This is a genomic window from Rhizobium ruizarguesonis, assembly GCF_017357285.1.
Classification (GTDB): domain Bacteria; phylum Pseudomonadota; class Alphaproteobacteria; order Rhizobiales; family Rhizobiaceae; genus Rhizobium; species Rhizobium ruizarguesonis.
The window spans coordinates 346,029-461,371 of sequence record NZ_CP071682.1 but is presented as its reverse complement, the minus strand read 5'-3'; the positions used below and the strand labels follow the sequence as shown (position 1 = coordinate 461,371).

The following is a 115,343-nucleotide window of genomic DNA, read 5'->3' as shown; positions in this document are numbered from 1 at the left end:
CATTCTCGTGGAACGCCTGACAGAACCGTCTGGGGACGCGACGCGCAGCGTCATTCTCGAATGCGATATCATCCTGCGAGGCTCGACGCGGCGGATCAACTGACGCGTCTGTCCGCCAAAGGATTAAAGGGAGGAAGCTTTGGCCAGCGTAGAATTGCAGCATATAGACAAGTCCTACGGAAGCTTCCAGGCGATCGGCAACCTCAATCTGAGCATCGAGGACGGCTCCTTCACGGTCTTCGTCGGTCCCTCCGGCTGCGGGAAATCCACCTTGCTGCGGATGATCGCCGGTCTCGAAAAGATCACCGCTGGAGAACTGCAGATCGACGGCCGGCGCATGAACGACGCTGACCCGATCGAGCGCGGCGTTGCGATGGTCTTCCAGAACTACGCCCTCTATCCGCACATGACCGTCGAGCAGAATATCGGCTTCTCGCTGCGTATGGCTGGCATGGGCAAGGCCGAGATCGAGCGCAATGTCGCTGCCGCCGCGACGACGCTGCAGATTGAGCCGCTGATGAAGCGCAAGCCCGCGCAACTTTCGGGCGGCCAGCGCCAGCGTGTCGCCATTGGCCGCGCGATCGTGCGCAACCCGGCCGTCTTCCTGTTCGATGAGCCGTTGTCGAACCTCGACGCAGAGCTCAGGGTCTCTATGCGCGTGGAGATTGCCAAGCTGCATCGCCGCATCGGCGCAACGATGATCTATGTCACCCACGATCAGACGGAAGCGATGACGCTTGCCGACAAGATTGTCGTGATGCGAGCGGGCAAGATCGAGCAGATAGGCACTCCAGACACGCTTTATGCAGATCCGGACAATCTCTTCGTTGCCGGTTTCATCGGCTCGCCGCGGATGAATTTCCTGGATGGGACGCTCGGAGCTGATGGCCTGGTCAGGCTCGAATGCGGCGCGGTCCTCGGGCCAGGCACCTTGCACGCGGCGGGCGACATTCCGATCAAACTCGGTATTCGGCCGGAACATTTCGTCGGACGTGACGACGCCGGTGGCGCGATCGATCTTAAGGTTGATGTGGTTGAGAACCTCGGCGGAACTCGCTTCATTTACGGCACGGCGAATTCGGGGCAACCGGTGATCGTCGAGGATCGCTCCGAGACGGCCCGTCGCCCCGGAGACACCGTCACAGCCGGTTTTCCTGCAAGCAGAGCGCTGCTCTTCGGCGCAGACGGCCAGCGAATTCGCGAAGCCCGGCGGGCAAACGGCATTTCGGCGGCGTGACCATGGCAGACAATCTTCTCTGGTACGATGCTCCGGCCCGGCTGTGGACGGATGCATTGCCGCTCGGCAATGGTCGGCTCGGGGCGATGGTTTTCGGCGACCCGCTTTGCGAGCGGCTGCAGATCAACGAATCCACCTTCTGGGCCGGCGGCCCTTATCAGCCGGTCAATCCGGATGCTTTCAGACATCTGGAAACGGTCCGGCAGCTGGTCTTCGACGGCCGTTACGCGGAAGCCGAGGCGATGGCCGAAAGACACCTGATGGCCCAGCCGATCAAGCAGATGTCCTACCAGTCGGTCGGCGATCTCCACATTGAATTTGCCCAGGCCAAAGGCGTCTCGCACTATCGCCGCGCGCTCGATCTCGAAACCGCAACGGCGACCGTGTCCTATGTTGCGGACGGCGTCGCCTTTCTGCGCGAAGCCTTCATATCACCGGTCGACGGCGTGCTGGTTTTGCGGCTCTCGGCCAACCGGAAGGCTGCGATCAATTGCCGAATATGGCTGAACAGCCCTCAGCGCGGGGAGGTGAGTGGCAGCGAGGGTTCACTGATTTTTTCCGGGACCGGAAAACCGGAGTCCGGCATTGCCGCTGCGCTGCACTTCGCCTTCGGCATTAGGCTCATCAACATCGGCGGAGTGGTCGGCAGGTCGGCCGAAGCACTGTCGGTCGAAGCAGCCGACGAAGTGCTGCTCCTCCTCGATGCCGCAACAAGCTTCAAGCGGTATGACGACGTGTCGGGAACTCCCGATGCTGACATCGCCGCGAAGCTTGGGCAGGCCCATCACCGTGGTTTCGCGCCGATGCGTCGCGATCATATCAAAGAACATCAAAGACTATTCCGTGCCTTCGCCATCGATCTCGGCTCGACTGCGGCGGCATCCCTGCCGACCGATCGCCGCATCGCTGACTTCGCCAGCGGCAAGGATCCCGCATTGGCTGCGCTTTATGTGCAGTTCGCCCGCTATCTGATGATTGCCTCGTCGCGTCCCGGTACCCAGCCCGCCAATCTCCAGGGCATCTGGAATGCAGAAACCGATCCGCCCTGGGGCAGCAAATATACCGCCAACATCAATCTCCAAATGAACTACTGGTTGCCGGCGCCCGCCAATCTGCCCGAGTGTATTCAGCCGCTTGTCGCGATGGTGGAGGAGCTAGCCGAGACGGGCAGCGTGGTCGCCCACAGGCATTATCGCGCTCGTGGTTGGGTGATGCACCATAACACCGACCTTTGGCGAGCCGCGGGACCGATCGACGGCGCCAAATGGGGCCTCTGGCCGACAGGCGGCGTCTGGCTGACGGCGCAACTGCTTGATCTGTGCAACTACCTCGATGACCCGGAGGCGATGCGGCGTAGGCTGTTTCCTGTTGCGAAAGGGGCCGCGCAATTCCTCTTCGATGTCCTGGTTCCGCTTCCAGGTACGGACTATCTGGTGACGAACCCTTCTCTGTCTCCCGAAAACGTCCATCCGCACGACGCGTCGATCTGCGCCGGTCCGGCAATGGACCGCCAGCTCATCCGGGACTTTCTGGGGCTGCTTCGTCCCCTTGCAGCCTCCATGGCCGGCGAAGACGATCTCGTCGCGGACGTCGATCGCGTCCTGCTTCGAATTCCGCCAGACAGGATCGGCTCTGCTGGCCAGTTGCAAGAATGGCTGGAAGATTGGGATATGCAGGCGCCCGAAATCCATCACCGCCACGTCTCGCATCTCTACGGTCTCTATCCGAGCTGGCAGATCAATATGGAGGACACGCCGGAGCTTGCCGCCGCCGCTCGCCGCTCCCTCGAAATCCGCGGCGACGACGCGACGGGATGGGGGATCGGCTGGCGCATTAACCTGTGGGCACGGCTTCGAGACGGCAATCATGCTTTTGACGTGCTGAAGCTTCTTCTTACCCCTGAGCGGACCTATAACAACATGTTCGACGCCCATCCCCCGTTCCAGATCGATGGGAATTTCGGTGGTGCGGCCGGCATACTGGAGATGCTGGTTCAGTCGTCTCCGAGGGAAATTCATCTCCTGCCGGCGTTGCCCGACGCGTGGCAGGCGGGGTCTTTGCGCGGTCTGCGTGTTCGCGGTGGACTGCTGCTGGATATTGACTGGCGCAACGGCATGCCGACGATGGTCACGCTGTCGGCAGTTCGGGCTGCAATCGCGAAGCTTCGTTTCGGTCAAAGGACATGGAACGTCGATCTGGGAGCCGGTGAACGTCTTGTGCTCGACGCCATCGATGGGTTTTCCAAGCGAAAGACGGGTAGCAGATAGCCTCCAGCCGACTGCACGGCATAGGCGTCAGCCATCGTCATGTGCGGATATCTGAGGGACAGAAGCGCGTCCGTGACCGGTAAACGAGTGCGGGAAGCGGATGAACAGGGAGGAATTGGAAGGGGCTGCCTGCCCATCCTTGTATTCTTCGTTGCGGTCGGGGAAGTTCACGCCGACGCAGATGATCTTTTCCGGAGCGGGCACAGACATTTCGCAGCAGATCTCCGAGGCCGGGAAATCGGGCTGCAAGCCCGCCAGCCGTGTTGCTTAGGGAGAGAGAGCACGCCGCTACCAAGTGCTCGTTCGGGCTTTTCGCTGAACCAATCGCGCGCCCGGAAACTGGCTACGCAATCCGTTAGCCGTTGACGCTCCGAGCAGTCGCAGCGCTACCTCCGCCGGCAGCCCGGCGCGTAGCAAGCGCCTTGGCCGAGAAGAGCGCGTAAATGATCAGCGGAAGACAGACGAGATAGGATGTCCGGATGCCAGCATGTTCGGCAATGAAACCGAGCAGCGGCGGCGCCAGGAAGAAGATGACAAAGCTCATCTGGCCGAGGGCGGCGACGTTGAGATACGCCGCGCGATCTGTGCGTTGGGCCGCCGCCGAAACGGCGAGAGGATAGACCGCGCTGCAGCCGGCGCCCATCAAGGCAAAGCCCGCCAGCGCGACATAGGGATGCGGCGCTCCCGACACGGCGCAGATGCCGATCGCCGAAAGAACAAGCAACATCGTGGCGACCGCCCGCGCGCCAAACCGATCGACCAGCGGATCGACGAACAGGCGCGCCAGCGCCATGCAGAAGGTAAAGAGCGTCAATCCCAGTCCGCCAAGGAAGGGCTCGACCGAAAACACATCGCGCATATAGATCGCCGACCAGTCGATCCCGGCACCTTCGACCAGAAAGGCCGCGATGCCGATCACGCAGAGCGGCATTAGGCCCCAGGTGGGAAGCGCTACCAGCGGTGCCTTGCCTTCATGCAACGCGATCCGCGCCGGCGCATTCCGCATGCCGGAAATCGCCCAGATGCCGATGACAAGAACCGCGACAAAGGTCACGGCGAGATGGAGTTGCATCGAAATGCCGGCTTGGCGGACCACTGAGGAGACAAGTGCTGTGACGAAGAAGCCGAGGCTCCAGAAACCATGTGCCCTATTCATCACGCCGCGTCCTAGCTGCGCTTCGATGCGGTCAATCTCAACATTGAGATTGATCTCCAGCGCCCCGGCGAGCAGCCCCTCGACGAAGAGCACACAGAACACGACCGGCGCCGCACCGATCCACGGCACCAGCGACAGCAGCGCAGACGTGCCGAGAACAGTAATGAATGCCGTCGTACGCGCGCCGAGCCGGGCGATTAAGGGCGAAGATAAAGTCAATGAAATCAAGGCGCCGATCGCAGCCCCTATCAGTGTCAACCCAAGCTCGGACTTATTGACGCCAAGCGCAACCTGCAAATCCGGCATCCTCGACAGCAGCGCCCCGAGCGACACAGCGAAGAGGAAGAAGCAGACATAGATCCGCTGCTGCGGCGCGATTTTCATGATGCAACTCCGGGGATTGACGCGTCGAAGCACGCGCGTATGGACCTGTAATGTCTATCTCACGAGGCCAAAGATCGAAACTTGTTTCTGAGGTAATGCGTCGAAGAAGGTGATCGTGGGGGCCGGCGCGATTGGCCTAGCCGCGGTGACGTGCGCGTGCCGTTTGATCAAGCTTGCAAGCTCGCCACCGCGATTGGAACGCGAGCTTCCCTTCTCCGCCAGATACAGTTCCGTCTAGCTTGACGACGGATCGCTTCACGCTGACATCATGACATGGTGCGTGTCCGAGAGCTTTCGGTATCCTCGCACGGGGGAACATAAGATATGTGCCACACAATCATGTAGCCGGATGGGTTCGGGTTTGAAGTGGACTTGCGAAAGATGCCAATAGGTTATTGCTCGCGAGGAAAGCGCAACGAGACACACCTACTCTCATATCGACCGGATGACCGCTGCAAGATCGCTCGCTGGCGGCCGGCCGGCATCAGCGTCGAAATTATCGCCGAGAAACTCGGGCGGCATCGCTCGTCGATCTTTCGTGAGATCAAGCCCCGGGAATATTGAATTCGAAAGCGGATAGTAATACCTAATATCAAAGCGGTATTACGAGGTTTTAGCATGACCACGACAGTCACAGCGAAAGGGCAGGTCACCATCCCTAAAGCGGTTCGAGAATTGCTCGGGATCGTTCCCGGAAGCGAGGTCGATTTTCATCGGACTGCAGATGGTAGTGTGGTACTGACAAGAGCCGACAGGAAGCAGCCCACCAGCCGCTTTCAAAAGCTTCGGGGACACGCCGGACAGGGTCTCAACACCGACGCGATCATGGCGCTCACCCGTGGTGGCGTGTGACGCTCATCGAGACGAATGTCCTGCTCGATCTCGTGACCAATGACGGAACTTGGGCTGACTGGTCGATTGAGCAACTCGAAGCGGCCAATCTCGCCGGCCCGCTGCTGATTAACGATGTCGTTTATGCCGAACTTGCGGTCCGCTATGAGCGCATCGAGGAACTGGACGCGTTCATCGACGAGGCGGGACTGGTCGTCGCGCCGTTTCCGCGGGCGGCGCTGTTTCTTGCCGGAAAGGCCTTCACGCGGTATCGCCGGGCCGGTGGGTCTCGAACGGGTGTCTTGCCGGATTTCTTCATCGGCGCGCATGCTGCGGTTCAGCAACTTCCGCTGTTAACGCGAGACGTTGGTCGATACCGGTCATACTTCCCAACTGTCGTGCTGATCTCACCGGCTCTGTGATTTCACCGCAGGGGAGGGGCAAGATCACAGCCTTGGCATCTTGGCCGGCCCTGAACTTTCAAGAACGGATTGATGGTTCGAATATCATCAAAGGCGGGCAATAGTGGTCGAAAACGACTCCTCGTTTTGCGTTTGCAGCGACGGCGGCCGTTCCGAAACCAACTCCTCAACTTTATTGGGCCTCGTGATTACCTCTGCAACATCTTGTCAATCCCAGGCTCCGGCCGTATTACTATTTATAGTTGAGGGCGCCTTCCTGGAGGAATGATGTACACATTGATCGTTTTCTCCGCGATCACCATCAGTGCTCCGGCGGCGCGGAGCTGCCTCCGCATCGGGCATGGTTCCTCCCAGCGCAAGGAGGCGGTTTCCCGATTCGACGCGTAAAAGGTCTCCAACGCCTGGCGGACAAGCGCTGCGCGCTCCTTGGTGCCGGTCAAGAACCTTGCTTTGTCCAAGAGTGTGTCGTCGAGATTGATCGTTGATTGGAAGGCGTACGGGAGGCAAGCGTTCCCAAGCAGAAAAGCTCCAGTTCCCATGGCAATGGCCCCATTGCGGAACCCCTCGCGCTGGGGCAAATGTCACCTCACGCGACGTGAGGCGGGATTATGTTATTTCAGATTGAACGGCTTGTTTCAGAACATCTCAAAGGCGCGGCCGATGTATTGGTAAGCGCCTACGCTCGCCCTCCATGGAACGAGAATTGGTCGCTTGAAGCGGCGGTTGAAGATATAACCTATGTGCTCGACACACCCAGATCGATTGCGCTTGCGGCAATTGATAGAGGCAAGGTGCTCGGGATCGCATTGGGCATACGACAGCGGCGCCATGCCGGTTCAGAAAAGCTCGTCCAGCATCAGGTGGAATTGTAGCTTGCCTTGGTCAGAACATATCTCAGCAACGCCGTCAAAGGTTGTCGGTTGTCAAATGTTTGTACCTTTGCGCATCCCTCACTTTCGTGGCTCTAGATTTCGTGGGGTAATCCTGAGTCAGCCGGGCGTTGGCTGCCACCGGCCCTGCCACCGGAGACTATGTCTGCCATCCGCCTCGTTTTGTGACGGCCTTCTCGCAGCCGGATTCTGGCCGCGTGTTTGGAACTAATGACGGGCGAGACTGTTTCAGCAGTGACTTTGGCAAGACGCTTATGTTCCCTCCTGGCTGGGTAAGCCTCGATTTTGAGGAGACTCGCTTCATGAAGATTTCATCCGGATTTCGTTCAGTCGCGGTTGCGGTTGTCGCTGCAGCAGGAATCAGCTTCGCCGGCTCCGCGCATGCCGACAGCGGTACGATCAGCTTCTCAGTCTACAAGGCTGCTTTCTTTGTAGGTGGTTCTGGAGGCGAGGGCACGCTGACCTTCCATGGTCGCCACTATCCCATCTCTGTCGGCGGCATCTCGGGCGGCCTCGCTTTCGGGGCTTCTAAGACCTATTTCCGTGGTGCCGTTCGCCACATTCGCCGCGCCCGAGATGTGACGGGGGTCTACGGTGCGGCGGGCGGTGGCGGCGCGGTCGGCAAAGGGGCGCAGGTGATCGTCATGACCAATGATAAGGGCGCCCAACTCGAGCTCTCGGGCAAGCAGGTGGGCCTGCAAGTCAACGCCGATCTCAGCGGCATTGCCATCACGGTGAAGTAAGGGCCGTCGCTGCGTTCGTCGTCCCTTCAGTCGGCCCACTACGCTGAATACAAAGGTCAGCTTTCAGCACTACCATCTAGGAAGCGGTCGTTCCACTGTCGGCCCCTTGGTTTCCTTTAAAGGCGGTGCTTATCTGCGATAGCCGTATCGGGATTGGAAATGCTTAGGAACTCCCGGACTTTGCTGCCATGTCCACGTTCAGAAATTGTTCGAGCTCTGTGATGCTTGCCACCACCGCATCAAACGCCGGTGGCGTTCCGAAAATCATGCCGGACATTCGCGCGTAGTCGGCCGCGAGCTTCTTGCTCATTTCGCCGGTTGGCACCAATCGGAAAGTGCCGGCTACCGCTCGGTCGTAGCGATGGTCCGGCGCCCGAAACATCAGTTCCTTGTGCGCTCGGCAGGCTTCCGCAAGATCAAGCATTCCCGCAGTGGTCTTTCCGTAATCGGCGTGCGTCCATATCTGGTGAACATCGTAATAGTGCCTCGAATATCGATTGAGATCGGGAACCTTCCGTTCCGGATTTTCTTCAATGCTGCGCTTTTCGGTCATCTCCGTCATCGCATGCAGAATGAGAGCCTTTTCCCAGAACGTGCGCTCGGGCTTGACCGTAAGCACGTTAGGCACTGAAAGGTTGAGGCCAGCTTTCATTTCCGAAGCAAGGTAAGGCAGAATTTCCCGCGGTTCGGCGGGGACGGGGTCCGGTCGCGCTCCGCCTTCAATACGCACGGCTGCTTCGACATAACCGCCGCTCGTATCAAACACGCTTGTATATCGGAGAACCAGAATGTCGAGCGCGTCCTTCTTGCGATATGCGTCGTAGCCGAAGTCGAGTCTGAAATGCCTGGTGTGTCCGGTCTCTTTTTCGACGGCGGCGATTTCCTGGATCAGGAAGTCTCTGAGAGGACCGGCGATATATTGTCGTGCTGCCTCGTCGACCTGATCGGCAAGCGCCTTCTGTTGCTGATTGACAGAGGGCAGAGCTGCAATATCGGCCTCGAGCGGCACCTTCAGATCCGCCTTGTAGATGCCGATGTCGATATCCTCGGAAAAGCGTCGGATCAGACCGTACGCCTTGCTGAGGCTGGTGCCTCCCTTGAAGTAAAGACGTACGGGATCAGCCGGGCGCCGATTGAACAGAAAGTCGAGCACCCAGCAGACATAGAGGTCCTTTTCAATATTCTCAGCCCGTGTTTCCAGATCGGAAGCTACGGCGGAAAAGAGCGCCCTGCGCTCATCGACAGTCGAACGGAGGATTTCAATGAACGCCTGTTTCATGCTTTTCCAGTGTTTCGTGGGTTGAGGGGCGGGGAGCACGGATCATCGCGTCCACGGCCGAATACATCCAGGCGGGGATGGCGTGGATGTTTTCGCGCAGATCCTCGATGATCGCCTCCCGGTGCGGGTTTTGCGCTAGGTGGCGCGCGATGCCCTCGACGACGATGTCCAAGTTGGATCGTTCGTCCCGGAACCAATTGAGCGCCTGGACTACACGCATGGCCGGCCGTCCCGCCCAGAAGGCGGTCTTTGCCGAGATGCGCTTGAAATCCAGCGTGTAGATAACCGGTTTCGTCGCGTTCGGATCGCCGGCGTTGGCTTCGATCTCGATCGTCCTTGGATAGGTATCGGCGTAGATCGTCGAGCGTGCCGGGACGGCTGTCGTCAGACCGAGGTCGTTGGCGGCGGTCATGCCATCCACAAGGACTCGCAGCTTGTCGCGCCGGGCAATCGCATCGATGAATGAGGCCCGCGGCGGAAAGACCATCTTGCCGGTCAACTGGCTTGTGGCTGGCTTGTCGTATAGGCCTCGGTGAGGGCGACGAATGGCGCCTCGGTTGGCAAGCCGCTGCACTGCCTTTTCGACGGCGTTGGGGGTTCCGATATCCAGAAAATCGGCACGCGACCAGACGCCGGCAGGTGCGGCCTTGGCGATACGGTCGTGAATGCGCTCCAGTGTATCGGATGTGGGATCAGGCATTACAGCGCCACCTCTGACCGAAAAATATATACAAATTTTGGTCAGTAACAAGAGCTGCCTCGATTACTAACCAAAATTTGTATCAAATTATTGGTCAGCATGAGGTGTGGACGCGCACTGGGAACCCTTTCCTTTGAAATTTCCGTCGCGCTGGGGCAAATGTCACCTCACGCGACGTGAGGCCGGTTTATGTCATTTCAGATTGAACGGCTTGTTTCAGAACATCTCAAAGGCGCGGCCGATGTATTGGTAAGTGCCTACGCTCGGCCTCCATGGAACGAGAATTGGTCGCTTGAAGCGGCAGTTGAAGATATAACCTATGTGCTCGACACACCCAGATCGATTGCGCTTGCGGCAATTGATAGAGGCAAGGTGCTCGGGATCGCATTGGGCATACGACAGCGGCGCCATGCCGGCCCGGTCATTTACCTCGACGAGCTTTCGGTGCTGCCCGAAGCACAGCGTGCGGGAATAGGGACCGCACTCCTTTCGGCGGTTTTTGAAACCGCAAGCGGAGAAGGGTGTAACAGCGTTTGGTTGATCTCGAAGAGAGATGGTGAGTTGTCAAAATTTTATCGGCATTGCGGATTCGCGATGAGCAACAACCTTGGACTCTACTCCAAATCGAAATGATCTTGGGCAGTTTGTTCGCGGAACTGAAGGCTGTTCTGCCCAAAGTCGAGCGCTGCGAAATGTCGGATGCGCCCCGACGCGAATGGGGGCATCGCCTGCGCAACCGGGCTCATTACCCAGCCAATTCGAATTAGCCATAGCATCGGAGGCAAGATACAATCCTATCATGATCTGCGCCGGAGGCTCAGATTTTACCTGGCCAACACGGCGTAAGTCGGGGGCTGCAAAGCGGAGCCGGCCGTCGTCACGGCGTATGCGAATTGGGCCTGCTGATCGCTGCCAGCCGCCTCCTTGTTTGTCGTCGGTGAACGACAGTTGGAGAAGCAATACCCGCCTTGTCGGCCACGCGCAAAAGAGCATCCCGAAATTGCTCCGGAACAACCGTCCGCTCATCGCTACGCATCGAGCGGGCGTTGTGTGGCAATCGAGATCGGTTCCTTGAAGTGAACAACAATCCTACCTTCGCGACAAGCATCCTCCGCTTCCCAACCGAACTTCCACGCGTCGTGACGCGCAAGCCAGTCTCCGAGAGCACTGGTATCACCAGTCGGCACCCTATGGGCCGCGAGGTATGGATTCTCGTGGGCCTTTAGTCCGAGTACCCGCGCCCTTGAGCCTGCTTCCTGTAAATCGATCAGCTCTTCAATTGTCATGCGCGATCCCCCACGGTCAGCAACGGTAACATTGCCGTCCGTGCATGCAAGCGAATGCTAATTAATGGGTTAATTTGGCACAGTTGCGAGTGCAAAGCGCCCCTGCTCCGGTGGCGCCGCCCGCGCCATGAAGTTGAAGCTCCGCCTATGGGCCTGGAAAAAAGCGCCCTTGACTCTTCCTAGAAAAAGAACAAAAGAAGAACATCATTACAGCGACCCGATACCCCTCCCGAGAATGGAGAATGCTGCATGCCTACGATCTTATATAGAAATGATCCGGACATCGCGCCCCAGGACGTCATGAAGATCGCGGTCTACGCCGAGCATGTCGGCAGACAGTGCTATGACGTTTTCGAAACGGATGGTTCGAGGTCTCGGTCAGAAAGCCTGTCCCGTCGGGCGCAGGACGTGTCTGATTCACTTGATTTTGGAGACGACCCATACTTTTCACCCGAGACGACGAAAAAGGTTCTCGACCTTCGCAATACAGTCTGGGGCATGTGCTTCGACTATTTCGGCGAGCGCGGACATCTCGGCAAGTCCATGGACCTGCTCAGAATGGCCCAGGACGTGGAAGACGTTCTCGACAAGCTCGTAATCCGCTACCTTTCTCCTGAGGAACTGGAAGAGGCTGAGGCTGATTGGGCACATGAATCTCAGTTCTATCCGAAGATCGAAGGGGACAATCCAAATATCATTCCCCGCGATGACAAGGGCTTCGGGGCGAGCGCTTGAAATCCTGCCTCGTCATAGCCGGTCTATTTTGATCGAAACGAGTTCCTTCATATTTGGCAGCGCCGGTGGCCCGACAGCCGGTTCCGCAGTCTACTTCGCCGGCTTGAACGATGCTTCGGCTGGGTCCATCGGATTGATAGGTCTGCGGGGTCGGTTTCCCATAGTTTCTGCCATAAGGGACGGTCCGGGTCGGGCGCCATTCAAACGCTCTGGCCCAGCCGATGCTGGCGGCCTAAAGCGCAAGCCGCAACTGCGGTGCTGTATGAGAGGCCCGCCGTTCTTCCAGTGAGGACAGCGTGACGCCGAGCAGGCGTATCCCTTTTCGCGGCGGGAAGATTGGCGCAAGGAGAAGGTCGACCACCTCCTCGAGATCGGTGGTCGTCGGCAGGGGAGCCAGAACTGTCTTGCTGCGGGTGATCTGGCTGAAGTCGGCATATTTGACCTTGAGTGTCACCGTCTTGGCGCCAATTTCATTGGCCTCGCAGTAGGCCCAGACTTTCTCAATCAACGGCTGGAGCCCTTGGCGCGCGGGCTCAAAGGAATGGATGTCCTGCGAAAACGTGTCTTCTGCGCCGATGGATTTCCGCACCCGGTCCGGCTTGACCTGGCGATTGTCGATCCCGCGAGCGATCCCATAGAAGTACGGCCCTGACTTCCCGAAATGTTCGACGAGAAAGTCGAGCGTTCTCTCCTTGAGGTCAGCTCCGGTCTCGATCCCGAGCCGATGCATCTTCTCGGCCGTCGCCGGCCCGACGCCGTGAAACTTCTTGACGGGCAGGCGTTCGACGAAGGCCGGACCGTTCTTCGGCGTGATGACGAACTGGCCGTCCGGCTTGTTCTGGTCGGATGCCATCTTGGCGAGGAACTTGTTGTAGGAAATGCCGGCCGAGGCGGTGAGCCCGGTGGTCGCCTTGATCCTCGCGCGGATCTCTTCGGCGATCTCGGTCGCAATCTCCATGCCCTTCAGGTTTTCGGTGACGTCGAGATAGGCCTCGTCCAGCGATAACGGCTCGATCATCGGCGTGTACTCGGCAAAGACCGTCCTTATCTGCAGCGAGACGGCCTTATAGACATCGAAGCGCGGCTTGACGAAGATGAGGTCCGGGCATTTCCGCTGCGCAGTCACCGAAGGCATGGCGGAATGCACACCGAACTTTCTGGCCTCATAGCTGGCGGCCGCCACCACGCCGCGGGCAGCAGGACTGCCGACGGCAACCGGCAAGCCACGCAGCTCCGGATTGTCACGCTGCTCGACCGATGCGTAGAAGGCATCCATGTCGACATGCACGATCTTGCGCGGCCGCCTGCTGCTTTCTTCGCCTGTCATCCTCTAGTTTCCATCAGCGAGACCATTCCCCAAACATGGAAAGTGTGCTCCGCACTTGTCACCTTGGGGCGTCTGCATCCGTTCGCAGCCCATGGCCATGCGTCGGCGGATTTCCGCGAAGCTGACGCTTGCGCCAAACGCTTTCACCAAGAGATTGCGCTCGTGGGCTGAATGGCGATCGCAGACACGACAGATGAGTTCGATCACCTGGACCTTGTGATCCTTCAGTCTCGGAACCCTATCGTTCACAGGCCGCGTTCGGCGCATTCGAAAATATTCCTTCTTCGCCATCCGATTGAATCCGCTGGCGATTTTTCTGCCGTGCACTCGTGCTCAACTTCAGCGGGTCATATGCGCATTGACTCATTTAGGCCTTGAGAACAGATACAGAACATATTGCTGTTACTCAAGCTGAAAACGGGTTGCCGTCGAAGGGAAATCATGAACTCAGCCGTCGGCCCAAACGCTGTCCTCGACGGCCTGCGCGAGCAGATAGCGCATCTGGAAAGCGCCAGCCAGCGCAAGCGAGGCGTTTTGCCGTTCGGCGTGGCACAGATCGATGAGCGGCTTCCGGGCGGTGGATTGGCCTACGGGGCGCTGCACGAATGCGCCGGCGGCGGGGCCGGCACCGTCGATGGCGCGGCGGCCGCCCTGTTCGTGGCTGGCATTGCCGCGCGTACCAAAGGCAAGGTCGTCTGGTGCCTGACACGTCCCGACCTGTTCTTCCCGGCCCTGGCGCAAGCGGGCCTGCATCCGAACCGGGTCGTCTTCGTCGAGTCCGACAAGGAGGAGGACGTCCTTGCCAACATGGAGGAGGGCCTCTCGTATGGCGGTCTCGGTGCGGTGATCGGCGAGATCGTCCGCCTGCCGATGGCGGCGTCCCGGCGGCTGCAGCTTGCTGCCGAGAAGACCGGCACGATGGCGCTCGCAGTGCGGCGGTGGCGACGGCAGACCGAGGCCAGCGACTTCGGGCAGCCGACGGCGTCCACCACGCGCTGGAGGGTGAGCGTCATTTCAAGCGAGGAGCTGCCGGTTCCAGGCGTCGGGCGGGCGAGGTGGTTCCTGGAGCTGATGAGGGTGAAAGCGGGTGAGTGCGCCGAGTTCGAAGTAGGAGCCTGCGATGCCGAGGGTCGTATCGATATTTTTCCCCGACCTGCCAACCGACAGGATCAGGCGGGCCGATCCCGCTATTCCCGTTGAGCAGCCGATCGCCGTCATTTCGAAGAGTGGCTCCAAGCGCTGGGTCTCGGCCGCCGACGCCGCCGCCAGAAAGGCCGGAATCCACATCGGCATGCCGGCCGCCAAGGCGCAGGCGCTCTTCCAGGGCCTGCGGATGATCGACGCCGATCCGGCCGCCGATGCGGCGGCGCTTGAGCGCATCACCATGTGGGCGCTGAGCCAGTATTCGCCGATCGTCGCCGTCGACGCGCCGGACGGCATCGTCATGGACACGGAAGGTGCTGACCATCTTCAGGGCGGCGAGGAGCCCATGTTGACGAGCATCGCCAATCGGTTCCGCGCCAAGGGCCTGACAGCACGGGTCGCCATCGCGGACACATGGGGCGCGGCTTACGCATGTGCCCGTGCCATTGGCCGCGAAACCGTCATCGTCCCGAGTGGCGAGACCATCCGGGCCGTCGAACGCCTTCCGATCTCCCTGCTGCGGCTACCCGAGAAGATCGTGGTTGATCTGCGCATGCTCGGCTTCCGGACGATCGGCGAGCTGTCGGTGACGCCGCGCGCTCCCTTGGCGCTTCGCTTCGGCCCGGAGATCGGACGGCGTCTCGACCAGATGTTCGGTCGCGTTTCCGAACCGATAGATCCGATCCGTAGCCCAGAACTCGTCGAGGTCGTTCGATCGCTCGCTGAACCGATCGGTGCAGCGGAAACGATCGACAAGTATGTCGGCCGGCTGATTGTTCAGCTCGTCGCCGAACTTCAACGGAAGGGTCTTGGCGTTCGCCGGACCGATCTCATCGTCGAGAAGGTCGACGGGACCAGACAGGCGATCCGGGCGGGCACCGCCAAGCCGGCGCGAGACGTCGCCTGGCTGACGAAACTGTTCCGCGACCGGACGCAGACGATCGAGCCAGGTTTCGGGATCGAAAAGCTGACCCTCGTCGCCGTGTTGTCGGAACCGCTCGTAGAGCAGCAGAAGGCTTCCTCGCTTGTCGACGACGAGGACGCCGACATCACGCCTCTGATCGACGTCCTCGGCAATCGAGGCCAGCGCGTCTACCGGGTCGCGCCAGTCGCGTCCGATGTTCCGGAGCGTAGCGTCCAGCGTATCGCCGCGGTCGGCAAGGACGTGACGGAAGATTGGGTCCACCATTGGCGGCGGCCGGTGAGGCTGTTTGCCCGTCCCGATCCGATCGAGGCAATAGCCCTGCTGCCGGATCATCCGCCGGCCAGCATCACCTGGCGCGGCAAGCGTCATCGCGTGAAACACGCGGACGGACCGGAACGCGTCTTCGGCGAATGGTGGAAACGCGACAGCGAACTCGAGGCGGTGCGCGACTATTTCGTTATCGAAAACGAAAGCGGCGAGCGATACTGGATCTTTCGCTCCGGCGACGGCATCGATCCCGAAACAGGCCCCCATAGGTGGTTCATGCACGGGATATTCGGATGAGATATGCCGAGCTCCAGGTCACGACGCATTTCAGCTTCCTTCGCGGCGCATCCTCGGCCGACGAGCTCTTCGTTACCGCCAGGGAGCTCGGCATCGACGCTGTCGGCATTGTTGATCGCAACAGCCTGGCCGGAATTGTTCGGGCGCTGGAGGCGTCGCGCGCGACAGGCGTCAGCCTCGTCGTTGGTTGTCGGCTGGATCTGCAGGATGGCATGTCGATCCTCGTTTATCCCACAGATCGCGGCGCCTATTCGCGGCTCACCCGGCTCCTCACGCTTGGCAAGGGAAGGGGCGGCAAGGCGAACTGCGTCCTGAGCCTCAACGACGTCGCTCCCTATTCCGAGGGGCTGCTTGGAATCCTGGTGCCTGACCTTGCTGACGAGAACTGCGCCGCCCAACTTCGCAAGATGGCTGAGATATTCGGGGACCGAGCCTATGTCTCGCTTTGCCTCCGGCGTCGTCCGAACGACCAGTTGAGGCTGCACGAATTGTCGAACATGGCAATGAGGCACCGCGTCCGAACAGTCGTCACGAACGACGTCCTCTTTCACGAGCCGGGCCGACGGCAGCTCCAGGACGTCGTCACCTGCATTCGCAACAAAACCACCATCGACGACGTTGGCTTCGAGCGTGAGCGCCATGCCGACCGATACCTCAAGCCTCCGGAAGAAATGGAGAGGCTGTTTCCACGCTACCCCGAAGCGTTGGCGCGGACGACGGAGATCGTCGAGCGATGCAGGTTCTCGCTGGAGGAGCTGACCTACCAATATCCCGAGGAGGCAATCCTCCCTGACAAGAGCCCGCAGGAATCCCTCGAGCACTATGTCTGGGAGTGCGTGCCCAGCCGCTATCCGGAAGGACTGCCGCCGGAGGTTCTCAGAATCGTCCGTCACGAACTCGATCTCATCCGGACGATGAAATACGCCCCATACTTCCTGACCGTGTTCTCGATCGTCCGCTTCGCCCGGTCGCAAGACATCCTTTGCCAGGGGCGGGGCTCGGCGGCGAACTCGGCTGTCTGTTACATCCTCGGCATCACCAGCATCGACCCCTCGACCAATGATCTCCTGTTCGAGCGCTTCGTCTCCCAGGAGCGCGACGAGCCGCCGGACATCGACGTCGATTTCGAACATGAGAGGCGTGAGGAGGTCATTCAATGGATCTACAAGACCTACGGAAAGGACAAGGCCGCACTCTGCTCAACAGTCACACGCTACCGGGCGAAGGGTGCCATCCGCGACGTCGGCAAGACGCTCGGCTTGCCTGAGGACGTCATCAAAGCCCTGTCCTCGGGCATGTGGGCGTGGTCGGAAGAGCTGGTCAGCGATCGCAGTCTTCGTGATCAGGGCCTGAACCCTGAAGACCGCCGCCTTGCGCTAACGCTTAAGCTTGCGCAGCAGCTCATGGGCGCCCCTCGGCATCTGGGACAGCATCCTGGCGGCTTCGTTCTGACGCACGACCGCCTCGACGATCTCGTCCCGATCGAACCCGCCGCAATGGCCGACCGGCAAGTGATCGAGTGGGACAAGGACGACGTCGAGGCGCTCAAATTCATGAAGGTCGACGTCCTGGCGCTCGGCATGCTGACCTGCATGGCGAAGGCCTTCGCGCTCATCGAAGAACACAAGGACGAGCACCTTGATCTGGCGAAGATCCCTCAGGAGGACCAGGCGACATATGCGATGATCCGAAAAGCCGACACCCTCGGCACTTTCCAGATCGAGTCGAGGGCGCAGATGGCAATGTTGCCGCGCCTGAAGCCGCGGACCTTCTATGACCTCGTGATCCAGGTTGCGATCGTCCGGCCTGGCCCGATACAAGGTGACATGGTGCATCCCTATCTCCGACGCCGGGAGGGCAAGGAGCCAGTCGTCTATCCGACGCCGGAACTGGAAGCCGTTCTCGGCAAGACGCTCGGCGTCCCGCTCTTCCAGGAGTCTGCCATGAAGGTGGCGATGGTTTGCGCCGGATTTACCGGCGGCGAGGCCGACCAGCTTCGCAAGAGCATGGCCACCTTTAAGTTCACCGGCGGCGTCTCGCGCTTCAAGGACAAGCTCGTGTCCGGCATGATCAGGAACGGGTACACGGCCGAGTTTGCCGAGAAGACCTTCAGCCAGCTCGAAGGATTTGGTAGCTATGGATTCCCGGAATCCCATGCGGCATCGTTTGCCTTGATCGCCTATGCCTCGAACTATGTGAAATGCCACCACCCTGACGTCTTTTGCGCGGCGCTGCTGAACTCGCAGCCTATGGGATTTTACGCGCCGGCCCAAATCGTCGGCTGTGCCCGGAACCACGGGGTCGAGATTCGGCCCATCTGTGTCAACCGTTCGCGCTGGGACTGCACGCTTGAGCGTATCGGCGATACCGACCGTCACGCGGTCCGCCTCGGGATGCGCATGGCGCGCGGCCTCGCTGCCGCCGATGCCGCGCGCATCGTGGCTGCCCGCATGGATCACCCGTTCGAAAGCGTTGACGATATGTGGCGACGGTCTGGCGTCCCGGCGGCTTCTCTGGTCGAGCTCGCCGAGGCCGACGCCTTCCTGCCGTCGCTGGGACTGCAGCGGCGCGGCGCCTTGTGGGCGATCAAGGCCCTGCGTGACGAACCCCTTGCGCTCTTTGCAGCCGCCTCGGAACGAGAGGCGAGGGCGATCGCCGAGCAGCAGGAACCCGAAGTCGCTCTCCGCCAGATGACGGAGGGCCACAACGTTGTCCAGGATTACAGTCACATCGGGCTGACGCTGCGCGAACATCCGGTTGCATTCCTTCGAAAAGCCTTGACGGAACGCCGGATCGTCATCTGCGCGGAAGCTATGAACGCAAGGGATGGTCGTTGGTTGATGACGGCTGGCCTTGTCCTTGTCCGGCAGAGACCCGGCAGCGCCAAGGGCGTCATCTTCATGACGATCGAGGACGAGACCGGTCCGGCCAACGTCGTCGTCTGGCCCAAGCTCTTCGAGCAGCGGCGTCGCGTCGTCCTCGGGGCATCGATGATCGCGATCAATGGGAGAATTCAGCGCGAAGGCGACGTCGTCCATCTGGTTGCCCAGCAAGTCTTCGATCTGTCCGGCGATCTTTCCGGGCTGGCCGACCGTGACGCCGAGTTCCGGCTCCCGACGGGCAGGGGAGATGAGTTCGCGCATGGGTCGCCCGGAAGTCCGGATTCGCGGGACAGGGTGGCGGCCGCAAAGCCCAGAGACATCTTCATTCCGGATCTGCACATCGACACCCTGAAGGTGAAAGCGCGAAATTTCCACTAAGGGGCTGGCTTGTCCTCGCAGGATCCGCAAGCCGTGCAAAAATCCTCGCTGCAAAGTCCACACCGTCGAAACAAGACGCTGAGCGTCGCTGAGTAGTGCTGGAGGGAAATCAATTCGTTTCGAATGACTGCATAAAAGCGTAGACCATAGGATTTCATTTAAAATTACAACTGTTATTCAAGTAAAATTAAAAAGCAACCTCGAATACACTTCCGTGACATGAGGTATACAAGTGGAACCTTTGAGCGTTTCTGGTGTTTTATTTTGGTCGCCCGGCGATTGTTGTTTACCCCAGGCAACCACCACTCCCGTGCGCTGGGCGGCCACTCGTCCCTAGCGTTTAGTAGTTTGATTGAGAGCGCTCGAATGGCTAGCGGAGGCTATCATCGTGGGAAGGGGCACGTTCCCCCGGAGGCAGGCTTAATAAATCGCCTGCGAGTTCGTATCGCCCGCCCGCCGAGACAGTTTCGTCTGGCAATTGGATGGACAGTGTACATGGCTCTCGTGTTGCTCATGTTCGTTGTGACCTTGATGCCGGTTTGGTGGTCACAATAATGTTGCGGAGAGGCATCCGTCGACTGCGGTTGCGCGGGGATTCTAAAGGGCCCCCGATCACTGGAGGGCAAGCCCAGACGTTCCTGACCTCACACTCCGGACTTAATTGGCTGGAATTCGCCGGCGGACGCCTGCTAAATTGCGGTATCCTAGTGGGAAGTCGCCGTTTCTCAGATCTAGCAGAACCCGTTCAACTTGAGGATCTTATGGGCGTCGATTGCCGCCTGGAGCTCATCTTCTGAGTTTCGATCTCCTCGGTTGGCGTCGGGATGGTGCAATTTGAGCATCTGCTTATAGCGGCGTCTAATCTCCTCAGGCGCCGCGTCCTGCGAAAGGCCGAGCGTTTCGAAGGCTTTTGCTTCCAATACCTTGAGCTTGCGTCGCTGGAGATCGGCTTTCGTTGCTTGATGTTGTGCAGCAATCTTGCGTGCGTTAAGGGTTTTTGCCGTACCGGAGCGGACGGTCGAAGGAAGCGGCATCTCTGTCACGTGATCAACGCGGGTCCCCCACGTCTTACGGCTGCCGCTTGCTGCTTCCTTCTGATAGCGGGCGGTCACCGGATCGGACAGATTGCTCGCGAAATTATATCCCTTGTTGTATTCCCTCGTATGTTGCGGGCAGAACATAAGATACAAACCATCCCCATCTCGCCCAACGGGCGCACGATTGGTGCCGTCTCTTTCGCAGCCGTCCCACTGGCATTTCGACTGGCAAGGCTCCCGTAGCGGAGCTGATTTTTTGCTCGTTGGCCTCAGGCCGACGAAAATTTTCGAATCAAATGTCATCGCGCGTTATATGGCGGTCTCCATCGGGCCGGCAAGCATCCACGCAGAGTGGTCGGTCCAGGCTTGCAAGACTGCGGCTGCCTTTCGAGCGGCGATCCTCAGACGGCCTCGCATCAAGCCACAAATATCAAACAGGTGAACAATCTAGCTCGGTCGACCTGGGCTTGTGATTTCTATTGGGAAGTTTCGATCATCCGGCGCGGGCACCCAGCATAGCCGGTGCGTTTAGTTCGGAAACAATTCGTAAAAGACGGAAATGTTCAGAGCATGATCGTGCCACGAACCGGTGAGTTACTAGCAGGACGTCCTTCGAAGATTCACCGCCGATTAAACAAGAGCAAAGGCGCCTACTCGTGGCTGACATCAATATACCGTCTTCTCCGATCCGAAAAAATGACAGCGCCTATCAAATCGAATGCAAATTCGCACTCGAGCCCTCACTTACCAGGCTTTTCGAAAAGGCACGCTCCGCCGGCTGGGACCCACAGCACATTGCCCTCGCAGTCGCCGCGCTCGGTTGGGAGCTGCTGGTCGATCAGCGCGATAGGATGCAATGTGAAGGATGCGGCATTGAACACTAGGCTTCATCCGGTCCGCGGCATCGGCGGATAGCTCTGCCAAAGCCAGGATATGGATGGTAACGAGCAAACAACGCTGTGGCGATCGATGGCGTCCGAATCCCGAACCAGGCGAGTGCGGCTTGCCTTGCGCCTCGCATTTGCGCCAAACCATTTCTGAGAACAGACATTTGAAACAAGCTCAACGCATGGTTGGGCGACCATAGTAAGTACAACGAAAGGAAGAGCAGGTTCGTTTAAAACGGACCTACCAGAGGAAGGTATCCTCAATTGGCGACGAAAGAGAGGTTCCACAGGACTTTACCGCGGGAGATTGTCGGAGCGGAGGTCTGCGTGCAGGTGGGGGCCCGAGTTCCACCTGAAATGGCGACCCAAGCCGGCGTTCCGGCAAGTGAGAGCGCTTGGCCGGTCGCAGGATCATAGTTGACGCTCAACGAGGCTCTGCACGTCCGAGCCGGAACGACACCTCTGGTCACATCGAAGCGAAACGTCATGAAGCCGTCGATGGTGTTGCCTTGCGCCGTAAAGACAACTGACGCTCCATTAGAGATGCTGGAGGGGAAGTTGGGCGTGCAGCCGATGCAACTAATACTGCCGACATTCGCAGTACCGGATGTGCTGTTGTTTTTGATTGTCACCTCAGTCGTGGCAGCAAGAGCCATAGCAGGAATTGCCGCTGCCATGACGGCAGCGAGAATCAATTTTCGAAAAAGCATGGTCGTTTCTCCAAGTGTCACAATATTTTCTTTGAGCGCGTCGAAAAAAGGCCAGTGCAGCTCTCTGTAGGCGTGATCCCGGAGGTAAATAACGTTTTCGTGAAGCTCCACACGAATGAGGGACTTGCCGGGTGGGGCGAAGCGAGCCCTTTCCTCCTCTCACGGGAGATAATCAATCTGCCAACATCTCAACTGCCAAGCGTCTCGGGGAGTTGATCTGAACCCTTCAAACTGGGCCAATTTTAGCTAGAGTTTTCCGGTGCGTTTTCCTTGCTGGGAAAGGACGGAAGACGATGAAGGCATCTCCGAGATGGACAAAGTCGCAACCTTCCTCGGTCGCAAGCTGCCAGTGGTCGTTGACGGTCAGCTGAGATTGATGTTTAGCGCAGACTGCAACTGCGCGACGGATCTCGGCGCGTAGTTCAGTCTCCGGACGATCCTTGATGCGCAACTGCACCAGCTTGACGCCAAGCGGCACCAGCCGGGCAATCCACTCGGCGCTGTCGACGATCAGGTAGAACGGATCGAGCTTCATGTGAACACCGCCTTCCCGATCACCGGCGTGGAGGGGACGGCCATGTCGCGCGGCTCCAGCACGCCAGCGTCAAAGGCCTGCTTGCCGGCGGCGATTGCCGCGGCAAAGGCGGCTGCCATCGCCGCGGGATCTCCGGCGCCGGCAACGGCGGTGTTGAGCAGAACCGCATCGAAACCGAGCTCCATCACTGCAGTTGCGTGCGACGGCCGACCGATGCCGGCATCGACGATCAGCGACACGTCAGGGAAATGGGCCCGCATTGCTCTGAGCGCTGTCGGATTGAGCGGCCCGGCGGCACTGCCGATCGGAGCGCACCAAGGCATCAGCACCTCGCAGCCGGCCTCCAGCAGTCGTTCGGCCACGACCAGATCGTCGGTCGTGTACGGGAAGACTTCGAAACCTTCGTTGACGAGAATGCGAGCCGCCTCGACGAGGCCGAAGACATCCGGCTGTAGCGTATCATGGTTGCCGATGACCTCGAGCTTGATCCAGTCGGTGGCGAATAGCTCGCGTGCCATCCTTGCGGTCAGCACCGCTTCCCCGACGCTGTGGCAACCTGCAGTGTTGGGAAGGATACGAACGCCGAGTGCGCGGATCATCTCGAAGAAGGCGCCCCCAGTGCGGCCGCCAGACATCTCACGACGAAGCGAGACGGTGACTATTTCCGTCGCCGATTGCCTGACAGCCTCGGAGAGGACGGCAGGAGAGGGGTATCGGGCTGTGCCGAGCAGCAGACGGGAGTTTATTTCGGATCCGTAAAGCGTCAGCATCCGTCAGCCTCCCTGCATCGGCGACAGGATTTCGATCCTGTCATTGTCGTTGAGCGAACGATCGAACCGGTCTTCGCGATGGACCAGCTCACCGTTGACGGCTGTCGCCAGCCAGTCACCCTCGTATTCCATCAGGACTAAAAGCTCCGACAGCGTCTCAGCCGCGACATCCTGGGCCTCGCCGTTAACGATCAATTTCATGGGGCATTCCTCCCGTGGTATGTTGGTTGAAGACAAGTTCAGCCGCCTCGGCCGCCATGGATGGCGCGAGCAGAAAGCCGTGGCGGTAGAGGCCGTTGAGCGAGATCACCGTTCCCTGATGGCTTGCACGTGGAAGATTGTCCGGAAAGGCTGGGCGAATTCCGACACCCGTTTCGATTATGGTTGCATCGGCAAAGGCCGGAAATAGCGTGTATGCAGCGTTGAGCAGTTCCATCAGTGAACGGGCGACAATAGGCCCGTCGAATTCCGTCTCGATCATTGTCGCGCCGACCATGAACACACCGTCTCCACGCGGGACGATGTAGACGGGGAAACGCGGATGGAGCAGGCGGACCGGCCGGGAGAGATCCACGTCAAAGCTTTTAAGGTAAAGCATTTCGCCGCGGACGCCGCGTAACTCCTTGGCCTCGCCGATCTGCGCAGCGCCCGTGCAATCGACGACACTGTCGAAGCTCTCCTCATGCGAGCTCTCGCCCACGAAGGTGACCCCCTGAACCGTCAGCTTGGTGCGCAGCAGAGTCAAAACTCGCCGGGGATCGAGATGGGCTTCGCGGCGAAAGAACAGCCCGTGCCGGAACCGCCCGGCAAGGGAGGGTTCCAGCGCCGCGATCGCCGGCTCTTCCAGCCATTCATAACCCGTCGTGCGGCAGGCAAAGCGTCGCAGTTCACCAAGATCGCGAGCAGAGGCGACCACGAGCGTTCCGTTTCGTCGCACCTCTCCCGGCACAATTGCCTCCCATTTGTCGGCGGCGGTGAGACCGCGCATGAGTACCGCAACATCAGCACTCTCCCGCTCGCACCAGGGCGCCAACATTCCGCCCGCGAGCCACGAAGCAGCACGCCTGAAACCGTCATATGGATCGAGCACAGTGACCTCGGCATCTCGAGCGCGCAGTTCATGCGCCACCGTCAGGCCGGCAACGCCGGCCCCTTTGACAAGAACACGCATCTCATTCGCTCGTTTGCTGCAGGGTTTCTACCGGCATATAGAGGCCGCCGCCCTCGCGATAACGTGCCGCCATCGCCTCCAGTCCCTCCTTCTGCGCTTCGGCGCGGATATCGTGCGAGATGCGCATCGAGCAGAATTTCGGTCCGCACATGGAGCAGAAATGCGCGACCTTGTGCGCCTCCTTCGGCAGCGTCTCGTCGTGGAAGCTGCGGGCGGTTTCGGGGTCCAGCGAGAGGTTGAACTGATCCTCCCAGCGGAATTCGAAACGGGCACGCGAGAGCGCGTCATCGCGCAGCTGTGCCGCCGGATGCCCCTTGGCGAGATCGGCGGCGTGAGCCGCTATCTTGTAGGTGATGACGCCTACCTTCACGTCGTTGCGGTCGGGAAGCCCCAGATGCTCCTTGGGCGTGACGTAGCAGAGCATCGCCGTGCCGAACCAGCCGATCATCGCTGCGCCTATCCCAGAGGTGATGTGATCGTAACCCGGCGCGATATCGGTCGTCAGCGGCCCGAGCGTGTAGAAAGGCGCCTCGCCGCAGACTTCGAGCTGCTTGTCCATGTTCTCCTTGATCTTGTGCATCGGCACATGGCCGGGGCCTTCGATCATCACCTGGCAGTCTTTCGCCCAGGCGACCTTGGTCAGCTCTCCCAGTGTTTCCAGTTCGGCGAACTGCGCCGCATCATTCGCGTCAGCGATCGAGCCGGGGCGCAGGCCATCGCCGAGCGAGAAGGAGACGTCATAGGCGCGGCAGATGTCGCAGATCTCCTCGAAATGCTCGTAGAGGAAGCTTTCGCGGTGATGACGGAGACACCACTTCGCCATGATCGAACCGCCGCGCGAGACAATGCCGGTCACCCGGTTGACGGTGAGCGGGATGTAGTGAAGCCGCACGCCGGCATGGATGGTGAAATAGTCGACGCCCTGTTCGGCCTGTTCGATCAACGTGTCGCGATACACCTCCCAGCTCAGGTTCTCGGCAATGCCCTCGACCTTCTCCAGCGCCTGATAGAGCGGCACGGTACCGATCGGCACCGGCGAATTGCGGATGATCCATTCGCGGATGTTGTGGATGTTGCGGCCGGTGGAGAGATCCATGACGGTATCGGCGCCCCAGCGGGCCGCCCAGACCATCTTCTCAACCTCCTCCGCCATCGATGAGGTGACGGCGGAGTTGCCGATATTGGCGTTGATCTTCACCAGAAAATTGCGGCCGATGATCATCGGTTCGGCTTCCGGATGGTTGATGTTGGCGGGGATGATCGCCCGACCCGCCGCCACTTCCTGCCGGACGAATTCCGCCGTCACATGGTCGGGAATATGGGCGCCGAAGCTCTCGCCGCTGCGGACCATGGCTTCGGCCCTCGCTTTGGGGCCGAGATTTTCGCGGATGGCGATGAACTCCATTTCCGGCGTGATGATACCGGCGCGCGCATAGGCGAACTGGGTGACGGCCTTGCCGTCCTTTGCGCGCAGCGGCTGGCGTAGCGCGGGGAATTCAGGCGTCAGCCTTTCGCCGCTGGCAAAGCCGTTGTCTTCGGGACGGACATGGCCCTGATAGGCCTCGACGTCGCCGCGGGCGAGAACCCAGTCGCGTCGCAGTGAGGGCAGCCCCTGTTCGATACGGATCTCGGCGCCGTCGATCGTATAGGGGCCGGAGGAGTCGTAGACGACAACGGGCGGCTCGCCCGATGTCGGATGCAGGCTGATTTCGCGCATCGGCACGCAAATGTCGGGATGGATGTCCCCGCGAATGTAGATCTTCCTGGATGCCGGCAAGGGGCCGGTGGTGACGGTTGGGGTGATATTCTTTGCGGCGATATTCATGGTTTGAGGCTCCAAGTTTGAGTTTGGAGACCCAGTCCTCAGCCGGAATGATGGAAAGACGCCGGCACGGATTCCACGCGTGAATCCGAAACCTCTCGAGCGCTTGCACCGTCCCTACGCCAGTATGAACTGGATCAGGTTCAACGGGTCACTGCGCGCGATAGCAGTATCTCAGCCCCTTGCCGGGACCCCCCTGGTGAATGCAAAAAAGGGTAGAGGCTTGCCGAGGGGACTGTCAAGCGACAATCTGCGACGGCTTGGAGTCAGGTTACACTCAGGCTACCGTGCGTGGTCGCCGCGATCAAACGAATCGACAAGTCAGTCGCCCGACCGGCACGCTTCCGCAAGGCAGGCGCTCTTGTCGCATGCCGTGGCTGTCGATTTTTATCCCGCGCAGTTCAGCAAGTATGCTGAGTACCGAAGCGCTATTGAGAAAGCAGGCGCGGAACTGGAAAGTCTAGTACTTTGTCCGTGTAGCTTTCGACCAAGGCGCTAAACGGCTTGCCATCTCGAAGTTTCAGTATGGCACGATGTTCGAGCAGGAACGGCGGCAGGCTGAGGGAACTTGTTTCATGCGCTGTTAAGCCCTCCATGTCCCAGCCTTCGGATAGAGGGGACCAGAGCAACATGGCAGACAGGTTTGTGCGAGTGAAATTAAGAGCCTGAACGGCTCTGCCAAACGCGATATCGCTGGTCTTCAAAGCCTGATTCATCTCTGCAGTTAATTTTGCGGGTACATACCAATTGTCGGCTTCCGACAAGATGCGGTCGCCGCAGACCAGGCGGACGCGGCGATAAGCGATCAGCTCACCGGGTCCGACGGTCAGAAGTTCACGGATGTGCTCATCGGCGGGCTTGTCTTGCCCGCCCACACGCTGAGCTACAATCTTAGAACCTTCCGGTGCGAGCTTGTGCGCGGCGCACCAGCGATCAAGGGTCAACGTAGCACTGGCGTTACTCAGGAGATTGGCATTCAAGGTCTGAAGGACCGCAAGCGCTTCCACTCGAGATGTCGGCGAGTTCAGCCACTGAGACCCTATAGACGGTTCTTGCGCAATTGCGATCTGGGTGCCCAGGACGATGGCAGTCGCTGCAAGTGCGGCGATGCGAATGCGTTTCGAAGAACAAAATGACACGGAGAACGAATCCTTTCTGCAGTAAATTTGATGGGCGAACCCTGCGCGTCAAATTTCCTTGATTTTGGCAGGCGAGCGCGCGTTGTCAGCGTATTTGATGCCAGCAGCAAGATTTGAACTGCGCCTTGCGGGTACCGTTTAACGGTCGGGTTCCCGATAGACTTTCATACCATCTTCCGATGTTCCTGCCGTGCTGGTTCACACCTGTTGAAGCCTGTGTGCCCGAGCCGTCCTTTGCTTGCGTCGCATCAAGGTCGTTCATGATATCCTCCATCCGCTCGCCGACCTGTTGTTGGAGTTTGCAAGCGTTGGCGACCGAGCCGGCGCTTCCATCCTGGAATATGGAAACCTGATAGACGTGGATTTCAAAGGAGGAACGTGGCGGCCGGTCCAAATTCTCCCAATTCACTTAACGGTTTAGCGCCTTTGTCGTCCTCTCGCTCGTTGCGGGATGTTCATACAGCTGGATCGGATAGAATAGGTAGCAACCGAAAGCAAAATCCAGGAGCAATTGTTCGAAAAAGGTCTTCTTCGTCGACGCAGAGCCCTCCTGCCGGTCGAGTGACAATTGTAGACCAGGCAGCGACACGCCGTCGATGGTTGCCAGCCGCAGATGCGAATAGCCAAGGCGCTTGTCTGATTTCTTTTGGTGATCCATGTCGTCGTGCTCCTTGTGCAAGCCTCCCGACGATGACGTCGCCGGCAAGATTTCGGCATTCATGGGAAAGAATCTTCCTGTTGCACTGTCGTAACTCGTCATAACAGGACACTTGATGAAAACGACAAGCAACGCAACAGATGTGCCGGATATATTTTAAAGTATATCGTTTCAAATTTGGCAGATCTCATTTTCTATTGTAGGAAATCCGTGAGTTGTGGAATATATTATTGTATATACTTCGATATATATATATCGCATTTCATGTCTTTGGCGGCCGCATGAAATGGCAACTCTCTAACGGCTACGGCAAACGCTCGCTGGTCGAAACGGCAATCGGGCGATAAAAGTCCATCATCGGGCGGCGTCTGCGGGCGAGGTCGCGGCCTGGTCAGCAGACCGAAGGCGTCATCGGCTGCGCCGTTCTCAATCGCATGCTTGACTGCGCACGCCCGAAATTCGTCCGCCGCAAGGCACCCTCGGCATGATCAGCCGTTTCAAAGATCCCCATCCGTTCAATTCCAGATCTGTGCACTAACGCCCGCGGTCGTCGCCGATCGCATTTGTAGAGTTTGCTGTCTCAATGCATCACTTCTTCTCGGAACTTAACGCGGCCGCAGAGAGGAACGCGCGGAAGTCGACCGTCGATTCAAGGAGTCGGACGCTGACGCTGACAGGGTCGCCATGGCAGGGGTACGGCCGTCAGCATTCGGTTGAGAATTCAGGCCATGATCGTTTTTACCCCTCGTGTATTTGCACAATCTATGGCCAGCGATTGGACATGGTCATGAAATAAAATTGCATCGACAAGTGCAGATGACATGTCGTCGCCAACGACCTCTCCGGAGAGGTCTGCGCCGGAGCCAGGAGGTCTGCGAGGGCGAGTGTAGAGTTGCCGCCTCGACCGGCCCAGTTCAGCGACTGCCCGGTCCATTGCGGCGGCGCCGCTCTTGTTAATCTCTCCTGCCATCGGGTTCGATACTCCTGAAAATACCCGGGGATTGATGAGGTTCTCTCATTCACGACGACGATTCTTTCAAGAATGAGAGACTTCACAAACAACGATGAATGGACCGCAAAACGAAATAGATAGAAGCTTACCAAAACTGCGTCACGTTGCCTCGCGATCACGCGAGAGCTGACGAAGAGATTGGACAATATGGCATGTGTCGGCTTTGCATCATTGTGGTGTCATCTGTGAAAGACGCTCGACATTGGCGCTGTTGAAGACTGCGCACTTAAATCATCAAATCAGGCACCAAAAAAGAAAACTTGGGGTTCGCGCGAGCCAACGTAGCGGCGAAGGAGGGGCTAGTCGTCAGCATCGAGATTGTCTTGATATCTTATGGTGATGTCCGGCCTTTTTCTGGGAGCCCTGATAATTGTTTTCGGCCAGTGTGCTGGAAACCCGGCGTGAGGAGGGTGCAGCCGGGCACCGCTTTGTGGAGGAAGTGAAAATGAAAAAGTTTATCCTGGGTACTGCGATGGCGCTCGTCATGTCGACGGCGGCTCACGCGGAAACTGTCGGCGTCTCGATGGCGAAATTCGACGACAATTTCCTGACGGTTCTGCGCAACGGCATGACCGATTATGCAAAGACACTGAGCGGCGTGACGCTGCAGGTCGAAGACGCACAGAACGACGTTTCCAAGCAGCAGAGCCAGATCCAGAATTTCATCGCCTCCAAGGTCGATGCGATCATCGTCAACCCTGTCGATACCGATGCGACCACGGCAATGTCGAAGCTCGCGGCTGATGCCGGCATTCCGCTGGTTTACGTCAACCGTCAGCCGGTCAACGTCGACACGCTGCCGGAGAAGCAGGCCTTCGTCGCTTCCAACGAGCAGGAATCCGGCACGCTGGAAACCAAGGAAATCTGCCGCATTCTCGGCGGCAAAGGCAAGGCCGTCGTCATCATGGGCGAGCTCTCCAACCAGGCTGCGCGCATGCGGACCCAGGACGTTCATGACGTCATCAAGACGGATGAATGCAAGGGCCTGGAGATCGTCGAAGAGCAGACGGCGAACTGGGACCGCACCCAGGGCGCCGACCTGATGACCAACTGGCTCTCCAGCGGCATCGAATTCGACGCCGTGATCTCCAACAACGACGAAATGGCGATCGGCGCCATCCAGGCGCTGAAGGCGGCCGGCAAGGATATGACCAAGGTTGTCGTCGGCGGCGTCGACGCCACGCAGGACGCGCTTGCCGCCATGCAGGCAGGTGATCTTGACGTCACCGTGTTCCAGGATGCCGCCGGCCAGGGCAAGGGCTCGCTCGATGCAGCGCTCAAGCTCGCCAAGGGCGAAAAGATCGACAAGAAGGTCTACATTCCCTTCCAGCTCGTGACGCCTGCCAACGTCAAGGACTTCGTCACGAAGAACTGAGGCGAACGCCACACAGGATGCGGGCTTTGTCCGCATCCTCTTTTCGGGCGCTCGAAGTTCCTCAAATCCTTAAAGATGACGGACCCTTGAGCTCAGGCTGCTGCGCTTGATCCCGATGCGCCGTTCTCAGGCGATCTCTTCAAGACGACGGCCGATCAACAGCGCCCGGCAGGTTTCTCACAGGCTCTGGCCGAACCTGCGGGCCATGAGCGTATCGTGCCGAGGCAACTCTCGAGTTGTTTGTCTATCGTTCTCCGCTTGGGAATGATCAGTGCATCACTCCCTACGAGCTTCCCTACCGGGGCGAACGCTCCTGCCAGATCGGAAGCTACTTGTCGGCCGTCGTGAGTGTGCGCCGCAGTTGGGAGCTTGGGTTACCTCTCGTCGGCTGCTACGCAAGTGTTGTCCGCCCTTCATCGCGTCAGGCCTGTACTCCGCTGCACAAACTGATAGAAAGTGCGCCCGCGGAATTCGAAGAAACTGTCCGTTGCCGGACGCGGTCGGCAGCGGTGGAACGAGAAAACGGATGCACGTTTTCCGGCCGCCAAAAGGAGCCTTAATCGACATGAACATGGTCTCGAAGATTGCGAAATCCCCAGTTGCCCCGTCCGTTGGTGCTCTGCTTGCAGAAGCTCGCCTGGCTCGCGGCTATTCGCTGGACGACGTCGCAGAAACCACTGGTCTGACTGTGGCAGAGGTGACAGCTCTGGAGAATGACGCGGATTTCGACGCGTCGAGGATTCGAAGGACTGCATCCGCTCTAGGGATTCTAGAAAAGATATGCGATGCGCCGCGCTGACATCGTTGAACAGCTTTTTCCACGGCTCTACCTCCTCAAGGAAGGTGGGTGCAGCAACTCACGGGTCGCGCTTCAATGGGATGCTGTTCAACTCGGGCACAGTTTTCACGGGTAGGGCAGGGAACCTCGGCTTGTGATGTTCGACAACCAGCTGACTCTTCAAGGGGAATGGCGCGGTTGGCATAGTTCTTCCGCTCGCAAATTCGGCATCATCGCGTGCAGCTCGATTCCAAGGTTCAGCAGTCTCTTGGGAAACTTCGTGGGAATCCGCTGTATGATCTCCTTGGGGTTTGACGCCCATCGAAAACTCAACACGCGGTTCACGCGGGTGGCTTACCCAATAGACGCTAGACGATCAACCGGAAGGACAAATAAAACATGCAACTGAGCCCCCCGCCGCCCGTCGAGTCCGCGCTCAACGCTATTGGCAATACACCGGTCATACGCCTGCGTCGCGTCGTACCGGACGGGAGCGCTCAAGTCTTTGTGAAGCTCGAGTATTTCAACCCGACGGGCTCGTATAAAGACCGCATGGCAAAATCCATCATCGAAGAGGCTGAGCGCCGCGGAGATTTGAAGCCAGGAATGACAGTAGTCGAGGCGAGTGGGGGAAGCACGGGGTCCTCGCTCGCCTTCGTTTGCGCGGTGAAAGGCTATCATCTCATCGTGGCTTCTTCAAACGCCTTTGCCATGGAGAAGTTGCGTACCATGCGCAGCTTTGGCGCAACCGTTGATCTGATCCACAGTCCGTCCGGCGAAATCTCGGCCGATCTGATTCCGTCTATGATCCGTCACGCCCAGGAGGTCTCCAACCGATCAGACTGCTATTATTCGGACCAGTTTAACAACCGTGACGCCTTGATTGGCTATGAGGAAATCGGCCATGAGTTGGTCAAACAATTTCCAGACGGTATCGACGCCTTCTGTGGCGCAGTTGGTGTGGCCGGAATGACAATGGGCGTGGCAAGGATTGTGAAGTCGCGCTCAGCGACGGTTCGCATCGTGGTTCTGGAGCCGGCCTCTTCACCCGTCATATCGAAAGGTTGGGCCGGAACCCACCACGTCGAGGGCATAGGGGTAGGCTTCGTTCCGCCTTTGCTCAATCAAGATCTCTATGACGAAGCGCGCAGCATTCCGGAAGAGGAAGCACGCGCTATGTGTCACCGATTGGCACGGGAGGAAGGATTGTTGGTCGGCACGTCCACGGGCCTCAATGTTACTGCGGCGATTCGTTTGGCCAAGGAGTTGGGGCAGGGTAAGACGGTCGTCACTGTCGCGAGCGACACCGGTCTAAAGTACATGAACGGGAAGCTTTTTGCAGATGCCTGACAACGGTCGAGCGACGGCCGGGACAACGCTGGACCTTCGGTTGAATTGGAACCTGCGCGACACAACGGTTGGCCCCGGCCTCTCGGCAAACGCGCCCTCGTTGTATCGGTAGCGCAGTTTTTTGGAGCATCCTGTCAACGGGGCAGGGAAGGTTCATGATCGTGCCCACGAGTAAATTTCATATTCCGTCCAGACGCTGCCACGACGATCGCCAATCTAAACGGCGTCGAAGCCCAAGCCTGGCTTGGCCACCTTCTTGCCTGCGTTGCCGATGTGTCCGTCAGAAAGCTGATCAGCTGCTTCGGTCGAACTGGTAATCGACTCATTGAACTCTTAGGCGTGGTAGTCTGCGGCCCTGACGACGGATTACGGCCTAACATTGTCGCATGAGTGATTTTTACTCCGACTCCGACGCAGGAGCCACCCTATTGCCTGCCGCGACACTAAGGGATGCCGGCGCTGCCGAGAGGTAACGGACCGTTGGATTCATGGGGCGCATCGCGAAAGATGTCCGGATTACGCCAATTGCGGGAAGAGCGAGTAACGCGATCAGAACCGTTGCTTCATACGTAGCCATGTCGGGAATCACTACCTCGAGCAAGAAATCATGGTCTCCCGAGACGAGGTGACATGCTATTACTTCGGGCATGGAGGTAGGCCGGCGCGGATGACCGCGGACGATCAAGACCGCCAGCCTTTTCCTCAGGCGCTCTAATCTGTTGCGGGACCGCCGAAGGCGTAGTCCGAAGTATTTTGGCCGCCCGCTCAAAGCTTGCGTTGCGAAGGACTGCGACGAGTGCCACAAGTTGAAATCGATCCAACGTCGTCAATCTGCCTTATGCCAGTTAAGGAAATCTCATTTGTTCGCGCCCAATCCCCGGCTTAGACAATGAACACCCAAGACATCATGATGATAGGCAAAGGAGCCCGCTAGAATGACTATTGTGTCGCGAGACAAGTTCGAAATGCTGTCGAACATGACGCCCTCGCTCAAAGACGGCGAGTATGTGTTCTGCTCGATACCCAATGAGGGGAGCAAAGTCCACAATCTGAATCCGATTGGGACATTTCACGAAAGAGAAGGTTTGACAGTCATCCTTGAGAAAGGAGAGGCGCACGAAGCGGGGTTCGAAACTTCACTTGCGATGCGCCAGATCACCCTCAATGTGAATTCTGCGCTCGATGGCGTCGGCCTTACGGCGGGCGTTGCTGCCTCTCTCGCAGAAGCTGGCATACCGTGCAACATGGTGGCAGCATATCACCACGACCACATCTTTGTTCCGGCGGGCCTAGCTGATCGAGCATTGCATCTGCTGGAAACGCTGCAACGCGAGTCCGCGCGGGCGATGCGCAAATGTTGACGAACAGGAATCCCCGCACATAGCGGGCGAAGCGTTACTGACTTCGCGGGCAAGCGGCAGCACGAGCAGACCTGGGCGTTCCTCGCCGAGGCTCCATCGCGATCAACCGAGAAGATCGTCGGTACGGGCGATTATTGTTCTGGCGAAAGCCGTTCGCAATCGCCTGACGCGGGCAACACATCGAGTTTTTAAAGGGAGCATGACAAGGGACACTGTCGGCCGAGTTAGGGCACTCCACGATCTTTGGAATACGGGTAACGTAGAGATGTGCGATCAAATTTGAGGATGCCAACTGATCGAGGTCACGCGGATCAACGATATCTACTCAGGTTCTCTACAAACGGATTTGGGCATCCCAACACCAACTCGCTTAATCGTCTTCCGCACGTCAATCTTCCCATCCACCATGATCTTTAGCGCTCGGATCATGCCGGCGAGGTTGAGCAGAACACCCTCGACTTCGTCGTTATTCGCAGCAGCCGCTGTCATCAACGCAGCGATCTCAAGGTCCCCCATCGCAACATAATTTCCGCGGCTGGGGCGAGTGCCGGTTTCCAGGCGCATCTCCCGCACCATTCTTACCGCGCGTTCGACTAGGCGGCGGTATTCGTCAGTGCTCAGTTTGTCGACCTCGTTGGCCGCCCGGGTGAGTTCAGAGATAAAGTCGGCAGTGTAGGACATTTGCAGATGGTTTGCCGATGGGTAGGACCTGTCAATGTTCGCCAGAAGGCCGGGGTGTTTGCCGGGTTCCTCGCGGCCTGCATCGGTCTTGCCGAGGTTACCGAATAGCTTTAAATATTGCGCGGTATTAAGTGAACATTGTGGCCGAATGCCGCGATAATGCGACGCACCGACAATCCGCGGGCGGGGCCATCCGCAAAGGCATAGCCGGCGCTGCCGGTCGCCCACGCGATCCTAGACCCCTCCATCCCGCCGTGACCGGCGCGCTGGTCTTTCACAAACGTCAAGGAGACGACGATGACCCTTCATCAGTGGTTATCGCCCTGCTAAAATTCGACGTGCGACGACGTTGTCGATCGCGGTGCCGTTGAACAACCATCTCTTGTCACTCTAGTCCGGAAAATCATCTCGCAGGTTGAACGACAGGTCGTAGGTCTCAATGGCCGGGGCGGCGGTCATGATCTCGAATCCGAATAGTTTTGATTGCTCTTTCAACCATTCCATTTCCGAGAACCGGGAGCCAGCAAAGACGCGGGTGATCGAACGCTTTGGCAGGGTCAAACCAAAGACGGTTTTGTCGGTAAGGCCGATCTTCTTCCATAATCCGTCACATGTTATACGATCATTCCAGACTTGTCCGTGAATGTCGGCTACGGCGCGTACCTCCTCCTCATATGCCCACGAGATCGGCTTGGAGAGAAACAGCCGCTGCAAAAGCTCGTAGTTTTCGATATCGAATCGCTGGTCACCGATCTCGGCAATTCTCGTCCTGTTCTCGTACGTGTCTCTATTTGGCCGCTTCATATAAATAACCGAGCCGAATTGAACGGGTATGAGCAGACCGCGAGAGGTAAGCCTCGCCACGTCCGCATCGATCTCGATAACAGCCCCGGATGGCTATCAGCATAATGAGACCACATCAGGCCGTTGTCATAAGTGCGAGTGAAGCTTGCGACCGCGCATTGTCCCCACGTGGTGTCGGCATTTCTTGCCATCTCCTCTCCAGTCACATAGGTGTCGAAGAGAGTGTTCATGCCTCTGGGATAGGCAGACCGAAGCACGCGCGGCTGATCGAAAGGATCGTTAAAATCAATCGGCCGTGTAAACCCGATCCGGTGGCTTTCGATAATGCCGCGAAGCGCGGTGAGGGAGACATATTTATATACAATCAAATCAGAACTCCTAAATAATCGTTTGGCTCATATGGCACTGCCACGGGGCGAGTGAGTGATCGCTGTATGTTGCTGGCGCTCTCGTCACGCGCGAATGTGGCCAATGGTTCCATTTCGTCAAGGCGCGCACTCGCGGGACTTCTGCTACTGATCGCGACCTCACTGCAGGCAAGCATTCGGCAAGCGTTTCCGGGCACCTCTACTGCGCGACGAATCTCGGCGCGTAGTTCAGTCTCCGGACGATCCTTGATGCGCAACTGCACCAGCTTGACGCCAAGCGGTACCAGCCGGGCAATCCATTCGGCGCTGTCGACGATCAGGTAGAACGGATCGAGCTTCATGTGAACACCGCCTTTCCGATCACCGGCGTGGAGGGTGCGGCCATGTCGCGCGGCTCCATCAGGCCGGCGTTAAAGGCTTGATTGCCGGCGGCGGTCGCCGCGGCAAAGGCGCCTGCCATCGCCGCGGGATCGCCGGCGCCGGCAACGGCGGTGTTGAGCAGAACCGCTTCGAAACCGAGCTCCATGACCGCAGTTGCGTGTGACGACCGACCGATGCCGGCATCGACGATCAGCGACAAGTCTGGGAAATGGGCCCGCATTGCTCTGGGCGCTGTCGGATTGAGCGGCCCGGCGGCACTGCCGATCGGAGCGCACCAAGGCATCAGCACCTTGCAGCCGGCCTCCAGCAGTCGTTCGGCCACGACCAGATCGTCGGTCGTGTACGGGAAGACTTCGAAACCTTCGTTGACGAGAATGCGAGCCGCCTCGACGAGACCGAAGACATCCGGCTGTAGCGTATCATGGTTGCCGATGACCTCGAGCTTGATCCAGTTGGTGGCGAACAGCTCGCGGGCCATCCTTGCGGTCAGCACCGCTTCCGCGACGCTGTGGCAACCTGTTGGGTAGGATACGAACGCCGAAACGGTCGGCATCGGGCTTCTCTCAACCCACCGGGCAAAAAAATAGGCGGCCAGACCATCATGCCAGATGATCTTCAAAATATCCGATCTGCGGCCCTGAAGACGAAGAGATCCCCTGACAACGGATCATGCTTCAGAACCTCCTGCACCCCAAGACACTGTCTATATTGACGCCCATATAGACAGAACATCGAGCTCGCCTCAATTCTCAGGAAGGCAGCCCACCACGGACGCGTATGGCACCCCTCAAGGTGGGATTATCTCACCTAGCGAGTCATAGATGCGGTGCAGATGCTCCTCGCTCGCAGCGATCACCCATTACCGAGAGCACCGCGGCTGATCGTCGGAACGCCGGCACGCTCGAATGACGGCTGCCCGCGAAGCCGATCACCCGGTACAGCGCTATGAAACGTGCAGGCGCTCGCCTTGGGACGCGCTCGCCCTCAGGCCGCGCGTCCATGATCGCTCCATCAAACCTCCACGGGACTTGAACTTACTAAGTACATACAGACGGCAACAAGGAGACACCGATGATGACTCACTTGGCCTTGTGCTGCCGAGACCAACTAAGGGGACCTTCCGCAATGACCGAGCAGTGAACAGAAAAACTTCGATGCAGTCGCCCGCGGTGCCCTCATGTGTCACCAAATCCGCTCTACCGTAAGATGAGACTTTCTGATGTCTGAGGTCAAACCGCAAGCAAATGCCTGTCCTCCCCCCATAATTGGGCTAAAAAAGCCACTTGGAGTGGTGGGGGGAATGGGAAGTCTAGCAACTGCGAAATTTCTGCAGGCTTTGGCTCAAAAAAGTGGCGTGGACACAGATCAAGAGCACGTTCCATTTATTGCTCTATCACTTCCCAACATTTCTGATCGATCAAACGCAATATCTATCGGCAGCAACGCGCCGTTGCGGCAAATCCTGGAACGCACGCAATGGCTCGAGAAAGTTGGATGTGGAGCTATAGCCATCCCCTGCAATACGGCACATTTTTGGTCTTCCGATATTGCAAACGCTCTAACAATAAAATTCATTAGTATAGTTGAGGTTACCCGCGACTTTATATATGAGCATAACGGCACGGATATGGATAACCTGCGAACAATTGTCTTAGGAATGAAAGCAACTGTTCAACACAAATTATATGGAAATTCAACGGCAGGCTGGGGCGGCGCTGTCCCTGACGTCGACTCAATTCAACAAGACGCAGCAAGGGTTATTGATGACGTCAAGAGCGGAAATATAAGTCGCGCCAGGTTTAAAATGGCATTACTGGTAGCGCGAACACGAAGCCTCAAGCCGGACGCTATTATACTTGGATGCAGTGAACTATCTGTCGCATCGCGAGACCTTTTCAAAGGTTCAGATGTTATAGATCCGCTAGATATTCTTGTAGACGCGTGCATTTCATGGTTTCGCAATACATAGACATCAATATAATCTTAAGATCGAAAAAATGGTAGAAAAAGTCGAAACTTGTACGTGGAAATATTGAGGTTGACCACCTCGCAAACTTAAGTGGTGTGGTGCATGCCGATGGCTATGGGGGCTACAAGAAGCTCTACGGCAATCAGATTGTTGAGGCCGCCTGCATGGCGCATGTGCGCCGCAATTCCATGATGTGATCGAGCTCAAGCCATCTCCGACCGTTGACGAAGTTCTGTCGCGCATTGGTGCACTCTACGATATCGAGGATCGTATCCGCGGCATGTCGGCTGACGAGCGGCGTACACTGCGCCGGTAACACGCCAGGCCCATTCCGGCGGACCTCAAGAGCTGGATAGACGAGACGCTCTCGACGCTGCCACAGAAGCAGAAGCTGGCCGAGGCAATGCGATATGCCCTCTCGCGATGGGCAGCATTGAGCGTCTATCTCGACGACGGTTGCGTCGAGATAGACAGCAATATAGCTGAACGAGCCATGAGACCGCTTGGAATCGGAAGAAAAAATTGGCTCTTCGCCGGGTCAGACAAGGGTGGCGAGCGCATCGCCAAACCTTCAGTTCACGCCCTCCAACACTAAATCCTCTTTACGCCGGAGGCGTTCTTTGGCAGCCGGATCTTGACTTTGAAGCCTCGTCCGCAATCAGTATCTATGACGACTTCGCCGTGATGGACACTTGCTATCGTCTTTACAATTGTAAGGCCAAGACCGCTGCCTTCGGGAACGCGCTCTCGCGAGTCACCGCCGCGCCAGAAGGGATCGAAGACTTTATCCGCTACGGCGGCCGGCAAGCCAGGGCCTGTGTCTTCGCAAAGTATCATGGCCCAATCCTCGTCTTCATAGGTCCGGATGGTCACGGTATTCCCCGGTGCGTAGCGGCGGCAGTTATCGAGCAGCGCGCGCAGCACCAGGTGCACTCCCGCGGGATCGGCGATGCAAACTGCACGATCGAACTGTCGCTCTATTGTGATGCCGGCAGCGACCAAATCGTCCTCCATCGAGGCGGTCAGCGTCTCAGCTTCCACCGCGAGGTCGATCTCTTTGATGTTAAGATCGAGCTTGTTGGCGCTCGATAATCGAAGATTTTCTAAATCGTTGGCCATAGGAGCAAGACAGCTGACATGGGGAATCATGCGAGCGAAGAGCTCCCGGCTTGGTTCGATGGCTCCAGTCGAAAGTCCACGCAGATTGCCAAATAGCACGGTCAGGGACGTGCGGAATTCATGCGCAATCGCTGAGTTCCGGTATCTGAGATCTGCTTCCAACTCCTCCAGGCGTTCGGCCATAGCGTTAATATCGGCAGTAAGTGCATAGGTCTCCTCGAACGAGTGCGGGGGCGCCGTGACACGCACTGAATAGTCACCGGCGGCTATCGAACGGGTTGCAGCTGCAATTGGTGGCAGAGCGCCCACTATGTCTTGGGCTAGGCGACGGCCGACAATGACGGCGGGAATAAGACCGATTGTTACTATTAAACTGAGTACGGCGACATCCCTCCAGTGCGATCCATTGGTTTCCCGAAAATAGCCCAAAGACTGCAAGCGATGCAGTATCGTGAAAAAGATCGTAACTCCAAGGTAAAAGGCCCCTAAAGATATGAAGGTTTGCACGCTCAAAGCGCGAACGATCATCGTTTTCAAATTTCTAGTTTTGTATTCAGCCATCTTTAGTGTCCATTCGATATCCAATGCCCCTGACGGAGACCAACATGCCACGAAGGCCAGCGGCATCTAGTTTGGATCTCAGATTGCACATATGAGAATCAATGGTCCGCTCGAGCGGCACATTGTCTGGAAAACATTCGTCAACCAGTTCACCACGCTCGAACACGCGGCCGGGGGAACGAGCCAAACGAAAGATAAGCTTGAACTCCGTTGGAGTCAGCTGCAGGTCTTTTCGTCCGGTCGGTTGATCTACCCATGCGGTGCGTGCGGAATGGTCGACGGTCAGTTTTCCAAGGCGGATTGGCAGATTGGCGATGCGACCACCGGCCCTCCGTAGCACCGCTATGGTACGGGCTACCACCAAGTCCGGATCGAACGGTTTGACAATGTAATCATCTGTTCCGAATCGATAGCCCTGCAGTTCGTCAATAGGCTTGTCCCGGCCCGTCACCATAATCACCAGCGTGTCGCCGCGCCGCCTAATTTCAGCCAATACCTCAAAGCCGTTCCGGCGGGGCAACGAGACGTCGAGCATGACGAGATCGGGTTTCAGTTTCATATGGTGCGCAAGGCCTATTTCTCCATCGGAGGCCTCCACTGTTCGATAACCTTCTCTCTCAAGGTAAGTTCTTAATAGAGTACGAGTTTCCCCATCGTCGTCGATGATGAGGATCAATTCATTACACATGGCGTGCCTCCTAAAAGTAGTGGATTCCAGAGAGGTATCGCCACGCGTAGCGTCAACCGCGAACTCGAATCGGTGCAACCTTTGTTGAGGACGTAGCTTATGTGCCTGCCCGCAAAGTGGACACCAACCCAGGGAAGAAGGTCAGCGGCGATAACCTCGCCTTCCGGCAAATATACTTTGCAAACGAGCGGTCGGATAATATTTGGAAATGTCTGTTACATTGACCATTATACTTTCCTGTAGGTGTGGATTGTTGAATGGGAGAGGTCTGGCATCCCATCTTCTTTCGCAAATGTAATTTGTGCGCCGATAACGGAATTGACCGCAGTGGTGTACGACGTTCCAGCTGCGCGCTTTTTGTTGTGATTTTGCCAAGCAAGAGCCCCAATCGACTTGTCTGGGATTAACAGCGTTCGCGTTTGCTGCAGAGTCAGGGATGTTCGACTGCGGCGCCTCCGCCGTCGACGCCCGCTGTGGCAGCACCGAGCTCGATCGCGCGCATCCCGCTGACATTTCAACGCTCCTTACCCGAGGACATAGTAATCGCAACGATATTCACTTGCGCGCTATCGGGTCGACGGTATGAAGGCCTACAGGGGTAAGCTGGTGCCGCTAACCCGGGTTGTCCGCCCCTTCATCGCCTCAGACCTGTACTCCGTCGCGCAAACTGATAGAAAGTGCGCCCGCGGAATTCGAAGAAACTGTCCGTTGCCGGACGCGGTCGTGAGCGGTGGAACTAGAAAACGGATGCACGTTTTCCGGCCGCCAAAAGGAGCCTTAATCGACATGAACATTGTCTCGAAGATTGCAAAATCCTCAGTTGCCCCGTCCGTTGGCGCTCTGCTTGCAGAAGCTCGCCTGGCTCGCGGCTATTCGCTGGACGACGTCGCAGAAACCACTGGTCTGACTGTGGCAGAGGTGACAGCTCTGGAGAACGACGCGGATCTCGACGCGTCGAGGATTCGAAGGACCGCATCCGTTCTAGGAATTTTAGAAAAGATATGAGGTGTGCCGCGCAGACATCGTTGAACAGCTTCTTCCACGGCTGCACCTCTTCAAGGAAGGTGGGTGCAACTCACGGGTGGCGCTTCAATGGGATGTTGTTCAACTCGGGTACAGTTTTCAACGGGTAACCAAAGCTCGGCTGGACGTGTTCGTCCAGCCGGCTGGGCAAGATCATTTTGTTGAGCGAAGTCTTTCGTCGAACCGCAAGCTTGGGCTTTTGCCGGCCTTCAGCGTGCGGGGATGAAAATTCGAACTGGTCGCTTCTCGACATTAAACTAGACGGAATATGATTTAAGAATGGGCCGGATTAAGACCGCCCCTACGGCAAAATCCTACATAAAGGAAAAGCCCGGCCCGTTGCGGAAACCGCGCTGGCCGACACGCGCGTCGTAGACGAAGTCCAACGTGCTCCTGATCTGATGCTAGTGGATTGATTCCAACGCTTGGTGCCCACGTTTGACCGCTGCAATGATCTCGTCTGGATCTGCCCTCCAGATGAAGGGCTTTGGTTTTTGGTTATGCTCTTTGACGAAGCGGTTAATGGTAGCCTGGAGGTCGACGACGGACTGGAAGACGCCGTACTTCAGACGTCGGCGCGTCAGCTTCGCAAAGAAGCCCTCGACGGCGTTCAGCCATGAACAGGATGTAGGGACGAAGTGGAAGGTCCAGCGCGGATGCCTGGCTAGCCAAGCGCGGACCTTCGGCTGTTTATGGGTCGCGTAGTTATCGAGAATGACGTGGACGGCCTTATCCTTTGGCAACTCCGCCTCTATGGCGTTGAGAAAACGGATGAACTCCTGATGCCGGTGACGCTGCATGTTTCGACCGATCACCGAGCCGTCGAGGATATTGAGGGCGGCAAACAGGGTGGTGGTGCCATGGCGCTTGTAATCGTGAGTCATCGTGCCGGCGCGCCCTTTCTTCAGGGGAAGTCCTGGCTGCGTCCGGTCGAGTGCCTGGATCTGGCTCTTCTCATCGACGGACAGGACAATGGCATGGGCCGGTGGCGAGACGTAGAGCCCGACGACGTCATGAAGCTTCTCGGCAAAGGCCTTGTCGTTCGATAGTTTGAAGGAGCGCCAGCGATGCGGGGCAAGGCCATGCTCATGCCAGATCTTCACAACCGAAGAGGCTGCAATCCCAACGGCCTTGGCCATCGCACGAACAGTCCAATGCGTTGCTTCCTGTTGAGGCGTCTCAAGCGTCAGTGCGACGACCCGCTCAACGAGTTCGCCATCAAGCGGCGCAATGCCGGGCGGTCTGCTCTTGTCGTGCAAAAGGCCATCGACGCCCTCAGTCATGAAGCGCTCCTGCCAACGCCAGACACACGTTTTGGATTTGCCGGTTGCCTCCATGATTGCGACCGTTCCCGAGCCATCACCGCTCATCAAGATGATCCTCGCTCGCCACACGTGCTTCTGAGCAGAAGTTGGAGCTGCAACAATCGCTTCCAAGCGGGCTCGATCCGCCGCGGCCACGTCAAATCTGATACCTGTACGCATACGATATCGTTGCACAACGAAAGTCGAAAAGGAATCCCAACTCGGACTCCTTTGTTTCAATCAATCCACTAGATGTTTGATCCCAGGCTTTGATGGAGCATCCTTGTCTTCCAAATCAAAGGATGCGCTATGGGCCAGGTTCTTTATGGGAGCGCCACGACGACAGAGGCAGTTCGTCGAGCGATACAACGTAGTCAAGAGGCCTGATGGCGCTTTCGAAGCGTTACGGGATCAATCAGAAGACCGTCGCCCGGTCGCGGACCTTCCGACCGGCCCGAAAGAGCCGAGATCGACGGTCTCTGTTGAGGAGGAGGCTGTTGTCGTTTTGGCATAGGAATTGGCGTTGTCCTTGCGGTCCCGCATGTAGGGGGCAAGGGAAAGATAAAGCGTCTGGAGAAGAACTTCGCCCTCGGCGAGATCCCGGAACGGTCTCCCGCTCGAGCCGGAAATTCGCAGCCGCTTTCCGGATGGGCGCGATGCAAAGACGATGCAGGTGGCAACGGGTTGACTAGCCATGGTGTGCTCCTCTTCGGTTTTTTCCTTGGTGTATCAGGAATTTGCTTCAAGCAAACCCGTGCTCGCCATCTGGGCCCTACCGGAGCACCCCTTGTGGCAGTGCCGCGGGCGCATTTCGAATGGCCGCATGATTTTATCCTTCAGTGATACCAATTTGGGGAATTATGCAGCAACCGACATCCGACGGGTTCCCACGAGACGAAGTCGAGAACACGTGCTGACACATGACTACACGGTCATCAGTCGGCGCTTCTTATATGATGGTCAGGTTGCTGGTGATCCAACTGCCCGCGCACCTCGTTTCCGCGTTTCAGGAGATTGAGGATTGGACAGAGCTTTTCCACGGTCGCCTGCAGTCTGGCGACGTCCGCGGTACTTGCGGGAGATACCAGGGTGACCAGGTAGTTGATGTCCTGGGGATAGACGGGAACGTCTTCATATCCTTCTGCACCTGCACGCAGATCGATCGTGGCGGAGACTTCCGCATTCAGCGATTCCAGCGGCACGCCCTGATCGGAAGCATAGATCAGAAAGGTATGGGTCAGGCAGCTCGAAAGCGCGCCGAGCAGCAGTTCTGGAGACGACGGACCCAGATTGTAGCCTGCGAAATCTGGCGGGCTGTCGGAAATGACCTGGAAATCCCGAATTCGGATACGACGTACGCCGCTGCGGCCTTCAGCGCTTGCGCTGGCCTCCATTGTGACCGCACTCAGATCGCCCCTTCTGACGCGCGCCCGCCGATCGAGTAGTGCTTCGTGCTTCTGTCGGAGATACTCATTCAAAGTTGTCATCGCTTGCTAATATTCCTGTTGTCGAGACCGATGCCGGGATGGCCGAAGCGCCGCGTTGCGCGCGCCGTTCAACCACGAGCTCGTGAGAAATGGGATCAATGGAAACAATCTTCGCTACGCAAGACAGTTGCTGGAGGTTCAGCCTCTTTGCGATTCCGGGTCCGACCGGGGCTGTGTCGCCGTCAATTGTCTGCTTCCCGATTAAGACGATATCAGGCCCCCTAATGTCCGGCACGTGTTTGATACATACCACGATGTGCATAGTCGTTTAAGCTCCCAATCGGATTTGGGCTTTAGGGACCCGGCTTACTCTGAGCACTACTCGTGCCAATCAGGTTGCGCCGGTAAGCCTTCGAGATTGCACATGTTTCGTTGTCGCTATGCGGAGGGGTTTTGTAGGGTTGCCGACATGTCGTGTCGCAATCCGCCCCGATCACCACCGCGAACGGATGGCGGTTCGATAGGCTTCAGGTCGGACAACTCCATGATAGCTGCGATACGAGCCGGCCCCCGGGAGATAGCACGGGGACTGAAGTTCTGGTGCGGTGGGCGTGTATCGAGCTTCGGTTTACCGTTGATAATCTGACTAGCGACACCCGTATGCGCGATCAGAAGCAGAGCGATCGAGAAAATAACGCTGCGGCGCCTAGTGAGGTTGGACAAGCGTTTTAGCTGATGTTGCGGCGTCACCAGGATCATTGCCAGAAGCGTGGAGAAACCCTTGCTGGGGTATCTATTGAAAGAGAAACGTCTATAACCGCTGTTGCAGCGCGTCGAGTTCTTGGGTCTTCATCGCCTCAATCGTTGGACCAACGGCCGTCGCGCGAGATCTTCAAGTCGAGGCAATGCCATTCCTGCCGATAGGTTCTCAGCTCAGCGAATTAGGCAGCGAGATGCTTGTATCCGGAGAAGAACAGGGCGGGCCGTTGTTGACACTGCCGATTGAGCAGGAGACAAATGCATTGGCTTTACAGGAGACCATAATGGCCGACCAAACCGATATGATGGCCAATGCTGAAACGGCGACCGCCGCGGCGCCCGATGTACCGAAGAAGGTGCGCAAACCTCGCGCCAAGAAGGCGGTGCCTGAAACGGCCGCAGCCGTCGTTTCGGTGCAACCGGCAGCGGCTCCGAGTGCCACAGCTGGAAAGCAGAAGAGAGGACGCAAAGCAAAGTCTGACGAAGGTACGATGAGTGCCAAGCGCGCGCCTGTCAAACGTGCTCCGAGGGCTGTGCAGAGAGCGACTACGCCGTCGGTGGCAGCTGTTGATGAGATCGCGGATCTTCTGCAGCTCGAAGAGGAAAACCAGAGGCTGCGCAAGCTGCTGGCGGAGAAGCTCCGTGCTGAAAATGCCGATCTGCGAAAGCGACTCAACCTCGGTTGATTGGCAGCAGACGGCCAAGCGCTGGCCGCATTCTCATGCTTATTGAAGTGAAGATTTTGGCGGCGGTTCGTTCTGCCGCCAACGTTTTTGCTTGCAGTTTGCATACGGGATGGAAATCGAGGTGGAAATTTGAGCATTTTGGTAGCGAGTAGGACCGGGCGACAATCGCAATCTTCTAGGAAGGAGAGCGGTGGACGATGACGGTGACCTTCAAACTTCGTATTGTAACGGGCGCCTATTTCGAACGATTTGGTCCTTTTGACCTAGGAGGCAAGCGTCCTGAACAAGATGGCTCGAAAAGACGCGTGCTGGAACCTCCCACTGGAAATGCGACGGATCCAAATGGCAGATGCTCTTCCATCAACCGCCTTATCTCGCAGATGAGCTGCCTCAGCCGCGTCACGGCTGAACCCTGCCGCATACCGCCAGCCACTCCCGCAGAAATGGCTTTGTCAATTAGCCTCGACCACCAAAGGGCGCGTGATATCGTGTTGTACTTGCGCATCAGGTCACTCGGGCCGAAGAGCGGCAGCGTGTGAAATTCGCAGGCCGTTATGGACACCGCCGGCGCGATAGTGGTTATTTGCAGGCTTGTTGCGATGCTGAAGGCGTCGCTGAAAAAATTACCACTGACACCCGAGGCTTATTAAAGTGAAAAAAGTACAGCGCAGCTTTGCCGTCGAATACAAATCTGGTCGGCGAAAACTAAACTCCAAGCCGAACTCGATCTGGGCAGACACCGATCTTAAGTCCGTTGCGCAAGATCTGCAGGACGAGGCGATGCCATTTTTATCATTAGCTCCTCAGGCAAGGAGCAGCGAGATGCTTGTATCCGGAGAAGAACAGGCCGGGCCGTTATTGACACTGCCGATCGAGCAGGAGACAAATGCATCGGCTTTACAGGAGACCATAATGGCCGATCAAAACGATACGATGACCAATGCTGAAACGGCGACCGCCGCGGCGCCCGATGTACCGAAGAAGGTGCGCAAACCTCGCGCCAAGAAGGCGGTGCCTGAAACGGCCGCAGCCGTCGTTTCGGTGCAACCGGCAGCGGCTCCGAGTGCCACAGCTGGAAAGCAGAAGAGAGGACGCAAAGCAAAGTCTGACGAAGGTACGATGAGTGCCAAGCGCGCGCCTGTCAAACGTGCTCCGAGGGCTGTGCAGAGAGCGACTACGCCGTCGGTGGCAGCTGTTGATGAGATCGCGGATCTTCTGCAGCTCGAAGAGGAAAACCAGAGGCTGCGCAAGCTGCTGGCGGAGAAGCTCCGTGCTGAAAATGCCGATCTGCGAAAGCGACTCAACCTCGGTTGATTGGCAGCAGACGGCCAAGCGCTGGCCGCATTCTCATGCTTATTGAAGTGAAGATTTTGGCGGCGGTTCGTTCTGCCGGCAACGTTTTTGCTCGCAGTTTGCATACGCAGTAGAATTCGAGGTCGAATAAAATGGCGTCTCCATGGAAACTTCTTGCTGGGCTGGTGTCACGGCGACGCCAGCAGAAGCAAGAACACGGCTCGACCGATGACGCGAAGCCGGACGTATTGGCCATCGCCAAGCCGACTGAAACAGCAGACAACAACGAGTTGGACGGCGCAGAACGTCCGGCGGACGAAAAGCCAGTTCTTCATGGTCATTCCGCGGCGGTTCCGGCGGACCCGGATCATTCCGAGGAAACGGCAAGCGTTGTTGATGACACGACAGATGTCGAAAGCGCCAAGCCCGTGGAAGCGTCGAACCGGGCTTTGTCCGATGAGGCCGATACAGACGCGCATGTCGCACCAAAAGCCTTTCGAGTTGTCGAAGGTCAAACGCGAAAGCGCGGCACGCGGGGCATGAAAGCGAAAACGATTACAGTCGTTATCCCACCTTCTCCAAGCGCTCTCACCGCTTCTGACGATGCAATCAATCTCGACGAAGAAATCAGGCTTCTCCGGGGCCAGTTGGCGCGCAAGCTTCAAATGCAAAATGAACAATTGAGGAGGATGCTGGAGCGGTTCGGACGTCAAGCGAAATGAAGAATTAACCCCAGATTGCCTCACGGTGATTGTTACCGATAGGGTCTCTATCCCGAGTGGATGAAGCTGTTGTTGGCATCCTGGTTCGGAGGATTTATGACGCGGTGGTCGCATCGTTTCCGTTGCGGTCATCATCGCCATCGGCGTCAACAGCGATGGCCGCCACCAGGTACTGGACATGGAAGTCGGTACGTCCGAAGCCGAGCCGATCTGGACGGAGTTCCTGCGCAAGCTTACGCGCCGAGGTTTGCGCGGCGTGAAGCTAGTCGTCTCAGGTGCGCATGAAGGGCTCAAGGCCGCGGCCACCAAGGTTCTCAGCGCCACATGGCAAAGATGCCGGGTTCACTTCATAAGGAATGTACTGGCGCATGCCGGAAAGAGCGGCAGGCGGGTCGTCTCCGCCTTCATTGCCACCGCATTCGCTCAGGATACGGCGGAAGCTGCCAGCACGCAGTGGCGTAATGTTGCCGACCAGATACGACCGAAAGTGCCGAAGCTCGCCTCCATTATAGATGATTCAGAAGAGGATGTGCTTGCCTACATGACGTTCCCGAAAGAGCACCGGGCAAAGCTGCACTCGACCAATCCAATCGAGCGTCTCAATGGCGAGACCGAGTGTGAATTTCACCGCCGGAAGCGCTCCAATTAGGGGCAGGCCGGCCACCGGGTCGGATGTGCTGCGTAGTAAGGCCGGTGGATGGGAAACCCGCTCTGCTGGTCGCTGTCTTACCCGACAAGCGGTCCGGCAGCCTTCATTCGCGAGGCCAATTTGGCCAAGATCTTCAGTCCATTTTCAATAAGCAAATGTGCCTACTTTGTGTCGGATTTGTCGGACCGCGGCACACAACGTGCGATCCCCGGGGCGCTGCATTTGCGTCGGAACCACTGGAACTGATGACATTTCAACTACGCCAGCCGATTTGGCATGGATCTTGAAAGGAGAGACCCGTGCCCGACTAATCAAATTGTGATCCGGGATTCACGGGTGTGATAGGGACGGCAATTTTGCCGCTGTTGATGTTTCGCGGGCATGATTGATCGGAATCAAAGCGGCTCGACCTGATACCTGTCATGACGCGCTTATTCCGGGCGCACGAAGCGCGGGTAAAACACTGGGGAGGACAACATGACCTCTGGTTTGGGTATTGGCTCGCCAGCCCCGTCGATCAAAGCGCTGGACTGGCTGCGTGGCGATCCGCTTTCCAACTTGCAGCTCGGCACGATATACGTACTCGCGCTTAGTTCGACTACCTGCGGTGTTTGCGGACCGGCGCTGTCCTATGTGGCGCAGTTGCAGGAGAAATACAGCGACATGGGAGTTGAGCTCATCGGGGTCGCAGCAAATGAGGAAGCTGCAACGGCTGACGAGGCCCTGGCTCAGATGGACGCATGGGTAACCAAATGGCTCCCGAATACGAAAATTCGGATCGGGTTCGATTACTCAGGCGAAATGGCTATGCATTGGCTGCAAGCCAGCCTGACTTTCCATGTTCCAGAGGCGTTCATTGTCGACCGAGACGGCAGCATCGCCTTTATCGGTGATCCGGATGTGGTCGAGGACGTTTTGCCAAAAGTGATGAACGGCAGTTGGCGCGCCAGCGCGGAAGCAAAAAATGCCGAAATCGAGCGCATTGCTGAAGTCGACATTGATGCTCCGGCGAACGCGTTGCGTCGTCGAATCCGGGCGGCGACCGAGATTGAGGATTGGAAGACGGCGCTCTCGGCCATTGAAGAGGGCATCAAACTTTTCCCGGACAGCATCTCCTTGCGCCAGTCGCATGTCTCTATGTTGATGGGAGAAATGCGCGAGATAGGGGCGGGCTGGATCGCATTAGACCAATTTGCTCGTGATGCAATTGAACGAAACTCTGAAGATTGGCTTCTCGCGGCCATGCAAGAACTCTTCGGTCCACACTACGATTACTCGGGCCTTCCATTGGCGGAACGCTTTTCGATGGGCAAGGAGCTCTCCGATCGAATCCTCAGATTGTTTCCGCAGCAAGATGCCCTCTCACGCGCTGAGTCTTACGAGACGATTGCCTTTTACTGCCGTGAGAGCGGCGACAACGGCCTGGCAGTGGGGTTGATAGAGCTGGCTTTGAATTTGGTAGACGGAGGGCCACTTCCAGACGAAGATAAGCAGGAATGGCTGGCGCATTTGCAGCGGGTCCTGGCGGAGCACAAGGGCGAGGCGGCTTTTTACGGGGGAATTTGCATGCCTCCGCCGAAATAGCCTTGAACATAGAACCTGTTGGCGCGGCTTAGGCAGCGTCGACAGAAATTCTGACGAACCATTGGCGCAAAACCATGTTTTACAACTGGATCGCTCCCTTTTCGCGCGAGTTTCTGCATTGGATAGGTTCGTGGGGTTTGTGGCCCAGTCCCAAGTCCTTGCGAGAGAGCATAGCCAATTGTGCCCTGAACGGTGTTGGGTTCTATGAGCCAGCGATGTCGAGCCGGGGCACCCCCTGAAAACACATCGCGGTTGCCGCAAGCCAGAAAAAGCAAACACGCTCGTTTCCGGCGCCCCTTTTGTAGGTGGCGTGATGTCTTGGGGAGAGGCTTTGGCGAATGAAGGAATGTCTTCAATTTGTCACCGCCTCCTTTAAGGGCGAATGAATGAGCTTCGCCTCCTCAAACCCCTTGGAAGGTTCTGACCTTTTACGGTCCTGAAGAGCGACGATCAGTTTACAAGATAATCCGTCACTTTTGTCATCTCTGCGACCAAGCAATGTTTCCCGAACCGTTCATTGTCCAATCTGAATAGCTAAATAATAGGGAATGATCTAGTGCGGCTCACCGCGACCCGCCACGTCGGTCGAACAATTGATTCAAACACCAGGAAGCGAAATGGCACATGTACATCAGATCACTTCTGGGGGAAGCTGGTGTTATCCGCAGGTCTACCAAGTCCGAGGGCATTGGCCCGCGGTGGCATTCGGGATATTAGCCATGGCTTTGGAGATTCTGACGGCGCGTCGCGTCAGGGAGAGCACCACTTTGAAGCCATGACAACTTAAGGGATGAAGATATATAGCAACAGAATCGATAGGGAGCTTGCGTTACATGGCGTTCGGTCCGGTGCGCCCCCAAGGCTGATAACCGCCGCCTTGGGCACGGGACGCCGGGGCCGCCACATATGGACCGTTTGCGTATTGGCCGCGAAAATTTCGCGGTCTGTAGGGAGCCCGACGCCATACATTTAGACATCGAAAGCGTTACGACGCGAAGTCGCGAGACCGGCTGTCGTGGCGGCTCCCGCGCGAAATACATCCCGCGGATGTTTGCAGAAAATTCCTTGGCTCCCCTTTGGGACTTCTCACCTCAAAGGCCAGCGTCGCTTCATTCAGCGTGTCCAACCGTATGTCGGTAAGACCGTCCATTTCTTCCGTTGGCCAAACGTCTTCCGGTGACTCTGAAGCTCTCTTCGATTCCATATGTTAAATGGATTGCCCCTTCGTTGGGTGCTCACACATAAACCTGGCCCATAGCTCGTTCCTTCGTATTCCCACGGTGACGGCCGTCTTGTGATGTGAAGCCGAACATTGGAAGTCCTGGTGGTAGCACTAGGAGTAGTCCTATGACGAAGCAGCATATTGAGGTGATCACGTCGGTCGAGCGTCGCCGGCATTGGTCTCGCGAAGAGAAAGAACGGCTGGTCGCGGCGACGTTAGAGCCGGAAGCGGTTATCTCGGATGTGGCGCGCTCGGCCGGGATTCATGTCAGCCAATTATTCCGGTGGCGCAAAGAACTCTGCCAGATATCAGCGCCGTCCGTTCCTCCATTCATTCCGATTGAGGTCGTGGCGGCGTTGCCAGCGCCTGATCCTTTGGAGACGACACCGGCACCACGGGCGCGCAAGAAGACAAGCATCGTGACGATCGAGCTTGGCCGCGGCCGGCGCATTCGTGTGGACAGCGATGTCGATACGGAAGCTTTGGGTCGAATTCTCGACGTGCTGGAGCGACGATGATCCCGGTTCCGAGCGGCGTAAAGGTCTGGCTGGCGACCGGCTATACGGACATGCGGAGGGGATTTCCTGGCCTGTCGCTGATGGTGCAGGAGACGCTGAAGCGTGATCCGCATAGCGGCCATTTGTTCTGCTTCCGCGGCAGGAAGGGCGGCCTGATCAAGGTGATCTGGCACGACGGCCAGGGTGCCTGCCTGTTCACGAAGAAGCTGGAACGGGGGCGCTTCATCTGGCCATCGGCGGCCGACGGGACGGTGGTGATTACGCCGGCGCAGCTCGGCTATCTGCTCGAAGGCATCGACTGGCGGATGCCGCAAAAAACCTGGCGTCCGAGCTCGGCTGGATAGTGGAAATGGCTGGAAAGGTGGGAGCGAATATGATTCCATCTCGTTATGACCGATGCGGCAGATCAGCTTCCCGACGACCTTGCCAGCGCGCATGCGATGATCCTCGCCGAGCGCGCGGCACGCCGTGAAGCCGAGGCCGTTGCTGCCCGTGCCCAAGCGGTGAACTCACATTCGGATGCGCTGATTGCCCGGCTCCGGCTGGAGATCGAGAAGCTCAGGCGCGACATCCACGGCAGCCGCTCGGAGCGCAAGGCACGCCTTCTCGAACAGATGGAATTGCAGCTCGAGGAGTTGGAAGCTGATGCCAGCCAGGACGAAATGGCTGCGGAGCTGGCGGCAAAGTCCTCTAAGGTCCAAGCCTTCGAACGCAAGCGTCCATCCAGGAAACCGTTTCCGGAACACCTGCCGCGCGAACGTGTCGTCATTAGCTCGCCGACAAACTGCCCATGCTGCGGCTCGGCCAAGCTGGCGAAACTGGGCGAGGACGTTACCGAGACATTGGAAGTGATCCCGCGCCAGTGGAAAGTCATCCAGACGGTGCGCGAGAAGTTCTCATGCCGGGAATGCGAGAAGATCGCCCAGCCGCCGGCACCCTTCCATGTGACGCCGCGCGGCTTTGCAGGGCCAAACCTTTTGGCGATGATCCTGTTTGAGAAGTTCGGTCAGCATCAGCCGCTGAACCGGCAAAGTGAGCGCTATGCCCGTGAAGGCATCGACCTCAGCCTCTCGACGCTTGCCGACCAGGTTGGCGCTTGCACCGCGGTCTTGAAGCCGCTGCATGGCTTGATCGAAACGCATGTGCTTGCTGCCGAGCGTCTGCATGGCGATGACACGACCGTGCCGATCCTGGCGAAAGGCAAGGCCGATACCGGGCGCATATGGACCTATGTCCGGGATGATCGGCCGTTCGGCGGAACATCACCGCCAGCAGCTCTCTATTATGCCTCGCGCGATCGGCGGCAAGAACACCCCGAGCGCCATCTGAAGACCTTCACCGGCATTCTGCAGGCTGATGCCTATGGCGGCTACAATCCGCTGTTCAAGGCAGAGCGCCATTGCGGTCCGCTGACCCAGGCATTGTGCTGGGCGCATTCGCGTCGCAAGTTCTTCGTGCTTGCCGACATCGCCACGAACGCCAAACGGGGAAAGAACGCGACGCCGATCTCGCCGATGGCGCTCGAGGCAGTGAAACGGATCGATGCCCTGTTCGACGTCGAGCGTGACATTAATGGTCTCGCTGCAAGCGAAAGACTGGCGCGACGTCAGCGGGACAGCCGTCGTCTTGTCGAAGAGCTTGAGGCTTGGATGCGGGCCGAGCGGACAAAGCTGTCGCGCAGCTCGCCGGTCGCCGAGCCAATCGACTACATGCTAAAGCGCTGGGAGGGGTTTACCACCTTCCTAACCGACGGACGGATTTGCCTAACCAACAACGCGGCTGAACGGGCGCTGCGCGGTTTTGCTCTCGGCAGGAAATCGTGGTTGTTCGCCGGTTCTGATCGTGGTGCCGATCGCGCGGCCTTCATGGCAACGCTGATCACGACCGCCAAGCTCAACGATGTCGATCCGCAGGCATGGCTTGCCGATGTCCTGGCACGAATTGCTGACATGCCGACAACAAAGCTTGCAGAGCTGCTGCCTTGGAATTGGACAGGTCCGCGTCCTATGATGGCGTTGGCATCATGACCGTCGATCGCATCGCCAGGCTACATATCCAACTCGACGGTATCGAACCTTTGATCTGGCGCAGGGTCGAGGTTCCACTCACGATGAGCTTGAAGGGGCTCCACGATGTCATTCAGGCCGTGATGCTGTTCGAGGATTATCATTTGTTCGAGTTCGAGGCTGGTGGGCGGTGTTACGATGTGCCGGATCCAGAAGACCTCTATGAACGCAAAACCTTTGCAGCTCGCAACGTCCGCATCGCGGCACTCATCGAGCGTGGGATCGCGACCTTTAGCTACACCTATGACTTTGGTGATAACTGGCGACACACTATCACGGTCGAGGCAGTGGAGGATGGAAACCCCAGCATCGAATATCCGCGCTTCATCGATGGTGAGCGCAGAGCGCCGCCGGAAGATATTGGCAGCACCTCGGGGTTCGAGGAATTCCTGAACGTCATGGCGAAGCCACGACATGCGCAGCATCGAGAGTTCGTGCGTTGGTATGGTGGCCGCTTTGACCCAGAAGATTTAAGCGTTGATATCGTTCAAAACCGTGTCGCTAAAATTGCCCGCCGTCGGACACTCGGAAAAGCTGGATTTGCGAAGAGCCAAAACCGGCAGCACTGACCAAATCTGAAAGACACAGAACGAGGCATCATGGGCTACCGCAACTCCGCCCTCTATACCCTGAAATATGTCGCAGCGATGCTTGATGAGGACGAAGACTTCTTGCGAGAATGTTCGATTGAGATGTTCTCTGAAGATGGCTGCTTGTCTGCATATGACGACTATCCGGCCTCGGAGCTCAGCGAGCACATCATCTTGTTCACCCAAGTGGGGATCGAAAACCTTCAACAAATTATCCGCAATCTTCGCGGAATTGGCGACCCGCCATCGAAACCAGCGGCAGAAAGAAATCGCAAAAAGCCTCGGCTACTGCGGTCCTGACCGGATGGTTACGTTCCTTCAATTGCAAGGAAATGATGAACCGTCAAAATCCGGGATTGAACACTCAAACGCAAATGAGCCTCCGAGTGGGCTTGCCCAAGGGCAACAATGGATGACGCGGCGTGAACTTGACGGTGGAATAGTCAGCGTGTGTCAACGGATTAAAAGACTTTGCATTTGTAGCCGCAGCGTCGTCCCGTCTTTCTGTCCTCTCGTTGATGTGGATCAAGGAGCAATTTGCGGCTTCGTGACAGTTCTGGCGAGAAAGACGGCCGCGACGCGGTCGTCGGCGCATTGAGGACGACATCATGAATTACACAACGGAAACGATGGTGATCGCGGTCGCGGCGTTTCTAGCGCTGCTAGTAGCCGCATTCGCGCATGATCATCTCTTTGCGGTCCATATGGGCATACTTTGCCTCTGCCTCGTTATGGGGGCTGTGCTGATGGTCAGGAAGGTTGACTTTTCGCCGGCAGGACAACAGCGCAACGTCGATAGGTCCGGCTATTTCGACGAGGTGATCCGGTATGGCCTGATCGCCACGGTATTCTGGGGCGTGGTCGGCTTCCTGGTTGGCGTGGTCATTGCGCTGCAGCTGGCCTTTCCCGACCTCAACATCGCCCCTTATCTCAATTTCGGAAGGCTGCGGCCCGTTCACACATCGGCGGTCATCTTCGCCTTTGGCGGCAACGCGCTGATCATGACGTCGTTCTACGTGGTGCAACGCACCTGTCGCGCACGTCTTTTCGGCGGCAGCCTGGCCTGGTTCGTATTCTGGGGCTACCAGCTTTTCATCGTGATGGCTGCGACCGGATATGTTCTCGGAATCACCCAGGCCCGTGAATATGCCGAACCTGAGTGGTATGTCGACCTCTGGCTGACCATCGTCTGGGTCGCCTATCTCGCCGTGTATCTTGGAACGATCCTGAAGCGCAAAGAGCCGCACATCTACGTGGCAAACTGGTTCTATCTCGGCTTCATCGTCACCATCGCCATGCTGCACGTGGTCAACAACCTTGCGGTTCCGGCCTCGTTCCTTGGCTCCAAGAGCTATTCTGTCTTCTCGGGCGTCCAGGACGCGCTGACCCAATGGTGGTACGGCCACAACGCCGTCGGCTTTTTCCTCACCGCCGGCTTCCTGGGCATGATGTACTACTTCGTGCCGAAGCAGGCCAACCGACCGGTTTATTCATACCGGCTCTCGATCATCCACTTCTGGGCGCTGATCTTCATGTACATCTGGGCCGGCCCGCATCATCTGCACTACACGGCATTGCCCGATTGGGCCCAGACGCTCGGCATGGTTTTCTCGATAATGCTCTGGATGCCCTCCTGGGGCGGAATGATCAACGGTCTCATGACCCTTTCAGGCGCCTGGGACAAGATCCGCACCGATCCGATCATCCGTATGATGATCGTCGCGATCGCCTTTTACGGGATGTCGACCTTCGAAGGCCCGATGATGTCGGTGAAAACCGTCAATTCGCTCAGCCACTATACCGAATGGACGATCGGTCACGTGCATTCCGGCGCTCTCGGCTGGGTGGGAATGATCACCTTCGGGGCGATCTACTACCTGACGCCGAAGCTATGGGGACGCGAGCGTCTCTACAGCCTGCGGATGGTCAACTGGCACTTCTGGCTCGCAACCCTCGGGATCGTCGTCTACGCCGCCGTGCTTTGGGTTGCCGGCATCCAGCAGGGGCTCATGTGGCGCGAGTACAATTCCCAGGGCTTCCTCGTCTATTCCTTCGCGGAGACGGTCGCGGCGATGTTCCCCTACTACGTGCTGCGCGCGGTCGGCGGAACGCTTTACCTGGCGGGTGGTCTCGTCATGGCCTGGAACGTGTTCATGACGATCCGCGGCCACCTGCGCGACGAAGCTGCAATCCCAACCACTTTCGTGCCCCAACCACAGCCTGCCGAATGAGGTGAGACATGGCATCGATACTAGATAAACATCAGATCCTCGAGAAGAACGCGACGCTTCTTCTCGTCGGCTCGCTGCTCGTCGTGAGCATCGGCGGCATCGTCGAAATCGCACCGCTGTTCTACCTGCAGAACACGATTGAAAAGGTGGAAGGCATGCGGCCGTATACGCCGCTCGAGCTGGCCGGCCGGAACATCTACATCCGCGAAGGCTGCTACCTCTGCCACAGCCAGATGATCAGGCCGTTCCGCGACGAGGTCGAACGCTACGGCCATTACTCGCTCGCCGCCGAGTCCATGTACGATCATCCTTTCCAGTGGGGATCCAAGCGAACCGGGCCGGATCTGGCCCGTGTCGGCGCCCGCTACTCCAACGAATGGCATGTCCAGCATCTCGCGGATCCACGGGCAGTGGTGCCGGAGTCGATCATGCCGCGTTACGCCTTCCTCAAAGAGCAGAGGGTGACGGTCAAGGACGTGGGAATGGACCTGAAGGCCAACGAGGACGTGGGCGTGCCTTATAACGACGACATGCTGGCGAACGCGGAGGCCGACATGAAGGCCCAAGCCGATCCGAACGCAGATACGACGGCCCTGCTTGCCCGCTATCCGAAGGCGAAGACCGGCGATTTCGACGGCGATCCTGCTGCGCTGACCGAAATGGATGCCCTGGTGTCCTACCTGCAGATGCTCGGAACGTTGGTCGATTTCTCGACCTACGACGACGCGACCGGCTACCGATGAGGTGATCCATGGAAACCTACACTGCAATGAGACACTTCGCCGACAGCTGGGGCCTCCTGGCAATGGCGGCATTCTTCGTCGGCGCGGTTGTGTTCACCCTTCGCCCAGGCAGCAAGCAAACGGCGAAAGAGGCCGCCGATATTCCCTTGAAGGATGATTGAGATGTCGGAAAAACATATCGATGAATTTAGCGGCGTCGAAACGACCGGACATGAATGGGACGGCATCCGCGAACTCAACAATCCGATGCCCCGCTGGTGGGTGTGGACCTTCTACGCCACCATTGTCTGGGCTTTGGGCTATGCGATCGCATATCCCGCGATCCCGATGATTACCGACGCCACGAAGGGCATGCTGGGCTATTCCAGCCGCGCCGAGCTGCAGCAGAACCTGGATCAGGCCAAGGCATCGCAGACGACGCTTCATGATCTGATCGCCGCCAAGACGGTGCACGAGATCGATTCCGATTCTGCCCTTCGCGAATTCGCGGTCGCCGGCGGCGCATCTGCATTCAAGGTGAACTGCGCGACATGCCATGGCTCGGGAGCAAGCGGCGGCCCGGGATTTCCGAACCTCAACGACGACGATTGGCTGTGGGGCGGAGACCTGGATGCCATCCAGGCGACGATCGCGCATGGGATTCGCTTCGACGGGGATACGGACACTCATGCTTCCGAGATGCCGCCCTTTGCCGATGTTCTGGATCCCCTCCAGACAAGGCAGGTCGCGGCTTACGTCTGGGGACTGACCAATACACCGTCGGACCCCGGTCTCACAGAGGCCGGAAAACAGGTCTTCGTCGATAACTGTGCCGCATGTCACGGCGACGACGCCAAAGGAAAGGCCGACATGGGCGCGCCAGATCTCGCCGATGCGATCTGGCTGAAGGCACGCGGCGAGGATGCGATCATGCGCCAGGTAGCCGCTCCCAAACACGGCGTCATGCCTGCTTGGGCAGGGCGTCTCGGCGACACGACGGTCAAGGAACTGACGATCTTCGTCCATTCGCTCGGCGGCGGAACCTAAGGAGGATGCCATGTCAGATCATGACCACAATCTAATCCTCGGCCTCTACGGCACGCCGCGCGCTACGATACGATCACGCGGCTCGACGCGCCAAGGCCACGCCGCCACCTTCCAATCAGGACGACCTCGCAAAGAGCGCCAGTTCGATCATCAGTTGGACCTGCCTCAAAGACCACGAGCAGACAAGCCGGTAGCTGTAGCGTTGTCGAGGACGTTCCAGCGAGGTTGTTTGTTCGCCCGCAGCCCCCGAGGCCACGCCCTCTCTCCATGGCGTTTTCCTTTCGCACGAAGGCCTCCGCTCTTGATCTGCATCAATGATAAATGCGCAGCAGTTGGGACAACGGCAGATGAAATCCGATAGGTCCCATGAACCTCTGCACCGCACCAGATCCCGATACACCAAAAGGCTCAGTGGCGTGCCAGTCAACGCCCGTCGCAACCGGCAGCCTCTCTACGCTCCTCGGAAGAAGGTTTTCCCCAAGCATGCAGAGGGACGTTTCCGTCGGTTCAAGTGGATCGTCCTGCTGATTACGCTTTGCATCTACTTTCTCGCGCCATGGATTCGCTGGGATCGCGGTCCTTACGCGCCCGACCAGGCAATCCTCATCGATCTCTCTTCGCGACGCTTTTTCTTTTTCTTCATCGAAATCTGGCCTCAGGAATTTTATTATGTAGCGGGTCTCCTCGTCATGGCGGGGTTCGGCCTGTTTCTTGTCACTTCCGCGGCTGGGCGCGCATGGTGCGGCTACGCCTGTCCGCAGACCGTCTGGGTTGATCTCTTTCTCGTCGTCGAACGTGCGATCGAAGGCGATCGAAACGCGCGAATGAAGCTTGACGCTGGCCTCATGAGCTTTGCCAAGCTGAGGAAGCGCGTCGTCAAACATTCGATCTGGCTGCTGATTGGCGTGGTGACAGGCGGAGCGTGGATCTTTTATTTTGCCGACGCGCCGAGCCTGCTTGTTTCGCTGTTCACCGGCCGCGCTCCTGCAGCCGCCTACACCACCGTCGCCATCCTTACTGCAACCACCTACGTGCTCGGCGGTCTCATGCGAGAGCAGGTGTGCACCTACATGTGCCCGTGGCCACGCATCCAGGGTGCGATGCTCGACGAGAATTCTCTTGTCGTCACCTACAATGACTGGCGGGGCGAGCAGCGGTCGCGTTACCCGAAGAAAGCTCGAGCCAGGGGCGTGCCGGTCGGGGATTGCGTCGATTGCAATGCCTGCCTGGCCGTGTGTCCGATGGGAATCGATATTCGCGACGGGCAGCAGATGGAGTGCATCACGTGCGGGCTCTGCATCGACGCCTGCGACGGTCTCATGGAGAAGCGCGGGAAGCCTCGCGGCCTGATTGCCTACGCCACCCTGAGCGAATACTCGAGCAACATGTCGCTCGCCACGGACGAAGGACGAATGGCCGTCCAGCCGTCCAGGATTCGAAACGATAATGGGACGTTCGTTCCGGCGATACGGCACTTCGACTGGCGTATCATCTTGCGCCCGAGAACAGTCTGTTACGCGTTCGCCTGGGCGTCCGTCGGCGTGGCCATGCTGGTCCATCTCGGCTTTCGGGAGCGCCTTGAACTCAACGTCGTTCACGACCGAAACCCCCAATATGTTCTGGAAAGCGACGGCTCTCTGCGGAATGGCTATACGCTTCGGATCCTGAACATGGTGCCGACGCCGAGGGATGTGAACATAAGCCTGGTCGGGCTGGAGGGGGCGACGATGCGCATTCCCGAGTTGGGCAAGGAAGACGCTCGCAGCTTTAGAGTCCCTGCCGAACCCGACGCGGCCACGACGCTCAAGGTCTTCGTTACGCGCAAGCCTACCGGAGCAGCGATCAATGAATTTCTGTTCGTTATCGAAGATACCGATCATGCCGATCGGGCAACCTACCGCGCGGCGTTCAATGCACCGGGAGACATCAAATGAAGACCTCCGCTCAGGGTTTTACAGGCCTGCACATGCTGCTTGCGACCTCGGCATTCTTTGGCGTGGTGATCGCGGTGAACGTCACCATGGCCTTCTATGCCTCCTCCAGTTGGAGCGGTCTGGTCGTGGAAAACACCTATGTCGCCAGTCAGGAGTTCAACCGCAAAGCCGCGGCGATGAAGGCAATGGCCGCTTCCGGCATCGAGGGCAACCTCTCCATAAAGGGGCACGAGATCCGCTACGACATTCACGACAAGAGCGGATCGCCTGCGATCGTCGACGACGTCGTTCTGAATTTCAAACGGCCCGTCGGAGACCACGAGGACTTCCTCCTTACGCTCAGGAAGACAGCCGCGGGGCGATTCGAAGCGGAGCATGATCTAGCCGAAGGTGACTGGATCGTCGAGGCCATCTCGCGAAACGGCGGCGTGGTCGTCATGCATGAGGCAAAACGCATCCATACCGCGGAGTTAGACCAATGACCTGCTGTACCATGGACGCGGAAAGCGTACTTGCCCTCAGCACGACATCATTCAGTGCCGAAGAGGTCCGCCTTGCCAGCCAGCCGCTCGGCGAAGGATTGCGCCAGCTGGACCTGAGCGTTTCCGACGTCCACTGCGGCGGCTGCATTTCGACCATCGAAAGGGCGTTGTTGACGCTTCCCTTCGTCAAGACAGCGCGAGTCAATCTCACGGCGCGAAGGGTGACCTGCGTCTACCAGGAGGAGATCGAGACGGGCGCAACCGATCCGTCCAAGATCCTCGCAGCGATCAACGCGGCCGGATATCGCGCACATCTCTTCACCCCCTCAGCTCCCGAGAACGACAAGACTAGAAATCAGCTTCTCCTCGCGATCGGCGTTTCCGGTTTTGCGGCTGCCAACATCATGTTGCTCTCGGTATCGGTCTGGTCGGGCGCAGATGCCGCGACGCGCGATATGTTTCATTGGATCTCGGCGATGATAGCAGCGCCCGCGCTGGTTTATGCGGGGCGCTTCTTCTTCAAATCGGCCTGGAATGCGCTGCGGCACGGGCGCACCAACATGGACGTTCCGATTTCGCTCGCCGTGACGCTCTCCTATGCCGTTTCATTGTGGGAGACCGTCCATCACGGCGAGCATGCGTGGTTCGACGCTTCGGTCTCGCTGCTCTTCTTCCTGCTGATCGGCAGAACTCTCGATCATGTCATGCGGGAAAAGGCTCGGGCGGCGATCAACGGGCTCGCAAGACTGGCCCCGCGCGGAGCATTGCTGATCAATCCGGACGGGTCGCGACGCTACATTGCGGTAGAAGAGATCGCGGCTGGGGATGAAATCTCGATAGTCGCAGGCGAACGGGTTCCCGTCGATGGCATAATCGTCAGCGGAGAAAGCGACCTAGACCTCTCCATCGTCACCGGCGAGAGCAGCCCCGTCGCCGTCGCCAGCAACAGCGAAGTGAGTTCTGGGGCGATGAATCTGACCGGCTCGCTCGTGTTGCGAGCGACGAGAATTGCCAAGAATTCGCTTCTCTCGGAAATCATCGGCCTCATGGAAGCCGCCGAGGGCGGAAGAGCTCGCTATCGCAGGATCGCCGATCGCGCTGCGACACTCTATTCCCCGGTCGTGCATCTGCTGGCGCTGGTCTCCTTCCTTGCCTGGGGCCTCCTGGGCGGAGACTGGAAACAGGCCATGCTGGTCGCCGTAGCGGTCCTGATCATTACCTGCCCATGCGCATTGGGTCTTGCCGTGCCCGTGGTCCAGGTCGTCGCCGCGGGGGAGCTTTTCCGGAAGGGCATCATGGTGAAGGACGGCTCAGCACTCGAAAGACTGGCCGAGACCGACACCGTGGCCTTTGACAAGACGGGCACCTTGACGATGGGCAGTTCGCGCCTTGTCAGGGTGGACGCCATCGACGAGAGCGCCACCGCAATCGCCCGTGGATTGGCAGCGCATTCACGGCATCCTCTTTCTCGGGCCCTGGTACGGGACACCGAAACCGACCTCATGTCCTTCGACATCGTCACGGAAATCCCCGGCGGGGGACTGGAAGCCAGGAGCGGAGCGGATGTCTATCGATTGGGCAACGCGGCGTTTGCCTGCGGAACCAGCTTCGTGCCCCGCATCGCCGACAGTCCGTTCTCGGAAGTGGTCCTGTCGAAGAATGGTGTCGATCTTGCCCGCTTCTTCTTCGATGACACGCTTCGTTCGGGTGCTTGCGAGGCCATCGACCGGCTCGATGCAGCCGGCCTTGAAACGCTGATCGTGTCGGGCGACAGGCAGACCGTCGTCGACAATACGGCGCATGCCCTGGGTATCGACAGGGCTTTGGGCTCTCTGACGCCGAAACAGAAGGTCGAGGAATGCCAGAGGCTGAATGGCCAAGGTCGTCGCGTGCTGATGGTTGGCGACGGTATCAACGACGCCCCGGCACTTGCTGCGGCGCATGTCTCGATGGCGCCGGCCACGGCCTCCGATATCGGCAGACAGGCCGCCGACCTCGTTTTCTTCAACGATCGGCTTGACGCTGTTCCGGAAGCGATCGCCGTTGCGCGAAGATCCGCCAGCCTCATCCGGCAGAACTTCGCTCTCGCCATCGGTTACAACGTTCTGGCGGTGCCGATCGCCATCGCCGGATTGGCGACGCCGCTCATAGCGGCGGTGGCAATGTCGACATCCTCGATCATCGTCGTGACCAACGCACTGCGCCTGAACGCTTTCGGCAAGCGTCGGGATATGCAAATTCGAGGGGGGATCGGCAGGAGGGCGGAGGTCGAAGCCGCATGAACATGCTGATCTATCTCATACCGATCGCGCTGCTGATGGGAGGAATGGGACTCCTGGCATTCCTTTGGTCGCTGAAGAGCGGCCAGTATGACGACCTTCAAGGCGCCGCCTGGCGAATCCTCGCCGAGGACGAAACCGATCAACGAAAACCCTAACCACCTACTGGGTCCAAACACGAAAGGAATACGGACAGTCGCGACAATCTGCACCGTCGTCGTTTGTCGGCTGCGCGACAAATGCCCTTTCGCAACCAAGTTCACTACTCGCCATAAATCACTGAAACTCAAGCATATTCTTTTTCGGAATCCAGTCGATGGTTTGGCACGTTTCTTGAAAGCTATCACGCGCCGCGGCGCCCAAGTTGCCCCAAGTGGTTCATGATGCCAAGCGTGCCAATTTCACGTGAAGGCATCGATCTCCGTGCCCTGCGGTCATGATCAGGCATGGTCCCAAGAATTAAGTGGAACTTTATCATGAAACTGTCCGCCAATCTCTTACTGCGCCAGAGCCAGTCCCTGGTGATGACAGCGCGACTGAGGCAATCCATCCAGTTGCTGCAGATGACGCACTTCGAAGTCAACCAGTTTATCGCTCAAGAAGTGGAACAGAACCCGCTGCTCGAATTTCCGTACAACGATGATGAGGCGGGCGGCGATGCCGAAGAGGAGCAGTATGCTCATCAGCCGGAGGATGCGGGATCGGACGATGGCTATGACAACCGCACCGAGGCGCTCTCCAGCGACTGGTATGATAACGGCGGCAGCGCCAGCACCAGCCGGCTGAACGACGAACTCGACGCCAATTACACCAATGTCTTTCCCGATGACGGTGCCCCGCAGCGCCTCGATGCGCCGGAGCTCGTCAGCCAGTGGAAATCGATGCCGGGCAGCGGCGAGGGCGCCGACTACGATCCTGACGATTTCGTCGCCGGCCAGGTGTCGTTATGCGATCATCTCGCCCAGCAGATCCCCTTCGTCCTGCCTGACATGGCCGACCGGCTGATCGCGCAGAATTTCGTCGACCAGCTCGACGACTGCGGTTATCTGCAGGCCGATATCGTCGAGGCGGGCGAGAGGCTGGGTACGAGCCTCGCACAGGCCGAGCGCGTGCTCGCCACCCTCCAGAGCCTCGATCCGCCGGGTGTTTTCGCCCGCAGCCTCGCCGAATGCCTGGCGATCCAGCTCAGGCAGAAGGACCGATACGACCCGGCCATGCAGGCTCTGGTCGAAAATCTCGAACTACTTGCCCGGCGTGATTTTGCCACGCTGAAGCGGCTTTGCGGCGTCGACGAGGAAGATCTTCTCGACATGCTCGGCGAGATCCGTCAGCTCAATCCGAAGCCCGGCAGCGGTTTCGAGGCAGGTGTTTCCGAAGCGATCATGCCGGATGTGGTCGTCAGAGCCTCCTCGGAAGGCGGCTGGCTGGTCGAGCTCAATCCGGATACTCTGCCGCGCGTACTGGTCAACCAGTCCTATTTTTCTCGCGTGACCAAGACCAAGGATGCAGAGGTTCAGGCCTTCCTCTCTAATTGCATGCAGACCGCCAACTGGCTGACGCGCAGCCTCGATCAGCGGGCAAATACCATCATGAGGGTGGCAAGTGAAATCGTCCGCCAGCAGGACGCCTTCTTACAGCACGGCATCGATCACCTGCGCCCGCTGAACCTGAAGACGGTCGCCGAAGCGATCAAGATGCATGAATCCACCGTCAGCCGCGTCACGTCGAACAAATATATGCTGACGCCGCGCGGCCTCTTCGAACTCAAATATTTCTTCACCGTCTCGATCAGTGCCATCGCCGGCGGCGACAGCCATTCGGCCGAGGCCGTGCGTCACAAGATCCGCGCGCTGATCCTGCAGGAGAGTCCGGAGGCGGTGCTTTCCGATGACGATATCGTCGACATGCTGAAGAAGGGCGGCGTCGATCTCGCCCGTCGCACGGTTGCAAAATACCGGGAGGCGATGAACATTGCATCTTCGGTCCAGCGCCGCCGCGAGAAGCGGGCGCTCGCCAAGGTCGCCGGTTTCTGAGGCTATCATGCTTCGACCTGAACCGAAAAATCCTGCCTTAAGCGGCGCGACTCTATGAAAGCTAGCCCTCGGGTGACTTTGGATCACGCCCGCGGTGCTTGCGCTGGCCAAGTCTGCCATTTTTATTGTGGGCCCGCGGGCATGTTTTGTGTCCGAAATGTGCCCGGCACCACATCCGCCGGCACCGCGCTTAGCGTCGCAACCGCAATCGGGGTTAGATCGCACCCTGCGCTCGAGCTGGATCAAGAAGTGCGGCGGCTATGACAGCATCTGCGACAGCAAACTCAATTCCTCAGATATCTCGGCGCAGGAACAGGTTTCGCGGTGCCACATCGTACAGGGGCGACGTACATTTTTCGACAAGCGAGCCTGCCCTAGGTAGCGATTACCTGGCGCTGCATGGCCATTCTGCGGAACAGTTTAACGAATATCAAACAGCGCAATCATCTTCGTGAGCTGCGATTTTTGTGCCGATTGATTGCGCCAGCAGTCCTCTCAAGCGTTGCCTTCTGCGTCAAGGGGACCATACGCCCCTGGGTTTTCCAACCCGATCAGGGCGTTCCGCCGGCAGAGTTCTCCTCCCGCCGTACAGGGGCTTGCGCGAGCCGTTGGCAGCTAGGAGGCGCGCTGAAGACCGACCGCTATGTCATCAAGGGGCCGCTAGTCATATAGCACCGCGGCGCGGATTGCCGCCGGCCGCATCAATGGGCCGAGAATGCGAAGTACCTGCGCGATGAGTCTAGCGACCAAGGGCCGGCGCAAGGGCATCAAGAGCGCGCCGGAACGAGGACGAGATGCTGGCGCGCTGCAAGGTGAAGGGTTGATTTCAGCCGCTTTGCACTGTCCTCGTTTACCACAACTGGAAAGCGGCGATCCAGAACCTGCATTCGACAATAACTTTTTCGAATTCACCGGTCGCGTCTGTCCGCGCCCTGTCCCTGCGATGACGACTGCATGTTGAACTCGACGATGTGCCGGGGTTATCAGGGCGGTGGAACAGGCGATCGTCGCTAACGATCACCCGGCTACCAAGTCGAAGCATCCCTTAACCGATGGCCAGATCAAGCGACTTCGCCGCCGCCTCCATTCGGGCGTCGCCTGTGGCGCTGTTTAGTCGTTCTCTATCACAAGATCGCGAACGGCTGCAGGATACATTTGTTCGTGGATGTTTTGCGCATGTGCCAAGGCGCTCTCGTAGTCAACGTGAAGGTGGACGCGCGACATCGCGCCATTAAGCTCGGTCACCACGACCCTTGATCCGATGGCGACCGCGCGCGTGCCTGCCGATGCGACAAGGCGCATCGCAAAATCGATGTCGGTTATGATGCAAAGGCAGGGCCTGCCGTCCTCTTCAAAGAATATCGAGCTAATATCGTGTTGATCAAGAAGCACAAGGAGATTGTCGCGTTCTGCAACACTCGCGACAGCTAATACTGCTGCGTCGCGTGCTACTGTCACGGAACCGGAGTATCCGTGGCCTGTGATGATCGTGCCCGTCGCCACTCCGTCACTAGTCAGTGCTTTGCAAACTATGGTGACTGCGTGCTTTTTAGCATAATCCACTGCCCTATGGTGCAGAACCTTAGCGCCCTGCCGCGACATCTGCGCAATTGTCCCATACCCAATCTTCGGGATGAATCGTGCCCCTGGTACAAGATGAGGATCTGCCGTGTAGACGCCCTTAACATCTGAATATATTTCGCACGCTTGCTCTCCTAACATGGCAGCGATCACGACTGCTGTCAGATCGGAGCTGTTTCTGCCGAGAAACGTTAGTTTGCCCGACTGATCAATTGCCTGACCACCCGCGGCAATGACAATGTCATGCTCCTGAAGTGCAGCCCTGATTGGCTGAGGATCGACGCTTTCAACTGACGCCCGGCCGAAGTCTGAATTAGTGCGTATCCCGAGGGCATAGCCATTCAACGACGTTACGGGAATCCCGAGGCGACTGACTGCAGCCTCCAACATGCAGGCACTCAGCATCTCGCCCGTGGCAAGTGCCGCATCGAGATTCGATGGTGATGCTTCTTTGTTGACGCCAAGCATGGTTGCTTTCAGCTTGTCGGTCATTCCATACATTGCGCTGACCACGGCGATAATCTTGACTCCGCCTGCAGCCCGCAGCTCAGCTAGATGCTGAGCAACTCGAGCGTAATCACAAGGATCTCGAAAACTCGAACCCCCGAATTTGACAATGGTCGTCTTCATGTTTCATCCATCAAGTTATTGGCGATCGCAAGCTGTGCGATGAGGAGTGCGTTCAGTGCGGCCCCAACCTGAACGTTGTCGGCTACAACCCACATCCACAGCCCGCGCGGATTCTCTGGATTAACTCGGACCCGACCGACGTGAACATCTGCAGGATCTCCCAGATAGCGCGGCGTTGGATATCCGTCGCGAATTTCATCAGCATAAAGTCGAACACCTGGTTCATTTGCCAGGAGCTCACGGACCTGTTCTAGTCGAACATGATCGTCGAACTCGACGTATACCGCCTCGGAATGGCCCGTCTTTACCGGCACTCTAACGCAGGTGGCGGTTAACTGCAGATGAGGCATACCGAAGATCTTCCGTGACTCTTGAACCAGCTTGCGTTCCTCTAGAGCCACGCCTTCACGGGAAATCTCTCCGATCTGAGGTATGACATTGAATGCAAGAGGGACAGGGAAGCTCTCCGCAGCGGGTCCGGTGCTCCCCTCGAGCCAGGCTACGGCACCGTCTTCTAGCTCGTTAATCCCGCGCAGGCCAACTCCTGAGGCGGCTTGATAGGTGGTCAAAAGAACCTGGTTAACGCCGAACGTCGCTATCAGCGGTCGCAGTGCCCGAACCAGCTGTATCGTGGAGCAATTTGGATTTGCTATTATTCCAGACGGTGGACGAACCGTAAGTGAACACGCGTTAACTTGTGGTACGATGAGGGGTACGTCAGGCCTCATTCGAAAGGCATTCGAGTTATCAATCACCAAGGCTCCTTGGGATGCGAACCGAGGTCCCCATACGGCGCTTACGTCGCCGCCTGCAGAGAAGAATGCAATGTCGGTTTTGGTATCACCGATATCGCTAATGTCGCGGAGTGCCTCAACTAAATATGTTTGGTCTCGAAACTTGAATTGGCGCGCACCCGAACTGGAGGCGAACAGTCGCAGTCGATTGATCTTAATCTCGCTTTTTTCCAACAACTTGATCAGGGCCGTTCCGACCGCCCCGGTTGCTCCAACGACAGAAATATCTAATGGTCTCATGAGTACCTCATTTAGACGCTCGTGGTTGGATCTTGCTTTCAAATTTCGAAGCCCGCTTCGGCCGCCCAAGGATGTAACCGGAAGGCTGTCGTCGCGGCTTAATGCACAGTTCAATGCCTCCTCTCTTCAGATCGTTGGACTTTCGACCTGGTGTTTCCTGTGATGATTGCCCCCGAATGGCAGATTGGATGCCTAGAAAGAGCTTCGCGTCGCAAGCCGGATTTGCTTTCACGCTAAGCTGCCATGCCGCCTTCTCCACGTCTTCGAACCGATGCGATAGTCTCGCAATGTGGACGGCGCCGGCGGCTTCTACCGCTCGGAACGGAATTCAAGATTCGTGCACCGCACGATGATCAACGGCGATATGAGTCTGGCAGTTCTTGGGACAGACGCGGGCGCACGCTCCGCAGCCGATACAGCGGCCGGGATAATCAATGACCATGATCACGCGACTGAGCTCACCATTAAAGTCGTCCTCGCCATCGCAGACACCGAGCATTTCACCTGCCTCGTCGATGCCGTAGGGGTGCATGACCTCACGTGAGCAGACCTTGAAGCAGCGACCGCAGCCGATGCACATCGCAGGGTTGATCGAATCCAGATATTCCGGCATCCATCGGGACCCGTCGCGAGTCACGCATGAGCTTGTCATAGATTCCTCCGATTTAGCGAGTTCTGGCAATGACATATGTGACCGCCGAAGGCGCGCCGATTGCCAGACAAAATGCGAGCCGGCAGCTGTCTAACGCCGCTATCCTTTCCCAGTGCAGTCATCACCTTCGCTCCGGTGTCTTCCGATCTCGTCGGAGATATCCTCGAACCCAGCGGCTTGCACGAAGGTCCACGCGTCGCGTATCGCGTCGTAGATAGCGAATGGTCTGGCCGACTCAAACGACGCGTTCAGTCCCTCCATATCTTGCGTGACGTTCGCAATTCGCAAGCTGGTCACCTGCCGTTTCGGCCGCTGTTGGTGGAGTCTGCCATTGAAGAGCGAGAGGCGGCGAATTGGTCTCATTTTGCGATTCCCGCCTGTCGCTTGAGTAAAGTGGGCTGGGAGTCCGGAGGGTGGTTAGCCTGAATGATGTTCGCGAGGTCAAAGATCAGGTCGCGGGTTCCCCGGTATAATATTGTAAGCTTGTGTTGGCTGCCGACGCGGTCGAACATGGGCAAACCAAGCCGCATCAGCGGAATGCCGAGGCGTTTGGCAGCTTCTCGGCCGTGCGAGTGTGTGACGATAAGATCGGCCGTTGCGGCGAGACTTTCCAGATCACTGAGGTCGCCGACTTTGACGGTCTTCGCCGGTACCATCTCGAGCGCCTTCGAAGTGCCGGTCGTGGTGACCGCGGCCGCAATTTCCGCACCCATGGCAGTAAAAAAGTCGGAGAGCTGGAAAAGTTGATCCGGCTCGGAGGCGATTGCGATCTTCTTGCCAGCCATATGAAAATGTCCGTCGAGCATGGCATCCTGCAACTGCATTCGGTTGCGGCGGACATTGAGCGGTGTCTGTTTGCGTGACATAGCGGCAAGCACGCGAATAAAGCGATCGACGTTCTCTAGGCCCGTCAGCGATCTAAACAGCACATACGGCACGCCGGTCAGTCTCTGCAGCGCTTCAGCCGGTCGCCGCATATGCTCACCGATTGCGATACACTGCATCGTCGCACCGAGATCGCGGATCTCCTCCACTTTCGTGCCGCCATACGTTGTCGGCATCCATTCTTCCGGGATGGAGCCGTCGAGCGCTCCGGATACGTCCGGCAGAATAACCGGGTCGAGGCCGAAGCTTTCGGCCGTCTCGCGCAGATGTTCTATGTCAGCAACCGTTAAGTTCCAGCCAGGCAAGATCGCGATCTTCCTCGGATTGCGATACTGCTTGTCAGGTCGCGCTACTGCCTCGATCACGGCGGTAACAGCTTTAGACCAACCCTCCTCTATGGCGCCGTCAAAGTCAGGCGTGTTGGCGACTATCACTTCGGTGCCCACAAGTTCTATCGCCCGCCTGCGTTTGATGTTTTCGACGTCACCGGCGACATCCTCGTCGCGGGCCTCTACCGATGCGGTCGTGCATATCCCGATCAGTCGTGGCCTTGAGCGGGCTTTGAGGCTGAGAATTGCCTCTTCGAGACGATCCGCGCCGCCGACGATTATCGCGGCTTCGTTCATCGCCGTCGTTTGCAGCGGGATCGCTTCATTGAAATGCCTCACGAGCAGTGCGAGCGCGAAGCTTGTACATCCCTGGCTGCCATGGAGCAGAGGTATTGCGCCGTCGACGCCCAGAAAGGCGAAGGCAGCACCAAGCGGCTGAGACGACTTCAGGGGGTTGACCGCCGCCGACTTAGTTTGAGATACGACGCGTGCCATAGTACGACCTCAACATTTTTTGCGAGTGATCTCGCGGTTTGGTTCGACGCGCTTACACTTTTCTTTTCGCTCGTTTTTCAACGACTAAGGCCGGCTCCCATGGCGCCGGCGCGCGCACCTGCGGCCACATCGGATTGTGGATTGCCAGGTCAATTTGTCGAGCAAGTTGCACCATTCCCTCATAGCCAGCGTAAGCGTGATGACGCTCCTGGTTAATGTCGAGCCAAGGTAGTTTAGCCTTTAACGCTATATACTGGGTGCGTCCGCCCGACAGCATGATGTCAGCCTTTCTGTCGAGTAGAAGCGAGAAAAGCTCGCGCGGCGACTTCGACTCGAACAGGAGGTTCTCCTCCCTCAGGGTCTGCTTCACTCGCTCCCTATCTTCGAGCGTCGATTTCTTGACTGATGTGCCGACGATCTCCATGCCGATCTCCATCAAGGCATGGACGACCGACCAGGATTTCACGCCGCCTGTATTTAGAAGCACGCGCTTGCCCTCAAGGCGAGGTCGGTAGGCTTCCAGCCTCTTCCACACCTTTTCCTCTTCTTCCGCTACAAGGATTTCCGTGCGATGCAAAAGCGAGGGGTCAGCACCCTTCCTTACAAGCAGATCGGCGATCCGCCGGAGCGCCTCCGAGGTGCCGGAAATGCCATAGAAGGAGCCCTCGAAAAATGGAATGTCCCACCGCTCCTGCATCTTACGTGCCAACGTAACGAACGCTGTCGAACACACCGTCATCGCTGCGCGCGAGCGGTGGGCGGAGGCGACTTGCAGATATCGCGCGTCTCCGGGAATACAGGCGCGGACGCGGATGCCGAGCTTATCCAAGAGCGGCTTCACCTGCCAGAACTCACCAGAGAGGTTAAATTCGCCGAGTATGTTGATGTCGCAAAGGCCTGGTTCATCGGGCTCCACGGTACCTATGACATGCTTGAGCAGCGCCTCGCCCGCTAGCTTGTTGCCGAGGTTTTTAGATCCGACAAAACCTGGCGCATTGACCGGCACCACCGGTAAGGCAAATTCGTCCGTCGCTCGCTTGCAAACAACGTCGATGTCGTCACCGATCATCGCTGTAACGCAGGTTGAATAGACGAAGATTGCCGCGGGCGCATACCCATCCTTGATTTCCCGGATCGCTTTAAAGAGCTTCCGTTCACTGTGGCCCATTACGATGTCGATTTCCGTAAGATCGGTCGTGAAGCTCGTGCGCCAAAGTGTTGGACCTGACGAGGCAGCGCCACGGTTGTCCCAGGAATTTCCCTCGCAGGCGAGCGGCCCGTGAATCAGATGTGCGACATCGGTTATCGGCTGCAGTGCGACCTTGGCGCCGTCGAAAGCGCAACCGCCGACGGCCGTTCCCGGGGCCATTGGCCTCGCGCAATTCCTTGGGCGCGCCTTAGGACCCTTGCTGCCGCTCCTTTCACTCGCTAGCTCGTGGAAGGCATCTTTGACTTTGGCGTTGAGCGAGGACATTCGTTTGCCTTCATATCTGGTTGAGAGATAGGCCGCCTGGCCGGCCGCCGCTCTTAGCGCGTGAGGTCATACGAATAGTCTGTCACACCCGCGTGCATTGTTTCGCGATCGAGGTTGTCGAAGATCTTGTCGAGGATCGCCGTTAAAAGACGCAGTCCGCCTTGGTAACCCATGAGTGGGAATCGATGATGATGGTGCCGGTCGAAAATTGGAAACATCAGCCGAACCAGTGGGGTACCGGTGTCCCGTTCGAGATACTTTCCATAAGAATTTCCGATCAGGAGATCCACCGGCTCGGTGAACAGTAGCGAGCGCAGTGCCCAGAGATCTTTGCCTGGCCAAACCTGTGCATTCTTCCCGAAGGGCGAGGATGCGAGGAGTTCCTTCATCTCGTCCTCCCAAACTGAGGTGCCATTTGTGGCGAGGCAGTGGGTTGGCTCGCCGCCGGTCTCCATGATGAAGCGCGCCATCCCATAAACGAAATCTGGATCGCCGTAGATCGCGTATTTTTTTCCATACAGCCAAGCTTGGCTGTCCGCCATCGCGTCGATGAGTCGCCCGCGCTCCAGGCGGATCGTCTCGGGAATTTCTCTCCTGGAAATCCCAGATATCGCCATCAGGAGCTCGTCGGTAGCTTCGACGCCGAGAGGGTAGCGGAAGGAGATCGTCGCTTGTCCAACGTCTCTGCAGTAGTCTAGCGTCTTGCGAGTGTTGTAATATTGCAGGGACAACGTCCCCTCCGCGTTCAACGCCGCCTTCACGTCATTGATTTTGGTCCCCCCGTCATACATCCGAAAGTTACCATCGGAGGGGGTATCGAACTGATCTGATGCGTCCTGGATGAACATGTAATTCACTTGCATCAAGTCGAGCAGGCGTTTTAATTCGCGATTGTTCCCAACGCAGAAGCCATCAAATCCAGGAATGATGTTGATAGAAGCGGTGGCTTCACTTCGCGCGGTGCCCTTCCAGAAATTCTCCAGCACACCTTTTACCATGCTGTCGTAGCCATCGACATGGCTGCCGACAAAGGCTGGTGTGTGGGCGAAGGGGACATCGAAATCGCGCGGGACCGAACCTTCACTTTTGGCATTTTCGATAAAACCATGCAGGTCATCTCCGATGACCTCGGCCATACATGTGGTCGAGACCGCGATCATCTTCGGGTTATAGAGCTTGTACGTGTTGGCGAGACCGTCGACCATATTCTTCAGGCCACCAAATACAGCGGCGTCTTCTGTCATCGATGACGAGACCACCGATGACGGCTCCTTGAAATGGCGCGATAGGTGCGATCTGTAGTAGGCAACGCAACCTTGGCTGCCATGGACGAACGACATCGTTCGCTCGAATCCCGCCGCTGCGAAAACCGCGCCGAGTGGCTGGCAGGCTTTGGCTGGATTGACGACAAGGGCTTGGCGGGCCAAGTTTTGCTCGCGGTATTCCCAGGTCTTCGTGAATTCGCGTTGGTCTGACACGACCTGATCAGGGTGTGGGCATTCGAAGTTCAACTTTTTCTCGGCTAACATCTGCCTGTATTCCGGCTCGCAGAATAGGGGCGCGTGGTCGAGAGTTTTCTCAGCTGATTGCGGCATAGGGTCACCTCTTTCGATCTGGCCGCGGCTCAAGGGCGGTCCAGAAACATGCGTCGCTTAAGCCGTTGCGCGTTTTTTACGCGCGAACGCTATGTTCTCACCCAGCAACCGCCGCCAAAGCGCGGTCATTTTTCCAGGGCGCGTCGTAGAGACCCCAAACTGGATTGTTGATGGCCATGTCCATGTCCCGAGCGAAAATCGCGAAGCCGTCATAACCGTGATACGGACCAGAATAGTCCCAGGAGTGCATCTGACGGAATGGAATGCCCATTTTCTGCACCGGGTATTTTTCTTTAACGCCGGACCCGACGAGATCGGGCCGAATTCCCTCAATGAATTTCTCAAGTTCATAGCTAGTCACATCGTCGTAGATCAGCGTGCCTTCTTTTACATAATGGCCAGTGCGCTGATAGTCGTCGCCGTGACCGAATTCGTAGCCGGTTCCTACGATTTCCATACCGAGGTCCTCATAGGCGGTGACGACGTGACGAGGACGCAATCCCCCGACGTAGAGCATCACCCGTTTGCCGGAAAGGCGCTGCCAGTATTTGTCGATTACGGCCCAAACGAGGGGTTGGTATTTGGCTATGACCTTTTCGGCTTTCTCTTGGATCTCCGGCCCGAAGTGTTCGGCTATGTTGCGCAGCGAGGCATCGATTTGGGAGTGTCCAAAGAAATTATACTCCATCCAAGGGATGCCATATTTTTCCTCCATGTGCCTGGAGATGTAATTCATCGACCGATAGCAGTGAATGAGGTTGAGTGCCGCTCTCGGCGCGCGCTCTACTTCGGCGAGAGTTGCATCTCCCGACCAGTTGCCGACCACGCGCAATCCGATCTCTTCGAGCAGGATGCGCGAGGCCCATGCGTCGCCGCCAATGTTATAGTCGCCTATAACATTTACGTCGTAGGGACCTGGGTCGAATTTTATGTCTTTCTTTTCGAAGACCCAATCTCGAATTGCGTCGTTGGCGATGTGGTGGCCAAGCGATTGCGACACGCCACGGAACCCTTCGCAGCGTACCGGCACAACGGTCGTCGCGTGTTCTTTGGCCTTTTTTCGCGCTACGGCCTCGATATCGTCGCCAATCAGGCCGATCGGACATTCTGATTGCAGGGTGACGCCATTGCTTAGCGGAAAAAGTTCAGCGATCTCATCGATGACCTTTTCCAATTTCTTGTCACCACCGAAAACGATGTCCTTTTCCTGAAAATCGGAGGTAAATTGCATGGTCACGAACGTGTCGATGCCCGTCAGGCCGACGTAATAGTTGCGACGTTGCGACCAGGAATATTGACCGCAGCCCACAGGCCCGTGTGAAATGTGAACCATATCCTTGATTGGTCCCCAGACGACACCTTTTGAACCGGCGTAAGCGCAGCCGCGGATCGTCATCACGCCTGGAACAGACTTGATGTTCGACTTTACCTCGCATTCGCTGGTCGCGTTTCCGTCCTTTTCGCTCGTTGCAAGGCTAAGGTGCTTACTGCGGCGCTTTGCTGCTTTGTCCGGGTATTGGGAGAGCACATCCGCTATAAGCTTCGCATGGAAGTCACTGTCATTGTGGTATTTGAAGGTCATTGACGCTACCCCTTGAAAAAGTCTGGGTGAAGTCTCATTGGCGAAACCTCCCTCACGCGATGCCGGGCGCTTTGCGTGTCGCTGGTCGCACGTGTCAGTGTGATCACTGGGCAGCTGTCAACTTGGCATCCCTGGCTTGAAGTTCGGCAAGCATCTGCTCATCGGTTTTCATGATCCCGAAATCGAGAAGCATGTCCTCAAGTTCTTCCATGGTGATGGGGGTCGGGATGGTGCCTTTGCCAGAATTGTCATGTATTCTTTGGGCAAGTGTCCGGTACTCGGCCGCTTGCTGAGAGTCCGGCGCATATTGGATCACCGTCATCTTTCTAAGTTCGGCATGTTGGACAATGTTATCGCGTGGCACGAAGTGGATGAGCTTGGAATTGAGTTTGGCAGCCAGCGCTTCGGCGAGGTCGAGTTCGCGGTCGGTCTGACGCTCGTTACAAATGAGGCCACCCAGGCGCACGCTGCCGCCTGCAGCATATTTCAGGATGCCCCTGGCGATATTGTTGGCGGCATAGAGCGCCATCATTTCGCCGGACATGACGATGTAGATTTCCTGAGCTTTGTTTTCACGGATCGGCATCGCGAAGCCGCCGCACACAACGTCACCGAGCACGTCATAAGACACGTAGTCGACATCGTTGTAGGCGCCGTTCTCTTCGAGAAAGTTGATCGACGTGATAACGCCGCGTCCCGCGCAGCCGACGCCTGGCTCCGGACCGCCAGACTCCACGCATTTGATACCCTTATAGCCTACCTTGAGCACGTCTTCGAGTTCAAGATCTTCAACCGAACCTCTCGTTGCTGCGAGATCAAGAACCGTATCCTGGGCCTTCGAGTTCAAGATCAGGCGCGTAGAATCAGCCTTAGGGTCACAGCCGACGATGAGGATCTTCTGCCCATGGTCTACAAGGGCGGCCAGCGTGTTTTGGGACGTAGTGGACTTGCCAATTCCGCCTTTTCCATAGAATGCGATCTGACGCAGAGCTGCCATGCTTGGCGTTCCTTCATGTGTTCGAAGCAATTTGGTTACCCGCAACGCGGATGCGGCGGCCGTTCCGCTGCCTCTCAATAGCTCTCAAGATTCGTGCCAAGCGGCCGATTGAGCTGACGAACAATAATTCGCCGCGATTCCAGCTATGTGGGCGTAAAATACGGGATTGAGAACACAAACGCTTGTCAAGTAACCGACAAAGGTGATGACAATGTCGAAATAGATTGTCACCCTCTGAGGGCCAATGAATGGTGGCCGTTTGTGCAATATCTGACCAACCGGCAGGATGTCTCATTTATCCATGCGTAGCTTCTAGAGCATGCTGTGATTTAGCGGAATCTGGGATTGAACGAAGCCGCTGGCGCGGCACTTGGAGTGCGGGATTTGCATGATGCGCTTCTGATTTGAAGGATTGGGCTGTTTTAGCCAACCTTTGAACAGGAGATGACGATGACAGAGATAAGCCCGCTGCGCCGGCGCATGATCGATGACATGACGATCCGCAATCTTTCGCCAGCGACGCAACGATCGTATTTGCATGCGGTGACGAAGTTCTCGCGCTATTTCGGGTGTTCGCCAGACCGTCTTGGACTGGAAGACGTGCGCGCGTTTCAGGTGCATCTGGTCTCCTCGGGCCTATCGTGGCCGGCCTTGAACCAGACAGTTTGTGCCCTGCGGTTCTTCTTTGGCGTCACGCTCGGTCATGCCGAGATACCGGAACGCATTGCCTATGCCCGGACACCCGCCAAGCTGCCGACGATCCTAAACGGCGACGAGATCGTGCGGTTTCTGGAAGCGGTTCCGAGCCTGAGGACCCGCACCGCACTGACGACAGCTTATGCAGCGGGGCTGCGCGCCTCGGAAGCTGTCCATCTCAAGGTCCGCGACGTTGATGGCGAACGCGGCATCATCCGCGTCGAGCATGGCAAGGGCGGAAAGGATCGCAACGTCATGCTGTCCGGGCAGTTGCTCGCGATCCTGCGGGTCTATTGGCGGCTGGCGAGACCCGAGGTCTGGCTGTTCCCGGGCCGGGACGAGACCAAGCCCATCGACGTCCAGGTTCTGTATTCTGCCTGCCGTTCGGCGTGCACTGCTGCCGGCATCGACAAAAGGGTGACGGTACATACGCTGCGTCACAGCTTTGCCACCCATCTTCTGGAAAGCGGAACCGACATCCGCATCATCCAGGTTTTGCTCGGCCACAACAATCTGTCCACCACGGCACGCTACACGAAGGTTTCCAATACCCTGATCCGCAGCACGACCAGCCCGCTCGACCGGCTGACGTTAGAGGTGGTGCCGCCAGGCTGAGCATAGCTTCGCCATGGCGGCGGGACTGGAGGTGGCGGACATTTTTCGCCGCCACGGGGAAAGATATCGTCAAACACACGACGCTCATCTCGGGCGTGTCGAACGCCGGGTCATGAGTGCGGTCGAGATGTGCCGGACCGCTCGCCTGGGCGGGCATGTCCAGCAATGTCAGGACTGCGCGGCGTTCCGCATCGCCTATAATTCCTGCCGCAACCGGCATTGCCCGAAGTGCCAGGGACAGGCGAGCCGTGACTGGCTTGCCGCGCGGCAGGCCGACCTTCTGCCGGTCGGCTATTTCCACGTCGTCTTCACCCTACCGCAGCAGATCGCCGCAATCGCCTTCCAGAACAAGAATGCCGTTTACACGATCCTGTTTCGCGCCGTCGCCGAGACGCTGCGCAAGCTTGCTGCGGATCCCAGACATCTGGGTGCGGAGATCGGCTTCATCGCGGTGCTGCACTCCTGGGGACAGAACCTCCATTATCACCCGCATATCCATTGCATCGTGCCGGGCGGTGGGTTGTCATTCGACCAGTCCCGTTGGGTTGCCTGCCGGCAAAGCTTCTTTCTGCCCGTACGGGTCCTGTCGCGTCTGTTCCGGCGGCTGTTTCTCAAGGAGCTGAAGCAGGCCTACGATCTGGGCCAACTTCAATTCTTCGGCGATATCGCCGGTCTGGCCGATCCGCTCGCCTTCAATCGAACCATCAAAGCAGCGCGTCGCATCGACTGGGTCGTCTATGCCAAGCCGCCATTTGCCGGACCCAAACAGGTGCTGGCCTATCTCGGCCGCTATACCCATCGCATTGCCATCTCCAATTCACGGCTCGTCAGCATTGATGGCGATCGCGTCACATTCCGATGGAAGGATTATCGAACGGGCGGCAGGCAAAAGGTGATGACGCTCGATGCCCACGAGTTCATCCGCCGCTTCCTGCTTCACACCGTTCCGGACGGCTTTCACCGCATTCGTCATTACGGCCTGCTTGCCAATGGCCATCGGCAACTGAAGCTGGACCTGTGCCGAAGCCTGCTCGACGTCCCGCCGCCGGTCGAAGAACCGGACGCAAAGCCACCACCTTTGCGACACCGCTGCTCCTGTTGCGGCGGAACCATGACGATCATTGCCGCGTGGGCCCCGATCCAGCCGGTACGCCGGCCAGCATGGAACGACAGTTCATGATCATATCATGCGCGGCATCATTGCAACGATCAGCGTCGGCATGCCGAGGGGCCGCGAGGCGAATGCTTTGGCCAATCGTGCCTGAGCGGCAACGCCACCAAGAGTTCGGCCGACGCAAACCAGCCGATAGGAACGTCAAAGACACCGCAAATACCCTCAAAACCCTTCCAGACCTGTCCACGTGCTCCGCCAAGGCTCACCCCTGCCAGACACCATCTACCACTTCGGCTAAATCCCCATAGTGCCAAACAACCCGCGCCTTCGCTCAATCCGGCTTCAATGAGGTCCGATCAGTGAATGCCGCACGCACGGCGCGCGGACCTCACAGAACCCTCCAGATTCGCAAATCAGTTTGAATGTGATTCAACATTGCTGCTGGGGAAGGCAGGCCAGCGGCGATGACACAGCCTTATTCTGAAGATCTTCGAGAGCGTGCAATGGCGCGGCTAACGGCCGGCGAGACGATACGCTCTATTGCGGCCGCACTATCGATCAGCCCTTCGTGTGTTTCAAAATGGAAGCGGCGCCTGGCCGAGACAGGCGCTCTTACGCCAGGCCGGATTGGCGGGCACAAGAAACGGACTTTGTCGGATGAGCGGGCCGAGTGGTTGCGCCAACGTTGTTGCTCTGGCCCGTTCACGACACGTGGGCTGGTTGCGGAGCTTGCCGAGCGTGGCATCAAGACCGACCGCCGTGCTGTCTGGGTGTTTGTCCGGGCTGAAGGCTTGAGTTTCAAAAAAAACGGTGCTGCCAGCCGAGCAGACGAGACCGGACATCGCCCGCAAACGGCAACGCTGGAAGAACCACCAGCACCGGATCGAGGCTCATCGACTGGTCTTCCTTGACGAGACCTGGATCAAAACCAACATGGCGCCGCTCAGGGGCTGGGCACCAAGTGGCCAGCGGCTCGCCGCTTCAGTCCCGCACGGCCACTGGAAAACCCTGACCTTCATCGCGGCCCTGCGCAGCGACCGTATCGACGCGCCCTGGGTTATCGACGGGCCGATCAATGGCGAGCTCTTTAACGTCTATGTCAGGAAAATCCTTGTGCCAACACTTGCCAAAGGCGACGTCGTCATCCTCGACAATCTCGGCAGCCACAAGGGGCAGGCTATCCGACGTGCAATCAGGGCTGCCGGCGCGCATCTCATCTTCCTGCCGCCTTACAGTCCAGACCTCAATCCCATTGAGCAGGTCTTCGCCAAGCTCAAGCATCTCATCAGAAAGGCCGAGCCACGAAGCGTCGAAACAACGTGGCGCACCGCCGGTCACATGCTCGACGCATTCGCGCCTGACGAATGCGCAAACTATCTTAGAAACTCAGGATATGCTGCCGTCTAAAAACAGCACGCTCTAGGACTTTGTTAGAGCAGCCATCACCAGACCGGCCGTAACAAATTCTGATCACTTGCCGCAAAGCGCTGTCTCCGGCGATGACAAGCGCCATGCCGCGTCTGGTGCCCGCATAGGGTTAACGTCCTACTCTGCTGTCCATTATGATAGTGGCAGTGATGTCAACGAAGCTCTCGCCCCCGCACACACGGTCAGCAATCATGACCCTTAGACGACGAAGAAGGCGCCACTTGTGACCACACGTCGTGCGGCATGGTCCAAGTTGCCTAGCTGCTTCTTCAAGGGCACCCGCCCGGCGTAGATCGTTCAGAAAGCTCGGCTTTTCAGTAGCGTACCACCTTTGCCAACTTCAGAACAAATGATCTGCTCGTAATTTTCGAGCCTTCGCCGAGTACCATTTCTCCGCGTCAGGGATCTAAGTTGGCAAATTCCAAATGGCCTATTTAGTTGGGGTACGTCATGAGTTACGGCGTTGTCGCTACCTTTGTCGGTTACGTGACAGGCGTTCTTGTTCTCAATCCCGTATTTTACGCCCACATAGCTGGAATCGCGGCGGATTATAGTTTGTCAGCTCAATCGGCCAGCTTGGCACGAATCTTGAGAGCTATTGCGAGGCAGCGGAACGGCCGCCGCATCCGCGTTGCGGGATAACCGCGTTGGTTTGAACACGTTAAGGAGTACATGCATGCCCGACTTAAAGGTAGGAGACCTAGCACCTTCAATCAACGATTTGGAATGGGTTCGTGGCGAGTCTCTTGAGGCTTTTCAACGTGGCAAAGTTTACATCATCGCGTTTATGACAACTACCTGCCCAGCCTGCGCGCGCGAGATGCCCCGTCTCAGGCAACTGCAGAAGAAATACCGAGATGTTGGTCTTGACGTCATCGGTGTCGTGTTGCTTGAACGCGATTCAACGGCGGCTGAGGCTCGAGCTGATGTGCACGCATGGCTGAACCGGACGTGCCCAAATCTGAATTTTGGAATAGGGGTCGATTTAACAGGCCAAAAATACAGGCTCTGGATGGAGCCGAGCCATTCTACAGAAGTGCCTACCCTTTTCATCGTCGACCGCGACGGAAACGTCGCCGCTATCGACCCTACGGGCCTCGATTACGTTGTGCCGAAAGTGCTTGACGGCAGCTAGCGCAAGGCCACGCAGCCTGCTGAATGCGTCGATCACACCCGCCTCCACTGCCGATTCAAAGGGATCACAGCAAAAACATAAACTAACTCGCTTATGAGGTCCGCACGCCACAAGCGGTCTTCCGTGCATAGGAGACACGATGTACGACATTGTCACGACAATTCGCGGGTTCAGCGACATGCCTTCATTTCTCAGTCCCATATTTGAGCGCCTAAATAGCTGGCATAGCAGTGAATAATATGGGTCGGCTACAACGAAGCTAACTGGCACGAAACTTGAAAGAAATGGGCCGGACGACGAAGGTCGCCAAGTTATAACCGCTGTGCCAGCCGGCATTCCGTTCGGACCCTGGCTTGTGACAGCAGACCGAAATCGCAGCGGAGGAAGATCGTGTTGATTGACAGCAACTCCAACTCGCTTTCTGCATTCCAAAACCTCGAATCGAATGTTAGGTCGTATTCGCGATCCTTTCCCACCGTATTTAGGAAGGGCGTGGGAGCCATTCTCGAGGATGAGAAAGGTTTTGAATACATCGACTTTCTCACAGGCGCCGGCGCTCTCAACTACGGTCATAACGATCCCGATTTGCTCAACGCCGTGGCGGAATACCTGAAATCGAATGGAATCATTCATGCATTGGACATGGCTACGTCAGCCAAACGAGAGTTTATGGAGTGTTTTGATGCGACAATTTTGCACCCACGTGGGTTGAAATATAAGTTTCAGTTTCCCGGTCCCACTGGCACCAACGCCGTGGAAGCTGCTCTAAAGCTCGCACGCAAGGTTACGGGACGTCGCAATATAATATCATTTACCAACGCTTTTCATGGAGTGAGCCTGGGCGCACTTGCGGTCACGGGCAATCGACACTACCGCGATGTGGCGGGCCTTCCTCCGGCAGGTGGCATATTCATGCACTATGACGGCTACTTTGGAGCCGATATAGACACGTCGGAATACTTGGACAAGGTGCTGTCTGACGCAAGCAGTGGCATTGATCTGCCAGCTGCCATCATTTTGGAGACCGTTCAGGGCGAGGGGGGCATAAACGTTGCGAGCGAGAAGTGGCTGCGGTCGGTTGAGCGACTTTGCAGAAAGAATGACATTCTCCTCATCGTTGACGACGTTCAAGCAGGATGTGGGAGAACCGGCAGTTTCTTCAGCTTTGAGTTCGCCGGTTTATCACCCGACATTGTCGTTCTGTCGAAGTCACTGAGTGGCCTTGGGCTGCCGCTATCCCTTTTGCTGCTCAAGCCGGAGCTCGACGTATGGCAGCCGGCAGAGCACATCGGGACGTTCCGAGGCAACAATCTTGCGCTCGTGACAGCGACGAGCGCTTTGAGGAAATTCTGGGCGAATGACAATCTGTGTGACGATGTCATGAAAAAGGGAAGCGTCATGAGCGAGCGCCTGCGGCAGATCGCGCAAAGCACCCAAAAACACAATCTATCCGTCCGGGGAAGAGGCCTGATGCTGGCGCTCGACTGCGCTACTGGCAACTTGGCCGAAAAAATCCAACGCAAAGCCTTTGAGGGGGGGCTTGTGGTCGAGAGATGCGGTGCGGAGGACCACGTTATCAAGTTTCTTCCACCCCTGACGATTGATGCGCAGACGCTTCAACGGGGTCTGGACATTCTGGACCTGTCTGTCCACGCAAGCGCTTGACGCTCAAACCCTTATGGGCACGAGCTTCGATGCAGGGGCCAAGCGAGCCATGAACTCACTTCGAAGACACGTTGAGGGACGTTCGCGGAAATAATGTCGAGATTCACTCCAGCGGCGAGGGGAGCGAGCATCTCGATGGAACACCAAGGGAGTTCTGGCCAAGAGGAGCGACATTGCAAAACAGCAACCCGAAATGAGCGAGAGCGAGCTCACATGTCTTGGCCAAACTGGTCTTTGTTGAGCGTTGCAACCCTCGTCCGTACCGCGTGCCAAGCGATAAAGGGTCAACAGCCGATGGTCACAAGAGCACTCATTTTGGTTGAAGGCGATCCCGCGAGCAATGGTTTGCTATACGTTCAAGCGGCGCAGCGGCTTGATCTTCATCCAGTTATCCTGTCGACTGATACAGCTCAGTACGACTGTCTTGCGGACGCAGGGATTGAGGCAATCCGCGTCGAGACAAACAATTTCGATGCGGTGATCCGCGAATGTTACCAGCTGCGTGCGACCTACGACGTTGCCGGCATTACGTGTGCCAAGGAGGCTGTATGTGCGGTGGCCGCCAAAGTCTGCCGGCATCTCGATCTGCCGGGGCCAAACCCCAAATCAATTGAGCAATGCTGCAACAAATTCGCTCAGCGCCAGTTGCTCGAGGAGGCCGGCGTTCCCGTACCTGCTTATCGCGTCGCAGCGAATGTGAAAGGCGTATTAGGCGCTGCAGCGGAGATCGGCCTGCCAGTGATACTGAAGCCAGCCGTCGGAAACGGCAGCAGTGGCGTCTGCTTATGCAGCGACGTCAATAAGATAGCCGAACATACAACCTATCTGTTAGGCGGGACGTACGCTTGGCGGTCGTCGCCGAGAATATTGGTCGAAGAATTCGCACAGGGCCCCCATTATATCGCTCATACGATGGGACATGAAGTCATTGGAATTGAGGCCGCCGACTTCGATCGTCCACCGCATTTCGTCTTTCGTCAGTCGATTTTTCCAGCGTTGCTAACTCGTGAGGAGCGTCAACGTATCGACGATGTTTCGCTGAGCTGCTTGCGAGCTCTCGGTCTTGGCTGGGGACCTGCTAACATCGAACTCCGGTGGACAGAGCGTGGCCCGGTCGTCATTGAAGTCAATCCGCGTCTTGCCGGCGATCCTCAATTGGTTCAGCTGGCTCACGGTGTCGATCTCGTTACCGAGCACATCAAACTTGTTATCGGCGACAAATGTGATTTGCTTCGAACGCGTTCGCAAACTGCGGCGTTTCGAAATCTACTTCCCGATCGCGATGGCACCCTCGACTGGATCCGAGGCGCTAGTCAGGCAGCGGCTGTACCAGGTGTCGTTGAGGTGAAGCTCCATGTCGGACCCAAGGCGCCGATCATCAGGAAAGGCGATTACCGAGACAGTATCGGGCACATCATCGTCACTTCGCCCTGTCGGAAACAGACGACGACCATACTTCAGCGCGCCTTCGACCTAATCGATTGGTCGATTAAACCGTTTGATGACGCGGAAGCCAGCGATGATGCTTTTAATGTTTCTTAAAACGTTGAAGCTGTTGGAGACATCACGGACATGACCTTCGAACGACAAGCGTCGTCTGGGCCGCTCTACATGTTTCCGTCCGCTTTTCGACGCAGAATGACTGTCGCTCGCGAGCTTCGAGTTCTTTGCAAACGGCCGGTTGTCATTGGCTTTAATTCAATACCTTGCGCTAAGGAAGTCACCATGACTACCCGTTCAATCAGACTTCGTATCGCCGTTCTCTTTGGAGGGCGATCTACAGAACATAATGCTTCAGTGCTTTCGGCGACAAACATCATGCAGGCTATAGAGCCAACCAAATACGATGCCGTTCCCGTCTTCGTCACGCGGGAGGGACGATGGTTGTTGAGCAAATTTGAGAATGATACGCTCGCGACCCCATCAGCGGGAACAGAGGTCTGCCTCGTCCCCGGCGGACGTGGGCGCATGATAGCAGTTATGCCAGACGGCAGCATAAGTGGCGCTGGGACAATCGATATCCTGTTCCCGGTGCTGCATGGGCTCCATGGGGAAGATGGCTCCGTGCAGGGGCTTGCAGATGTCGCGCGAGTACCGCTCGCCGGCTGCGGCATCCTCGGTTCAGCGACGTCGTTGGACAAGGAAATCGCGAAACAGTTGCTCAGGTCGGCGGGGCTGCCAGTTGCGCGTTCAGTCACCATTCACATGGGCAAGACGCCTTCGCTGGCCGCTTTGCAGCGCGAACTTGGTTCGCCGATTTTCATCAAGCCGGCACGGCAAGGTTCGTCAGTCGGAGTGAGAAAGATTTCTGGGACGCAGGAGTTCGCGCTAGCGCTTGCCCAAGGTTTTAAGCATGACTGCAAGCTGCTGGCTGAGGAATTCATCCCCGGGTTTGAGATCGAATGTGGCGTGCTGGAGGATACGAAAGGCGGACTCTTTGTCTCTCGCCCGGGTCAGATCAAAGCATCCGAAAGCCACGGTTTCTACAGCTATGACGCAAAGTATGTCGACAGGGACGGTGCGGCACTGACGGTTCCCGCGGAACTGCCGGAGGATGTCGAGATGCAGATCCAGGAGGCGGCAGCCTTAGCATTCAGAGCTTTAGGTTGCGACGGCATGGCTCGTGTCGATTTATTCCTGACTGCGAACATGCAGTTCTATATCAACGAGGTCAATACCATCCCAGGCTTTACCAGTACCAGCATGTATCCGAAGGTGCTGGCAGCGAGCGGCGTCAGTTATCGCGAGTTCATTAATCGGCTTGTAGAACATGGATTGGCAAGGGCGGCACGAGCAACCTGAACCGAGTTAAGATGTCGCCGGAGGTTAGGCGCTGCATCGTAGGCTCTAGCTTTCTAGATCTCGCGTCGATCGAGTTGCTCGCCACAAAAAGCAGCGACTGGCGGCAGGGCGAACACGAATGTTCCCTGGTCAGCGTCATGAACGGAGCGACCTGAGAGCTGCGACGCGCCATGCTCGACATGGAACAAGGAAGCCGCACCCTCGAACCCACATGGAGCGCGCAAGCAGAGATTCATTTGTACCTCCCTCTATTACTTGCGAACTCAGACTTCGGTCTGACCTCGGTAAAAAGTGTGATCCGAAGCTTTTGATGACCTTCCCGCCAAAACTCATCCAGGTTTTAATTCGCTCGAAGGGCCGAACGGCGCAGTCCCGACATGACAACGAACATCCGAAATCAACTGTCGGGTTTGTAATGTCCGCGCCACATTCTTGTCGAACCACTGGTTTGCCATTTTTAAGCTAAGCGACGGAATCAAAACGTAAATACATGTCCATGGCTCACCGCCCGAACTCGGCACGAACCTTGCAAAGAGGAATTCGGCAGGAACAGCCACCTGACCATGTCGCGGAAACGGAGATCGATAGATTGAAAAAAGCAACGCAATGTCTGCTCGTTATACAGGTTTTCCCCGGGCTAACGGCATCGGCATGCACAGAACGGCTTCCAACCCGAACTCGCGGACCTCGATGCCGTTCGGCAGTGACGACACGTAGCGGACCTCATACTGAGCGCAAAGGGTCAGGACGGTCCTGCGTCTCGCGACAGAGCAAGGCTCGATGAAGAGCTTCAACTCGTGACGTCGTCGAAAACCGCTTGTGCTTCAGTCCTTCAGGAGATAGCGATGAGCGAACTTGTTGGCATTTATGTTGATCATCAGATGACCTCGCCACTTGCCATGGCGCAACATTCGGCGAAGATCAAGCCGATTGCGGGCGAACTAGCGCGAAAAGGAGTTCTGCTGGTTACGACCTGCCTACGGGTTGAGGTCTATTGTAACGAGTCGGCACTCGGGGACATCAATAGCACGGTATTTTCTGGCTTTGCATGTGGACGCATTCAAGGTGCGGTCCCTATTGTTCAGCGTCTTGCCGAAATCGCAGCCGGCGCCCGTTCCCAGATCCTCGGCGAGAACTACGTCAGCGATCAACTCGAAAAAGCTAGTGAACTTCTTGATCCAAACCTTCCGATTTTTCAAATAGCACGGTTCGCGATCGATGTGGGTCGCAGAGCGCGTGCGCGACATGGGTTCATTGCACCGTTCAACTATGACCAAATCGTCCGGGACATCATAGATGACCTGTTCAAAGACGGAGCGCCACGCGACCGCCTTTTAATGATTGGGGCGGGTATGCTGGGTCGTGACCTGATCAGGAGTGGCGTGGGAGAGCGTTTCCGCTCGACAGAAATCGTAACGCGGAATCCCAAGAAACTTCGCAAACGTCTCCGCAGATTGACTGACGTAGAAGTCGCGCTCATCCGCCCGGCAGAAGTTGGACGCGCACGCGGACCGCGGTCGATCGCTGTGATCGCGACCACCGATGTGAATGATGAATACGCAACCATTCTTCGGAATGCGCTTCTGTGTCTCGAGCCTCGCGCCGTAATAGATCTGTCATCAATCCCGGTTTTGTCGAGCTCAGCAGTCGGGAAGCTCAACTATGTGACCATGTACGACGAGGTGTTTCTCAAATTCATCGAGAAAAACAATAAGCAGCTGGCTGCGAAACTGCCCCTCGTATGCTCCGAGATTGCGGCAACAATCGGTGTGGCGCAAATGGCCACTAACTGAGTTTTGGAGATCACGGCACGCATGGCGTCAAAGGCCATTGCCGTGGGTGTTTTCGAGCACGAGCGTGGACGTCAACAACCACAAATGACAAGTCGCAGCACCTGCCGAAACTATAGAGGATATGCGAATCGTACAAAAAGAATACGCCGATTTAGGCTGAGGCTATCCCACCGCAACGAGAGGGCAATGCAAGTGGCAACAAGAGCATTTATCCTAATTGAAGGTCATAGGAGTAATGGGCTACTTTACATTCAAGAAGCCAAGCGCAATGGACTTTACCCAATTACCCTGGCAGCTGATCCAGCTCAATACGACTACCTTTTGGCGGAAGGCACTGAGGCGATCCGTGTCGATACAAGTGATCTCGAGGCGCTGATTCGCGAATGTTCCGGGCTACGCGCGACCTATGACATTGTTGGCATCACTGGTTTTTCTGGCGTCGACGAGTCGCTTTACGTGACTGTTGCAAAGCTCTGCGAGCATTTCGCTCTACCCGGACCAAATCCCTCATCGATTGAACAATGTGCTAACAAGTTTACTCAACGCGAGCTCCTCGCAAAGGCCGGCGTTCCCATGCCTGAATATCGCTTAGCAGCGACCGCGAAGGAGGTAGAGAGCGCGGCAGCCGAGATTGGGCTGCCGGTGATTATTAAGCCAGCTGTAGGCGGTGGCAGCATCGGTGTCCGATTGTGCCGCAATGCCAAAGAGCTGACCACACATACGGCCCATCTGTTGGACGGGACGCCCTTATGGGGGTCTTCGCCGCGGATACTGGTGGAAGAATTCGCAGAGGGCCCATTCTATGAAACAACGACGATGGGAGACGCGGTCATTGCGGATGGCACGGCCAACTTCGTCCCCTCACCGCATTTCGTCCCGTGCGGGAGCGTGTTTCCGGCAGTGCTATCTGATGAGGGACGGAAGTCTATTGCCGATATTTCGCTGACTTGCTTGCGCGCTCTTGGGCTCGGCTGGGGGCCCGCGAACATTGAGTTCCGGTGGACAAAGCGTGGCCCCGTGGTTATTGAAGTGAACCCACGCCTCCCCGGCTGGACCACCCCTTGCTTGATTAAACTCGCGTACGGCATCGACATCATCGAGCAACATATCAAGCTTGCCATCGGTGACGAATGCGATCTGCGGGCAAAGCATACGAACACTGCGGCCGCGCGGTTCCTAGTTCCTGATCGTGACGGCATTCTGGATCACACCGAGGGTACCAGTCTGGCGGCGGCTGTGCCAGGAGTTATCGATATCCGATTTTATATCGAACCCGGTAGCCTTATCATCCGGAAGGGCGATTATCGAGACATGATCGGACATGTCATCGCTGCCTCTACCAGCCATTCTCGGGCTGACGCGATACTTCGACGTGCTGTTAGCTTGATCACTTGGCCGATCACACCATTTCCGACCGTTAACGATTAGCAACAATCTACATCCTTCATCTCCCCGCGCCAGCGGCGCGGGCATGGGACGGGATTTTCAATCGAACATTGATGTGATTAGGAACGAAGGGAACCGTCGATGACAGCTCATATCACTGTCACGGGCGCGAAAGCTTACAGACGCCGCGTTCGTTGTCCGAAAGATCTCTCCCACCTCGCTTGCACCCTGAGGCTGCTCTTATCAACGGATAAATCCGGTCAGCCTGTCCTGTCGCATGACCGTCTAGCAGATGCGAGCTCCTCGTCGCGCAGCCTAGTGAGACCACCATGACATTCAGGATGAGCGATACGGGAGCTCCGTCGCCTGTGCAAACTGCTTCTCCACCATTCGTTCCGCCGGCTGATTGCCTCGGTCTGGGAACGGGTCTCATACCTTACCAACAAGGGTCCCGCACCTGCGTGACGCGCTCAGTGCGTGTCGCAAGCGCAATGCACCGAGTGGGAAGTCCATGACGAACGAAAATGATTACCTTCCGGAGCCAGGCCCAACGGCCCTCGCCCCGCTAAACAATGCGGCGTTTCGATCCATCTGGATGGCCATGCAGATCGCTGATATGGGATGGGTCGTGCAAACGCTTGCTGTCTCTTGGCTGCTCACGAGTTCCTCTTCTCCGCGAATAGTTGCGCTTGTGCTGGCTTCCACAACGTTGCCAGCCTTTTTTGTCTCGATCATCGCCGGAGCCATTGCTGATAATTTCAGCCGCCGTCTGTTGATGCTCGCGGGGCTTTCCGTGGTCGCGATAGCCTCGATTCTGACAGCGCTATCTGCTGCCTTTGACTTTACCAATCCCTGGTTGTTTCTTGGATTGAATTTTCTGGCTGGCTGCGGCTTTGCGCTGTACGAACCCGGTTGGCATGCTTCCGTGGGCGACATCTTTCACAAGCGCGAAATTCAAGCCGCGGTGACGCTAATCTCTGTTGGCTACAATACATCGCGCAGCGTAGCGCCAGCCTTGGCAGGGGCGATCCTGGCATTTCTATGTCCGCTGTCAGCCCTCGGCTTCGCCGCGGTTACCACTTTGGCACCAATCGGCGCGGTGTGGCGCAATAGCTGGCCCGCGCGTTCGTCCATCCTACCTCCTGAACGAATTGCGACCTCAATCCAAAACGGTTTACGCTTCACGGCCCTAACCCCAGATCTAAGGGCGGCGATCATACGCGCCACGCTGTTTGGGCTGGCATCCAGTTCTATCCTTTCGCTTCTGCCAGTGATTGCTCAGGATCGAGCAGCTGGCGATCCTATGGTCTTAGGCATTCTTTCGGCGGGCTTTGGAACGGGCGCGTGCCTCGCTGGAACAAGCAGCCGTTATCTGAGGATCATGCTGCCGCAGGAATTGTTGATGACGCTCGCCGCTGGCGCTTGTGCTGTGTGCTGCCTCGCGCTTGCCCTCACGTCGTCGATGATCCTCGGGACGATAGCGCTGGCCTTGGGGGGTGCCGGTTGGCTTATTACCTGGTCCGGGTTCGATGGTTGGGTACAGCGGGCTAGTCCGAGGTGGGTGTTTGGGCGATCCTACTCAATATATTATGCCCTTCTTAGTGGCGGTATCGCTGTTGGAAGTTGGATTTGGGGGACCGTTGCTGAAGGCCTGTCCCTGAATTCAGCACTCATATGGGCTGCGGCCGGCTTGTTTTTGCTCGCAGCCGCTGGATATCTTATGCCGGCCCATGTCGTGGTGGAAAGAGATCAACGTTACTCGGAATTTCGGCCCCCTGAACTTGATCTCAATTTGGACCCTCGAACCGGCCCCATAATCTCAAAAACAGAATATTTCATCGAAGAGGCCGATCTTGAGATTTTCCTCCGCTATATGCGAATTCGTCGTCATTCTATGAGTCGAGCAGGCGCGCGAGGCTGGAGTCTTCAACGAGATCTTCGAAAGCCGTCAAAGTGGACGGAGACGTTCCGCACTCCAACGTGGACTGACTACCTTCGCCTGAACGGCAGGCTTTCTCTCGCCGATCAGGAGGTTGGTCAGTTGCTTGTCGCGCTGCATGTGGGTACGCCGCCCCAGCTCGAGCTTGCAATTGAGCGACCAATCTAGCCGCCTGCACGTCGCTAACGGCTAACATAGTACCATTGACGTGGCTTCGAAATGAAGCTCATTCTTGAAGTGACAGGAGCTTGAAAGGTTGAGCTTCCGCTAAATGGCAAGCGGCTGAAAACGAAGAGGATGTTCATGCTCTGTAACCGATCCTCTGCCCAAAGACCGTGGCGATGACTAATTGGATTTAGCTTCGAACCGGTATTGGTGTCTCCTTGTTAGCGTATTTGCCTACCGAATTTGTTCAGGTGCTCGGAGGCCGCCTAGTATTTTCGTTGAGGCGCGACTAGATCGTGACGGGTGATCTCGCATCGTTTGCAAGCTCGCCGCGTGGCCTACAATGGGCTTTTCAGGCGAGCGTGGACTACGGCTACGCACCATGAATATCACAGTCATGCGTTTGATGCCGATAACGGCCTACTACATTGCAAGGAACTGCAACGAGGGTTGCGGAAATTAATCTGCTGTCGGCAGCTTGAGCGGATCGTTTCGCGCCAAACGCCTGGCTTTTCATTTCCAGCATTGTCGCTACACGGCCTTGCCGTTGCAGCCTCGATTGAAGCCGCGCGTGTGAACCGCACCACCGCTGTTTAGACAATCTGCTGCAGTGTAATTGACTACGTCCGTTCGAATTAGTCGAGGCAGTTGCGCATGGCGAGATCACTTTGCAGCGAACTGGTTGGGGCTGAGGCGAAGTGCTGCGGCACGCCTATGTCCTTCGAGCCTTTCAGTTGCACTTTGACGAGTAGCTGCCGGAGCAACTGCGGCGACCCCGCGTTCGTCAAGCCATTGATGGGTTGCTACCTTCACGTAGGAGCCCACCCAGAGGCCGCCCGTGTAGCGCCCCGCACCCATAGTCGGCAGAGTGTGATTCGTGCCACAGCATTTGTCGGAATAGACAACGCTGGCAAGGTCGCCAATGAAAATCGAGCCGTAGTTTCGAAGCTTCTTCGCGGTCGCGTGCGGGTCACGGGTGTGGACCTGCAAATGCTCGGTCGCAATGTGATCAGAGTAGGCGATCATTGTCTCTTCGTCTTCGACGACAGTAATCTCGCCGTAGTGATTCCAAGCCACGCCTGCCACCGGAGCCGTCGGCAGGTTTTGCAGTTGTTTCTCGACTTCGATGAGAATTCCTTCAGCGAGATTGCGGTCGGTAGTAACGACACCAACTCGCGTACGAACATCGTGCTCGGCTTGGGCAAGCAGATCCGTGGCAATCGTGAATGCATTTGCCGTTTCATCAGCGACGACAAAAATTTCGCTTGGCCCGGCGAGCTGGTCGATACCCACCTTGCCGAATACCTGGCGCTTCGCTTCGTTGACGAAGGCGTTGCCTGGACCGACAATCTTGTCGACCGCTGGGATCGTCTCAGTGCCATATGCCATGGCGGCGATGGCTTGCGCGCCACCAACGCGGAAGATTCGGTCGGCGCCGGCTAGATGGCAACCCGCTATCATTGCAGGGTGAGCGTTGGGGGGCAGGCACGCAATGACTTGGTCGCAGCCCGCGACCTTAGCCGGCACGATTGTCATCACCGGAGCCGACAGAAGCGGGTAACGACCGCCGGGCACATAGCAGCCAACCGTTTCGATTGGGATCACACGGTGACCAAGGTGGAGACCGGGAAGGCTCTCGATTTCGAGTGGTAGAATGGTGCCGAGCTGCGCCTTAGCAAAGCGGCGCACGTTAGCAATTGCAAACTCGGTATCTTCGCGCGTCTGCGGCTCTAGATCGGCGACAACTTTCAGCTTCTCCTCTTCTGTGACCTCGAAGCTCGTGACATCGACCTTGTCGAAAGCGATGGAATATTCGCGGATCGCTGCATCGCCACGCTCGCGGACATTCGCAATAATATCCTTAACGGTGTTTTCAACCTGAGCCGTATCGGAAACGGCGTCTCGGACCGGTTGTTTGATCTGGATGAACTTGCTTTTCAGCGCATCAAAACGCGGTGTCATCAAAACCTCCTAAATTGGGATGAGTAAGGCCAGCATCGGGCAGTCCGACCAGTCCGGCAATTGCAACTCCAAACGGTGTTCAGTATATTCACCGCACGTAGTCGCTATTTGGTCCTAAGGCTTCTTTTCAACGTGAGGAGTGTCATTATCATCCTCTTTTGAACATTGCGGGAGCAAGTGTCACATGCCCAAGATTGGGAGCAAGCTGCACGAACTGCGCCGTCGACGTAACTTGGGTGTCAGAGAGCTGGCCGCGCGTTCAGGGATTTCTCATTCAACCATTTCGCTGATCGAACGTGACAAGATGAGCCCTTCGATCGATACACTCAGCGCAGTGCTTGAAGCCTTGGGTACGACAATGCCCGGTTTCTTTTCTGATTTACAATCAACCCTGCCATATTCACCATTCTACACAGCGGCTGATCTAGCTGAGATTGGAAACGTTGATACGATTTCGTACCGCGTGATCGGACTGGACCACCCAAACAGACAGCTCCTGATGTTGCACGAGCGCTATGCGCCTGGTGCAGACACAGGGGAGGGGTTTTCACACGCGGCTCAGGAGGCTGGGATGGTGCTATCGGGGATGGTTGAAGTCACGGTTGGAGACAAAAAACGAGTGCTCAAGCCAGGCGACGGATATTATTTCGATAGCCGTCTTCCTCACCGCTTTCGCAACGTCGATGATGGACAGAGCGAAATTCTCAGCGCGATCACGCCGCCTACATATTGAGCTAGCAGTGGTGAAGATAGTAACCAGATCGGTTAGACCTACTTCTCAACCGCGTGGAACGTGCTTGTATGGGAGCAATCCACAACGCGAAGGCATCGGATCACGGTTCCATTACAGCCGGTATCAGGTGCAGGACGCTTTTTGAACAGGACGTCTCAAAGATTGTGGAAGAAAAATCTTAATGCTTCCGCCGATCGAGGCGAGTAGCACACAAGAGGGTGAACAAAATGAACATTCTGATCAATCGCCGTCGTTTTATGCAAGCTTCTTCTGCAATCGCAGTCGGCGCTCTGGCTGCTCCCGCCGTCAGCGCGTCCGCGCAGGCAAGGGGCGAGCTCCGCGTGTTGACCTACGGTGGACAACTTGGAAAAATTGTGATCGACGCTTACGCAAAGCCGTTCGAGGCCGAAACGGGTATCACTGTAATACCGGTTACGCAAGACTTTGAGCTCGCTCAGCTTGAGTTGATGCAGAAGACCAACAGTATCAGCATTGACGTGGGTCCGATGGGGAGTGGAGCGGCGCTTCAGGCTGACAAAAAAGGCTACCTTGAAAAGATTGACTACTCCTTGTTCAGAAAGGAGGATGTCGAAGGGCTCCTGCCAACTGTAAAGCAGGATTTTGGCGTCGGCTTCTTCTTCTACTCGCTCAATCTGGTCTACAATACCAAAAAATATCCTGCTGATAAGCCGCGCCCCAGCAATTGGGCGGAATTCTGGGACGTCCAGAAATTTCCGGGCGTGCGCTATATGGTTTCAGGACAATATGGAAACGAGGGCCCTTGGGAAGAAGCCCTTCTGGCAGACGGTGTTTCACCAGACAAACTTTACCCCATGGACATCGATCGCATTTTCGCCAGCTTGGACAAGATCAAGCCTCACGTTCGCAAATGGTGGACCTCTGGGTCGGAGATTCAGCAAGTCATGCTCAGTGGCTCTGGCGACTTGATGCAAGCCTACGATGGCAGGGCAGCACATTCCATCGCCCAAGGCGCCGCGCTTGAGATGAGCCGCAGCCAAGCGAAACTGACATGTGATTATTGGGTAATCCCAAAAAATGCGGCGAACGCGCAGAACGCACAGAAGTTCGTCGAATTTGTCTCCCGCGCTGAGAATCAAGCGAACTTCGCTAAGCTCTACCCTGAGGGCCCGACCAACAAGAACGCGTTCAAGTTGCTGACAGAGGAAATCGGGCTCACGCTTCCCAGCCATCCCAGCAACGTCCAAAAAGCGATTCTATTGAACGGTCCGTGGTATTCTGAGGTGGGCTCCGACGGGCTTTCGAACATGCAGCAACTCGTACAGCGCTGGAGCGAATGGGTCCTTCGCTGAGTCTGTCGCCAATAGGCTCTGCAAGTGCCTTTGCGTTATGGCCACCGTGTTCTCGCTCACGTTTAGAAGGATAGCGTCATGACACCTCCCGCTACATTACGCTCGGACGCCGCGCCTCCATTGAGGCTGGCGGACCACACAAATATCGAGGATCAGAGCTTGGAAAGCAGCAGTTCCGCTCAGATAGAGTTTCGCGACGTCACCAAGATGTACGGTCCTATTGCTGCGGTTAGTCGACTCTCACTTTCCATTCGTTGCGGTGAGTTTCTCACCATTCTTGGTCCCAGTGGTTCCGGAAAAACCACGGCTCTTATGATGCTGGCCGGATTTGAATCGCCGACCAAAGGTGACATTCTAATCTCCGGGAAGTCGGTGGCGGCCGTGCCTTCGTACCGACGAGATCAAGGGATCGTCTTTCAAAGCTACGCGCTTTTTCCCCACCTCACGGTACGACGGAACCTGGAATTCCCGCTTGAAATGCGGGGCGTTAACGCCAGAGATCGCATGTCGCGTGTCGACCGGATGCTAAAGCGCGTCCATCTCGAAGCTTTCGGTGAACGAATGCCTTCGCAACTAAGCGGTGGACAGCAGCAGAGGGTGGCGTTGGCGCGGGCTCTGATCGCTGATGCCCCGATTCTCTTATTGGACGAACCGCTCGGAGCGCTTGACAGGAACCTTCGTGAGCAGATGCAAGGCGAGATCAAAGCTCTCCATCGCGAGTTTGGGAAGACGACAATTTGCGTAACGCACGATCAGGAGGAAGCTCTGACGCTCTCCGATCGGATCGTCGTTATGCGAGGCGGCCGGATCGAACAATTAGATACACCTGAAGCGCTCTACGACCGCCCCGCAACGCGCTTTGTCGCGAATTTCCTCGGTGAGGCGAACATGTTGGATAGTCCTGAATTCGGTTTCGAGAAAGAGGCCAATCCTGGGACTGTGCCAATGATTAGGCCCGAACGCGTTCGGATCGCTGCGGAGCGCGCCACGCCGCTTTCAGATCGAGACAAGCGATGTGTGGCCATCGGTACTGTTGAAGACATGATTTATGCCGGTCCGCTGAGAAAATATCAGGTACGGGTCGGCACTATTCTGCTTGTTGTGCGAGAACATGTTGCGTCTGCTCAGGAAACTTTCCGGCTTGGCGATACCGTCCGACTTGATTGGCTGCGCGTTGACGTCCGATCGCTGGGCGAATGAAGCTGAGGGTCAAAGGCATGCAACGACTTCAGAGACTGGTACAAGCGCCATTCACCTTGGTATTCCCGGCTCTTGTCATACTCCTCGCGGTGTTTGGGATACCGACAATACAGCTGTTTCTAGAGAGCGTTAACGCACCCAACTTCAGCCTTCAGAACTACACGTCCTTCCTAGGACAGTACGCCAATATCAAGGTGCTTTTCCAGACGCTGGAGATCAGTGCGATCGTCACCCTCGTTTGCCTTCTGATCGGTTACCCGACGGCTTATCTCATCTCAACGGCTGGAAAACGGGCGCGCATAGTTCTCGTGGTGCTGGTCGTCATTCCTTATCTCACTAGCGCGCTGGCCCGTACATACTCCTGGATCGTCATTCTTGGCGACAATGGCTTAATCAACAGTATCCTTATGGATGTTGGTCTTATCTCCAACCCGAAGCCTCTCATCTACAATCGTATTGCAGTCTATATCGGGATGGTCCACATCATGCTGCCAATGATGATCCTTCCACTTGTCAGCGTGATGATGGGAATCAATACATCGCTAATTGCTGCCGCAAAAAGCATGGGCGCGAGAAAGTCCACGGCGTTCTGGCGGGTGTACTTTCCCTTGAGCATATCTGGCGTACGCAGCGGATCGCTGCTGGTGTTTGTCATCTGCCTCGGTTTCTACATAACGCCGGCGGCGTTGGGCGGCCTGGGCGATGCGATGCTTTCGACCTTCATCGCGTCCCAGGTGGCCACTGGCTTCAACATGGGTTCTGTAAGCGCGTCATCGTTCGTGCTTCTAGCAATCACCATCGTCCTGCTGTCGATTTTTGGCCTTAACCTCTCAGGAGGGCAAGATCCCGCACCGAAAGTCAGAAAGAGATGGCCGGAGCGTGCTGGGATCCTTCAAATGATCCGTACTTATTTGAACGAGCTCTCTGTCGCCTCCAGAGCCAAGCGATGGCCCGTGGAATTGTATCAGGCCACGGATGACCTGGGTTTGTCCTGCTTTGCTGCACCAGCGTTCCTAACGATCGTGATTTTGTTCCTGCTATTTCCGGAGATCGTCGTCATCGTCATGTCCTTCAGCGATGGTGCGACATTGCAGTTTCCGCCGACCGCGCTGTCGCTGCGGTGGTATGTATCGTTCTTCAGCGACTTTTCCTGGTACGGGGCCGCTTGGGTAAGCGTCAAGATCGGCCTGTGGGTCACTTTCTTGTCAACGATAGTCGGAACGCTAGCAGCCTACGGACTTAGCCGCGTAAGGTCCGATTTACGCAGCACCATCACCATGGTTGTCCTGACGCCGATCACCATTCCGGTTATCGTTGTTGCCGTCGCCAGCTACTTCGGCTTAGCCAATCTTGGCCTTATCGGCACAGAGACTGGGATCATTCTAGCACATGCAATCGGAGCAATTAGCTACGTGGTCGTCATCGTGGCGGCAACGCTTGCCAACTTTGACAGGCGGCTTGAGCAAGCTGCACTGAGCATGGGCGCTCGGCCTTTGAAGACGTTCATAAGAGTTACGCTACCGCTTATCCGGCCGGGCATCCTTGGCGGCGCCCTGTTCGCCTTCATCCATTCATTTGATGAGGTCGTTTCTACATCACTAGTGAGTGGTTACTCGGTCCGAACTTTACCGCTGAAAATGTGGGAGAATATCCGCAACGAGATCGATCCCACCGTTGCGGCTGTTGCATCGCTGCTCACGCTTTTGCCGATACTGTGGATGATCGTCCTTTATGTCACTTGGTGGAGGGCCCGAGCACCGTTGGGTGCGCCGTTAGATGTCCAAGCTTAGAGGGAAGCTGTGTATGTCTGCTTTGCATGGCATCGCGAGTGCAGCGCAACCGCGAGTATCCTCGCGAAGTCTCATCGGACCTTTGGCGTTATGTCGGACTTCTGGGCTCAGCACCGAGAGCTTGAGCGATGGTGATCAACACGAGGCGGCCGGACTATTTCTTTTTGAGGCTCAAGAGGCGATTAACTGGCGGGTGACCCCCATGATTGTGAGGAAAATATGAAAGGTATTGGCTTGGTTACTCTCTCTACCGATCCAGTAGGCGAAGATGCGTTCAAAGCTGCCATGGCGGGCGCTCCGTTGCGCGTTTTCACCACGCGGACTGGCTACGATGAGGAAAATCATGAGGAAGGCGGCTTCATACCGAGACCGGATTGGCCAGTGCTCCTGGCTACCTTGCCGCCTGACGATCTGGTCGATGTGATCGTCTTTCTCTGCACCTCGGCGACAATAGCACTTGGAAACGATGAACTCGTTCATCGCCTGAGTTCAGGGCGTCCCGGTCTTCAATATACTTCACCGGGCATGGCTGCGGTCGCAATGATGCAAGAGTTCAATATTAAGCGGATCGTCTTGCTCACACCCTACGGACCCGCTCTGCACAATGCCTTTGCACCCTATCTAGCTCGCTACGGAATTGAGGTCGTCGCCGATCTTTCTCTCGCGCATTCTATGAACCTGGTAACCGACGACGATATTGGTCGCGTGCCGGTCAATCGGATACAAGCAGAATTGAGCCAACTCCTAGGGAATGCACAGCCAGTAGACGCGGCCTTCGTATCTTGCGCGGCCTTCACGGTAAAGCCATCTGACTTGGTGGAGATGACTAGGGCGCTTGGATGTCCGGTGTTGGCTAGCGTGCATTCCACAGCATGGCATGTTCTGGACCTCGTAGGCGAGCATGACCTCAGGGATAAGTTCGCTTTGGACCTTGGGCTGCAACGCGTGTCTCAACCAATGAATTCGATTTCATGACCCGTAGCCCGACAGTGCTCACGAACGATCTGCTCTCCCGTGAGGAGCGTGAAGCCGTTATCGAAATGCGGCATGCAATGCATCGCGAACCAGAGTTATCAAACCAGGAGACTAAAACGCAGAAGCGGATCATCGAAGCGTTGAGGCGATTTGGACTGGATGGAGCTAAGACGTTTCACAATACCGGTGTCTATGTCGATATTGAAGGCCTGGCTCCCGGCCCAATACGTTCGATCGCCTTGCGAGGCGACATAGACGCGCTGCCCATTCACGAAAGTCGTGACGATCTTCCCTATCAGTCGCAAACCCCAGGCGTTATGCACGCGTGTGGGCATGACATGCATGCCTCGATCGCACTTGGAACGGCTTTGGCGTTTCACCGGATGCGACAGAGCTTCTCCGGCAAATTGCGAGTGATTTTTCAGCCCGCGGAAGAGGCAGAGCCGCTCGGCGGACGGAGTGTCGCGGAAGAGGGGTTGTTGGTCGGGTTCGACGCCGCGGTCGGTTTTCATGTCGACACCGATATTCCTGCAGGATCCTTTGGCGCCTGTGCCGGCGCAGTGACAAAATCCTCTGAACAATTCGAGCTGAATATCATCGGCACAATGGCGCATGGCGCGGAGTCATACGCGGGCGTTGACGCCATCACAATAGCGGGGGCCTTCATCAACGAGGTTCAAAAGGTAGTGTCACGCGAGATGCCCGTCGATGACGGGGCAATCATCACCATTGGCACCATTCACGGGGGTGAGGCTACGAATATCATCTGCCCTTCAGTTGTTATGACAGGAACGATCCGGACCAGCAGTCCTGAGCGGCGGAACCTCTTGATCCAGAGGGTTCGTGAGGTCGCCGAGGGTGTGGCTGCTACGCACCGCGGCCGGGTGGAATTCAGCTGTCAGTCCGGCGAACCTGCCGTCGTCAATGACGCAGGGATGGTCGAGCGTTTTCGTCAGATCGTCATCCGATCCGCCGGAGAAGATAAATATTTGCAGGTAAAACCGAGCTCTGGCAGCGATGACTTCGGTTTTTACTCTGGTTGCGTACCCTCGGTCTACTTTCAGTTTGGTAGCAGAGAGCCTGGAAATGAAACGGGGGTACACACGCCGACCTTCGGAGCATCGGACAAAATCCTCATTCCTACCGCCGAGCTTGCCATCCAATATTGTTGGGAGCTCCTGCATGATTGACTGCTCTGACAAACCGACGACGCGGAGATGCGTCGCGCGCTCTGTGAGGAAGCATTCAAGCGATCCTCAAAATGCTCAGCAGAGAGTCAGCCGCTTCCGGTGCTACATCGCACCGGAAGAAGAATTCAAACCATCCAGAATCTAAGAAAAGGTTGATGTCATGGCAATGCCACAGGGACCGCAGGTTTTTCCACGAAGCGAGTATTTGAGGCGCTTAGCTGCCGTAAAAGCCGAAATGGTGCGGCGCGAAATCAGTGCTCTGATGGTGGTCGTGCCTGCCAACATCACCTACCTCACTGGCTACACCGCCAAGTCCGGCTATGTGCCACAAGGTCTAATCGTCGCGCTCAACAATGAGGAACCAACCTTCATCACACGCCGCATGGACGCGCCAGCTGCGATACATCAAATGTTTGTCGATCGCAGCGGGGTTATAGGCTACCCCGAGAGCCTCATCGCAAATCCTGAAAAAGATGGCTGGGATGCGCTCATCGACCACTTGCTGGAAGCTGGGTTCGGAGAGGCCAATATCGGGATCGAAGAACAAAGCCTATCAACTCGGACGGTTGAAAAATTCCGTGCACGGGTGCCAGCAGCGGAAATCGTGGATTTTAGCAATACCGTTTGCTGGATCCGCGGGATCAAATCCGATTTGGAAATCGCGCTCATGCGCGAAGCGGCGGCTATCGCCGATGCGGGGATGTTGCGCGCAGCCGAGGTAATCCGTCCGGGTGTCAGTGAGGCTGACGCCGCAGCAGAAACTATTGCGCAGCTTGTTAGAGGGACGGGAGGTAAGCACGGCACCGATGCGGCTGGCTTCACTCTTTGTGCTTCGCCGCGAACATCGACTGCACATATCTCATGGGCGGAAGATCATTTCCGAGATGGTTCGCAGATCAATATCGAACTCGCTGGGGTTCGACATGGTTATACTTCAGCCCTGATGCGAACATTTTCGATCGGCAAGCCGTCTGATCTTTTGCAGCGACTCCATGAAGGGGAGGTGGCGGGCCTTGAGGCTGCTCTCGCTGCTGTGAAACCAGGCGCGACCTGTGGGGACGTTGCCACCGCGTTCAACGAAACGTTGGGAAGATTCGGTTTTGAGAAGGAATCCCGATGTGGCTATGCCATCGGCATTGACTGGACCGAACCGACAGCGAGCTTTAAGGTTGGAGATCCCACTATCTTGAAGCCGAACATGACGTTTCACCTGATGTTGGGTAACTGGATTGGCGAAGATCTCGGTTACGCAATCAGCGAAACACTTCGGGTTACGGATTCTGGCGCTGAAACGTTCAGCACCCTGCCACGAGAGATCTTCCAGATCTAGAACGCGGATTGGTGCGGAGGCTGATGCAGGTGCAGTGCCGCCGCTCGGCGTTCAATAAAGCTTCAGCTTATCCCACCCAACTCGCGAGAATTTGGATGGCCATCGATTGTTGGAACTCCCGGCTCCGCTGGAAGTGTCGTCTGAGGAAAAACAGCTAAGCAATTTCGCCCGGGCGCCACGAACTCCTCGGAGGGACCGCGCGTTAGAATTGAGTCTTCTCAAGTAGCCTTGATGTTAGCCCAACCGCAACAACAGTCAGGTGAACCATGGCAAAAAGGCGAATACTTACCGGTGGGATCGCCCAGGAATCCCATAGCTTCAATCCGATCGTAACGCGACGCGAGCGCTTTACCATAGTCGAAGGCCCCGCTGCTGTTGAATTAAACCGCGGTGCGAATTCCACGTTTGGCGGGGTGATTGACGCGGCATGCGAGGTGGGCGTCGATCTGATCGTTCCCACGCTATTTCGAGCGCAATCCGGTGGACCTGTTCAGGATCGCGTCTTCGAGGAGGTGAGTGAAATTATGGTCGATGCCGCGAAACGCGGCAACTTCGATGCTATTGTACTTCCGCTGCACGGAGGCATGCTCACCGAGAGCTTGGCGGACCCTGAAGGCGTGTTGGTTGAGCGCCTCCGTGCGATCGTTGGGGGAGATGTGCCGATCACAGCTGCATTTGATCTCCATGCCCACGTCAAAGAAGGCACACTTGAACCTCTCGACTTCCTTTCCGGTTACCTGACAAATCCGCATGAGGATCAATCGGCGACCGCAAAAAGAGCTTTCCAGGCAGCAATGAGAATTCTGGACGGCACTTTCAACCCGGCGCTCGCCGCGACATTTCTTCCCATGCTGACACTGGGAAATGATACGACCCTGTTGGGGCCGCTCGTGGAGATCCATGCCCATGCAAGAGACGCGGTAAATCAAGGCAGGGTTCACGACGTGTCGATCTTCAACTGTCAGCAATTCCTTGACGTCGAAGGTATGGGACAGACCGTTTTGGCATATGGAAATGGCGAGATTGATGAAGCTCGGGAGGTTGCTGGCGAAATCATGCAAATGATTTGGAACTACCGTGACAATCTCATTGCAAAGTATCCCGATCTTGACGATGAGCTGAGAAAAGTCAGGGAATCAGAACGGTCGATTATTATCGGCGATCAGGGAGACCGTGTCGCTGCAGGCGGACCAGGCGACAGCACCTACATTCTCAACTATCTCTTGGCGAACAATATCGATGTCGAAACCTATTTTCCAATCTACGATCCAAACGCAGTGGAAACATGCAATCGCGCAGGCGCAGGAAAGATGATTAGCCTAAGGTTCGGCGCAAACTATTCCATAGTAAGCCCCAGCGTGACCGTCGATGGAACAATTATCAAGATTGGAGAAAATGTCCCTGTGGTATATGACGGGCCGTCTGATGGAGGCACCAAAACATACATAGAGAAATATGCTCTTTTCCAGATCGGAAAAATCAAGGTGCTGCTCACAAACCAACCCTACGCCTATATCGATCCAGATTATTTCAGGGCTATCGGTCTAGAACCCGAAAACGCAAAGATCATCGTTACTCGGTCTGGGTACCATTTTCAACTCAATTTCGCAAAAGTTGGTCGCGTTGTTACAGCCGACACTCCCGGAATGACGTCCTACAATATCGACCAATTCGGTTGGCGTCATGCGCGGCCGTTCTATCCGCTGGATAAAATTGAATTTGAACCGCGCCGATATGAAAAGCTTCGCCGTTGAACATTCCGGCGTGATACTCGAGTTGTATCGCTAGGGATGCTTCTCGCCAACGCCGCGACTGAGGCTCCGATCGGAGCCTACTCCGCTGCAACATTTTCAGGCTGCGCAAAAGGTATAGGGTAGCTCCGTTGTTGAGGACTCGTTACCGCCAGTTAAACGCTTGCAACGTCGCTAACCTGATATTTTTTGGAGAGGCGACTACGCCCGGTTTCGACATCCCCCCGTCTCTAGCTCGAAAGGTTCCGCGCTTGCCAAATTTGCCGCATGCCCTTGCTCTCGTGCTCCAAGGCCAACCATCTGCGAATTTGATACGGCGTCGCGTGCACGGATTTTCGCACGGTCCTGTGGAAGAATTGAAAGGTGCACGGAGTATTGGTGGGCGATGACGAAACGTCGCCGACAACCATTGGCCGCCCGTAGATCCACATCGCGCGGATTGAGTAATAACAGCTGTTTGAGGCGCTTACGGTGATTATAGTGAACGGCCGCGAGGCGAAAATCGCCCCAGGCCCCTACATGTCATGGCAATTGCTGGGTACGCGTCTTCATTTTAACTCTGTGTCGGTGACTTTATCGTCCAGCCCACATAGGACTACTTTCAATTATTCAGTCAATCTTCTTATAATTCGGAACAAAGGGGATTCTAATACCCCGACGAAATAAAAGGGAACGAAGAAATGTTGAATACCAGGCACTATCGCCCGAGGTGGAATTCGCAGGTTCGGCCTAAAGCAATTTTTGAATTCAATGCTCCAACTGTTGCCGGTCCCTATGTAGACGCTCCTGTCAGCATGCGACTGATGTAGAAGCATCAGAGGTTGCCTGAATGTAGCCGTCGGAAGCAAGTGGCGGCCTGCCCATTCTGCAAATTGCATCGGACAACTCAGCCTCACCTTCAAGGAAACCTCTTCGCTGTCTCTAGCGGGGGATGATGCACCACGCCCTTATCGGGACGAGTTGGTGAATCCGAATATCTCGCACCGCCCACTCTATAGAGCCTCCGCGGCTCTCTATCACTAGTTGGAAGGAACTCGATGAAGAAGGGGACGCGGAGAATAGCGATAGGTGGATTTATTCATGAGACGAATACGTTCTCGCCCATCCCGACGACCATGGCGGACTTCATGAATGACGGCGAATGCCCAGGCATTCTTCGTGGAGAAGAGATCATTCGTCGCTTGAACCGAGGCAACGAATCCGTTGCCGGTTTTCTTTCCTCGCTTTACGAACTCCAACCTGATTGGCTGCCCATGGCGACCCTATGGGCCGGCGCGGCACCATCCGCCGCTGTACCAAGATCGGTTTTCGAACCGATCTTGGAAGAGTTAGTTGCCCGCATCAAACACGCTTTGCCCCTTGATGGCGTATACCTAGATCTGCACGGCGCCATGTTCAGCGAGGGTTATCCTGACGCAGAAGGAGAGATCCTCTACCGTGTGCGCCAACTGGTCGGCCCTGACGTTGCAATTGTCGCTAGCCTCGATCCTCACGCGAATGTATCTCCCCAGATGGTTGAATATTCGGACGGGCTAATAGCCTATCGGACTTACCCTCATGTCGACGTTGCTGAAACAGGTAGCCGCGCTTTTCAATTTCTAGAGCACATGCTTCTGACGGGCAGCAAACCCTCGAAGTCGCTCCGACAAGCGGACTTTTTGATTCCCGCTGTGTTCCAACCCACCTCGATCGCGCCAAATGACAAGATTCTAGAGCACATGCTCGCACTTGAGAGCAACGTTCTCAGCATCAGCTATTGTCCCTGCTTTCCGGCGTCAGATTTTCCCCATTGCCGGCCGGCCGTTCTCGCCTATGCGGACGACCAAGAGGCCGCTTCCTGCGCAGCTGACACTTTAGCGGAGCTAGTGCAGCGCCACGAAGGTGACTTTGTCGGCCGACTTTATCAGCCCGGCGAGGCTGTAGCAGAAGCTCTTCGTATTGCTGCCGATGAGAGCAGACCAGTCATAATTGCCGACGTGCAGGACAATCCTGGCGCCGGTGGTAGTTCTGATACCACCGGAATGCTGCGCACACTTATTGCCGCGAAAGTCAACGATGCAGCTATCGGACTGCTGTTCGATCCGGCCGCTGCCGCGGCAGCGCACCAGGCGGGCGAAGGTGCTGAAATTCGGCTTGCTCTCGGAGGGAAATCGGGCGTGGAGGGAGATACTCCGCTTGAGGGCGACTTCATTGTCGAGAAAATCTCCGACGGGGCAGTGTTTGCAAATGGCCCCATATTTTGGGGGGTGGATGTAGCACTTGGGCTCATGGCATGTCTTCGGATCGGTGGCGTCAGGGTCGTTGTTTCTTCTAATCGGGTCCAGATGCTCGACACGGCCTTTTTTCGAGCCGCGGGCATTGCGCCCGAGCAACAGAATATCCTGGTTGTGAAAAGTACCGCTCATTTCAGAGCGGATTTCGGACCGCTAGCTGCGGACATTCTATTGGCGGCAGCGCCAGGCGCAATGCCAGCAGATCCGACGGGTCTTCCTTGGAGGAATCTCGCGCCTGGGATTCGAACGAGGCCATTGGGTCCTCCCTTTCATCCCATCGCATCAATCACCTGAACCAAGATCAATCGGAGGAGAGCAAAATGAGAAATGGAAGCTTAAGAGCTTTTTTGACTAGCGCGGCAGTAGGCTTCTTTTGCGTTGTTGCAGCCCCGGTCTTCGCAGAGCAAAACGTTTTACGCGTCGTCATCGAATCGGACCCGCCCACGCTAGATCCGACGCAGTCAACGTCAGCTGTTGTGACGTACTTCGCGGACCTCGTATATGAGCCGCTGTTCGCGTACGACTCAAAGGGAAGTGTGCAGCCACAGCTTGTCCAGAACTATACCGTCAGCGAAGACCATCTCAAATATACGTTCACCTTGCGTGACGGCGCGACTTTTCACGATGGCAAGCCGGTTAAATCGGCCGACGTGATTGCGTCGCTGGAACGCTTCTTCTCAAAAGATTCGTCGGGTTCCGAGCTCAAAAAGCGTATCAAGGCGCTTCAAGCTTCCGATGATAAGTCTTTCACCTTGACGCTGTCGGAGCCATATGGATTCGTTTTGGACGTCTTGGCGAAACGCACGCCGACCATTCCCTACATATATCCAGCGTGGACAATCGCCGCGGGCACAGGCGTACCGATCAGCGATCACATTGGGAGCGGACCCTATATCTATGATCCCCAGGCTTCGCGCCCGGGTTCAGTTCTGACTTTGCGCCGGAATCCTCAGTACGCCGGGCGCGCTGAGCCGCAGGATCTGCTCGCCGGAAGCCGAAAAGGCGGATCTGATGTGATCGAACTTCATTCTATGCCAGATAGTCAGACGGCCGCAAACGCTCTGACTGCCGGTGAAGTCGATTTCATTTCCGACCTTGACCCGGATTTGGTTGAACAGCTGCAGACTACGCCCGGGATCGTCGTTGGTCCTTTCGATCCAAGGAGCGGCACCATTTTGTTGCGTTTCAACTCCTTGACTCGACCCTTCAACGACGCGAGAGCGCGGCGCGCGGTTGCGATGGTCACCGACCAGTCGCAGTATTTTCCGCTGGTAACCGCAAGACCTGAGGATGGAAAAGAATGCAAATCCATATTTACCTGTGACAGTCCCTACACGAACTTCGTTGGAAGCGACGTCATTGGAAATATGAACGTTGATGCTGCCAAAAAGCTTGTCAAAGAAAGCGGCTATGATGGCACGCCCATTGTTGTCCTTCAGCCAACTGACGTTCCAAACCTGAAGGCGGTCGCGCTGGTTGCGGCGCAGCAATTGCGTTCGATTGGTTTCAATGTGGAGGTTGCGGCTTCGGATTGGGCAACCTTGATCCAGCGTCGCGCGCTCAAAGTGCCGCAGTCTGAGGGGGGCTGGAATCTATTCGTAACTACCGCGACAGCTGACCAATTGGACTCGCCATCGAACTCACTGCCAGCGAATATGAATTGCGAAACCTCATGGGCTGGGTGGCCTTGTGACAAGGTAGCCGAAGACATTAAGTCGGCGTTTGAAAAGGCGACCAGTGTCGACGAGCGAAAAAAACTTGCGGCCGACTTTCAAGCCCGAATCTTGGAGGTCATGCCCTACGTGCCCGCCGGGCAATTCGTATCGCTTTCCGCGTGGAGCGACAAACTTCAAAATATCGCTAAGGGCCCAGGGGCACCCTTTTATGGCATCGTAAAAAAAGCTGATTGAGAGGCTCAAGCGATATGATGAATTTCGTTCTGACGAGGGTACTATCGGCACTGCCGATAGTTCCAATCGTGTCCGTAATCGTTTTTCTTTTAGTCCATGCGGGTGGGAGTGATCCCTCCCGAATACTAGCCGGAGACACAGCCAGCGAGGAAGCGATCGCGGCACTGCGTCACCACCTGGCGCTGGACCAGCCCCTCTTTCGCCAGTTCGCGGTCTGGTTTGAAAGGCTGCTCCACGGAGATTTTGGCTCATCGATCTTTTACCAGCGCCCGATCATTGATTTGGTTTTGGACAGGGTTGGCGCAACACTCGCCCTCGCGGTCGGCGTTATCTTCCTTGCAGTTGCAGTTGGTGTACCTCTCGGCGCGGTAACGGCGATGTCTTTGGGAAGTCGGCTGGATAAGTCGCTGACAGCTATCGCGTCTCTGGGGTTCTCCCTGCCAATTTTTTTGGTCGCTTATGCACTCGTGTACATATTCGCCCTGAGACTGGGCTGGCTCCCAGTTCAAGGGTATATTTCCCCGGCCGATAGCATAGCAGGATTTTTACGATCCCTGATACTTCCCGTAATGACGCTGGGGCTGTTCTATATCTCACTCTTCGCTCGCGTCACCCGCGCTACCGTTTCTGAAATCCTGAGGCAAGACTATATAAAAACCGCCGCAGCAAAGGGAGCGACGCCCGGTAGGATATTGTTCGCACACGCTCTACGAGTCGCGGCTGCTCCGCTGCTAACTTTGACCGGCACGACATTCGCTGGGCTACTGGGCGGCCTGGTTGTCACGGAGAGCCTCTACAACATTCCTGGACTTGGGCGATTGGTTTCCGAGGCAATCCTCAAACGTGATTTCCCGATCATCCAAGGGCTCGTTCTCATAACCTCCGTTTTCTATGTTTCGTTCAATCTCGTGATTGATTTGCTTTGTGGATTTTTCGACCCGAGGGGAGCGAGATGATTAACTCAAATCAACGGTGGTACATTCAGCTTTTGCAAGATCCTCTGACAGCGTGCGCGCTCTTTTTCGTTCTGTTGTTTTGCCTAACGGCGATAGCGGCGCCCCTGATCGCGATTCACGATCCAGCGCTTCTCAACCCAACGTCAAGGCTAAGGCCACCATCGTGGGACAACTGGTTGGGAACCGACCAGCTGGGGCGAGACGTGTTCTCACGAGCGTTATACGGTGCTCGGGTCTCGCTTGCCATTGGCGCGATTTGCGGATTGGTCGTGCTCGTCACAGGAGCGATACTTGGGCTTCTCGCTGGTTATGTTCGCTGGCTAGACACAGTGATTATGGCCGTAATGGACGGTTTGATGGCTGTGCCTGCGGTATTGCTTGGGGTGGCGTCCCTGATGGCCATCGGAAGCAACACATTTGGGTTGATATTCGCTATCTCGCTGCCTTTTTTGCCTGAGATAACACGTTTGACACGCAGTCTGGCTCTTACCATACGAAACGAGCCATTTGTCGAGGCTGCGGTTATGGCCGGCACGGGTACTGCACGCATACTGTGGCGGCATATTCTGCCGAATGCAGTCGCGCCATTGATCGTGTTGACAAGCTACGTCGCAGCGTCTTCTATTATTGCCGAGGCAATACTCAGCTTTATTGGGATTGGTACGCCACCAGAACTCCCGAGCTGGGGCAACATGATCGCTGATGGACGAAATTCATTTCAGCGCGCGCCTTGGGTAATTTTTGTCCCAAGTACATTTCTCGCGCTCGTTGTCCTTGCAATCAACATTATTGGTGATCGGATGCGCGATGTGACAGATCCTCTCAGCCATGGAGGTCATTGATGTCTGTCCCTGATCCGGTACTTTCTATCCAGAATTTGACCATCACGCTACCTTTGAGCGGAGATCGCCGAGAGGCGGTCAAAGACCTATCCCTTGACGTCGCGCGGGGCGAAATAGTCTGCATCGTCGGCGAAAGCGGATCCGGAAAGTCCGTGACGGCTTTCACGATCATGAACCTACTGGCGCGTGGCCTTGTCGTCCAAACCGGAAAGATGTGGTACGGCGGGCGCGACCTTCTCGCACTGAATGTGCGTGATCGGCGGGAGCTTTCCGGAAAATCGATCGCGATGGTATTCCAGGAGCCCATGTCGGTGCTCAACCCGGTTCTGACTATCGGGTGGCAAATCGAAGAGGTTTTGAAAATACATGAGAGGACGTTGTCGGCGAGCCAGAGACGTTCGAAAGTTCTCGAAATTTTGGACGCGGTGCATCTGCCCGATCCGCAAGTGATTGCACGAGCCTACCCGAGCCAGATCTCAGGCGGGCAGCGGCAGCGGGTGATGATCGCAATGGCGATCATCTTAAAGCCAGACATCTTAATTGCTGATGAGCCGACTACGGCTCTAGACGTCACAACGCAGGCGCAAATCCTGCGACTGTTGGACGAACTGCGACGCGAGACAGGGATGGGCGTTCTCTTTGTTACCCATGATATCGGAGTGGTTCGCGATATCGCGGATCGGGTAATAGTTATGCGGGGCGGACGGGTGGTCGAGGCCGGCACAGCCAGCGATGTCCTCGACAATCCTAAAGAAGATTATAGTCGATTGCTGATAAATTCTATTCCGTCCGCCATTCCTCCAGAAGTGAAGCGGACATCATCGGATGACGTGCTGTTGACTGTACGGGGGGTGGACAAAAACTATAGGCGTGGTGTTTTCACCGTACACGAAACTAAAGCCGTCTGCGGTGTTAACCTGACAATAAAGCGTGGGGAGGTTGTGAGCATTGTCGGCGAGTCCGGGTCTGGTAAGAGCACGCTCGCCCGGATAATTGCAGGTCTCGTCCCGAGCAGCGCCGGCTCGGTAGAATTTAACCGCAGCCTTGAGGTCGTCCGAGGCGGCCCTTACCGCCAAGTGCAGATGGTGTTTCAGGACCCCAATCGTTCACTCAATCCGCGTATAATGATTGGATCGTCGCTTATGGAAGGTCCGATTAACATGGGCGTTTCCCGTGCTGAAGCATTGACGCGGGTTGAAGCTCTTATCGATCGGGTCGGCCTAGACCGACGCGCGCTCAGTCGCTATCCACACCAATTCAGTGGCGGTCAACGTCAACGAATCTGTATTGCGCGTGCCCTTGCGATGTCTCCCAGCCTTCTTGTCGCTGACGAGGCCGTCTCTGCTTTGGACGTGACGGTCCAGAAACAGGTACTCGATCTACTGGCCGAGCTTCGTGAGGAGCTTGAACTGAGCATACTATTCATTACCCACGACTTGCGGGTTGCAGCGCAGATAAGTGATCGAATCTGTGTAATGCAGCGCGGGAGGATCGTCGAGGAAGGAAGAACCACGCAAATATTCAGCCAGCCTTCGTCTGAGTATACCCGTCAACTTCTCAATGCGTTGCCCGGTCGGCTCAAAGCTTTCAACTGATTGTTTTGCGGGGAAGCGGCGTTGTTCGTGTGAGGACGCTCTGATGCCGACATGCGTCGATCACCGACGTCGCTTTCACAGAAAAACTTCCTGCTAAGCGCGCGCGAGACCCGCTTGGGGTCAAAAATAGGCCGGCTGGCCTAGTTGTGTACATGGCGGTCGTCGCAAGGGAAGGAGGACAACCTCTCAGCGTCAGCCACCAAGCACCTCAACGCTCAAAGCCCCGATCGCGCGTACGGGTCCCAGAAGTAGCCAACCAACATCTTCGACATTCGATCATCGCCAAGGTTACGTGCATGGCTGTCGCGGTCCATCAAGTTAGGGAAATGACACTTCAATCTCTATGGTGAGATGGAAAAATGGGCGGCTGTAAGAGCGCGGTGCAACAGATAGATGAAGACTGCATCTCGGCCCGTTTGAGAATACAGTAGCTTAATCTTCGATCGGAAAGGCAAATCCGGCTTTCACGCGGTCCATGACAACCATTGTTTTGAAACCTTTGATGTCATTGTTCTCGTAGAAGAAGCGCCGTGTGAACTGTTCGTAGTCTTCCATGTCTTTTGCTGTGACGACGAGGAGAAAATCCGCGTCGCCGGTCACGTAGTAGCCGATCATCACTTCGCGGGTGTTCTTGATTGCAGTCTTGAAGCGATCGATGATATCAGCCCTCTCTCGCTCAAGCGACACCAGAACGACGACGGTTACATGTCTGCCGACTGCCTTAGGGGACACGATTGAAATATCAGCCTCGATGACGCCCTCTGCCCGCAAGCGTTTGAGCCGGCGTTGGCAGGCAGTCGGTGAAAGATGCGCTCGTTCGGCCAATTCCTCCGACGTGAGCTTGTTGTTCTTTTGAACGGCGTTAAGAAGCGCGATGTCCGCGCGGTCGAGTTCCATGTCCGAGAAATCCTGCAGCCAGCGTTGATACTCGCAGAATTCCTGCATAGACGGCATCATATTCGCCGTCAATCTGCATCGATTTAGCATCAGATTGCCAGTGTCGAATATAGATGCGGGCGCCAGCGGAGCATATCGAGCTGCGTTTCTGTCCGCCGCTTCACATCATCGCGCTACGGAAGGGCTTGCAATGACCATCAACATCAAGGACATCGGCGAGAAGGACCGCAACTCGGTCCTGCATCCGTTCACGCAACTGAAGGACTTTGCCAGCGGCAAGCTTGGCGAGCCAACAATTGTTGAGACGGGAAAGGGTATCCGCATCCAGGACGCCCGCGGCAATCAGCTGATCGACGGCTTTGCCGGGCTTTACTGCGTCAATGTCGGTTATGGCCGCACCGAAGTAGCCGAGGCGATCTCACGCCAAGCTTACCGGCTTGCCTATTACCACTCTTATGCCGCTCACACGACCGATGAATTGGCGATCCTGTCAGACCGTCTGGTGAAGATGGCTCCGGGCAAGATGAGCAAGGTGTTCTACGGCATGTCCGGTTCGGACGCCAACGAGACCCAGGCCAAGCTCGTCTGGTACTACAACAATCTGCGCGGCAAGCCGACCAAGAAGAAGATCATCTCACGTGACCGCGGCTACCATGGCTGCAGCGTTGTCTCAGGTTCGATGACCGGCATGAGCTTCTACCACGACCATATGGACCTTCCCTTGCCGCAGATCAGCCATACCGGCGTGCCGCATCACTACTGGGGCGCCAATCCTGGCGAGACGGAGCGGGAATTCTCCACGCGCCGCGCTGCCGAGCTCGATCAACTCATCGAACGGCTTGGGCCCGACAATGTCGGTGGATTCATTGGTGAACCAGTTCTTGGCACTGGCGGCATCACACCGCCGCCGGAAGGTTATTGGGAGGCTATTCAGCTGGTGCTTAAGAAGCATGACGTCCTGCTGATCGCCGACGAAGTCATTACCGGTTTTGGCCGCACCGGTTCCATGTTCGGATCGCAGCATTATGGCATCGAGCCGGACTTGATCACGGTTGCCAAGGGCCTGACGTCTGCCTACTTTCCGCTCTCGGCTGCGATCGTCGGCGAGAAAGTCTACCAGGTGCTGGAAGACGGAGCCGACAGGGTCGGCGCTTTCTCGCACGGCTATACCTATTCCGGCCATCCGATTGGGGCGGCCGCTGCCAATGTTGTTCTCGACATCGTCGAACAGGAGAACCTGCCCGGCAACGCCCGCGAGGTGGGCGCCTATTTCCAGGCGCAGCTCAAGGAGAAGTTCGCTCAGCTGCCGATCGTCGGCGAGGTGCGTGGCGTGGGGCTGATGGGAGCAATCGAGTTCGTCGGGGACCGCGAAAGCAAGACCCGTTTCGATCCGTCGCTGAAGGTTGGTGCACGTGTCTCGAAGGCAGCGCGCGACGGCGGTCTGATCGCCCGCGCCATGCCGCATGGCGAGATCCTCGGCTTCGCACCTCCACTGGTCACCACTAAGGACGAGATCGACGAGATCGTCTCGATTGCCGAGAAGGCGGTGCGCTCGGTCATGGACGAACTGGTGCGCGACGGCCAGAAGATCTGACCCGTAGCGACTTGTGCTTTCCGGCCATCGCTGAACGGCCAGCCGCATTCAGATTGTCATTGTCAGCCACTCAAGTGGGCAGCGGGTGGAGGATCAAACTTCACCCTGCCCAAAGACCATAACCGCCGTTCATGCCGGCGCTTCATCAGGGAAAGGGAAGTTGGCCTATGACCGCTGCCAAACTTCATATCAAAGTGGGCTTGCCACCCGTATCGGTTTACAGCCCTTTTGACGGCTCTCTGATCGGATCGATCGAGTCAACGGACGCATCCGACGTCGACGAACTCATCGCTCGTGCTCGTCGCGGGGCCGAGCTCTCGCGTAACCTGCCGCGGCACAAGCGAGCAAGCATCCTCGAGGGAGCCGCGCAACTTATCGAGCGCCGCCGCGATGCCTTTGCCGAGACCATTGTGCGCGAAGCGGGAAAGACGATCGTTCAGGCACGCAAGGAAGTCAGTCGTTGCGTCAATACGCTGAAACTCTCAGCCGAGGAAGCAAAGCGCAACGCAGGCGAGATCGTCCCCTTCGATGCATTTGCTGGGTCAGAACAGCGCCAGGGTTGGTTCACACGGGAACCGCTCGGTATCATCACCGCTATCACCCCCTACAACGATCCTCTGAACCTGGTCGCACACAAGCTCGGCCCGGCAATCGCAGGGGGCAACGCCGTGTTGCTGAAGCCGTCGAATTTAACGCCGTTCTCCGCCATCAATCTCGTCGATGCCCTTTTGGAAGCTGGCCTGCCTGACGATGTCATCACCATCGCTCATGGTGACAGGGAGCTGGTCACTGCCTTGATCTCGTCCCACGATGTCCGCATGGTGTCGTTTACCGGTGGATTTGCCACCGGCGAAGCCATCAGCCGCGCGGCGGGGCTGAAGAAGCTGGCGATGGAATTGGGCGGCAATGCCCCCGTCATTGTAATGAATGACTGCAACTTCGATAAAGCGGTCGAGGGCTGCGTCTCCGGCGCGTTCTGGGCAGCAGGACAGAATTGCATCGGCGCCCAGCGCGTCCTCGTGCAGGCGGCTATATATGAGCGGTTTCGCGATGCCTTTGTCGCAAGGACCAAAAAACTTAAGGCCGGCGATCCGTTGCGTGACGACACCGATGTGGGTCCTATGATCTCGGCGGGATCGGCCGAACGCACTGAAACTTCTGTCAACGATGCGATAGCCGCTGGAGCCACCCTCCTCTGTGGTCATCGGCGCGAAGGATCACTTTACCATCCGACGGTGCTCGAAGGCACGCCCCGTACCTGCGGGCTATGGAGCGAGGAAGTCTTCGCGCCCGTTGTCATGCTGGCTCCGTTCGAGACCATAGACGAAGCCATTGAGATGGCCAATGATCCCGAATATAGTCTGCATGCCGGCATCTTCACCGCCGATCTCAGGGTCGCGCTGGACGCGGCAAACCGGGTTGAGGCAGGCGGCGTTATGATCAACGATAGCTCTGACTATCGCCTCGACGCCATGCCTTTCGGCGGCTTCAAATACGGCAGTATGGGCCGAGAGGGCGTTCGCTTCGCTTACGAGGACATGACCCAGCCAAAGGTCGTCTGCATTAATTGGGGGTGAACTAAAGGTCCTGTAAGCGCAGCTTTCGATAGCTCGCTTGTGGAGTTCTCATGATTTCCCGTGATTTCTGACGGCCTGCAACTTATGCTGGAAGATGCACCAATGCCATCTATAAGATCCTCTAATGAAGTATCTGGAGCGCAGGTATGCTTGAGCATGAATACACCCAATTGGGCGGTATCAGCCGCCTGAGCGTTGGCAGATGGCTGGGCATGATATCTGCCATGGTTTCGGCGGCCATTGTCTTCGTACTTTTGTGGTCCGTGAACCTCGCGCAAAGTATGGGGTTGCCGGTCAATCTTCCTCCCAGCTTATTGTCGTTGGTTGGAGCCGGCGTCGTCTTCAGCATACTTGCCTGGCTCTTGAACCGGCATGCGTGGCGCTGGCGGCTCATGCAGCTTGTCCTTCAGGTTCCCGACCTCAGTGGAGACTGGACATGCACGGGCAGGACGATAGAGACGAATTTAAATCCCGCTTACGATTGGACTGGAAAGGTCACTATCGTCCAGTCGTGGGACAAGATTCGTATCCGTTTGAAAACCGATACAT

96 protein-coding genes, 16 pseudogenes and 1 riboswitch (2 of these 113 cut by a window edge) are annotated in these 115,343 nt (G+C 57.0%); of the genes and pseudogenes, 71 read left to right on the top strand and 41 right to left on the bottom strand.

Features of this window, described 5'->3' with window-relative positions; all coding sequences use genetic code 11:
• The 3 genes in view from J3P73_RS36450 to J3P73_RS36440 are tightly spaced (at most 36 nt apart) and all read left to right on the top strand, a layout consistent with a single transcriptional unit that may run on beyond the window.
• Positions 1 to 103, top strand: the 3' portion of a protein-coding gene (locus J3P73_RS36450; RefSeq protein ID WP_207580312.1) for a LacI family DNA-binding transcriptional regulator. 932 nt of this gene lie to the left of the window's left edge; 103 of the gene's 1,035 nt are visible here — the last part of the coding sequence; the start codon falls outside the window, past its left edge; it ends in the stop codon at positions 101 to 103.
• A 36-nt stretch (positions 104 to 139) separates the two neighbouring features.
• Complete coding sequence (locus J3P73_RS36445; RefSeq protein WP_207580311.1) at positions 140 to 1,237, top strand: ABC transporter ATP-binding protein; 1,098 nt, start codon at positions 140 to 142, stop codon at positions 1,235 to 1,237.
• Between the two features lie 2 nt (positions 1,238 to 1,239).
• Positions 1,240 to 3,504, top strand: a complete 2,265-nt coding sequence (locus tag J3P73_RS36440) for a glycoside hydrolase family 95 protein (RefSeq protein WP_207580310.1) — start codon at positions 1,240 to 1,242, stop codon at positions 3,502 to 3,504.
• Positions 3,505 to 3,570: 66 nt separating this feature from the next.
• On the opposite strand, the pseudogene J3P73_RS36435 reads toward J3P73_RS36440, so the two are convergent.
• Both J3P73_RS36435 and J3P73_RS36430 read right to left on the bottom strand, forming a co-directional pair.
• Positions 3,571 to 3,759 (bottom strand): annotated as a pseudogene (locus tag J3P73_RS36435) (fumarylacetoacetate hydrolase family protein); the annotation flags it as partial.
• Positions 3,760 to 3,859: 100 nt separating this feature from the next.
• Positions 3,860 to 5,044 carry an MFS transporter gene (locus J3P73_RS36430; RefSeq protein WP_207580309.1) on the bottom strand — a complete coding sequence of 395 codons (1,185 nt, stop codon included), beginning with the start codon at positions 5,042 to 5,044 and terminating at the stop codon, positions 3,860 to 3,862.
• A gap of 394 nt (positions 5,045 to 5,438) precedes the next feature.
• Between J3P73_RS36430 and J3P73_RS37985 the strand changes: the two are divergent.
• The 3 genes and pseudogenes from J3P73_RS37985 to J3P73_RS36415 form a co-directional block, all read left to right on the top strand.
• Positions 5,439 to 5,593 (top strand): annotated as a pseudogene (locus J3P73_RS37985) (helix-turn-helix domain-containing protein); the annotation flags it as partial.
• A 69-nt stretch (positions 5,594 to 5,662) separates the two neighbouring features.
• The gene (locus tag J3P73_RS36420) at positions 5,663 to 5,896 is read left to right on the top strand and encodes an AbrB/MazE/SpoVT family DNA-binding domain-containing protein (protein WP_018481502.1); all 234 of its coding nucleotides are present in this window, start codon (positions 5,663 to 5,665) and stop codon (positions 5,894 to 5,896) included.
• Positions 5,893 to 6,297, top strand: coding sequence for a type II toxin-antitoxin system VapC family toxin (locus tag J3P73_RS36415; protein ID WP_018481503.1), 405 nt, complete (start codon positions 5,893 to 5,895; stop codon positions 6,295 to 6,297). The genes J3P73_RS36420 and J3P73_RS36415 overlap by 4 nt, the downstream gene beginning before the upstream one ends.
• Positions 6,298 to 6,603: 306 nt before the next feature.
• On the opposite strand, the pseudogene J3P73_RS36410 reads toward J3P73_RS36415, so the two are convergent.
• Positions 6,604 to 6,836: pseudogene (locus J3P73_RS36410) on the bottom strand (type II toxin-antitoxin system VapB family antitoxin); the annotation flags it as partial.
• Between the two features lie 69 nt (positions 6,837 to 6,905).
• On the opposite strand from J3P73_RS36410, the pseudogene J3P73_RS36405 reads away from it, so the two are divergent.
• Positions 6,906 to 7,133: pseudogene (locus tag J3P73_RS36405) on the top strand (GNAT family N-acetyltransferase); the annotation flags it as partial.
• A 356-nt stretch (positions 7,134 to 7,489) separates the two neighbouring features.
• Positions 7,490 to 7,930 (top strand): lipid-binding SYLF domain-containing protein, encoded by a 441-nt coding sequence (locus tag J3P73_RS36400; RefSeq protein ID WP_018481376.1) that lies wholly within the window; start codon positions 7,490 to 7,492, stop codon positions 7,928 to 7,930.
• A 163-nt stretch (positions 7,931 to 8,093) separates the two neighbouring features.
• On the opposite strand, the gene J3P73_RS36395 is transcribed toward J3P73_RS36400, so the two are convergent.
• Both J3P73_RS36395 and J3P73_RS36390 read right to left on the bottom strand, forming a co-directional pair.
• The gene (locus J3P73_RS36395; RefSeq protein WP_018481377.1) at positions 8,094 to 9,209 is read right to left on the bottom strand and encodes a nucleotidyl transferase AbiEii/AbiGii toxin family protein; all 1,116 of its coding nucleotides are present in this window, start codon (positions 9,207 to 9,209) and stop codon (positions 8,094 to 8,096) included.
• On the bottom strand, positions 9,190 to 9,909 hold the full coding sequence (locus J3P73_RS36390) for a DUF6088 family protein (RefSeq protein WP_018067909.1): 720 nt from the start codon (positions 9,907 to 9,909) through the stop codon (positions 9,190 to 9,192). Before J3P73_RS36390 ends, J3P73_RS36395 begins: the two co-directional genes overlap by 20 nt.
• 189 nt (positions 9,910 to 10,098) lie before the next feature.
• Here J3P73_RS36390 and J3P73_RS36385 point away from each other — a divergent pair, with 189 nt between their 5' ends.
• Complete coding sequence (locus tag J3P73_RS36385; RefSeq protein WP_018486533.1) at positions 10,099 to 10,542, top strand: GNAT family N-acetyltransferase; 444 nt, start codon at positions 10,099 to 10,101, stop codon at positions 10,540 to 10,542.
• A 395-nt stretch (positions 10,543 to 10,937) separates the two neighbouring features.
• On the opposite strand, the gene J3P73_RS36380 is transcribed toward J3P73_RS36385, so the two are convergent.
• Positions 10,938 to 11,195 (bottom strand): CrpP-related protein, encoded by a 258-nt coding sequence (locus J3P73_RS36380; RefSeq protein WP_018068088.1) that lies wholly within the window; start codon positions 11,193 to 11,195, stop codon positions 10,938 to 10,940.
• A gap of 249 nt (positions 11,196 to 11,444) precedes the next feature.
• Here J3P73_RS36380 and J3P73_RS36375 point away from each other — a divergent pair, with 249 nt between their 5' ends.
• Complete coding sequence (locus tag J3P73_RS36375) at positions 11,445 to 11,930, top strand: hypothetical protein (protein ID WP_018068087.1); 486 nt, start codon at positions 11,445 to 11,447, stop codon at positions 11,928 to 11,930.
• Positions 11,931 to 11,951: 21 nt separating this feature from the next.
• On the opposite strand, the pseudogene J3P73_RS38415 reads toward J3P73_RS36375, so the two are convergent.
• From J3P73_RS38415 to J3P73_RS37980, 3 genes and pseudogenes are all read right to left on the bottom strand, one after another.
• Positions 11,952 to 12,092, bottom strand: a pseudogene (locus J3P73_RS38415) (BrnA antitoxin family protein); the annotation flags it as partial.
• Between the two features lie 70 nt (positions 12,093 to 12,162).
• Positions 12,163 to 13,257, bottom strand: a complete 1,095-nt coding sequence (dinB, locus tag J3P73_RS36370; protein ID WP_207580308.1) for a DNA polymerase IV — start codon at positions 13,255 to 13,257, stop codon at positions 12,163 to 12,165.
• A gap of 3 nt (positions 13,258 to 13,260) precedes the next feature.
• Positions 13,261 to 13,524, bottom strand: coding sequence for a hypothetical protein (locus J3P73_RS37980; RefSeq protein WP_130688074.1), 264 nt, complete (start codon positions 13,522 to 13,524; stop codon positions 13,261 to 13,263).
• 174 nt (positions 13,525 to 13,698) lie between these two features.
• Between J3P73_RS37980 and J3P73_RS36365 the strand changes: the two genes are divergently transcribed.
• Genes J3P73_RS36365 through J3P73_RS36355 form a run of 3 tightly spaced genes read left to right on the top strand, consistent with a single transcriptional unit; the run spans position 13,699 to position 19,149 of the window.
• Positions 13,699 to 14,457, top strand: a complete 759-nt coding sequence (locus tag J3P73_RS36365) for an ImuA family protein (RefSeq protein WP_130657850.1) — start codon at positions 13,699 to 13,701, stop codon at positions 14,455 to 14,457.
• Positions 14,378 to 15,889 carry a Y-family DNA polymerase gene (locus J3P73_RS36360; protein ID WP_207580307.1) on the top strand — a complete coding sequence of 504 codons (1,512 nt, stop codon included), beginning with the start codon at positions 14,378 to 14,380 and terminating at the stop codon, positions 15,887 to 15,889. The genes J3P73_RS36365 and J3P73_RS36360 overlap by 80 nt, the downstream gene beginning before the upstream one ends.
• Positions 15,886 to 19,149 carry an error-prone DNA polymerase gene (locus J3P73_RS36355; protein WP_207580306.1) on the top strand — a complete coding sequence of 1,088 codons (3,264 nt, stop codon included), beginning with the start codon at positions 15,886 to 15,888 and terminating at the stop codon, positions 19,147 to 19,149. Before J3P73_RS36360 ends, J3P73_RS36355 begins: the two co-directional genes overlap by 4 nt.
• Before the next feature lie 731 nt (positions 19,150 to 19,880).
• Here J3P73_RS36355 and J3P73_RS36350 read toward each other — a convergent pair.
• Complete coding sequence (locus J3P73_RS36350) at positions 19,881 to 20,489, bottom strand: J domain-containing protein (protein ID WP_018068081.1); 609 nt, start codon at positions 20,487 to 20,489, stop codon at positions 19,881 to 19,883.
• A 353-nt stretch (positions 20,490 to 20,842) separates the two neighbouring features.
• Between J3P73_RS36350 and J3P73_RS36345 the strand changes: the two genes are divergently transcribed.
• Entirely contained in the window at positions 20,843 to 21,070 is a 228-nt protein-coding gene (locus tag J3P73_RS36345; RefSeq protein WP_018486537.1) for a hypothetical protein, read from the top strand.
• 263 nt (positions 21,071 to 21,333) lie between these two features.
• On the opposite strand, the gene J3P73_RS36340 is transcribed toward J3P73_RS36345, so the two are convergent.
• The gene (locus J3P73_RS36340; RefSeq protein ID WP_018486538.1) at positions 21,334 to 21,783 is read right to left on the bottom strand and encodes a hypothetical protein; all 450 of its coding nucleotides are present in this window, start codon (positions 21,781 to 21,783) and stop codon (positions 21,334 to 21,336) included.
• A 54-nt stretch (positions 21,784 to 21,837) separates the two neighbouring features.
• Here J3P73_RS36340 and J3P73_RS38410 point away from each other — a divergent pair, with 54 nt between their 5' ends.
• Positions 21,838 to 21,999: a hypothetical protein gene (locus J3P73_RS38410; RefSeq protein WP_157629617.1), complete on the top strand. Its 162-nt coding sequence runs from the start codon at positions 21,838 to 21,840 to the stop codon at positions 21,997 to 21,999.
• Positions 22,000 to 22,087: 88 nt separating this feature from the next.
• Here the strand turns inward: J3P73_RS38410 and J3P73_RS36330 are convergent.
• The 8 genes and pseudogenes from J3P73_RS36330 to J3P73_RS36295 form a co-directional block, all read right to left on the bottom strand.
• A pseudogene (locus tag J3P73_RS36330) lies at positions 22,088 to 22,318 on the bottom strand (thiamine phosphate synthase); the annotation flags it as partial.
• Entirely contained in the window at positions 22,315 to 23,088 is a 774-nt protein-coding gene (locus J3P73_RS36325; protein WP_207580305.1) for a thiazole synthase, read from the bottom strand. The pseudogene J3P73_RS36330 and the gene J3P73_RS36325, both read right to left, overlap by 4 nt.
• Positions 23,089 to 23,091: 3 nt before the next feature.
• Positions 23,092 to 23,289, bottom strand: a complete 198-nt coding sequence (gene thiS, locus J3P73_RS36320; RefSeq protein ID WP_018068076.1) for a sulfur carrier protein ThiS — start codon at positions 23,287 to 23,289, stop codon at positions 23,092 to 23,094.
• The gene (thiO, locus tag J3P73_RS36315) at positions 23,273 to 24,259 is read right to left on the bottom strand and encodes a glycine oxidase ThiO (protein WP_207580304.1); all 987 of its coding nucleotides are present in this window, start codon (positions 24,257 to 24,259) and stop codon (positions 23,273 to 23,275) included. The genes thiS and thiO overlap by 17 nt, the downstream gene beginning before the upstream one ends.
• A gap of 1 nt (position 24,260) precedes the next feature.
• Complete coding sequence (thiC, locus tag J3P73_RS36310) at positions 24,261 to 26,084, bottom strand: phosphomethylpyrimidine synthase ThiC (protein ID WP_207580303.1); 1,824 nt, start codon at positions 26,082 to 26,084, stop codon at positions 24,261 to 24,263.
• A 93-nt stretch (positions 26,085 to 26,177) separates the two neighbouring features.
• A riboswitch (TPP riboswitch) is annotated at positions 26,178 to 26,289 on the bottom strand.
• Positions 26,290 to 26,509: 220 nt separating this feature from the next.
• A complete protein-coding gene (locus tag J3P73_RS36305) occupies positions 26,510 to 27,220 on the bottom strand; it encodes a hypothetical protein (protein WP_207580302.1) in 711 nt (236 codons plus the stop codon).
• A gap of 85 nt (positions 27,221 to 27,305) precedes the next feature.
• Entirely contained in the window at positions 27,306 to 27,482 is a 177-nt protein-coding gene (locus J3P73_RS36300; RefSeq protein WP_207580301.1) for a hypothetical protein, read from the bottom strand.
• A gap of 147 nt (positions 27,483 to 27,629) precedes the next feature.
• A complete protein-coding gene (locus J3P73_RS36295; protein ID WP_026237083.1) occupies positions 27,630 to 27,941 on the bottom strand; it encodes a hypothetical protein in 312 nt (103 codons plus the stop codon).
• 212 nt (positions 27,942 to 28,153) lie between these two features.
• On the opposite strand from J3P73_RS36295, the pseudogene J3P73_RS36290 reads away from it, so the two are divergent.
• The 4 genes and pseudogenes from J3P73_RS36290 to J3P73_RS36275 form a co-directional block, all read left to right on the top strand.
• Positions 28,154 to 28,366: pseudogene (locus J3P73_RS36290) on the top strand (IS5/IS1182 family transposase); the annotation flags it as partial.
• Between the two features lie 969 nt (positions 28,367 to 29,335).
• The gene (locus J3P73_RS36285) at positions 29,336 to 30,265 is read left to right on the top strand and encodes a sugar ABC transporter substrate-binding protein (RefSeq protein ID WP_027682402.1); all 930 of its coding nucleotides are present in this window, start codon (positions 29,336 to 29,338) and stop codon (positions 30,263 to 30,265) included.
• Positions 30,266 to 30,830: 565 nt separating this feature from the next.
• Complete coding sequence (locus tag J3P73_RS36280; protein WP_026242471.1) at positions 30,831 to 31,064, top strand: helix-turn-helix domain-containing protein; 234 nt, start codon at positions 30,831 to 30,833, stop codon at positions 31,062 to 31,064.
• Positions 31,065 to 31,442: 378 nt separating this feature from the next.
• Positions 31,443 to 32,393: a PLP-dependent cysteine synthase family protein gene (locus tag J3P73_RS36275; protein WP_207580300.1), complete on the top strand. Its 951-nt coding sequence runs from the start codon at positions 31,443 to 31,445 to the stop codon at positions 32,391 to 32,393.
• A gap of 397 nt (positions 32,394 to 32,790) precedes the next feature.
• Here the strand turns inward: J3P73_RS36275 and J3P73_RS36270 are convergent, their stop codons facing one another.
• Together J3P73_RS36270 and J3P73_RS37975 are read right to left on the bottom strand one after the other, a co-directional pair.
• The gene (locus tag J3P73_RS36270) at positions 32,791 to 33,042 is read right to left on the bottom strand and encodes an Lrp/AsnC ligand binding domain-containing protein (protein ID WP_342357693.1); all 252 of its coding nucleotides are present in this window, start codon (positions 33,040 to 33,042) and stop codon (positions 32,791 to 32,793) included.
• Positions 32,999 to 33,196, bottom strand: coding sequence for a LysR family transcriptional regulator (locus J3P73_RS37975; RefSeq protein WP_245002817.1), 198 nt, complete (start codon positions 33,194 to 33,196; stop codon positions 32,999 to 33,001). The genes J3P73_RS36270 and J3P73_RS37975 overlap by 44 nt, the downstream gene beginning before the upstream one ends.
• A gap of 132 nt (positions 33,197 to 33,328) precedes the next feature.
• On the opposite strand from J3P73_RS37975, the gene J3P73_RS36265 reads away from it, so the two are divergent.
• Complete coding sequence (locus J3P73_RS36265; protein ID WP_018517780.1) at positions 33,329 to 33,754, top strand: ACT domain-containing protein; 426 nt, start codon at positions 33,329 to 33,331, stop codon at positions 33,752 to 33,754.
• A gap of 321 nt (positions 33,755 to 34,075) precedes the next feature.
• Here the strand turns inward: J3P73_RS36265 and J3P73_RS37970 are convergent, their stop codons facing one another.
• The 4 genes and pseudogenes from J3P73_RS37970 to J3P73_RS36245 all read right to left on the bottom strand — a co-directional run bounded on the left by J3P73_RS37970 (position 34,076) and on the right by J3P73_RS36245 (position 36,541).
• Positions 34,076 to 34,663 (bottom strand): hypothetical protein, encoded by a 588-nt coding sequence (locus J3P73_RS37970; RefSeq protein ID WP_245002785.1) that lies wholly within the window; start codon positions 34,661 to 34,663, stop codon positions 34,076 to 34,078.
• 162 nt (positions 34,664 to 34,825) lie between these two features.
• Positions 34,826 to 35,299: a DUF2971 domain-containing protein gene (locus J3P73_RS36255; protein ID WP_207580299.1), complete on the bottom strand. Its 474-nt coding sequence runs from the start codon at positions 35,297 to 35,299 to the stop codon at positions 34,826 to 34,828.
• Positions 35,300 to 35,777: 478 nt separating this feature from the next.
• A pseudogene (locus tag J3P73_RS38405) lies at positions 35,778 to 35,948 on the bottom strand (thiamine phosphate synthase); the annotation flags it as partial.
• Positions 35,945 to 36,541, bottom strand: a complete 597-nt coding sequence (locus tag J3P73_RS36245) for a beta/alpha barrel domain-containing protein (RefSeq protein WP_425328911.1) — start codon at positions 36,539 to 36,541, stop codon at positions 35,945 to 35,947. The pseudogene J3P73_RS38405 and the gene J3P73_RS36245, both read right to left, overlap by 4 nt.
• 666 nt (positions 36,542 to 37,207) lie before the next feature.
• On the opposite strand from J3P73_RS36245, the gene J3P73_RS36240 reads away from it, so the two are divergent.
• Complete coding sequence (locus J3P73_RS36240; RefSeq protein ID WP_207580298.1) at positions 37,208 to 37,957, top strand: aspartate/glutamate racemase family protein; 750 nt, start codon at positions 37,208 to 37,210, stop codon at positions 37,955 to 37,957.
• A gap of 65 nt (positions 37,958 to 38,022) precedes the next feature.
• Positions 38,023 to 38,522 (top strand): annotated as a pseudogene (tnpC, locus tag J3P73_RS36235) (IS66 family transposase); the annotation flags it as partial.
• Between the two features lie 26 nt (positions 38,523 to 38,548).
• Here tnpC (J3P73_RS36235) and J3P73_RS36230 read toward each other — a convergent pair.
• Positions 38,549 to 39,637 carry a sensor histidine kinase gene (locus tag J3P73_RS36230; protein WP_207580297.1) on the bottom strand — a complete coding sequence of 363 codons (1,089 nt, stop codon included), beginning with the start codon at positions 39,635 to 39,637 and terminating at the stop codon, positions 38,549 to 38,551.
• Complete coding sequence (locus J3P73_RS36225) at positions 39,630 to 40,325, bottom strand: response regulator (RefSeq protein WP_131602586.1); 696 nt, start codon at positions 40,323 to 40,325, stop codon at positions 39,630 to 39,632. The genes J3P73_RS36230 and J3P73_RS36225 overlap by 8 nt, the downstream gene beginning before the upstream one ends.
• 786 nt (positions 40,326 to 41,111) lie before the next feature.
• Between J3P73_RS36225 and J3P73_RS36220 the strand changes: the two genes are divergently transcribed.
• Positions 41,112 to 41,330: a helix-turn-helix domain-containing protein gene (locus tag J3P73_RS36220; protein WP_207580296.1), complete on the top strand. Its 219-nt coding sequence runs from the start codon at positions 41,112 to 41,114 to the stop codon at positions 41,328 to 41,330.
• 422 nt (positions 41,331 to 41,752) lie between these two features.
• Here the strand turns inward: J3P73_RS36220 and J3P73_RS36215 are convergent, their stop codons facing one another.
• Positions 41,753 to 42,832: an IS630 family transposase gene (locus J3P73_RS36215; protein WP_164580004.1), complete on the bottom strand. Its 1,080-nt coding sequence runs from the start codon at positions 42,830 to 42,832 to the stop codon at positions 41,753 to 41,755.
• Positions 42,833 to 42,961: 129 nt separating this feature from the next.
• Here J3P73_RS36215 and J3P73_RS36210 point away from each other — a divergent pair.
• Positions 42,962 to 43,157, top strand: a pseudogene (locus tag J3P73_RS36210) (IS481 family transposase); the annotation flags it as partial.
• A 38-nt stretch (positions 43,158 to 43,195) separates the two neighbouring features.
• Here the strand turns inward: J3P73_RS36210 and J3P73_RS36205 are convergent.
• The 3 genes and pseudogenes from J3P73_RS36205 to J3P73_RS37965 all read right to left on the bottom strand — a co-directional run.
• Positions 43,196 to 43,348 (bottom strand): annotated as a pseudogene (locus tag J3P73_RS36205) (NADP-dependent oxidoreductase); the annotation flags it as partial.
• Positions 43,349 to 43,587: 239 nt separating this feature from the next.
• Positions 43,588 to 44,139 carry an OsmC family protein gene (locus J3P73_RS36200; RefSeq protein ID WP_026242468.1) on the bottom strand — a complete coding sequence of 184 codons (552 nt, stop codon included), beginning with the start codon at positions 44,137 to 44,139 and terminating at the stop codon, positions 43,588 to 43,590.
• Positions 44,140 to 44,176: 37 nt separating this feature from the next.
• A pseudogene (locus J3P73_RS37965) lies at positions 44,177 to 44,356 on the bottom strand (nitrogen fixation protein FixA); the annotation flags it as partial.
• Between the two features lie 458 nt (positions 44,357 to 44,814).
• Here J3P73_RS37965 and J3P73_RS36190 point away from each other — a divergent pair.
• The 21 genes and pseudogenes from J3P73_RS36190 to rpoN all read left to right on the top strand — a co-directional run bounded on the left by J3P73_RS36190 (position 44,815) and on the right by rpoN (position 64,896).
• Positions 44,815 to 45,524: pseudogene (locus J3P73_RS36190) on the top strand (transcriptional regulator).
• 197 nt (positions 45,525 to 45,721) lie between these two features.
• Entirely contained in the window at positions 45,722 to 46,063 is a 342-nt protein-coding gene (locus J3P73_RS36185) for a hypothetical protein (protein ID WP_207580294.1), read from the top strand.
• A 112-nt stretch (positions 46,064 to 46,175) separates the two neighbouring features.
• On the top strand, positions 46,176 to 46,838 hold the full coding sequence (locus tag J3P73_RS36180; RefSeq protein ID WP_207580293.1) for a transcriptional regulator: 663 nt from the start codon (positions 46,176 to 46,178) through the stop codon (positions 46,836 to 46,838).
• 131 nt (positions 46,839 to 46,969) lie between these two features.
• Positions 46,970 to 47,539 (top strand): hypothetical protein, encoded by a 570-nt coding sequence (locus J3P73_RS36175; RefSeq protein WP_207580292.1) that lies wholly within the window; start codon positions 46,970 to 46,972, stop codon positions 47,537 to 47,539.
• Between the two features lie 100 nt (positions 47,540 to 47,639).
• Positions 47,640 to 48,149: pseudogene (locus tag J3P73_RS36170) on the top strand (IS256 family transposase); the annotation flags it as partial.
• A 516-nt stretch (positions 48,150 to 48,665) separates the two neighbouring features.
• Entirely contained in the window at positions 48,666 to 49,772 is a 1,107-nt protein-coding gene (locus J3P73_RS36165; RefSeq protein ID WP_207580291.1) for a redoxin family protein, read from the top strand.
• Between the two features lie 1,347 nt (positions 49,773 to 51,119).
• The gene (gene tnpA, locus J3P73_RS36160; protein ID WP_207580290.1) at positions 51,120 to 51,512 is read left to right on the top strand and encodes an IS66-like element accessory protein TnpA; all 393 of its coding nucleotides are present in this window, start codon (positions 51,120 to 51,122) and stop codon (positions 51,510 to 51,512) included.
• A complete protein-coding gene (gene tnpB, locus J3P73_RS36155) occupies positions 51,509 to 51,856 on the top strand; it encodes an IS66 family insertion sequence element accessory protein TnpB (protein WP_014330938.1) in 348 nt (115 codons plus the stop codon). The genes tnpA and tnpB overlap by 4 nt, the downstream gene beginning before the upstream one ends.
• A gap of 45 nt (positions 51,857 to 51,901) precedes the next feature.
• The gene (tnpC, locus tag J3P73_RS36150; RefSeq protein ID WP_207580289.1) at positions 51,902 to 53,539 is read left to right on the top strand and encodes an IS66 family transposase; all 1,638 of its coding nucleotides are present in this window, start codon (positions 51,902 to 51,904) and stop codon (positions 53,537 to 53,539) included.
• Positions 53,536 to 54,147, top strand: a complete 612-nt coding sequence (locus tag J3P73_RS36145) for a plasmid pRiA4b ORF-3 family protein (RefSeq protein WP_207580288.1) — start codon at positions 53,536 to 53,538, stop codon at positions 54,145 to 54,147. The genes tnpC (J3P73_RS36150) and J3P73_RS36145 overlap by 4 nt, the downstream gene beginning before the upstream one ends.
• Positions 54,148 to 54,177: 30 nt before the next feature.
• Positions 54,178 to 54,468: a hypothetical protein gene (locus J3P73_RS36140; protein ID WP_207580287.1), complete on the top strand. Its 291-nt coding sequence runs from the start codon at positions 54,178 to 54,180 to the stop codon at positions 54,466 to 54,468.
• A 308-nt stretch (positions 54,469 to 54,776) separates the two neighbouring features.
• Positions 54,777 to 56,399: a cytochrome-c oxidase, cbb3-type subunit I gene (gene ccoN, locus J3P73_RS36135; RefSeq protein WP_207580286.1), complete on the top strand. Its 1,623-nt coding sequence runs from the start codon at positions 54,777 to 54,779 to the stop codon at positions 56,397 to 56,399.
• An 8-nt stretch (positions 56,400 to 56,407) separates the two neighbouring features.
• A complete protein-coding gene (ccoO, locus tag J3P73_RS36130; protein ID WP_018070435.1) occupies positions 56,408 to 57,142 on the top strand; it encodes a cytochrome-c oxidase, cbb3-type subunit II in 735 nt (244 codons plus the stop codon).
• An 8-nt stretch (positions 57,143 to 57,150) separates the two neighbouring features.
• On the top strand, positions 57,151 to 57,303 hold the full coding sequence (locus tag J3P73_RS36125) for a CcoQ/FixQ family Cbb3-type cytochrome c oxidase assembly chaperone (protein ID WP_003568501.1): 153 nt from the start codon (positions 57,151 to 57,153) through the stop codon (positions 57,301 to 57,303).
• 1 nt (position 57,304) lies between these two features.
• Positions 57,305 to 58,168, top strand: a complete 864-nt coding sequence (gene ccoP, locus J3P73_RS36120) for a cytochrome-c oxidase, cbb3-type subunit III (protein WP_207580285.1) — start codon at positions 57,305 to 57,307, stop codon at positions 58,166 to 58,168.
• A 10-nt stretch (positions 58,169 to 58,178) separates the two neighbouring features.
• Positions 58,179 to 58,362: pseudogene (locus J3P73_RS37960) on the top strand (hypothetical protein).
• Between the two features lie 172 nt (positions 58,363 to 58,534).
• A pseudogene (ccoG, locus tag J3P73_RS36115) lies at positions 58,535 to 60,102 on the top strand (cytochrome c oxidase accessory protein CcoG).
• Positions 60,099 to 60,584 carry a FixH family protein gene (locus tag J3P73_RS36110; protein ID WP_024323142.1) on the top strand — a complete coding sequence of 162 codons (486 nt, stop codon included), beginning with the start codon at positions 60,099 to 60,101 and terminating at the stop codon, positions 60,582 to 60,584. Before ccoG ends, J3P73_RS36110 begins: the two are co-directional and overlap by 4 nt.
• On the top strand, positions 60,581 to 62,866 hold the full coding sequence (locus tag J3P73_RS36105) for a cation-translocating P-type ATPase (RefSeq protein WP_207580284.1): 2,286 nt from the start codon (positions 60,581 to 60,583) through the stop codon (positions 62,864 to 62,866). Before J3P73_RS36110 ends, J3P73_RS36105 begins: the two co-directional genes overlap by 4 nt.
• Positions 62,863 to 63,021, top strand: coding sequence for a cbb3-type cytochrome oxidase assembly protein CcoS (gene ccoS, locus J3P73_RS36100; RefSeq protein ID WP_027681636.1), 159 nt, complete (start codon positions 62,863 to 62,865; stop codon positions 63,019 to 63,021). Before J3P73_RS36105 ends, ccoS begins: the two co-directional genes overlap by 4 nt.
• Positions 63,022 to 63,339: 318 nt before the next feature.
• Complete coding sequence (gene rpoN / locus J3P73_RS36095; protein WP_207580283.1) at positions 63,340 to 64,896, top strand: RNA polymerase factor sigma-54; 1,557 nt, start codon at positions 63,340 to 63,342, stop codon at positions 64,894 to 64,896.
• Positions 64,897 to 66,006: 1,110 nt separating this feature from the next.
• Here rpoN and J3P73_RS36090 read toward each other — a convergent pair.
• The 8 genes from J3P73_RS36090 to nifH all read right to left on the bottom strand — a co-directional run bounded on the left by J3P73_RS36090 (position 66,007) and on the right by nifH (position 76,150).
• Positions 66,007 to 67,107 carry an amino acid kinase family protein gene (locus tag J3P73_RS36090; protein ID WP_207580282.1) on the bottom strand — a complete coding sequence of 367 codons (1,101 nt, stop codon included), beginning with the start codon at positions 67,105 to 67,107 and terminating at the stop codon, positions 66,007 to 66,009.
• Positions 67,104 to 68,141 carry an aspartate-semialdehyde dehydrogenase gene (locus tag J3P73_RS36085; RefSeq protein ID WP_207580281.1) on the bottom strand — a complete coding sequence of 346 codons (1,038 nt, stop codon included), beginning with the start codon at positions 68,139 to 68,141 and terminating at the stop codon, positions 67,104 to 67,106. The genes J3P73_RS36090 and J3P73_RS36085 overlap by 4 nt, the downstream gene beginning before the upstream one ends.
• 328 nt (positions 68,142 to 68,469) lie before the next feature.
• Positions 68,470 to 68,793 carry a ferredoxin III, nif-specific gene (gene fdxB / locus J3P73_RS36080; protein WP_163879785.1) on the bottom strand — a complete coding sequence of 108 codons (324 nt, stop codon included), beginning with the start codon at positions 68,791 to 68,793 and terminating at the stop codon, positions 68,470 to 68,472.
• Between the two features lie 359 nt (positions 68,794 to 69,152).
• Complete coding sequence (nifN, locus tag J3P73_RS36075; protein WP_207580280.1) at positions 69,153 to 70,502, bottom strand: nitrogenase iron-molybdenum cofactor biosynthesis protein NifN; 1,350 nt, start codon at positions 70,500 to 70,502, stop codon at positions 69,153 to 69,155.
• 52 nt (positions 70,503 to 70,554) lie between these two features.
• Entirely contained in the window at positions 70,555 to 71,976 is a 1,422-nt protein-coding gene (nifE, locus tag J3P73_RS36070) for a nitrogenase iron-molybdenum cofactor biosynthesis protein NifE (protein WP_207580279.1), read from the bottom strand.
• A 53-nt stretch (positions 71,977 to 72,029) separates the two neighbouring features.
• Positions 72,030 to 73,571 (bottom strand): nitrogenase molybdenum-iron protein subunit beta, encoded by a 1,542-nt coding sequence (gene nifK / locus J3P73_RS36065; RefSeq protein ID WP_018517737.1) that lies wholly within the window; start codon positions 73,569 to 73,571, stop codon positions 72,030 to 72,032.
• Positions 73,572 to 73,668: 97 nt separating this feature from the next.
• The gene (gene nifD / locus J3P73_RS36060) at positions 73,669 to 75,153 is read right to left on the bottom strand and encodes a nitrogenase molybdenum-iron protein alpha chain (protein ID WP_018517738.1); all 1,485 of its coding nucleotides are present in this window, start codon (positions 75,151 to 75,153) and stop codon (positions 73,669 to 73,671) included.
• Positions 75,154 to 75,256: 103 nt separating this feature from the next.
• Positions 75,257 to 76,150, bottom strand: a complete 894-nt coding sequence (gene nifH, locus J3P73_RS36055; protein WP_018517739.1) for a nitrogenase iron protein — start codon at positions 76,148 to 76,150, stop codon at positions 75,257 to 75,259.
• Positions 76,151 to 76,600: 450 nt separating this feature from the next.
• Here nifH and J3P73_RS36050 point away from each other — a divergent pair, with 450 nt between their 5' ends.
• From J3P73_RS36050 to J3P73_RS36005, 10 genes are all read left to right on the top strand, one after another.
• The gene (locus tag J3P73_RS36050) at positions 76,601 to 77,461 is read left to right on the top strand and encodes a tyrosine-type recombinase/integrase (protein WP_130658199.1); all 861 of its coding nucleotides are present in this window, start codon (positions 76,601 to 76,603) and stop codon (positions 77,459 to 77,461) included.
• A gap of 13 nt (positions 77,462 to 77,474) precedes the next feature.
• Positions 77,475 to 78,641, top strand: coding sequence for an IS91 family transposase (locus J3P73_RS36045; protein WP_130771603.1), 1,167 nt, complete (start codon positions 77,475 to 77,477; stop codon positions 78,639 to 78,641).
• 398 nt (positions 78,642 to 79,039) lie between these two features.
• Positions 79,040 to 79,982 (top strand): IS630 family transposase gene (locus J3P73_RS36040; RefSeq protein ID WP_207580278.1). Its coding sequence is split into 2 segments (ribosomal slippage): positions 79,040 to 79,375 and positions 79,377 to 79,982, totalling 942 coding nucleotides; the frame shifts between segments, so codons are not numbered across the junction.
• A gap of 697 nt (positions 79,983 to 80,679) precedes the next feature.
• Positions 80,680 to 81,138: a TlpA disulfide reductase family protein gene (locus J3P73_RS36035; RefSeq protein ID WP_018517578.1), complete on the top strand. Its 459-nt coding sequence runs from the start codon at positions 80,680 to 80,682 to the stop codon at positions 81,136 to 81,138.
• A 393-nt stretch (positions 81,139 to 81,531) separates the two neighbouring features.
• The gene (gene ectB, locus J3P73_RS36030) at positions 81,532 to 82,803 is read left to right on the top strand and encodes a diaminobutyrate--2-oxoglutarate transaminase (protein ID WP_205922004.1); all 1,272 of its coding nucleotides are present in this window, start codon (positions 81,532 to 81,534) and stop codon (positions 82,801 to 82,803) included.
• 294 nt (positions 82,804 to 83,097) lie between these two features.
• On the top strand, positions 83,098 to 84,345 hold the full coding sequence (locus J3P73_RS36025; protein WP_050566348.1) for an ATP-grasp domain-containing protein: 1,248 nt from the start codon (positions 83,098 to 83,100) through the stop codon (positions 84,343 to 84,345).
• 183 nt (positions 84,346 to 84,528) lie between these two features.
• Positions 84,529 to 85,605, top strand: coding sequence for a D-alanine--D-alanine ligase family protein (locus J3P73_RS36020; protein ID WP_018517581.1), 1,077 nt, complete (start codon positions 84,529 to 84,531; stop codon positions 85,603 to 85,605).
• Between the two features lie 845 nt (positions 85,606 to 86,450).
• Positions 86,451 to 87,398, top strand: a complete 948-nt coding sequence (locus tag J3P73_RS36015) for a Rossmann-fold NAD(P)-binding domain-containing protein (protein ID WP_018517582.1) — start codon at positions 86,451 to 86,453, stop codon at positions 87,396 to 87,398.
• A gap of 192 nt (positions 87,399 to 87,590) precedes the next feature.
• Positions 87,591 to 88,826 carry an ATP-grasp domain-containing protein gene (locus J3P73_RS36010; RefSeq protein ID WP_425328915.1) on the top strand — a complete coding sequence of 412 codons (1,236 nt, stop codon included), beginning with the start codon at positions 87,591 to 87,593 and terminating at the stop codon, positions 88,824 to 88,826.
• A gap of 469 nt (positions 88,827 to 89,295) precedes the next feature.
• Positions 89,296 to 90,891, top strand: coding sequence for an MFS transporter (locus J3P73_RS36005; RefSeq protein WP_168299472.1), 1,596 nt, complete (start codon positions 89,296 to 89,298; stop codon positions 90,889 to 90,891).
• A 660-nt stretch (positions 90,892 to 91,551) separates the two neighbouring features.
• Here the strand turns inward: J3P73_RS36005 and hisD are convergent.
• On the bottom strand, positions 91,552 to 92,850 hold the full coding sequence (gene hisD, locus J3P73_RS36000) for a histidinol dehydrogenase (RefSeq protein WP_018517585.1): 1,299 nt from the start codon (positions 92,848 to 92,850) through the stop codon (positions 91,552 to 91,554).
• A 184-nt stretch (positions 92,851 to 93,034) separates the two neighbouring features.
• Between hisD and J3P73_RS35995 the strand changes: the two genes are divergently transcribed.
• The 13 genes from J3P73_RS35995 (at position 93,035) to J3P73_RS35935 (ending at position 110,726) form a co-directional block, all read left to right on the top strand.
• On the top strand, positions 93,035 to 93,583 hold the full coding sequence (locus J3P73_RS35995) for a cupin domain-containing protein (protein WP_018517586.1): 549 nt from the start codon (positions 93,035 to 93,037) through the stop codon (positions 93,581 to 93,583).
• 227 nt (positions 93,584 to 93,810) lie between these two features.
• Positions 93,811 to 94,914 (top strand): ABC transporter substrate-binding protein, encoded by a 1,104-nt coding sequence (locus J3P73_RS35990; protein ID WP_018517587.1) that lies wholly within the window; start codon positions 93,811 to 93,813, stop codon positions 94,912 to 94,914.
• Between the two features lie 78 nt (positions 94,915 to 94,992).
• Complete coding sequence (locus tag J3P73_RS35985) at positions 94,993 to 96,114, top strand: ABC transporter ATP-binding protein (protein ID WP_207580276.1); 1,122 nt, start codon at positions 94,993 to 94,995, stop codon at positions 96,112 to 96,114.
• 17 nt (positions 96,115 to 96,131) lie between these two features.
• Positions 96,132 to 97,904 (top strand): ABC transporter permease subunit, encoded by a 1,773-nt coding sequence (locus J3P73_RS35980; RefSeq protein ID WP_168299469.1) that lies wholly within the window; start codon positions 96,132 to 96,134, stop codon positions 97,902 to 97,904.
• A 219-nt stretch (positions 97,905 to 98,123) separates the two neighbouring features.
• Positions 98,124 to 98,879, top strand: a complete 756-nt coding sequence (locus J3P73_RS35975) for an aspartate racemase/maleate isomerase family protein (RefSeq protein ID WP_245002784.1) — start codon at positions 98,124 to 98,126, stop codon at positions 98,877 to 98,879.
• Positions 98,876 to 100,069, top strand: coding sequence for a M20 metallopeptidase family protein (locus J3P73_RS35970; RefSeq protein ID WP_180695721.1), 1,194 nt, complete (start codon positions 98,876 to 98,878; stop codon positions 100,067 to 100,069). Before J3P73_RS35975 ends, J3P73_RS35970 begins: the two co-directional genes overlap by 4 nt.
• A 160-nt stretch (positions 100,070 to 100,229) precedes the next feature.
• On the top strand, positions 100,230 to 101,399 hold the full coding sequence (locus J3P73_RS35965; protein ID WP_207580275.1) for a M24 family metallopeptidase: 1,170 nt from the start codon (positions 100,230 to 100,232) through the stop codon (positions 101,397 to 101,399).
• Positions 101,400 to 101,665: 266 nt separating this feature from the next.
• Positions 101,666 to 103,153: a M81 family metallopeptidase gene (locus J3P73_RS35960; protein WP_168332217.1), complete on the top strand. Its 1,488-nt coding sequence runs from the start codon at positions 101,666 to 101,668 to the stop codon at positions 103,151 to 103,153.
• A 1,034-nt stretch (positions 103,154 to 104,187) separates the two neighbouring features.
• Positions 104,188 to 105,717, top strand: coding sequence for a M81 family metallopeptidase (locus tag J3P73_RS35955; protein ID WP_018517594.1), 1,530 nt, complete (start codon positions 104,188 to 104,190; stop codon positions 105,715 to 105,717).
• A 26-nt stretch (positions 105,718 to 105,743) separates the two neighbouring features.
• Positions 105,744 to 107,333 carry an ABC transporter substrate-binding protein gene (locus tag J3P73_RS35950; RefSeq protein WP_018517595.1) on the top strand — a complete coding sequence of 530 codons (1,590 nt, stop codon included), beginning with the start codon at positions 105,744 to 105,746 and terminating at the stop codon, positions 107,331 to 107,333.
• A gap of 14 nt (positions 107,334 to 107,347) precedes the next feature.
• Positions 107,348 to 108,289 (top strand): ABC transporter permease, encoded by a 942-nt coding sequence (locus J3P73_RS35945; RefSeq protein WP_018517596.1) that lies wholly within the window; start codon positions 107,348 to 107,350, stop codon positions 108,287 to 108,289.
• A gap of 176 nt (positions 108,290 to 108,465) precedes the next feature.
• The gene (locus tag J3P73_RS35940) at positions 108,466 to 109,131 is read left to right on the top strand and encodes an ABC transporter permease (RefSeq protein ID WP_207580274.1); all 666 of its coding nucleotides are present in this window, start codon (positions 108,466 to 108,468) and stop codon (positions 109,129 to 109,131) included.
• On the top strand, positions 109,131 to 110,726 hold the full coding sequence (locus tag J3P73_RS35935; protein WP_207580273.1) for a dipeptide ABC transporter ATP-binding protein: 1,596 nt from the start codon (positions 109,131 to 109,133) through the stop codon (positions 110,724 to 110,726). The genes J3P73_RS35940 and J3P73_RS35935 overlap by 1 nt, the downstream gene beginning before the upstream one ends.
• Positions 110,727 to 111,158: 432 nt before the next feature.
• Here J3P73_RS35935 and J3P73_RS35930 read toward each other — a convergent pair whose 3' ends face one another.
• Entirely contained in the window at positions 111,159 to 111,623 is a 465-nt protein-coding gene (locus tag J3P73_RS35930; protein ID WP_032990421.1) for an Lrp/AsnC family transcriptional regulator, read from the bottom strand.
• 190 nt (positions 111,624 to 111,813) lie between these two features.
• On the opposite strand from J3P73_RS35930, the gene J3P73_RS35925 reads away from it, so the two are divergent.
• The 3 genes from J3P73_RS35925 to J3P73_RS35915 form a co-directional block, all read left to right on the top strand.
• Positions 111,814 to 113,217: an aspartate aminotransferase family protein gene (locus J3P73_RS35925; RefSeq protein ID WP_207580272.1), complete on the top strand. Its 1,404-nt coding sequence runs from the start codon at positions 111,814 to 111,816 to the stop codon at positions 113,215 to 113,217.
• A gap of 167 nt (positions 113,218 to 113,384) precedes the next feature.
• Positions 113,385 to 114,794 (top strand): aldehyde dehydrogenase family protein, encoded by a 1,410-nt coding sequence (locus J3P73_RS35920; RefSeq protein WP_018517532.1) that lies wholly within the window; start codon positions 113,385 to 113,387, stop codon positions 114,792 to 114,794.
• Positions 114,795 to 114,940: 146 nt separating this feature from the next.
• On the top strand, positions 114,941 to 115,343 hold the 5' portion of the coding sequence (locus J3P73_RS35915) for a Cap15 family cyclic dinucleotide receptor domain-containing protein (protein WP_018517531.1). It continues 233 nt past the right edge of the window; only the first 403 of its 636 coding nucleotides appear in the window; it begins with the start codon at positions 114,941 to 114,943; the stop codon falls past the right edge of the window.

Bases quoted from the DNA above. Each gene is read 5' to 3' on its own strand.
- J3P73_RS36440 (WP_207580310.1), top strand. From the start codon at position 1,240: ATGGCAGACAATCTTCTCTGGTACGATGCTCCGGCCCGGCTGTGGACG.
- J3P73_RS36430 (WP_207580309.1), bottom strand. From the start codon at position 5,044: ATGAAAATCGCGCCGCAGCAGCGGATCTATGTCTGCTTCTTCCTCTTC.
- J3P73_RS36420 (WP_018481502.1), top strand. From the start codon at position 5,663: ATGACCACGACAGTCACAGCGAAAGGGCAGGTCACCATCCCTAAAGCG.
- J3P73_RS36400 (WP_018481376.1), top strand. From the start codon at position 7,490: ATGAAGATTTCATCCGGATTTCGTTCAGTCGCGGTTGCGGTTGTCGCT.
- J3P73_RS36395 (WP_018481377.1), bottom strand. From the start codon at position 9,209: ATGAAACAGGCGTTCATTGAAATCCTCCGTTCGACTGTCGATGAGCGC.
- J3P73_RS36390 (WP_018067909.1), bottom strand. From the start codon at position 9,909: ATGCCTGATCCCACATCCGATACACTGGAGCGCATTCACGACCGTATC.
- J3P73_RS36385 (WP_018486533.1), top strand. From the start codon at position 10,099: ATGTCATTTCAGATTGAACGGCTTGTTTCAGAACATCTCAAAGGCGCG.
- J3P73_RS36380 (WP_018068088.1), bottom strand. From the start codon at position 11,195: ATGACAATTGAAGAGCTGATCGATTTACAGGAAGCAGGCTCAAGGGCG.
- J3P73_RS36375 (WP_018068087.1), top strand. From the start codon at position 11,445: ATGCCTACGATCTTATATAGAAATGATCCGGACATCGCGCCCCAGGAC.
- dinB (WP_207580308.1), bottom strand. From the start codon at position 13,257: ATGACAGGCGAAGAAAGCAGCAGGCGGCCGCGCAAGATCGTGCATGTC.
- J3P73_RS37980 (WP_130688074.1), bottom strand. From the start codon at position 13,524: ATGCGCCGAACGCGGCCTGTGAACGATAGGGTTCCGAGACTGAAGGAT.
- J3P73_RS36365 (WP_130657850.1), top strand. From the start codon at position 13,699: ATGAACTCAGCCGTCGGCCCAAACGCTGTCCTCGACGGCCTGCGCGAG.
- J3P73_RS36360 (WP_207580307.1), top strand. From the start codon at position 14,378: ATGCCGAGGGTCGTATCGATATTTTTCCCCGACCTGCCAACCGACAGG.
- J3P73_RS36355 (WP_207580306.1), top strand. From the start codon at position 15,886: ATGAGATATGCCGAGCTCCAGGTCACGACGCATTTCAGCTTCCTTCGC.
- J3P73_RS36350 (WP_018068081.1), bottom strand. From the start codon at position 20,489: ATGACATTTGATTCGAAAATTTTCGTCGGCCTGAGGCCAACGAGCAAA.
- J3P73_RS36340 (WP_018486538.1), bottom strand. From the start codon at position 21,783: ATGCTTTTTCGAAAATTGATTCTCGCTGCCGTCATGGCAGCGGCAATT.
- J3P73_RS36325 (WP_207580305.1), bottom strand. From the start codon at position 23,088: ATGCTGACGCTTTACGGATCCGAAATAAACTCCCGTCTGCTGCTCGGC.
- thiS (WP_018068076.1), bottom strand. From the start codon at position 23,289: ATGAAATTGATCGTTAACGGCGAGGCCCAGGATGTCGCGGCTGAGACG.
- thiO (WP_207580304.1), bottom strand. From the start codon at position 24,259: ATGCGTGTTCTTGTCAAAGGGGCCGGCGTTGCCGGCCTGACGGTGGCG.
- thiC (WP_207580303.1), bottom strand. From the start codon at position 26,084: ATGAATATCGCCGCAAAGAATATCACCCCAACCGTCACCACCGGCCCC.
- J3P73_RS36300 (WP_207580301.1), bottom strand. From the start codon at position 27,482: ATGAACGACCTTGATGCGACGCAAGCAAAGGACGGCTCGGGCACACAG.
- J3P73_RS36295 (WP_026237083.1), bottom strand. From the start codon at position 27,941: ATGAATGCCGAAATCTTGCCGGCGACGTCATCGTCGGGAGGCTTGCAC.
- J3P73_RS36285 (WP_027682402.1), top strand. From the start codon at position 29,336: ATGAAAAAGTTTATCCTGGGTACTGCGATGGCGCTCGTCATGTCGACG.
- J3P73_RS36280 (WP_026242471.1), top strand. From the start codon at position 30,831: ATGAACATGGTCTCGAAGATTGCGAAATCCCCAGTTGCCCCGTCCGTT.
- J3P73_RS36275 (WP_207580300.1), top strand. From the start codon at position 31,443: ATGCAACTGAGCCCCCCGCCGCCCGTCGAGTCCGCGCTCAACGCTATT.
- J3P73_RS36270 (WP_342357693.1), bottom strand. From the start codon at position 33,042: ATGCCCGAAGTAATAGCATGTCACCTCGTCTCGGGAGACCATGATTTC.
- J3P73_RS36265 (WP_018517780.1), top strand. From the start codon at position 33,329: ATGACTATTGTGTCGCGAGACAAGTTCGAAATGCTGTCGAACATGACG.
- J3P73_RS36245 (WP_425328911.1), bottom strand. From the start codon at position 36,541: ATGCCGACCGTTTCGGCGTTCGTATCCTACCCAACAGGTTGCCACAGC.
- J3P73_RS36240 (WP_207580298.1), top strand. From the start codon at position 37,208: ATGTCTGAGGTCAAACCGCAAGCAAATGCCTGTCCTCCCCCCATAATT.
- J3P73_RS36230 (WP_207580297.1), bottom strand. From the start codon at position 39,637: ATGGCTGAATACAAAACTAGAAATTTGAAAACGATGATCGTTCGCGCT.
- J3P73_RS36225 (WP_131602586.1), bottom strand. From the start codon at position 40,325: ATGTGTAATGAATTGATCCTCATCATCGACGACGATGGGGAAACTCGT.
- J3P73_RS36220 (WP_207580296.1), top strand. From the start codon at position 41,112: ATGAACATTGTCTCGAAGATTGCAAAATCCTCAGTTGCCCCGTCCGTT.
- J3P73_RS36215 (WP_164580004.1), bottom strand. From the start codon at position 42,832: ATGCGTACAGGTATCAGATTTGACGTGGCCGCGGCGGATCGAGCCCGC.
- J3P73_RS36200 (WP_026242468.1), bottom strand. From the start codon at position 44,139: ATGACAACTTTGAATGAGTATCTCCGACAGAAGCACGAAGCACTACTC.
- J3P73_RS36185 (WP_207580294.1), top strand. From the start codon at position 45,722: ATGACGGTGACCTTCAAACTTCGTATTGTAACGGGCGCCTATTTCGAA.
- J3P73_RS36175 (WP_207580292.1), top strand. From the start codon at position 46,970: ATGGCGTCTCCATGGAAACTTCTTGCTGGGCTGGTGTCACGGCGACGC.
- J3P73_RS36165 (WP_207580291.1), top strand. From the start codon at position 48,666: ATGACCTCTGGTTTGGGTATTGGCTCGCCAGCCCCGTCGATCAAAGCG.
- tnpA (WP_207580290.1), top strand. From the start codon at position 51,120: ATGACGAAGCAGCATATTGAGGTGATCACGTCGGTCGAGCGTCGCCGG.
- tnpB (WP_014330938.1), top strand. From the start codon at position 51,509: ATGATCCCGGTTCCGAGCGGCGTAAAGGTCTGGCTGGCGACCGGCTAT.
- tnpC (WP_207580289.1), top strand. From the start codon at position 51,902: ATGACCGATGCGGCAGATCAGCTTCCCGACGACCTTGCCAGCGCGCAT.
- J3P73_RS36145 (WP_207580288.1), top strand. From the start codon at position 53,536: ATGACCGTCGATCGCATCGCCAGGCTACATATCCAACTCGACGGTATC.
- J3P73_RS36140 (WP_207580287.1), top strand. From the start codon at position 54,178: ATGGGCTACCGCAACTCCGCCCTCTATACCCTGAAATATGTCGCAGCG.
- ccoN (WP_207580286.1), top strand. From the start codon at position 54,777: ATGAATTACACAACGGAAACGATGGTGATCGCGGTCGCGGCGTTTCTA.
- ccoO (WP_018070435.1), top strand. From the start codon at position 56,408: ATGGCATCGATACTAGATAAACATCAGATCCTCGAGAAGAACGCGACG.
- J3P73_RS36125 (WP_003568501.1), top strand. From the start codon at position 57,151: ATGGAAACCTACACTGCAATGAGACACTTCGCCGACAGCTGGGGCCTC.
- ccoP (WP_207580285.1), top strand. From the start codon at position 57,305: ATGTCGGAAAAACATATCGATGAATTTAGCGGCGTCGAAACGACCGGA.
- J3P73_RS36110 (WP_024323142.1), top strand. From the start codon at position 60,099: ATGAAGACCTCCGCTCAGGGTTTTACAGGCCTGCACATGCTGCTTGCG.
- J3P73_RS36105 (WP_207580284.1), top strand. From the start codon at position 60,581: ATGACCTGCTGTACCATGGACGCGGAAAGCGTACTTGCCCTCAGCACG.
- ccoS (WP_027681636.1), top strand. From the start codon at position 62,863: ATGAACATGCTGATCTATCTCATACCGATCGCGCTGCTGATGGGAGGA.
- rpoN (WP_207580283.1), top strand. From the start codon at position 63,340: ATGAAACTGTCCGCCAATCTCTTACTGCGCCAGAGCCAGTCCCTGGTG.
- J3P73_RS36090 (WP_207580282.1), bottom strand. From the start codon at position 67,107: ATGAAGACGACCATTGTCAAATTCGGGGGTTCGAGTTTTCGAGATCCT.
- J3P73_RS36085 (WP_207580281.1), bottom strand. From the start codon at position 68,141: ATGAGACCATTAGATATTTCTGTCGTTGGAGCAACCGGGGCGGTCGGA.
- fdxB (WP_163879785.1), bottom strand. From the start codon at position 68,793: ATGACAAGCTCATGCGTGACTCGCGACGGGTCCCGATGGATGCCGGAA.
- nifN (WP_207580280.1), bottom strand. From the start codon at position 70,502: ATGGCACGCGTCGTATCTCAAACTAAGTCGGCGGCGGTCAACCCCCTG.
- nifE (WP_207580279.1), bottom strand. From the start codon at position 71,976: ATGTCCTCGCTCAACGCCAAAGTCAAAGATGCCTTCCACGAGCTAGCG.
- nifK (WP_018517737.1), bottom strand. From the start codon at position 73,571: ATGCCGCAATCAGCTGAGAAAACTCTCGACCACGCGCCCCTATTCTGC.
- nifD (WP_018517738.1), bottom strand. From the start codon at position 75,153: ATGACCTTCAAATACCACAATGACAGTGACTTCCATGCGAAGCTTATA.
- nifH (WP_018517739.1), bottom strand. From the start codon at position 76,150: ATGGCAGCTCTGCGTCAGATCGCATTCTATGGAAAAGGCGGAATTGGC.
- J3P73_RS36050 (WP_130658199.1), top strand. From the start codon at position 76,601: ATGACAGAGATAAGCCCGCTGCGCCGGCGCATGATCGATGACATGACG.
- J3P73_RS36045 (WP_130771603.1), top strand. From the start codon at position 77,475: ATGGCGGCGGGACTGGAGGTGGCGGACATTTTTCGCCGCCACGGGGAA.
- J3P73_RS36035 (WP_018517578.1), top strand. From the start codon at position 80,680: ATGCCCGACTTAAAGGTAGGAGACCTAGCACCTTCAATCAACGATTTG.
- J3P73_RS36025 (WP_050566348.1), top strand. From the start codon at position 83,098: ATGGTCACAAGAGCACTCATTTTGGTTGAAGGCGATCCCGCGAGCAAT.
- J3P73_RS36020 (WP_018517581.1), top strand. From the start codon at position 84,529: ATGACTACCCGTTCAATCAGACTTCGTATCGCCGTTCTCTTTGGAGGG.
- J3P73_RS36015 (WP_018517582.1), top strand. From the start codon at position 86,451: ATGAGCGAACTTGTTGGCATTTATGTTGATCATCAGATGACCTCGCCA.
- J3P73_RS36005 (WP_168299472.1), top strand. From the start codon at position 89,296: ATGACGAACGAAAATGATTACCTTCCGGAGCCAGGCCCAACGGCCCTC.
- hisD (WP_018517585.1), bottom strand. From the start codon at position 92,850: ATGACACCGCGTTTTGATGCGCTGAAAAGCAAGTTCATCCAGATCAAA.
- J3P73_RS35995 (WP_018517586.1), top strand. From the start codon at position 93,035: ATGCCCAAGATTGGGAGCAAGCTGCACGAACTGCGCCGTCGACGTAAC.
- J3P73_RS35990 (WP_018517587.1), top strand. From the start codon at position 93,811: ATGAACATTCTGATCAATCGCCGTCGTTTTATGCAAGCTTCTTCTGCA.
- J3P73_RS35985 (WP_207580276.1), top strand. From the start codon at position 94,993: ATGACACCTCCCGCTACATTACGCTCGGACGCCGCGCCTCCATTGAGG.
- J3P73_RS35980 (WP_168299469.1), top strand. From the start codon at position 96,132: ATGCAACGACTTCAGAGACTGGTACAAGCGCCATTCACCTTGGTATTC.
- J3P73_RS35975 (WP_245002784.1), top strand. From the start codon at position 98,124: ATGAAAGGTATTGGCTTGGTTACTCTCTCTACCGATCCAGTAGGCGAA.
- J3P73_RS35970 (WP_180695721.1), top strand. From the start codon at position 98,876: ATGACCCGTAGCCCGACAGTGCTCACGAACGATCTGCTCTCCCGTGAG.
- J3P73_RS35965 (WP_207580275.1), top strand. From the start codon at position 100,230: ATGGCAATGCCACAGGGACCGCAGGTTTTTCCACGAAGCGAGTATTTG.
- J3P73_RS35960 (WP_168332217.1), top strand. From the start codon at position 101,666: ATGGCAAAAAGGCGAATACTTACCGGTGGGATCGCCCAGGAATCCCAT.
- J3P73_RS35955 (WP_018517594.1), top strand. From the start codon at position 104,188: ATGAAGAAGGGGACGCGGAGAATAGCGATAGGTGGATTTATTCATGAG.
- J3P73_RS35950 (WP_018517595.1), top strand. From the start codon at position 105,744: ATGAGAAATGGAAGCTTAAGAGCTTTTTTGACTAGCGCGGCAGTAGGC.
- J3P73_RS35945 (WP_018517596.1), top strand. From the start codon at position 107,348: ATGATGAATTTCGTTCTGACGAGGGTACTATCGGCACTGCCGATAGTT.
- J3P73_RS35935 (WP_207580273.1), top strand. From the start codon at position 109,131: ATGTCTGTCCCTGATCCGGTACTTTCTATCCAGAATTTGACCATCACG.
- J3P73_RS35930 (WP_032990421.1), bottom strand. From the start codon at position 111,623: ATGGAACTCGACCGCGCGGACATCGCGCTTCTTAACGCCGTTCAAAAG.
- J3P73_RS35925 (WP_207580272.1), top strand. From the start codon at position 111,814: ATGACCATCAACATCAAGGACATCGGCGAGAAGGACCGCAACTCGGTC.
- J3P73_RS35920 (WP_018517532.1), top strand. From the start codon at position 113,385: ATGACCGCTGCCAAACTTCATATCAAAGTGGGCTTGCCACCCGTATCG.